Raw genomic sequence first — 115343 nt, 5'->3', positions numbered from 1 at the left:
CCTCCGCGTCGGCCACGATCGGCGCCAGCCAGTCGAACGGCGGTTCGGCCCCCTCGGCCGTGGTGACCTGGGCGGCGCGCAGCAGCGCGTTGTTGATGCGGCGCACGACCGCGGGCACCGAGTTGGCCGGGTAGAGGCTCTGGTCCGGGTAGGTGTGCCCGGCGAGGTTGGCGTCCGCCGCCACCTGCCAGCCGGACAGGTAGATCGCCTTGAGGCCGGCGCGAACCATCTGCACCGCCTGGTTGCCGGTGAGGGCGCCGAGCGCGTGCACGTACGGCTCGTCGTGTAGCAGCGCCCACAGCCGCTCGGCACCCCGGCGGGCCAGCGTGTGCTCCTCCTGGATCGCGCCGCGCAGGCGCACCACGTCTTCGGCCGTGTATGTCCGCTCGACGCCTCGCCAACGCGGGTCTGTCGTCCACTCGTCCTGCAAGCGTTGCGCGTTCGTGTTCATTCGCAGAACTTCGCATCCGGGCCGTCGACCCGTAAAGGGACGGAAACAGCCAATTATTGAGAAGCCTCTACGCGATTTTGCAAACTTGCGAATTCACTCCTTTTCAAGCCTGCTAATCTGTCGTGATGACCAAGACATTCGCGGGGGCACGGCTGCGACGCCTGCGCGAAGACCGCACGATCAGCCAGGTCGACCTGGCCCGGCAGCTTGGCATCTCGGCCAGCTACCTCAACCAGATCGAGCACGACGCGCGGCCGCTGACCGTGCCGGTGCTCATCCGCATCACCGAGCTGTTCGGCGTCGACACGACATTCTTCGCGCCACACGACACCCCCCGACTCGTACACGACCTGCGCGAGGCGTTGCCGCCGCGGGTCACCGTGCCCGACCTGACCGAGCTCGCCACCAAGCTGCCCGAGGTGGCCGAGGCCGTGATCGAGCTGCACCGCCGCTACCGCCAGGCCGGCGACCAGCTGGCCGAGATCCTCGGCGACCGCGAGCTGGTGGCCGGGCGCAGCCCGCACGACCAGGTGAGCGACTTCTTCTACCGCCGGCAGAACTACATCCCCGACCTCGACGAGGCGGCCGAGGCCCTCGCCGAGCGGATCGGCGTGCGGCGCGGCGAGACCCGCGCGGTGCTGGCCGACCGCCTCGCCGAGCGGCACGGCATCCGCATCACCCGCGACGACGCCGCGGCGCTCGCCGGCGAGCTGCACCGCTACCGCCCGGAGACGCGCACGCTCCACCTCTCCACGTCGCTGCGGCCGGGCCAGGAGGCGAGCCGCATCGGCGCGCAGATCGGCCTGCTGGAGTGCGCCGACATCATCGACGAGATCATCGAGGAGGAGCAGGTCGACGACACGCAGACCCAGATCCTCATGCGGGTCGGCCTGGCCAACTACTTCGCGGCCGCGCTCATCTTCCCCTACCAGCGCTTCCTCACCGCGGCCGAGACCATGCGCTACGACATCGAGCTGCTCACCAACCACTTCGCGATGGGCTGGGAGTCCGTCTGCCACCGGCTCAGCACCCTCCAGCGCCCCAAGGCCCGCGGCGTGCCGTTCTCCTTCGTGCGCGTCGACCGCGCCGGCAACATGTCCAAACGCCAGTCGGCCACCGGCTTCCCGTTCTCCCGCTCGGGCGGCACGTGTCCACTGTGGAACGTCTACGAGGCGTTCAGCGCGCCCGGCCGGGTGACGAGGCAGATCGCCGCGATGCCCGACGGCCAGCGCTACCTGTGGATCGCCCGCACCGTGACCCGCCACCGCGGCGGCTTCCGCCAGCCCGGAAAGAGCTTCGCGATCGGCCTCGGCTGCGAGACCCGCCACGCCGGCCGCCTCGTCTACTCCGACGGCATGGACCTCGACGCGACCGGCGCCGCCACCCCGATCGGGCCCGGCTGCAAGACCTGCGAGCGCCTCACCTGCGCCCAGCGCGCCGCCGCCCCGATCGGCCGCCGCCTGGACCTCGACGAAAACCGCAGCACCTTCATCCCGTACCCCCTCAAGACGGACGGCATGTAGCGCTCTACGACGTTTCGGAGTCGGGGTGGCTTCGATCCCTATTAGACAGAGATGTGAGCTACCGCGATGTGCGTCGTGGTCCAGGCCGCTGCTCCCGCGGCCTCACCCGTCCGCCGCTGGTCGCGCCGTTGGTCGACGTTTGTCCACAATGTCTATTCCCGGATCGGCGATCCGGGAAAGCAACGGGGTTGTCGTCGCCGCGTGTAACCGCCACGAGGGTGTGAGCCGCGCGAGATTCGAGATCTAGGAGAGTAGGGCGCTATTTCAACCCCAAGTCTCCTAGATCTCGAAGTCCCGACCTCTGGGCTGGTGACGGTGCGTCAGGATGGCGGAGGTAGGGTCCGCGACGGACGCCTTCGGGCTTGTCTCGCGGAGCTGGCAGTGGACGGCCGGGGGTTTCGGCGAGATGGGGGCCTTCGCGGGCCGGTTGTGGCTGGTCTGTTGGGAAGGCTGTCGAGCTGAGCGCACCGCTGCGTTCACGCCGTCGTGCGTGCGGCGGTGGGTCGATGGGGGTGGCCCACTGTAGGAAGCAGAGCAAAGGCATCCCGCGCGCACCTACCCCCGGCCGGGGCCCGTGAGGCCCGGCGCAGCCGCTGGGGTGAGCGTGACCAGCGGCGGACGGGTGAGGCCGCGGGAGCAACGGCCTGGACCACGACGGGCGTCGCGGTAGCTCACATCTTCTGTCCAAGTAGGGATCCAGAGGGGGCCGAAGCTACCCCGACTCCAAAAGGTCTCTATATAGGGTGGCCGGGTGTCGGTGGAGGCGTCGGGGCGGTTGCTGGCCGAGCGGGACTTCCGGCGCTGGTTCGTGTCGCGCTCGACGTCGTTCGCCGGCACCGTGGCGAGCGCGGTGGCGCTGCCGCTGCTGACCTACCAGACGAGCGACTCGCCCGCCCTGACCGCCGCGGTCGTCGGGCTGGAAGCGTTGCCGTACCTGCTTTTCGGGCTGTTCGCCGGTGCGGCGGCCGACCGCCTGCGGCGCAAGGCGATGATGGTGAGCGCCGACATCGCGTGCGCGGCGCTGCTCGCCACCGTGCCGCTGGCGCACGCGCTCGGCGTGCTGACGGTCGGGCACGTGCTGGCGGTCGCGTTCGGCGTGGGGTGCGGGTTCTGCTGGTTCGACTCGGCCGCCTGGGGTGCGCTCGCGCGGCTCGTCGGCAAGCCGAGGCTGCCCGCGGCCAACAGCCTGATCTGGTCGACCGAGATCGTGCTCGCCATCGCGGTCCCGGCCGCCGCCGGCCTGCTCGCCAGCCTGGCCGACCCCGCGGTGGTCCTCGCCGGCGACGCCGCCACCTACCTGGTCTCCGCCGCCCTCCTCGTGCGGATCGGGACCGACCTCGACCCGCCGGTCCGCGCGGAGTCGCACGTGCGGGCGGACATCGCCGAGGGGCTGCGCTTCCTGTGGCGGCAGCCGGTCATCCGCACGATGAGCCTGACCGGCTTCGGGCTCAACCTCGCCGGGGGCGGCGCCTCCGGGCTGCTCGTCGTGCACGCCGACAAGGTGCTCGGGCTGAGCTCGCCGGACCGCCGGGTCGGCCTGCTCTACAGCGCCGCCGCGGTCGGTGGCCTGGCCGCCGCCGTGCTGCTGCCGCGCGCGGCCCGCACGCTCGGCGCGGGCAAGGTCTCCATCGTCGCGTACGCGCTGTTCGTGCTGGCGCTGCTCGGGCTCGCGGTCACGCCGGTGTTCGCCGGCGCGCTGCTGCTGTGGGCGGCCTGGGAGCTGGGGCGCGGCGCCGGCAACATGAACGGCATCACCGTCCGCCAGCAGCTCACGCCCGACGAGCTACAGGGGCGGGTCAACACCACCGGCCGGATGATCTCCTGGGGCGGCACCCCCTTCGGCGCGCTGGTGGGCGGCGGGGTGGCCGAGCTCGCGGGTGTCCGCGCGGCCTACGTCGTGCTCGCCGTGCCGGTGGCCGTCGGCCTCGTCGCGCTGGTCGCCTCCCCGGTTCGGCGCCTGCGGGTTCCGGCCGGATAGGCGACTGTGCGCGGCGCGGCGCGGTCCTACGATGCGGGGATCGAGAGCCTGCGCTGGGGGAGGGTTCGATGGAGATCGACGGTCTGCGACCCGATGAGCTGCAAGAGCTGCTGGAGAGCCTCGACGTTCCCGCCGGCCGTGGCGGCGCGCGCCTGTGCCGGGTGACGGCGGCGGCCTGGCCGGGCGGCGTGAGCCCGTGCCGGGTGGTGGTGGCCGGCTGCGCCGACGTGGTCAGCCGGTGCCGGGTGACCGACGCCGGCGCCAACCTCTGCCGCACCATGCCCAACGCCTGCCGCGTGCGGCCCGCTTGACGGTGCGCCTGCGCGACCGGGTGCCCAAGGCGCGTGGCACACAGCGCGAGTGCACGGCCGAGGAGACCTACGAGCGGATCCGGCCGCACCTCGCCCGCGCCGGCATCACCGAGGTCGTCGACGTCACCGGCCACGACCGCCTCGGCATCCCGGTCTTCACCGCCCTGCTGCCGCGGTCCGTCGACGACGTCCCCGTCTACGGCGGAAAGGGCCTGACCCCGGCCGAGGCGCGGGCTTCGGCGGTGATGGAGGCGGTCGAGCGCTTCGCCGCCTGGCTGCCGCTGCGCCCCACCGCGATCGCCTCGTACGCCGAGCTCGCCGCCGCGGGCCGCGCCGCCGTCCGCCCGGCCGACCACAACCTCGCGCCGCACCCGGAGTACACCGACGACGCGCCCGTCTTCTGGGTCACCGGCCACGACCTGCTCCACGACGAGCCGGTGCTGGTGCCGCACGGCGCCGTGGCGTACGGGCCGCAGCCCGCGTCCCCGCACTGCTACACCGTCACCACCACCAACGGCCTGGCCTCGGGCAACAGCGTGGAGGAGGCGGTCTGCCACGCGCTCTGCGAGGTGGTCGAGCGGGACGCCATGACGCTGGCCGAGGTGACCGGCGACCGGATGCGCTCCATCGTGGACGGTGTGCCCGAGACGGAGTGGCTCGACCCCGGCACGCTGCCGGCGCGGGCGCGGGCGCTCGTGGCCGGCTTCGCCGGTGCCGACGTCGAGCCGCGGCTGCGGTCGATCGCGACGGACCTCGGCGTGCCCAGCATCCTGGCCGTGGCGGCCGAGGGTGGGCGCCAGCACTCCGGGTTCGGCACCCACCCCGACCTGGAGGTCGCACTCACCCGCGCGATCACCGAGTGCGCCCAGCTCCGTGCCGCCGGCGGCCCCGGCGTGGAGTCTACTGTGGACGAGGCGGCGATCTTGGATGCGTCCGCGCTGCCGACCTACCCGAGCGACGACATCGCCGCGGACGTCCGGTTTCTGCTCGACCGCCTCCGCGCCGCCGGCCTGGCGCGCGCCGTCGTCGTCGACCTGTCTCCGCCCGGCATCCCGGCACACGTGGTCCGCGTGGTCGTGCCCGGCCTCGAGTCGTGGGCGATCGACCGGTCGCGGCTCGGGACGCGGGCCACCGACGCCTGGAACAACGCGGTGGCGCTCATCACGCATACATGAGGGTGCGACGGGGTAGAGCGATCACGACATTCACGCGCCAATCGAAAGCGATCGCCATGTCGATCTCCCTTGAGGACCAGGTCGTTTCCCTGGCCTACCGCGAGTACGTCCACTACCTGCGCGGCCGGCTGGCCAAGGCCGAGGCCGGGCTCGCCGCGATGAACGACAGGTACGAGCGGGCGAGGACCCACTTCAACCAGACGCAGGCACGCCGGGGCATTACCCCCGAAACGGACGTGGTCAACTACATCGAGCTGAAGTCGATGAACCCCGAGCTCAAGTTCTGGTACTCCAAAGTGGAGCACTACCAGCGCGAGCTCGCCGCCTACGGCACGGCCCTGACCGGCCTGGAGGCCGCGCACCGGCTGCTCGGCCCGGACGACAACTGGATGTCCGCGGCCGACTGACCCGGGGGTCAGCGCAGGTAGGAGGCGCCGTTGAGGTCGAGGACGGCGCCGCTGGCCCACTCCGCCTCGGGCGAGGCCAGGTAGTGCACGGCGGCGGCGATCTCCGCGGGCTTGGCCACCCGGTTGAACGGGCTCTGCGCGCGGATCCCGTCGCCGCGCGGCGCCTTGAGGTGCTCGTTGGTCATGTCGGTCTCCACGAAGCCCGGCGCGACCGCGGTCACCGCGATCCCCTGCGGGCCGAGGGCGAGGGCGAGCGACTGGGTGAGGGCGTTGAGGCCGGCCTTGCTCGCACCGTACGCCGGCTGGTCGGGCTCGCCGCGGAAGGCGCCGCGCGAGGAGACGTTGACGATCCGGCCACCGGGCCGCATGTGCCGCACCGCGCACCAGCACACGTTGGCCGGACCGACGAGGTTGACCGCCAAGGTGTGCCGCCAGGCCTGCTGCCACTCCTCGTACGACGTGGCGATGACCGGGTGCGGCGGAAACACCGCGGCGTTGTTGACCACGACGTCCAGCCCGCCCATCGCCTTCGCCGCCTGGTCGACGAAGCGGCGGACCGCGCCCGCGTCGGCGACGTCGCCGTCGACCACGACATGGCCCTCGCCGGGCAGCTCGGCGCGGAGCGACTCGGCCAGGTCGGCGGACGTCCGGTGGTGGATGGCGACGCGGTCGCCGCCGGCGGCGAAGGCGCGCACGATGGCCGCGCCGATGCCCCGCGAGCCGCCGGTGACCAGAACAGACCTCATCCGATCATGGTAGAGGCGCGGCCGGCGGTGCTCTCCCGCACGATCAGGCGGTGCGGGGCGCGCAGCTCGAGGCCGGGTGGGGGAGTGGCGCTGCCGATGCGCAGCAGCAGCCGCTCGACCGCCGTCGTCGCGATCATCTCCTTGTCCGGGCAGATGGTCGTGACGGTCGGGTTGGAGTAGCGACCGTCCTCGATGTCGTCGTAGCCGATGACCGCCACGTCCTCGGGCACCCGCAGCCCGCGGCTCACCAGCGTGTGGATGGCGCCCAGCGCCACCAGGTCGCTGTAGCAGAAGACCGCGTCCGGCGGGTGGTCGCGGTCGAGCAGGTGGGCCATCGCGCCGGCGCCGTCCACCCGGTTGAACCGCGGCGTGCCGATGATCAGGTCTTCGTGCACGGGTAGGCCGCGCCGCTCGTGCGCCTCGCGGAAGCCGCGGGTGCGCAGCTGTGCCGCCTCGCCCGTCTCGTACGGCTGGTCGCCGATCGCCGCCAGCCGGGTGCGGCCGAGGTCGAGCAGGTGCTCGGTGGCCTGGCGGGAGGCGGTGACGTCGTCGATGCCGACGTGGTCGAACGTGCCGTCGCTGACCCGCTCGCCGAGGATAACCAGCGGCAGGCCGGGGTCGCGGTCGGCGAGCGCCTCCTGCGACAGGCCGAGCGGGCTGAAGATGACGCCGTCGAAGAGCAGCCGGCTGGAGCCGTGGTTGATGAGCATGCGCTCGTGCTCGCGGTCGCCGTCGGTCTGGTCGATCAGCACGTTGTAGCCCTGCACGCGGGCGGCGCGGATGATGCCCTGGAGCAGCTCGGAGAAGTACGGCGTGTCCAGGTACGGCACGACGACGGCGATCTGGCCGGAGCGGCCGCGGGCGAGGTTGCGGGCGAGCACGTTGGGGGTGTAGCCGAGCTGCTCGACGGCCTGCTGCACGCGCAGGCGGGTGCGCTCGGTGACGTTCGCGTAGCCGTTGACCACATTGGACACCGTGCGGCTGGAGACGCCCGCCAGCTCGGCCACGTCGCGGAGGGTTACCTCCCGTCCTCGTCGCATGGGCCTCCGTTCGTCGATGTGCCTCGACCTGAAGTTTCCGGCACGTTACCCCTTGTCCACCATCGTCGATGAGTGCATGCTGTTTGCAGCGCTGCAAAATCGTAGCAGGGCGGGGTGGATGAAAGCCCATTCCCGCAGCACAGCGGCCGTGAGCCACGGCGAGACTCGACGGCCGGCCCTTGGTGTGCCAGCACCGCGGGCCGGCCTACCTAACACGCGTGTGAAGCGTTTCGAATCCCCTCGGAGGGACCGATGAGTGTCAGGCACTTCAGTGTAGAACGGAGCCGGATTCGATTTCTGCTGACCGCTTTCCTGGCCGCGACCGCACTTGTCGTCGCCGGCTGTGGCGGTGGCGACGACAGCGAAGAGCCGAGCGGGCCCGTCAAGATCAAAGTCTGGGCCTGGTACCCGGCGTTCCAGGGTGTGGTCGACCTCTTCAACCGCACCCACACCGACGTGCAGATCGAGTGGGAGAACGCGGGCGCCGGGCAGGACCAGTACACGAAGCTCCAGACCGCGCTCAAGGCCGGCAAGGGCGCGCCCGACGTCGCGATGCTGGAGTTCCAGGAGCTGCCCACGTTCCAGCTCACCAAGCACCTCGTCGACATGGGCAAGTACGGCGCCAACGACATCAAGGGCAACTACGTCGACTGGGCCTGGAAGCAGGTCAGCAACGGCGATTCGGTCTACGCCGTCCCGGTCGACGCCGGCCCGATGGCGATGCTCTACCGCGAGGACATCTTCCAGAAGCACAAGCTCACCGTCCCGAAGACGTGGGCGGAGTACAAGGAGACGGCGCAGAAGCTCAAGGCCGCCGCGCCGGGCAGCTTCATCACCGACTTCGGCGCCAACGACGGCGGCTTCATGACCGGGCTCATGTGGCAGGCGGGCGCGCGGCCCTTCGAGTACACGGCCGCCCAGTCGCCGAACGTCGGCGTCCGGCTCAACAACGACCCGGCGAAGAAGGTGATGGCGTACTGGGAGGACATGGTCGACAGTGGACTCGCCGACACCGTCGCCTACGGCACCACCGACCAGTACGCCGGGCTCGGCAGCGGCAAGTACGCCACGTACATCGCGGCCGGCTGGGGCCCGGGCTACCTGGCGAGCGTGGCCAAGACGACCTCGGGCAAGTGGCGGGCCGCTCCCATTCCACAGTGGAACGCGGGGGAGAACGCGCAGGGCGACTGGGGCGGTTCGTCGTTCGCGGTGACCGACCAGACGAAGTATCCCGAGCAGGCCACGAAGGTGGCGATGGAGATCTTCGGCGCCAACAAGGACGCCTGGAAGATCGGCATCGACGAGGCGTTCCTCTTCCCGACCGCCACACCGATCCTGGAGTGGGACTACTTCGTCACCAAGGAGTACGAGTTCTTCGGCGGCCAGAAGGTCAACGAGGTCTTCGTGCCGGCGTACAACGGGATCGGCGAGTTTCAGTGGAGCCCGTTCAACAGCTACTACTTCAACCAGCTGACCACGAACCTCAACCAGGCCATCGAGAAGAAGACCTCCTGGACGGCCGCGCTCGACACCGCGCAGCAGAACATCACCACCTACGCCTCACAGCAAGGTTTCAAGGTCGCCTCATGAGTGTTGTCGCCCGTCGACCGAAGGTGGGCCGGCAGGCCGTGGCGGGGTGGCTCTTCGTCGCCCCGTTCACGGTCCTGCTCGTGTTCTTCCTGCTGCTGCCCATGCTGTACGCGGCCAAGCTGAGCCTCTACCGCTCCACATTGGTCGAAGGTGAGGTCTTCGCCTGGCTCGACAACTACCGGCAGGCGCTGAACGACCCCGAGTTTCGCCGCGGCGTGGTGCGGGTGCTGGTCTTCGGCGCGGTGCAGACGCCGGTGATGATCGGGATCGCGCTGGCCGCGGCGCTGCTGATCGACGAGGTGACGTCGCGGTTCTCCCGGATCTTCCGGCTCGCCGCGTTCGTGCCGTACGCGGTGCCGGTGGTCATCGGCACGCTCATGTGGGGCTTCCTCTACAGCCCCAACACCGGCCCGTTCCGCGCGGATTTCCTCTCGTCCGGCACGGTGCTGTACTCGCTCGGCAACATCGTCACCTGGCAGTGGGCCGGCTACAACATGATCGTGCTGTACGCGGCGCTCCAGGGTGTGCCGCGCGAGGTCTACGAGTCGGCCCGGATGGACGGCGCCGGCGCGGTGCAGACCGCGCTGCGCATCAAGACCCCGATGATCTCGACCGCGATCGTGCTCGTCACGATCTTCACCATCATCGGGACGCTCCAGTTCTTCACCGAGCCGCTGATCCTCCAGCCGCTCAACCCGGGCGCGATCACCAACAGCTACACCCCCAACGTGTACGCCTACCACCAGGCCTTCTCGTACCAGCAGTACAACTACTCGGCCGCCATCTCGTTCCTGCTCGGCGCGGTGGTGTTCGTCGGGTCGTACATATTCCTGTTCGTCACCCGCCGAAGGAGCGCGTTGCGGTGAGCAGGCCAGCGAGAACCACCGGCGGCCGGATCGCCTCGCACGCCGTCATGGCGGTCATGGCGGTGTACTTCCTGCTGCCCTTCTGGTGGCTGCTCGTCGCCTCCACAAAGGACAACGACGGGCTGTTTGGCTCGGCGCCGTTGTGGTTCAGCGACGACTTCAAGCTCTTCGACAACCTCTCGACGCTTTTCAGCAACGAGGGCGGCGTCTACCTGAAGTGGCTGCGCAACTCGGCGCTGTACTCGGTGGCAAGCGGCGTCGGCGCCACCGCGGTCGCCGCGCTCGCCGGGTACGCCTTCGCCAAACTGCGCTTTCCCGGCCGCAACATCCTCTTCGCCACGCTGCTCGGCCTCATCATGGTGCCAGCGACCGCGCTCGTGCTCCCCACCTACCTGCTGATGAGCGAGGCCGGCCTCACCGATACCGTGTGGGCGGTGATCCTGCCGTCGCTGCTCAACCCGTTCGGCGTGTACCTGCTGCGGGTCTACGCGCACGACTCGGTGCCGGACGAGATGCTGGAGGCGGCCCGCATCGACGGCGCGGGCGAGCTCCGGGTGTTTCGGAGCGTGGCGCTGCCGGCGATGCGGCCCGCGCTGGTCACCGTGCTGCTTTTCACGATGGTGGCCACCTGGAACAACTTCTTCCTGCCCCTGGTGATGCTCAGCGACAACGACCTCTTCCCGCTCACCGTGGGGCTGCGCACCTGGTATCAGCAGGCGACCCTCGGCAACGCCGGCCCGGCGCTCTTCAACGTCATCGTCGTGGGCGCGCTCGTCGCCATCGTTCCCCTCATCGTCGCGTTCCTGATGCTCCAGCGATACTGGCGCGGTGGGCTCACCATCGGCGCCCTCAAGTGACCCCTCGAAGGGATGACATGCGCGCTGCATCTTGCGTCCTCGACCCGGCCGCGGTCGTGGCCCCGGTCCGCCGCCGCACCTTCGGCTCCTTCGTGGAGCACCTCGGGCGGTGTGTCTACACCGGACTCTACGAGCCGGGTCACCCGCTCGCCGACGAGGACGGGTTTCGCACCGACGTGCTCGCGCTGACCCGGGAGCTGGGCGTGACGCTGGTGCGCTACCCGGGCGGCAACTTCGTCTCCGGGTACCGGTGGGAGGACGGCGTCGGCCCGCGCGAGCGGCGACCGCGCCGGCGCGACCTCGCCTGGCACTCCATCGAGACCAACGAGGTTGGCATCGACGAGTTCGTGCGGTGGGCCGGCAAGGCCGAGGTCGAGATCATGTACGCGGTGAACCTCGGCACCCGCGGCGTGCAGGAGGCCCTCGACGTGCACGAGTACGTCAACCACCCGGAGGGCACGGCGCTGTCCGAGCTGCGGCGGGCGAACGGCGCGGCGAAGCCGTACGGCATCACGATGTGGTGCCTCGGCAACGAGCTCGACGGCCCCTGGCAGACCGGGCACAAGACCGCCCACGAGTACGGGCTGCTCGCCGCCGCCACCGCGCGGGCGCTGCGCTCGGCCGAGCCGGGGCTGGAGCTTGTCGCGTGCGGCAGCTCCAGCTCGTCGATGCCGACGTTCGGCAGCTGGGAGACCACGGTGCTGGAGCACGCGTACGACGTGGTCGACTACGTCTCCTGCCACGCTTACTACGAGGAGGTCGACGGCGACCTGGGCTCGTTTCTGGCGAGCGCGGTCGACATGGACCACTTCGTCGACAGCATCGTCGCCACCGCCGACAGCGTGGGTGCCCGGCTGCGGAGCAAGAAGAAGATAAACATCTCCTTCGACGAGTGGAACGTCTGGTACCTGTCCCGCTTCCAGGGGCAGGAGGGCGACGACGGGTGGCCGGTCGCGCCACGGATCATCGAAGACGAGTACAACGTGGCCGACGCGGTCGTGGTCGGCAACCTGCTCATCTCGCTGCTGCGGCACAGCGACCGGGTCACCGCCGCCTGCCAGGCGCAGCTCGTCAACGTCATCGCGCCGATCCGCACCGAGCCGGGCGGGCCGGCGTGGCGGCAGACCATCTTCCACCCGTTCGCGAAGACCGCGGCGCTGGCCCGGGGGAGCGTGCTGCACACCCGGCTCGACGCGCCCACCTACGCGACCGCGAAGCACGGCGAGGTGTCCCTTGTGGACGCCGTCGCGACCTACGATGCCGAGAGCGGCGACGTGGTCGTCTTCGCCGTCAACCGTGACCAGAGCGACCCCGTGGAGCTGACCGTGGACCTGCACCTCTTCGACGGCGAGCGGCGCCTGGCCGAGGCGTGGACGCTGGCCGACGACGACATCCGCGCCACCAACACCGTCGACGAGCCCGACCGCGTCACGCTCCGGGCGGCGGAAGCCGTCTCCGTCGACGGCGCCGCGCTGCGGGTCGTGCTGCCGCCGGTCTCGTGGAGCGCCGTCCGCCTGGAGGTGTCGCGATGAGGCGCGCGCTGGCGGTGCTGGCCGCACTCGCCGTCATGCTGGTGCCCACCAGTGCCTCGGCGGCGACGTCGCCGGATCCCATCGCCCACGACCCCACGCTCCTCAAGCAGGGCCGCTACTACTACGAGATCATCACCGGCGACATCGGCACCCGCACGTACCTGCCGATCCGCCGCTCCAAGGACCTGGTGCACTGGGAGTTCCTCGGCACGGTCTTCGCGACCCCGCCGCAGTGGGTGGTCGACGAGCTCGGCATCACGCCCGGCGACTTCTGGGCGCCCGACCTCAACTACTTCGACGGCGAGTACCACCTGTACTACGCGGCCTCGTCGTTCGGCACCAACAACTCCGTCATCGGCCTTGCCACCAACGCCACCCTCGACCCGGCCAGCCCCGACTACCGGTGGGTCGACCGCGGCATGGTGCTCCGCTCGCGCGGCACCGACAACTTCAACGCCATCGACGCCGACGTCGCCTTCGACGAAGACGGGGTGCCGTGGCTGTCGTTCGGCTCGTTCTGGGACGGCATCAAGATGCGCCGCCTCGACCGGGTGACCGGCCTGCTGTCGAGTGTGGACCCGACGCTCTACTCGCTCGCCTCTCGCGGCGGCGCGGCCATCGAGGGCCCGTCGATCGTCCGCAAGGGACGATACTGGTACCTCTTCGCCAGCTTCGACTTCTGCTGCCGCGGCGTCAACTCCGACTACCAGGTGGTCGTCGGCCGCGCCACGAGCATCCACGGCCCCTACGTCGACCGTGACGGCGTGCCGATGCTCCAGGGCGGCGGCACCGTGCTGCTGCGCGGATACAACGGCTTCCAGGGCACCGGCGGCGGCGACGTGTACGCGGGCGCCCTCTACGTCCACCACTACTACGACGCGGCCGACGGAGCGCTGCCCAAGGGCTCGGTCCGGCCGGTCTCGTGGGAGGGCGGTTGGCCGAGGCTCGGCGACCCGCTCAGCGGCAACCGCGGCTTCGGGCACGGCCCCGCCTACATGACGCTCGTCGACCGGGCCGGCGGCGGCGTGCTGGCCAACCCGACCTGCGGCTACGAGGGCGCCGACATCCGGCTCGCCGCCCCCGCGTCCGCGGATCCGTGCCAGCAGTGGCGCTTCGAGTACCGCGGCGCCGGCTGGTCGAGCCTGCTCAACCGGCACAGCAACAAGGTCGCCGAGGTCGCCGCCTGCGTCGACGCCGACGGCGCCCGGGTCGCCCAGTGGGGCTGGCTCGACAACGACTGCCAGAAGCTGCGCGCCCTGCCCACCGACGCCGGCTGGTCCCGGATCGAAAACAAGATCGCCGGCCGCGTCCTGGACGCATGTGGCGGCGCCGTGGTGACGTCCACTTGGCGGGGTGACGCCTGCCAGCAGTTCCGCCTCCAGCCGGCCGGCGACGTAATCGTCACCGACCCGGCCAACACCACCCGCGTCGGCCGCACGTGGCGCTTCGTCCACGCGGGCGACGGCTTCTACCGGATCGTCGACCGGCACGGCCGCCGCCTCTTCGGGGTGCGCGCGGAGTGGCGGATCGAGGCCACGGACTCGGGCACCTACCGCCTCGTCACCCGCGACGCCGCCAAGACCCGGGAGGTGCTCCTGCTAGTCCCCTAGCCAGATCTCGCCGTACGGCACGGATAGCTCGCGCTGCGTCTCCTCGTGCAGGGCGGAGCCGGACCAGGCCCGCCGTGCCGTCGGCGTGATCTCGATGGCGACGTCGTCCAGGCGGCCCCAGGCCCGGTCGACGTCGGCCAGGGCGTCCGGCTTGATGTACTTGGCCCGCAACCGGTGGTTGAGCTCCTGCGCCCCGGGCCCGCGGATGACCCGCGCGGTGCCCTCGAACGACACCATCAGGCTGCGCCCGCTCGACGCGTGCCCCTGGACCAGCACCGAAGCCCGGCCGGTGCGCTCGGCGTTGCGGGCCTTGCGGGTCACTGACGAGGTCTCGAAGTACACGCGGCCCTCGTGGTGCAGGAAGATCACGTAGGTCAGGTGGATCGAGCCGTCGGCGTTGAGCGTGCCGAGGGCGGCGACGGCTCGCTGGGAGAGCACTTCGGCGATCTCCGCGTCGGTGGGGCGGGCGCGGTAGACCTCTGCTGCATCGGCCATACCCGCCGACGCTACGCCCCATCCGTCTACGCCGGCGTCACGGCGACATCGTCACGGCATGGCCCCTGCTGCGCCACGCGACCCAGCACCCCTGACCGGCGTCTGGGAGGGCCAGACCGAGCCGCTGCCGCTGGTCCGTGCCACTCCGCGCTGACGCCCTGGACAAGGCCCCGTCATCCCTTACCCTGGCATAGACCGCTGTACATTCGGTCTGCCCGCGGGGAGATGGTCGCATGGGTGCCGAGGATCCAGCCGCCGGTGCGGGGCGGGTCGACCGCCTCATCGACTTCGAGCGGGCCGACGTCATCACACCGATGATCCATCCACCGCGTCCCCGCCTCGTCGTCAGCGGGGTGACCACCTTCCCGATGGCGGTCTCGCTCGTTCCGCTGACCTACGTCAGCCGGCCGGTGTACTGGGGCATCCAGGTCGTCGGCTCCACCGGCGATGACGGCGGGCCGCGCCCCACGCAGCCGATCAGCTCCGTGCCGTACTCCGTGGAGCTGGATCTCGCCAGCGTCACCGGCACCGAGGGCATCGAGGTGGTCGGTGCGACCAAAACCGAGCGCATCCTGGTGCCGACCGCGTAGGGGGACCGTCCGATGTCGAACCCTGGCCAGCCGACCGTCAAGAAGGGCGACAGCGGCGACGCCGTTCGCCAGGCCCAGCGCGCGCTGCGGCGCACGCCCAACACCACGCTGGTGGTCGACGGCAGCTTCGGACCGGCGACGGAGACCGCGACCAGGGAGTTCCAGAAGCAGGCGGGCCTGCCCGTGACGGGTGTCGTCGACGCGGCCACGTGGGCGGCTCTGCCCACCGGCAACCCGATGCCCGTCCTGTCCGAGGGTTCCTCCGGGCCGGCGGTGAAGAGCCTGCAACAGGTTCTGACCAGCGGCGCCGCGGGGTTGTGGGAGACGACGCCGGGCGGCGTCGACGGCATGTTCGGCCCCGGCACGGGCAAATCGGTGCGCGCGTTCCAGCTGTGGGCCGGGTTGCCCGCGGACGGGGTCGTGGGGCAGAAGACCTGGGATGCCGCCAGCGCGCTGGAGTTCGTGGTGGGCCTCCAGTACGTGGTGCCGTAGACGGCGCATGGCCGCCGCGCCCGGCGACGGCCATGCTTTGTGGGGACCGCGGATCAGGTCAGTTCGATGTAGTCGAGCTCGGCGTAGCCGGTGCCGCCGCTGAAGAACGGCGCGCCCTTCGCCAGCCGGATCGCGTTGTACCCGGCCCGCAGGTTGACGCTGGTGCTGACCGTCGCGCCGAACTGGCCCCAGGCGCCGGTGGGCGGGTAGCTCACCGTGGACCAGCCGCCGCCGTTGTAGGCCAGGCCGTGCGTCGCGGTGGCGCCGGTCCCGTTGGCGTACCCGATGCGCATCGTGTAGGCGCGCGCGGTCGGCACGTTCACGATGAAGTCGACGTAGCTGGCGGTGCGCGGGTCGCCGGTGTTGTCGATCTGTCCGACGTAGGCGCCGGCGGAGGCGCTGGAGCTGCCGAAGCGGTTGGCCCGGAAGATGGCCGCGTTCTCCGCCTCGTACCGCTGCTGGTAGCTGGGCACGCCGCTGGTCGGCTGGATGACGATGTGGTAGGCGCTCGTGGTGCTCATGTTGGGCACGGTGACCGTCAGCTCGCCGTTGGTCACCGACGCGGTCGTGTTGCTGATCGTCGTGGGCGCGGAGACCTGGGTGAACCGGCCGGAGGCCGGCGTCGACTCGACCAGCACCCGTACCTGGCTGCCCAATGAGGACAGTCCGGTGACGCGCACGAAGTTGGTGCCGGACTCGCCGCCGAACGCGACGTTGACGATGCGCCGCGTGGGGTCGTACGAGGCGAAGCCGTCGAGCCCGGTCTGCGCGCGCGGCGCCGTGTTCACCATGTTGCCGGCCATGTCGCCGTACCACTTGTACAGCCACCAGCTGCCGGTCGGCTGGTTGTTGACGGTCAACCCGTTCACCGTGCCGTACTCGTACCAGAAGGCCCGCTCGGCGTCGTACACGCCGGCCCGTTCGAGCTTGGCGATGTAGCTGGCCACCGGTCCCGGCTGGTCGATCTCGGTGGGCGTGGCGTACTCGTTGATGGAGATCCGCCGCGGGCTGATGCCCAGCGACGACTCCAGCGCGCGGTAGTTGGCGACGTGCGCGGCGATGTTGGCGGAGGTTTGCAGCTCGTGCCAGCAGATGATGTCCGGCAGCGTGTTGGTGTTACGCGCGTGCGTCAGGAACGAGCGCATCCACGACTCGTTGTAGGTGGCCGTGCTCGGCCCGACGATCGGCGTGAGCGTGTCCCGGGCCCGCACCCGCTGGAACGTGCGCACCCAGCCGGCGTTGAAGTCGCCCGCGGCCGAGGTGTTCCACGTGTAGTCGGGCTCGTTCCACAGCTCCCAGCCGGCGATGTTGCTGACGCTGGTGGCGGCCAGCCGGTCGTTCACCTGGGTGTCCACCTTGGACAGCCAGTCGTTCCAGCTGACCCACTGGTACGGGAAGTTGGGGTAGATGTCGGGCATGCGGATGTACTCGGCGGCACCGACCCGGGTCGCCTGGGGCGCGACGAGCAGCGCGTCGCCGCCGGGCGGCTGGCCGTTGGGGCGCTGGCCGACGCGGGGCGCGGGCTGGGTGAGCGTGTTGAGCTTGAGCGGGAGGAGCATGTTGTCGGCGGGCCGGTTGTTTTCCGCCAGGGCGTAGAGGCCGCCGGCGGCGACGTGGCTCACCGGGCGGAACGGGCTGCCGGCGTTGACGGTCAGCGTCGAGTTGGCGGCGCTGGCTGTGCCTTCGGTCAGGGCGACGCAGGCGACGGTGGCCGTGACGGCCGCGGCCAGCGCCGCCGCGGATACGCGGGGCGATCGCACGGGGTGCCTCCTCGGGACGGGCTCGGCGCGGCGGGGGAGTGCCGCGCCGAGCGGGCTGTTTCAGCGCGGCACCCGCCCGGAGAGCGCCGTGCTGAACGGGGCGACCGTGATCCTGTCGATCACGGGGGCGTACTGGGAGCGCAGGAGGATGCCGGGGAACGTCTCCGACGCGTACGTCTCGCCGTCGAAGTTGGGCAGCTCGGCGGCGGAGAAGCGGACCGTGTTGGCGCCCTTGGCGAGCCGGACCGGCACGGTGAGCTCCCAGAAGTTGTTGTCGTGGAACGAGTGCGGGAAGAGCACCCGCTGCGCGGCCCCGCCGTTGACGGAGATGTCCGCGTGCCGGGCGAGCGGGTCCGGGTTGTAGTGGGTGGCGTCCGACTGCTCGGGGTTGGCGTAGCGCACGCGCATCGCGTACGTCCCGGCGCGCGGCGCGGTCACCGTGAACGTGAGCGTGTTGCCGTTGCCGGGCGCGCCGCCGACCCCGGTCACGGCCGACTGGCCGCTGGCGAGGGACTTGGCCGTGACGGTGGCCGTGCCGGCGCGCGCGGCGGTCTCGGCCTCGTGGGTGGTCGCCGGCAGGTGCGTGGCGGACGGCGTCACGGAAAGGCGGTCGACCACCGCCAGCCCCGTGACGACAACCTTGTTGATGCCACCGGAGAGGGACACCGCCGCGCGCGGGCTCGGCACCTCGATCCCGTTGACGGTCATCTTCGCCAGGCCGATCGCGGACAGGTCCAGTGTGGACTCGCCGTCCGTCGCCGAGTACACCCAGAACGTGGCGGACTGGCCGGGGCCGAGCGGGACCCCGCTGCCGAGCGCGCTGTAGACCGGACGGGCGCCGCGCAGGTCGGCCAGCTCCGCCTGGTACACGGAGGTGGCCGCGGCGGGGTTGGGCAGCCCGAGGGTGATCCGGTCGACGATCGCGTCGCCCTTGGTGGCCCGGCTCCCGTCGGCGCTGCGCGCCGCGAGCGAGATCGTGTGCCGGCCGGCGGTCAGCTCCACGGTGGTGTCGGTGTGGTCCCAGACCACCCACTTGTAGCCGAGCGGCAGGTAGATCTCCTGCTCGGCGCCGCCGTCCACGCGCAGGAACACGTTGGTCGGACCCTGCTCGCGTACCAGGTCGTACGTGTTCAACGAGTTGGCGAAGACGCGCAGGTCGTACCGCCAGGTGGTGGGCACGTCGACGGTGAAGTCGAGCCGGCCGTCGCTGCCGGTGCGCAGGCCGCCGACGTCGAACCCGCCGGAGGTGTAGAACTTCGACACGTCGGCGGGCGAGCCCTCCGGGCCGTTGCGGCTGTAGCCGCCGCCGGTGTAGGTGGCGTCCTCCGCCTCGAACGAGCCCTCCCAGAGCTGCGGCTTGGGGGACGTCGCACCCCGGGCGCCGGTGGGGGTGAGCACGATCTCGTACGCCGACGACTCGACCAGCCGGGGCAGGTCGCCGCTGCCGAAGTCGAAGACGGCCGCGCCGTCCTTGACCGGCACGTCGCGCTCGGCCACCACCCGCGGCTGCGCCGAGTCGCCGATCTGGCCGGTCCACGGGATCTCCCGGATGTACGCGTGCACGGTGCGGCCGAGCACGTTCTTCGGCACCCGCTCGAAGCGGATGTGTGCCGCGCCGCCGGCGCCGCCGATGATGGCGCGGGCCTGCCGCTTGCCGGGGTCGAGGGTGGCGACGCCCTGAAGCGTGTAGTTCTGCCCCGGGTAGGGCGGCGTCACCTGCACGGTGTGACCGGTCATCCCGCCGTACGCGTTGAACAGCCACCACTGCCCGTTGCCCCGGTTGGCCTGCACGGCCGAGTCGCTGAGGTTGCCGTCGATGTTCCAGTACGCGATGTCGGCGTCCACCTTGGACTCTTCGATCGCCGAGATCCACTGGATCATCTGGCCGGGCACGGAGGTGTGGTAGTTGAAGGCGTACTCGTTGACGTTGATCGGCAGCTGGCGGTCGCCGAGGACCTCCTTTTCCCACTGGCGGTAGCGCCGCACGCTCTGGCGCACCTGCTCGGGGTGGCTCAGCTCGTGCCAGGTCATCACGTCCGGCACCGTGCCCGCCGCCTTCGTGTGCTGGAGGAAGCCCTTCACCTGGGCGTACAGCACGCTGGTGTTCGGGCCGGCGATGCGCGCGCCGGGCATCTTGCCCTTGATGAGCGCGTACACGTCGTCCCAGGCGCGGAAGTAGTCGGTCGGGTCGCTGAGCCAGCTGACGCGGTTGTAGGACCACTCGCCGGTGCCGAACATGTTGCCCTCGGGCTCGTTGAACGGCACGAACACGATGTTGTCCCGGTACTCGGGCGCCATCGTCAACACCTGGTCGACCTGCTTGGCGATTTTTTCCTTGAACAAGTTCAACTTCTCGTCGGGCGTGCTACCGGGCCACTGGTACGGGAAGCCACGGTGGATGTCGGTCATGTAGATGTACACGTCGCCGTCGGTGCTGTCCGCGAGCGGCCGCACCACCTCGAGCGCGTCGGCGCCGGGGTGCTGCGCCCCGTCCTGCGCCTTGGTCGCCACGGTGCGCAGGCGCATGCCCTCGATGAGGTTGTTGGTGGGCACGCCCGGTCCGTACAGGCCGTAGAGGGTGCCCGAGGCGCCGCCGTGGAACGCGCCGGTGTCGGTGCCGAGGTCGATGCTCAGCTCACCCTCGCGGATCACCGTGACGGTCGCGGTGACCGCCCGGCCCGCCGCGGTGCCGTTCGCGGTGAACGTGCCGCGCGCCGCGTAGTCGGCCGGGTCCACGGGGGACCACGCGATCGGCACGTCGCGGTCGTACCCGTCGGAGAACGTCCCGCGCACGGCGGCCGGCAGCTGCGGCGCGACGCCGATGGTGGTGCGGACGTCGAACGCGGTGTTGGCCAGCCCGGTGGGCGTGGGCGGCTCGGTGCCGGCGATCTCGGCCACCTCCTGCGCGGACAGTGCGGCGGCGAAGACCTGGAAGTCGTCGACCGCGCCGTCGAAAAGCGGGTCCTGGTAGAACGAACGGCCGATGAAGCCGGCGCCGGTGGTGGCGGCGTCGATCAGGTCGGCGGCGCTGACGGTGGTGCGCGCGGACGCCACCGCCGCACCGTCGAGGTAGGTGGTCACCCGGTCGGCGGCGGTGTCGAGCGTGACGGTGAGCGTCTTCCAGGCGTTCGCGGGCAGCGGGGCGTAGCCGGTCACCTGCGCCTCACCGCCGGCGAACGAGGACGTCACCGCCGTGCGCAGGCGACCGTCCCCGTTGTACGGCGTGGAGAACATGTAGCGGCTGGTGTCCTTGCCGAGCGCGTAGATCCACTGCCACGGCGCGGTGGTGCCGTCCCATCGCACGCGCGTCTGGACGGTCAGGTCGGTGCGTCCTTCGAGGAGGGCGCGGGGCAGCCGCACGTACGCGCCGGTGGAGGTGGGCGCCCCGCCGGGCAGGTCGATCGCGTGGCCGCCGCCGGGAGTGTCCACAAGGGAGGCGGTGCCGCCGTTGACGAGCGTGCCGTCGAGCCCGTTGCCGGAGGAGTCGGTGACGGTGCCGGTGGCGAGGTCGCCGGCGTCGAACTCGTAGTGGAGCAGGGGAGCGGGCGCGGCCGCGCTGGCCGGGACGGCGAAGGCCGTGGCGCCGACGAGGACGGCGGTGGCCAGGACGGCGGCGGTCTTCGGCATAGCGGCCTCCGTGTGAACGCTAACAAGGGTGGTGCGGAAAAAGTTGCCGGCATATCGACGTGGTTTCGCGTAGGTTACGAGCGCTGAAGGCGCCCGTCAACGGCCCACTTGAGGCAAAGGTTTTCCGTCTGTACGGTTTGGCACATGGCAGGCAGGCGGCCCCGCGTGGGCATCGTCGACGTGGCCCGGCGGGCCGGCGTCTCGGTCGGCACCGTGTCGAAGGCGCTCAATGGCCGCGGGCAGCTGCGCGCCGAGACCCGCGACCGGGTGCGGGCCGCCGCGCAGGAGCTCGGCTTCGTGCCCAGCGCCGTCGCGGCCAGCCTGCACAGCGGCCGCACGTACACGGTGGGCCTCATCATGACCGACCACCATGGACGCTTCAGCCTGCCGATCCTCTCCGGCGCCGAGGACGCGCTGGGCTGGGACGAGACGCTCGCGTTCGTCTGCGACACCCGCGACGACCCGATCCGCGAGCAGCACTACGTGCGCAGCCTGGTCCGCCGGCGGGTCGACGGCATCATCGTGGCCGGCCGCCGCACCGAGCCGCGGCCGCCGCTGTCCGGCACGGTGCCGGTGCCCATCGTGTACGCGTTCGCCCGCTCGGCCGACCCCGCCGACTCCAGCGTGGTGGTCGACGAGGAGGGCGGCGCCGCGCTGGCCGTCCAGCACCTGCTGCGCACCGGCCGCCGCCGCATCGCCCACGTCACCGGCCCGCACGGCCATGCCTCGGTCCGCACGCGCGTCGACGGCACCGGCCGGGCGCTGCGCGAGGCGGGGCTGGAGCTGGTGGGCGAGCCGTGGTACGGCGGGTGGAGCGAGGTGTGGGGCCGCTTCGCCGCCGCCTCCCTCGTCCGCGAACACCCCGAGGTCGACGCCGTCTTCTGCGGCAGCGACGCGATCGGCCGCGGCGTGGCCGAGGGCCTGCGCGACAGCGGCCGGCGGGTGCCGGAGGACATCGCGCTGGTCGGCGTCGACAACTGGCTGCCCACGGCCGAGGGCTGCCGGCCCGCGCTGACCAGCGTCGACCTCAACCTCCAGCAGGTCGGCCGCACCGCGGGCGCGCTGCTGCTCGAGGCGATCCAGCGCGGCACCACCGAGCCCGGCATCCACACGGTGCCCTGCCGGCTGGTCGTCCGCGCCTCCTCCGCCCCAGCGGCCGGCTGAGCTCAGCCCCTACAGGTCGCGGACCTCGATGACGCGGGTCGTGGGCGCGGCCGCGCCGGCGCGCTCGCGGAGGGCGCGGCGCTCCGGGTCAACCATGAACGCGTCGTAGCCGTCGCGGGAGGCGAACCGGATCACGTGCACCTCGGTCGGGCCGTCGGTGGCGCGCATGCGCCTCTCCAGCGACCCGCCGTGCCGGGGCAGGAACGCCAGCACCTCGTCCTCGTATCGCTGTCCGGCCTCGGTGTGGCCGTCGGCCATCTCGACGATGGCGACCAGCAGCAGCTCAGCGGGTGTCGGCATGCGCCGAACGTATGCGAGTCAGCGGTGGCGGTCCAAATCGATGACGCGGGGGCCGGGCGGCGCCGGCGGTGTCTCACCGTGGACGCGGACATCGGTGGCGACCGCCAGGCGCTCGACGGCCTCGGCCATCATCTCCTGGAGCGGCTGTGCCAACGAGGCGTCCTCGGACAGGAGGTCGGCCAGCTTGGCCCGCCAGACGCCGGCCTCGACCTGGGGTGCGTCGAGCCTCGCGCTGGCCCACATGCGCAGCCGGGACTCGACCAGGGCCGCCGCCGGCGCGGGGCCGAGCCGGATGGCCATCTGCTCGTGCAGCCACCGGCCGACCTGGTCGGAGCAGAGCACGCGCACCACGATGCGGGCCGCGTCCCAGGCCAAGCGCTCACGATTTACCGTGCGTGTCGTCATCGGGCACCGCCTGTTCCACGATTGTGGACGGAGCGTACCGCCGGCGCCGCGCCACCCGCCAGGCCACGAAGCCGGCGAGCAGCACGAGGGCGCCGACCGTGACCCGCCACCAGATCGGCCACGGGCCGCGGTCGGCGCCGCCGGTGTCCCGCACCTCGGCGCCGGCGACCAGGTCGGCGGCGAGCTGGATCCGGGTGACCCGGGCGAGGTGCGCCGGGCCGTGCGAGATCCGGCTGACGACCCGCGGCTGTCCACCGTGGATGGACATCTCGGCGATCTCGTAGTGGCCGTCGTCGTCGATCCCGACGAGCATGGTGTCGGCGGTGCGCCAGCCGAGCAAGTCGGGTACCCCGTCGCCGCGCACCGTGATGGGCGGTGGCACCGGCCGGGCGCTGGCGGTGGCGTCGGCGAAGGCGAGCCGGACAGACGTGCCGTCGGCCTCGGACAGCACCAGCAGGCGGCCGTCCGGCGACCAGCTCGGCCCTTGGACCAGCGACTGGTTGGGGCCGAGCGGGAGCCGCCGGCGTACGGGGCCGACGATCGACAGTCCACTCTTGGACGGCATCGCGACCTGGGTGCCGTCCGGCGAGAACGATCCCGTCCACATCGGACCGGTGGTCTCGCCGGCTGGCGTGACGGCACCGGTGGCCAGGTCGAGCAGCTCCAGCTTGCCGATGCTTTCCTCGTCGGGCCGCGCGCCGCTCCGGGCCAGCAGCAGCCGCTCGCCGTCCGGCGACCAGCTCACCGGGACCACCGAGCCGGAGGGCGGGACGGCTCGCGAGGTGGTCCGGCCGGTCGACAGGTCGACCAGCTCGACCCGCGCGGCCGTCGTGCTGTCGTCGCCAAGCGCCACCCGCTCGCCGCCGGGGGAGAGCAACCTCGGCGCCGCGTGCCACTCGCCGTCCGCCCCGTCCGAGCCGGACTTCTCGGCCTCGTCGAGCCGCCGGTACGTGTGGCCGTCCACGCCGGTGACGAGGACCTGGCTCGTGCCGAGGTGCTGGGTGCCGAGCGAGCCCTGCCCGTAGAGCGCGATCACCGGACCGGGTGGCGCGTCGCTGACGGCCGCGGTCAGCGGCGACATCCCGGCGAACGTGGCGGGCAGCGTCGCCGCGGCGGGACCGTCCGCGAATCCCGGTGCGGGATCGCCGGTACCCCTGGATGGAAGAAGGGCGACCACGGCGGCGATGGCGATGACCGCGGCCGCGGCCAGCGCGGGGGCCGCCCGGCGGGACGCGGCGCGCGCGGGGCGGTCGCGGAGCGCGCCCGGCGGCGGTGGCGTGACGGGCGGTGCGTCGGCGATGGCGCGGACCGCCGCCGCGATCCGGGCGTGCGGGTCAGTGCTCATCGAGGTGCTCCCTCAGGACGGCCAGCGACCGGTGCAGCAGCGACTTGACGGTGCCCGGCCGGCAGCCGAGCGCCGCGGCGATCTCCTGCTCCGGCAGGTCGAGGTAGAAGCGGAGGAAGACGGCGGCCCGCTGGCGCGGGTTGAGCCGCAGCAGCGCGGCCCGGACCGCCGGTGTGTCGACGTCCGGCGGGGTGGCGGCGTCGAGGTGGGCGGTGGCGCCGTGGCGGCGTTCGAGGATGCGGCGGCGCACCCACGAGGTGCACCGTGACACGACGGCGCGGCGCAGGTAGGCGGCCGGGTCGCGCACCGTGTCGACCCGGCGGAACCACTCGGCGAACACGTCCTGGACCACGTCTTCGGCGGCGGGCAGGGTGCCGGTCGTCAGGTAGGCGAGGCGGACGAGTGGGACATAGTGGGCCGTGTACACCACGTCGAACGTCTCGCCATCGCGCACCTCCGGGGCCACCGTCACACGTGGGAGGCGCACGAAGGACCGGTTAGGTTCCCAGGGTGGCGGCGACCGCCTCGGCGACCGGGGTGTCGCCGCCCACCAGCTCCAGCGTGAGCCCGGCGGTGGCCGGCGTGTCGAGCAGGGTGACCAGCACCGCGGCGACGTCGTCGCGGCTGATCGCACCGCGGGCGACCTTCGGCGCCAGCGACACCCGGCCGGTGCCCGGCTCGTCGGTCAGCCGGCCCGGGCGCAGAACGGTCCACTCCAGGTCGCGGGCGCGCAGGTCTTCCTCGGCGGCCGCCTTCGCCCGCAGGTAGGCGGCGAAGACCTCGTCGGTGCCGGGCGGCGGCGGCCGGTCGGCGTTGATCGAGGAGATCAGCAGGTACCGCCGCACGCCGGCGAGCCGCGCGGCGTCCGCCAGCAGCGCCGCGGCGGCCCGGTCGACGGTGTCCTTGCGCGCCGCCCCGCTGCCCGGCCCGGCGCCGGCCGCGAAGACGACCGCGCCGGCGCCGCCCAGGTCGGCGGCCACCTGCTCGGGCGTGGCCGCCTCCAGGTCGCGCACGACCGGGGTCGCGCCGGCGGCGCGGACCTCGGCGGCGTGGTCCGGATTGCGGATCAGGCCCACCACCTCGTCGCCCCGCGCGGCCAGCCGCGCCGCCAGCCGCAGCGCGATCTTCCCGTGCCCTCCGGCGATCACCACCCGCATGGTTGCCAGCGTAGTGGTGGCCGCCAGGTGAACATGCGCCGCCGACCCTCTGCACGGCCGCGCCGCAGGCTTTAGCGTGATCGCATGGCCGACACGAACGAGTCGCTGCTGGAGCGCTTCGGTGGTTACCAGGTGGTCGACGACGATGACGACGACCCGGTGCTGGTCAACCACGAGGGCGAGCCGGTCGACACGTGGCGGGAGGGATACCCGTACGAGGAGCGGATGAGCCGCGCCGACTACGACCGCGAGAAGCGGCTGCTCCAGATCGAGCTGCTCAAGCTGCAAAACTGGACGAAGGCCACCGGCACGCGGCTGGTCGTCCTCTTCGAGGGGCGGGACGCGGCCGGCAAGGGCGGCACCATCAAGCGCTTCATGGAGCACCTCAACCCCCGCGGCGCCCGCGTCGTGGCGCTGGAGAAGCCCAGCGAGCGGGAGTCCACCCAGTGGTACTTCCAGCGGTACGTCGCCCACCTCCCGGCCGCGGGCGAGATCGTGCTGTTCGACCGTTCCTGGTACAACCGGGCGGGCGTGGAGCGCGTCATGGGGTACTGCACGCGCACCGAGTACCTGGAGTTCATGCGACAGGCGCCGGAGCTGGAGCAGATGCTCGTGCGGTCCGGCATCCACCTGGTCAAGTTCTGGTTCTCCGTGTCGCGCCGCGAGCAGCAGACCCGCTTCGTCATCCGCCAGGTCGACCCGGTGCGCCAGTGGAAGCTCTCCCCGACCGACCTCGCCTCGCTCGACCGCTGGGACGAGTACACGGAGGCCAAGGAGGCGATGTTCTTCTACACCGACACCGCCGACGCCCCGTGGACGGTGATCAAGAGCAACGACAAGAAGCGGGCCCGGGTCAACGCCATGCGCCACCTGCTCAGCCTGTTCCCGTACGACAACAAGGACGTCGAGCTGGTCAGCGCGCCGGACCCGCGGCTGGTCGGCAGCGCCATCGAGATCTTCGAGACCGACGAGCGCCCGACCCGCCAGTTTCCCCAGCTCTAGAGATCTTTCGGTGTTAGGGTCGCCGCGGTCTCGAATGCTCGATTCGGAGCAGGCTTGAGCTGCCGCGCGACGGCCTCCGCTCGCAGAGGGGCGGGATCCCTCACATGGTTGGTCCGGAATCTCCCCTGTCTAGTGGGCGGGAGGTCGTAGGTAGGGGCTTGCCCCGCGCAGATGGCAGTGGACGGCCGGGGATTTCGGCTCGCCCTGGCGAGCCGCCGGCCGGGAGCGGTGCCCGCGGGAGCATACGGTCTGCCGCTGACACGGACCTGGGAAAAATTCTGCCTCGGATTTGATCGCGCGTTGTGGCCGAGCCCGCGAACCCTGACTCCGAAAGGTCTCTACGGGCGCTCGTCGCTCGACCTGATCTTGCTCAGTGCCAACTCACCCTAAGTTGATCAAGGCGTTGACCTGGGCAATCCGAGACACGCGGGGGACAGGACCGGCAAGGGCCCACGGCACCACATTGATTTCCTGCCCGCGCGGGGTGGGCCGGACTCGCCGGCCACCGTCTGTGACGCAGCGTCAGCCGGATCAGGTGAGAACTTCCAGATCTAGGACAGTTAGGGTTGATATGACGCCGTAACTCTCCAAGATCTCGAAACTTGGGCCGCGCATACGACCGCGGCGGTTACTCAGGGCGACGGAAGTCCTATTTTGATCTCCCGCCGCCTGCTCGGCAACAGGCATTGTGGACAAACACCGCCGCACCGCGCGAGGCTCCTGCGGGCCGAGACCTCTAGGCGGGCCAGGCGATCTTGGTGAGGAAGTCGTCGACGGCGACCACCACGCGGGCCAGCAGCGTGACCGAGTCGGTGAGGGGGCCTGGTACGTACATGCCGTGGTCGGCGTCCGCCACCTCGAAGACGTGCGGGGTGAGCCGGCGGGCGACGGCGCTGTCCCAGAGTTTGTCGGCTGTGCCGCCCACCAGCATGAACGGCGCCGTGGCCCGGCCGAGCGCGTCGACCACCCAGGGCACGGTGAGCACCGGGGTCAGCCACACCGCCGGGAGGGACCGGTCGGCGGCGAGGGTGGCCGCGTGCGTGCCGAGTGACTTGCCGATCAGCAGTGGCCGGCCGCCGAGGCGGTCGAGCACCGGCGTTACCTCGTCGGCGACCCACTGCTCGATCGACGGCTGAAACGGGTCTGGCGACCGCCGCGACCACTCGAACCGGTGGAGGGTGGCGCCGCGCCGCTCGGCCACGTCGCCGGCGTACATCGGCAGGGGCGCGCCCGGCCCGTACAGGCGGCCGGGGATCACGACAGCGTCAGCCATGGGACGAATCTATGCCGTCCGCGTCCTCGGTGGCGGTCGGCGGGGCGCGGGGCATCATGGGCTCGTGGGCCATCTGCACTCCGTGCCGGCGCGGCCTCAGCTCGCGCCGTGCGAGACGTTCGCCGGGCGGGCGCATCCGCGGCTGCGGCCGTACGTGCTCGGCTACGCGGGCTTCCGCTCCGGCGACGGCGCCGCCCTGGCGCACCGGATCCTGCCGGTCAACTCGACCACGATGATCCTCGACTACGAGGCCGGCGGGCGGGTGGTGACCGGGCCGAGACGTGACCCCGCCGTGTTCGAGCGGACCCGGTGGGGGCACGGCGTCTCGGTCGGGCTCACGCCGCTCGGGGTGAGCGCGCTGCTCGGTGTACCCATGCGGGAGCTGGCCGGCGCGGCCGTGCCCCTGGCCGACGTGCTGGGCGGCGGCGGCGAGGCGTTGGCCGAGCGGCTCGACGCGGCTCCCGACTGGCCGTCGCGCTTCGCGGTGCTCGACGAGGTGCTGGCCGCGCGCGTCGGCGCGATGAGCACCGACCGGCTCGCGCTGCACGCGTGGGCGCGCCTCCAGCGGCCCGACGCGCCGAGGGTGGGCGCGCTCGCCGCGGAGCTCGGCGTGAGCCGCCGCAGCCTGGAGACGCGGTTTCGCCGGCAGATCGGGCTCTCGCCGGCGGCGGTCGCGCGGGTGGCCCGGTTTCAGCGGGCGGTGTGGATGCTGGCCCACGGCCGTGGCCTCTCCGCGACGGCGGCGGACAGCGGATACGCGGACCAGCCGCACTTCAGCCGCGAGGTGCGGGCGCTGGCCGGGTTGACCCCCGCGCGGCTCTGCGCATTCCTTCAATACCGGGAGCTCGCACCCCGCTAGCGTCCGGAGCCATGAGCCTCGACGGCAAGACCGCGCTGGTGACCGGTGGTACCCGGGGGATCGGCCGGGCGATCGTGCGGCGCCTGGCCCGGGACGGCGCCCGCGTGGTGTTCACCTATCGCGACAGCAAGGCCGCGGGCGAGGAGCTGGCCGGCGAGGTGCCGGGCGCGGTCGCGGTCCGGGCCGACCAGGCGGAGGTCGGCGCGGTGGAGGTGATGTTCGGGCCGGTGCGCGACGGCCTCGACATCCTCGTCAACAACGCCGCCATCAACCCCCGCCACCCGCTCGCCGAGCTCACCGCCGCCGATTTCGACCACGTGATGACCGTCAACGCCAAGTTTCCGGTCCTGGCGATGCGGGAGGCCGCCGCGGTGATGCGCGACGGCGGCGCCATCGTCAACATCTCCACGCTCAACACCGTGGTGCCGTCACCTGGGCACGCGCTCTACGGGGCGAGCAAGGCGGTGCTGGAGCAGTTCACGATGGTGGCGGCCCGCGAGCTCGGCGGGCGGGGCATCACGGTCAACGCGGTCTCGCCCGGCGCCACCGACACCGACCTGCTGCGCGCCACGAACCCGCCGGAAAACCTCGCGCAGGCGCCGCTGCTGACCGCGCTGGGCCGGCTGGGCACGCCGGACGACATCGCCGCGGTGGTCGCGTTCCTCGCCGGCCCCGACGGGCGGTGGATCACCGGCCAGAACATCCGCGCCACCGGCGGCCTCTTCCTCTGACCCGCCCGGCCCCTTCGCCGGCGGGCTGGCGGCTCAGGCGTCCCGACCGGGCCGGCGCGGCGTGCCGTAGAGCGTGCCGCGCCCGTCCGGGACGGGCTCCGGGGTGTCGCGCCCCCGGCGCCGCCGGGCCAGGCGGGAGATGACGAACCAGCCCACCGCCAGCGCGCAGGCGACGATCACGACCTTCTGGAACACGCCGGCGTACCCCTCGACCGACTGCCAGTTCTCGCCGAGCAGGTAGCCGGCCATCACGAACACCGTGTTCCAGATCAGGCTGCCGGTCGTGGTGTAGAGCAGGAACCGGCCGATCGGCATGCGCTCGACGCCGGCCGGCACCGAGATCAGGCTGCGGAAGATCGGGATCATCCGCCCGAAGAACACCGCCTTGCCGCCGTGCCGCGCGAACCACGCCTCCGTGCGGTCGATGTCGCCGACCTTCACCAGCGGCAGCCGCGCCGCGATCGCCCGGATCCGATCGCGCCCGAGGGCGGCGCCGATGTAGTACAGCGCGAGCGCGCCGACGACCGAGCCGAGCGTGGTCCAGGCGATCGCGCCGAACAGGCTCATCTCGCCCTGGCTCGCGGTGAACCCGGCCAGCGGCAGGATCACCTCGCTCGGGATCGGCGGAAAGAGGTTTCCAGCGCCACTGCGAGGCCGGCGCCGGGCCCGCCCAGCCGCTCCACCAGATCGGTGACGAGTCCGACGAGGCCGCCCTCCGGCGGATCGGACTGCTGGGCGAGGACATCAGCGTGCGTCGACAGGATCATGGAATCGACGCTATGGACGCGCACGCCGCCGAACCATGAGGCCGGCCACCCGCTTGGGTGTGGAAAACCTCAGGTCCCGTGCGAGGTTTTCGCATGCAACAAAACCGGGGGTCGGCACGTCTTGCCAGAAAGATCCGGGCTGCCCTTCCCTCCCAAGGAGTCTCGCGTGCTGTCACGCCTATTTGCCATGCCCGAAAACAGGCCCGCGCCGGAAAACGGGCCCACGAACCGCCGTGCGGTCGCGCTCGGCGCCGCGGCCGTCGCGGGGGCGGCCGTGGTCAGCCTGCTGCGTACGAGCGGCACCGGCCCGTTGCAGAGCGTCTTCGAGGAGGACGCGCGGGACGTGCTCACCGACGCGCTCGACACGTCCACCGCGAAGGCACTCGTCGAGCCGATCGCCGGCTACTACGTGCTCGGCCCGCGCCTGCTCGGCGAGCTCGCCACGCTCTTCCCGATCAGCTGGATGCCCGCCGTGCTCTCGCTGTCGTCGGCCGCGGTCTGCGGCCTTCTCGGCGTGCTCGTGTACGTGGCCAGCGGCGCGCACCTGCCGCACCGCCTCGCCCGCCTGCTGGTCGCCGCGCCGATGCTGCTCGCCCCGGTCGCCGAGAACCGCGCCGCCGAGGTCTACAACCGGCCCGTCTGCCTGCACTTCTTCGCCCTGTACGCGCTCGTCTGGGTGCTCCTCTGGCCGGCCGCCACCCGCGCGTCGCGGCTGGTGGCGCTCGTCACCGCCGGGCTGACCGCGGCCAGCACGATCCTCGCCGCCGGGCTCGTGCCGCTGGCCCTGCTCCGCCTCGCCGCCCGCCGCGACCGGCACGGGCTCGCGCTGGCCGCTCTGGTCACCGCCGGCGCGGCGGTGCAGGTGGCCGGCGCCTTCTCCACGCCGCGAGGCCGGCTGGGCGAGGCGCGCTTCGATCCACTGTGGGCGGTGAGCCAGTACGCCGGGTGGGCGCTGCCCGAGTCGATCCTCGGCTTCCGGGCGACCAGCGGGCTGTACGTACCCGACGCAGAGTTTCCGGAAGCCTTGTCCCGCAACGCGTTTGTCGTCGTAGCGGCCTGGTCGGTGGTGCTCCTCGCCGTCGCCGTGGCGGTGGTCGGCGGCCGTCGTGGCCTGCTGCGGCCGCGCTGGACACTGGCGGCCGCGCTCGCCGCGCACAGCGCCGGCCTGCTCGCGCTGGAGATCATGGCCAACGGCTGGATCTCCCAGCGCTACCTGCTCGCGCCGTCGATGCTGCTCTTCGCGGCGCTTGTCGCCCTCCTGGTGCCCGCGGCGAAGACGGCGACGGGCTTGCGGGCGCTGCCCCTCGCCGGGCTCGCCGCGCTCCTGCTCGTCACCGCCGCGTTCAACTTCCGGTGGACCGACACCAACCGGCACGACGCGCCACGCTGGACCGACCAGGTGCGCGCGGCGGCCGTCCGCTGCAACCAGGACCGCGCGCTCGCCGCCGTCGCGGTCCGCGGCGGCTCGGCCCGCCACCCCTCGTACGTCGTGATCCCGTGCCACGAGCTGCGCGGCGGCGCGGTCCGCTGCGACGGCCGGACCTGCGTCAAGGTGCACGGGGCGGCACATGCCGCGCCGCAGATCACGCCCTACAGGAAGCGCACGCCGGCGGAGGTCGAATTTCCTTGACCTCGATCCGGGGCTTGTACGAGCGTTGGGCGGTGACTGGCGAGGAGCGGCTGCCCGGCGGCAATACCGGGGGCGCGGTGCGGGTGGGTGACACGGTGCGCCGGGCGGCCGGGCCGTGGACGCCGTCGGTGCACGCGCTGCTGCGGCACCTGGAGGCGGTCGGGTTCGAACGGGCGCCGCGCGCGCTCGGCTTCGACGGACAGGGCCGGGAGGTGCTCTCGTACCTGCCGGGCGAGGTGGTCGGCACGGCGCGGCCGTGGCCGGCCTGGGTGTACGGCGAGGCGGCGCTCCGCGAGGTGGGTGGCTGGCTGCGCGAGTTTCACGAGGCGGTGGCGAGCTTCGTCCCGCCGGCGGACGCGGTGTGGCGCGAGGGCGGCACCTGGCGGCCGGGACTGATCGTGGGGCACAACGACTCCGCGCCGTACAACGCGGCGTGGGACGGCGGCCGCCTGGCCGGGTTCTTCGACTGGGACTTCGCCGCGCCGGTGACCCGCGAGTACGATCTCGCGTTCGCCGCGTTCTCGTGGGTGCCGCTGCACGCCCGGCGCGTGGTGTCGGCGGAGGGATTCACCGCCTTCGAGCGGCGGCCGGCGCGGCTGCGGCTGATGCTCGACGCGTACGGGTGGGCGGGGCCGCTCGGGCCGTTCGTCGAGACGGTCCGGCGGCGGGTCGGCGACTCGGCTCGGGGCATCCGGCGGATCGCGGCGGCCGGCGACCCGGCCTACGTGATGATGGTGGATCGGGGCGTGGACGCGGCGCTGGATACCGCGGTCGCGGAGCTGGCCGACTTCCCCGACGAGTAGGTTTCGTCAAAGCCTTTCGCCGCAGGAAACAAAAGTGTGAGCATTCCTAACGGAAGATGTAGACATCTCGATGGCAAGTCCGTTAGGGTCTGACAACGTTAGTCTCATCGAGGTGACCGGCGGCGCGGTGACCTCGACGTCCGAGGGTTGTGTCCTTGCCGGGGGAGTGGCACCTCCTTGTCGATGACATGGCCTGCATACACATAGGCGCGTCGGCGCGCGCCTTGGCCGCAACACGTCAGCCCTAGCCGCTGGCTCTCCATTCGCCGACGAGTTCCAACCCCCTGACCCAAGACACCCCAGCCCACGCACGGGCCGGCGGCGGACACCGCCCGGCTCGGCACCGTGGGTCGGCTGACGCTGCCTGCCGGCGTGCGCGCCAACGCCACCGTCCTTTGTGGCGCGTGCGCGGCAGAAGACTCGCGAAAGGTTGTGTCGGACATGCCACTCCTCCCTGTGCGGCGGAGACCACCCCGGGGGCCCAAACGGCCGCTCACGGTGGTCGCCGCGGTCGCCGTCCTGCTGGTGAGCTCCGTGCTGTCGTCCGGGCCGGTGAGCGCGCGCCCGGTGGACGCCGCGCCCGGCGGCGCCGCGCCATCAGCGCAGCTCCTGGCCCAGACGCTCACCTGGACGGCCGGCGACAGCACCCAGGCCTACGCCTCCGCGCCCACCACCGCCGTCGCGGGACCGACCACGCTCGTCTTCGAGAACAGCCGGGCCACCGGCAACACCACCGACATGCAGCACACGCTGACGTTCGAGACGGGCGACCCCCGGTACAACAACGACGTCAACGTCAACATCCTCGCCGAGCCGACCGACGCCAACCGGGGCCGGCACACCGTGGACGTCGTGCTCACGCCGGGCACGTACCGTTACTTCTGCGCGATCCCCGGGCACGGCAGCATGACCGGCCTGCTCGTCGTCACCGACGGCCCGGACGACACCACCCCGCCGACCGTGACCGCGCAGGTGACCGGCGACCGCGACGAGAACGGCAACTACGTCGGCGCGGCCACCGTGACGCTCGCCGCCACCGACACCGGCTCCGGCGTGTCCAAGGTGGAGTACGCGGTCGACGGCGGCGCCTACGGCACGTACACGAGCCCGGTGACCGTCAACACGCTGGGCAACCACACGGTCAGCTACCGGGCGACCGACGTCGCGGGCAACACGTCGACGCCACAGTCGGTGTCGTTCACGGTCGTGGACGAGCCGGACCCGGACACCACCGCGCCCACGGTGACCGCGTCGGTGACCGGAAACCGCGACGGCAACGGGGCCTACATCGGCACGGCGACGGTGACGCTCTCCGCCACCGACACCGAGTCCGGTGTGGACACCGTGGAGTACTCGCTCGACGGCCAGCCGTACGCGGAGTACACCGCGCCGCTCAGCATCACCGCGGTCGGGCAGCACACCGTCAACTACCGGGCCACGGACGTCGCGGGCAACACCTCCACGCCACAGGCGGTGTCGTTCGCGGTGGTCGAGGAGCCCGACCCGGACACCACACCGCCGACCGCGACCGCCCAGATCAGCGGCGAGCCGGACGGCGAGGGCAACTACATCGGCTCGGCGACCGTCACGGTGACCGCCACCGACGCCGACTCCGGGGTCGACTCTGTCGAGTACTCGCTCGACGGCGCGCCGTACGCGGCGTACACCGCGCCGGTCGTCGTCAGCCAGCCGGGCCAGCACACGCTGAGCTACCGGGCCACCGACAACGCCGGCAACACGTCGGCGCCGCAGACGGTGTCGTTCACGGTGGTCGACGAGAACGAGCCGGACACCACCGCGCCGACGGTGAGCGCCGGGGTCACCGGCCAGCAGGACGGCAACGGCGCGTACGTCGGCGCCGCCACCGTCACGATCACCGCGACCGACACCGAGTCGGGTGTGGACAGTGTGGAGTACTCGCTCGACGGCGGTGCCTACGCGGACTACACCGCACCCGTCACGGTCAACACGGTGGGACAGCACACGGTCAGCTACCGCGCGACCGACGCGGCCGGCAACACCTCCGCGGTGCAGTCGGTGTCGTTCACGGTCGTGGCACCGCAGCAGGACACCACCGCGCCGACGGTCAACGCCACCGTCGCCGGCAACCGCGACGGCAACGGCGCGTACGTCGGTGCCGCCACCGTCACGGTGACCGCCACCGACGCCGGCTCCGGCGTCGACCGGGTGGAGTACTCGCTGGACGGCCAGCCGTACGCCGCGTACACCGCGCCGGTGACGGTGAACCAGCCCGGCCAGCACACGGTCAGCTACCGCGCGACCGACAAGGCCGGCAACACCTCGACCGCGCAGACGGCCTCGTTTACCGTGGTCGCGCCGCCCGGTGACACCACGCCGCCGACGGTGACCGCCGTGGTCGCCGGCCAGCTGGACGGCAGCTGGTCCTATGTCGGTAGCGCCACCGTCACGCTCAGCGCGGCCGACACGGGTGGGTCCGGCCTGCTCCGCGTCGAGTACGCCCAGGACGGGCACGGCTACATCGTCTACACGGGACCGGTCACGGTGAACACTCCGGGCCAGCACACGTTCAGCTACCGGGCCACCGACCGGGCCGGCAACGTCTCCACCACCGGTTCGACCACGTTCAACGTCGTCGAGAGTGGGGCGCAGCCGCGCACCTGCCCGGTCGCGGACACCCGCTCGACCGTCTGGATCGGCACGAAGAACAGCGGCGTACCCAACAAGCTGGTCTCCGGCGGCTGCTGGATCAACAACCTGATCGAGGACGAGAAGCCGTGGGCCACCCCCGCCGACTTCATCGCGCACGTCCAGGAGGTCGCCGAGCACCTGCACCACCGCGGCCTGATCACCAACGCCCAGCGCAACACGCTGGTCCGCACCGCCCGCGAGTCGGGCGTCGGCAAGCCGGACGACAAGCAGGGCTACCTGCCGCTGCTCGACCGCACGCCGGCCTCGTTCAACCTCTGGGAGCACGTCGGCGCCGGCGGCTTCCGGCGCAACGCCGACGGGTCGATCACCAGCACGTCGGTCGACGGGCTCGGCATGCTCTGGTTCCCGGTCCGGGAGTACGGCGACTTCTCGCTCAAGCTCCAGTGGCGGGACGACGCGCCGGGTGACGGCCGGGTCAACAGCGGCGTCTTCGTCCGCTTCCCGCAGGTGCACCAGCACCCGCAGGAGCCCCGCCCCGAGTGGGTCGCCATCAAGTACGGGCACGAGCTCCAGATCTTCGACCGGACCGACGGCGACATGTACAAGAGCGGCTCGGTGTACGGCTTCGACCGGGTCGACATCGCGGGTGCCGGCGTGACGCCGAAGGGCACCTGGAACGACTACGAGATCCGGGTCGTGGGCCAGCACTACTCGCTGTTCCGCAACGGCGTGCTCATCAACGAGTACGTCAACGACCCCGCCGCGGTCTTCGACCCGCCCCGGGCGGACGACCCGGGTGGCGCCGGACGCGAGCACCCGACCGGCTACATCGGACTCCAGAACCACGGTGCCACCGACATCGTGAGCTTCCGCAACATCCGGATCGCTGCGCTGACGCCGTGAGATTGGACGGGATTGTGAAAGCCAGAAGGCTATTGGTGCTCGCGGTGCTGGCCGTGACGCTCGCCGCGGCGGGCGGACTGGCCCGTGGCTCGGGCCGTGGAGCCGGCGAACCGAGTGCCGCGGCCGGCGGCCAGGGGGTGACGGCCGCCAACGTGGCCGCCGCCCCGGGGGCCGAGCGGCCGGGCGGCTGCACCGTCATCGACCGCCGGATCAACCTGTACGCGGTGGAGCTGCCGAAGGACCCGATCACCAACCAGGTCCGGCTCGGATACGGCCTCACCCCGGAGTCGGCCTCCTACCCGGGGCCGCTGATCGAGATGATCGAGGGGCAGTGCTTCGCGATCACCCTCTACAACCAGGTGCCGGCGGCGACGCTGGAGGCGCTGCGCAGCACCGCCAACCCCAACCATCCGCTGGGCGTGTCGCTGCACACGCACGGGGTCAAGTACACCCAGAAGTCCGACGGCACCGTGCACAGCAACTCGTTCGTGCCGCCGGGCGGGTCGTACACCTACATCTGGTACGCCCAGCCGCGCAACACGAACACCGGCGCGCAGGGCACGGCCGGCTACTGGTGGTACCACGACCACGTGGTCGGCGGGCCGCACGGCACGGCGGGCATGCGCACCGGCCTCTTCGGCGGGGTCGTGGTGCGGCGGCAGGGCGACCCCCGGCCGGACCGCACCTACGTGCTCGCGTTCGGCGACCGGCAGACCATCAACCTGCGGCGCAGCAGCGAAGCCGACACCTGTGACGAGGCGAACCCCGTACCGGGCCCGACCTGTGTCGTGGCGAAGGTCGGTGAGAAGGTCGAGTTCCTCGTCATCGGCATGGGCGACGACATGCACACGTTCCACGTGCACGGACACTCCTGGGCGGACACCCGCACGGGCGTCGTCGACGGCACCGGCGCGCTCGCCAACTCGGTGCCGATCATCGACAACAAGACCGTCGGCCCCGGCGACACCTTCGGCGCCCGGGTGATCGCCGGCGAGTCGGTCGGCCCCGGCCACTGGATGCTCCACTGCCACATGCAGTTCCACTCCGACCTCGGCATGTCCACGACGTTCCACGTCCTGGACGAGAACGGCGCGATGACAGCGCACGCCGGCCACGCACCGGGAAACCCGGTACAGGCCGCACCGGCAGGCGGCGGCCAGGCACCGGCCGCCCACGGAAACCACGGTTGATCCCGGAGGAGACGAGATGAGACCCATCTGGAGGCGCGCGGCAGCGCTCGCCTCGGCCGCCACGCTCGCGATCGGCGTGCTGTCCGTACCGTCCGCACCCGCGTCCGCGGCTCCGGCCCCGGTCGACCTGCCGCCCACCTGGGGCAAGGCCGCGGTCAACGTGCTGGTGTTCCACGGAGCCGTGGACCAGCAGGACGACCCGGTCACCCGCGCCGTCGCCGCGATCCGCAAGCTGGGCCGGGACAACGGCTTCTACGTGCACGACTCCTCGGACCCGGCGGTCTTCAACCCCACCAACCTCGCCAGGTACCGCAGCGTCGTCTTCCTCTCCGCCAACGGTGTCACGCTCAACGACACCCAGGAGGCGGCGTTCCAGGCGTACATCAAGGGCGGCGGCGGCTTCCTGGGCGTGCACGACGCGGCCCGCGTGCAGCCGAGCTCGGAGTGGTTCACCGGCCTGATCGGCACCCGGCCGGCGGCCGGCCTGCCCAACGCCGAGAAGATCGTGGAAGCCACGGCCAGTGCCCAGAACACGCCGAACGAAGGCGTGGCACAGCTCATCGACGGCTCGCTGGGCACCAAGTGGCTGACCTTCGCCCGGACCGGGTGGGTCGTCGCCAAGCTCGGCGCGCCGGTCGTCGTGTCCCGCTACGCCCTCAGCTCGGCCAACGACTTCCCCGGCCGGGACCCGCGGGACTGGACGCTCGAAGGCTCCGCCGACGGGCAGAGCTGGACCACGTTGGACACTCGCAGCGGTGAGACCTTCGGGGGCCGGTTCGAGACCAAGCAGTACACGTTCACCAACACCACGGCGTACCAGCACTACCGGCTGAACATCACCGCGAACGGCGGCGAGCCGATCATCCAGCTCGCCGAGCTGTGGCTGATCGGTCCGGACGCCGGCCCGCCGCCGGAGTCCACGGTGCAGCAGGCGACGGTCAGCTACACCGACCGCCAGCACCCGGCGAACAAGGGCTTCCCGCTCACCGCCAAGCGCGCCGACCAGTGGATCAACTGGAACCCGAACCCGATCGGCCGCGTGCACACCGTCGCGCAGGTGCAGGAGCACACGTACAACGCGGGGCTCAGCCGCAACGGCGCGTTCCATCCGATCTCCTGGTGCCGTGACTACGACGGCGGCCGTTCCTTCTACACCGGCATGGGACGCACCGAGGCGAGCTACACCACCGACACGCAGTTCCAGAGTCACCTCCTCGGAGCTCTACAGTGGACGGCAGGTCTGGTGCGCGGCGACTGCCAGGCGACCATCGCGGCCAACTACCGCACCGAGCGGCTTACCACGAACAACGCGTCCGGGCAGCTCGACCAGATCGGTGAGCCGCACGGCCTGACTGTCGCCCCGAGCAACGGGCGGGTCTTCTACATCGGCAAGGCCTCCTGCGCGACCGCGCCGGTCGTCGACTGGGCCGACCCGAACGTCGGCCTCGGCTGTGGCACCATCCACCAGTGGGATCCGCAGACCAAGCAGGTCAAGCTGCTGGCCACCCTGCCCGTCATGGGTCACCGGGGCAGCGGCGGCGAGCTCGTCAAGAACGAGGAGGGCCTGGTCGGCATCACGCTGGATCCGAAGTTCGCGGAGAACGGCTGGGTCTACGTGTACTGGATGCCGCACGCCTCCATCGACCGGGAGAAGCGGGTCGGCAAGCGGACCGTCTCACGGCTCACCTACAACGCGACCACGCAGACTCTCGACCTGGGCACCCGCAAGGACCTGCTGTCGTGGGACACGCAGATCCACAGCTGCTGCCACGCCGGCGGCGGCATGACGTTCGACGACTCCGGCAACCTCTACATCGGAAGCGGTGACAGCAACTCCTCCGGCGGCTCGAGCGGATACTCCGGTAACAACTGGACCCAGGAGTTCGCGGGCATCTCGTTCCAGGACGCCCGCCGCACCGCCGGCAACACGAACGACCTCAACGGCAAGATCATCCGGATCCACCCGGAGGCCGACGGGACGTACACGATCCCCGAGGGCAACCTCTTCACCGGCCAGGAGGAGGGCGGCGGCAAGACCCGGCCGGAGATCTACGTGATGGGCGTGCGCAACATCGCCCGGCTCGCCTGGGACCCGGTCAACGACTGGCTGACCGCCGCGTGGGTCGGCCCGGACGCGGGCGCGCCGAGCCCGGAGCTGGGGCCGGCGAAGTACGAGACCGCCACGATCATCACCTCGGCGGGCAACCACGGCTGGCCGTACTGCATGGGCAACCGGCAGCCGTACCGCGACCGGTCCAACACCGACGCCGAGGTGCTGACCGGCTGGTACGACTGCGACAACCCGAAGAACGAGTCGCCGCGCAACACCGGTCTCGTCAACCTCCCGCCGGTCCGGGACAACATGATCTGGTACTCGCCGCAGGGCGGCGGCCCGGTCTTCCCCAAGCGCCCGGACGGCATCCCGACGTACGTGCAGTCGGAGTCGACGTACACCCGGCCGTACATGACAAGTGCCGGTTGCCAGGCCGTCATGGACGGTCCGACGTACCACCGCTCGCGGGTCGACACCGGCAGCGGCGTCGCGTGGCCGGCCTACTGGGACAACAAGTGGTTCATCGGTGACGAGTGCCAGAACAGCAACCGGGTGGCCATCACCGTCAACCCGGACACGGTGCGACAGGCCGGCGCGCCGGCGTTCGCCGAGGACCTGCGGCAGATCATCCCGCACGGCAGCGGCGGCACGCAGCTCCAGTCCTGGATGGACGCCAAGTTCGGCCCGGACGGCGCGCTCTACATGCTCGACTACGGCAGCGGCTTCTTCAGCCTGCACGCCAACCAGAAGCTGATCCGCGTGGCGTACCAGGGCGGGCCGGCGACCCCGCACCCGAGCCTGGCGACGGCCCGCTCCATCGCGCAGGCCCAGCCGCGGACGATTTCGTTCTCGGCCAACAAGGCCGGCGGCGTGGCGTGGGAGTGGGACTTCGGCGACGGCACCGCCAAGTCGACGGCGCCCCACCCGACCCACACCTACAAGCGGTACGGCAGCTTCGAGGCGACACTGAAGGTGACCTACGCCGACGGCCAGGTCGTCACCTCGAAGATCCCGGTGCTCGCCGGGTGCGCGGCGCCCGACGCCCGGCCGACCGTGCAGCTGCTCGAAATCGAGACCGGCGTCGCCAACCGGGTCGCCGGCGGCGGGTGCACGATCAACGACCTGATCGACGACGAGGGCAACTGGCCGAACCACAACGAGTTCGTCAACCACCTCGACGAGGTGCTGGCCGAGCTCACCGCGGCCCACGTCATCGACAACCGGGAGGCCGGCGTGCTCCGGCGGGCCGGAGCCGGGTCGGCGATCGGCTCGATACCCGGGTACAAGGCCATCTTCGACGGCACCGCGTACTCGCTGTCCGGCTGGCGCCAGGCACCGGGCGGTTCGTTCCAGGTGCGGCCGGACGGCACGATGCGCACCATCGGCGGGCTCGGCATGCTCTGGTACGCCGACCAGCAGTTCGCCGACTACTCGATCAAGCTACAGTTCCGGGACGTGTCACCCGAGGGCACCCGCGCCAACAGCGGCGTCTTCGTCCGCTTCCCGGACCCGCGCACGCCGCTCAGCCAGCGGCCGCCGGGCAGCTGCGGCACGGTCGGTTCGGCCGCGTCCTCGCAGGCGTGGGTGGCGATCTACTGTGGACACGAGATCCAGCTGTACGACGGTGACACGGGCGAGCCGCAGAAGACCGGGTCGGTGTACAACTTCGACCCGAACAACCTCGCCCAGTCCGGCGCCACCGCGAAGAACGTCTGGAACGACTACGAGATCAAGGTGGAGGGCCAGCACTACACGATCATCCGGAACGGCGTGGTGATCAAGGAGTTCGACAACACGCCCGGCAAGCAGTCGTCCCGCGCGGGCGATCCGCCGACGGACCTGCGCCAGTTCGTCAGCGGCTTCATCGGGCTGCAAAACCACGGCAACAACGACCTGATGGAGTTCCGCAACGTACGGGTGCGCGAGCTTTAGTTCTGGGTTCTGGGGTTGGTCGCCCCGTCCCGCCGTTACTGGCGGGGCGGGGCGACCGTCGTCTCCAGGGTGTGCGTGCACGGCACCAGGATCTGCCGCTCGTAGTCACCGTCCGGGTCGGTGAGCAGCGAGGTCAGCAGCCGCACCGCCCGGCGGCCCATCGCGTTGCGCGGGATGCGCAGCGACGCCCACGGACCCGGCCCGACCTCGCTGCCCGGGTCGTCGACGAGCAGCACCACGGAGAGGTCGTCCGGGATCGAGAGGCCACGCAGCTTGACCATCGCGGCCAGGACCCGCAGCAGGTTGACCGACTCCACGAGGATCGCGGTGGTGCCCTCGGCGAGGGTGCTGTCGAGCCACTGCGCGGTCAGGTCTTCCGGCCGGACGCACGCCGGCGCGGGCACCGCCAGGCCGAACCGGTCGAGCGCCGCCGCGAAGCCCTCCCAGCGGTCGACCTCCGGCTCGTGCCGCACCGCCTCGCCCAGATACGCGAAGCTGCGGTGACCGAGCGCGACGAGGTCGTCGACGATCCGTCCGGTCGTCGCCCGGTAGTCGCCGCCGACGTAGCAGATCTCGGTGCCGGGCACGTCGCGGTGGCCGATGTAGACGAACGGGTGCCCGTCTTCGACCAGCCGGGCCAGGTCGTCGAGGTTGGCGTGGTGGCCGAGCAGGAGGCTGCCGGCCGCCTGCCGCAGGCCGTTGACGCCGCCGTGGTAGATGCGGCGGACCCCGTCCTCGTGCTGCGCGGCGGTGAAGAGCACCAGGTTGCAGCCCTCGACGCCGGCCTGCTCCTCGATGCCCTGGAGGAACTCGAAGTAGTAGTCGCGGGCGCTGGTCGGGAAGATCGGCTCGAACGTGTGCACGCCGAGCAACAGCGGCGCCTGCCGGCTGGGCACGGCGGTGGCGGTGCGCTGCTGCCCGACCGGTGTGTAGCGCAGGCGGCGGGCCGCGCTGAACACCCGGCGCTGCGTCTCGGCGGAGATGCGGCCCAGGTCGCCGGCGCCGCTGAGCACCATGGACACAGTGGACTGGGAGACGCCGGCCTCGCGCGCGATGTCCGCCTGGCGCGAGCTGCGACCGCGTGGTTTCGTCACGCCCTCATCCCTCCTTCACTCGGTACCCGCCCAGGCCAGGATCGCACCCGTGTCCACCAGGGACTTGCGCAGCGTCTCGTACTCGACGTCACGGGTCGCCACCCCGGCCGTGACGGCCTGGGTCGCCGCGCAGCCGGCGGCCTCGCCGAGCATCATCAGCACCGGCTCCATCCGCACCGAGGCGAACGCCACGTGCGAGGCGGAGATCGCCGAGACGACCAGGAGGTTGTCGCATTCTCCGGTGCGCGGCACCAGCGACCGGTACGGCACGCCGAACGGCGCCGCGAGCGGCTGCTGCACGTTTCCCTCGTTGCGCGGGTGGCCGTCGACGAGCACCCGCTTGGCGTTGTGCGAGTCCATCACGTACGACGCGAGCGCGACCGGGTCGTCGGCCCGTGCGGCGCCGGTCGCGTCGTGCTGGGTGACCACGCGGTCGGCGACCATCCGCCGGGCCTCCCGCACGTAGATCTGGTGCGGCCAGTGCCCGCTGTCCGCGAACTCGCCGGGGGCCAGCCCGTACTCCCGCGTCGCGGTCCGGACCGCGTCGGGCAGCCGCGGGTCGTTCGCCAGGAAGTGGAGCAGGCCGGCCTGGTAGCGCACGTGGTCCTGGAAGATCTCCTCACGGCGCGCGTGGTCGGCCTCCGGCCAGTCGTAGTTGGCTCCGATGTGGTCGGAGGAGAACGCGCCGTGGTTGTTCATGTCGAAGACGTCGCCACGCACCCGGGTGGTCCGGCCGAAAAGCTCGTAGACACCCGCCTCGACGTACCGGCGGAGCAGCTCGTACCGCGCGGGGTCGTAACCCTCCGGGCGGGGGAACGGGATCCGGCGCGGCGACGTCGTGACGTGCAGCCGGAAGTTGTACGCCTGCACCCGGTGGTCGCCGTCGCCGACCGTGCCGTACGGGTCGGGCGAGATGCCGGGCAGGAGGCCGCTGGCCGGCTGCCCGGGCACCACGTACGGGTCCACCGGGCGCTCGAACTGGTGGTTGACGCTGTGTTGCACGCCGGCGAGCGACTCGCCGTACACAGTGGACGCCTCCCGCCCCACGGTGTAGGAGACGCCCGCGGCCGCCAGCAGGTCGCCCTCGTAGGACGCGTCCACGTAGACCCGCGCCCGGTAGCGGTGCCCGTCGTCGGTGGCGAGCTCGACGATCCGGCCCGCCTCGCGGCGCACGGAGGCGAGGTGGGCCCGGCGCACCACCCGCACGCCCGCCTCGGCCAGCCAGCGCTCGAAGATGTCTTCGGCGACGTGTGCCTCCACGTCCCAGTGCGGGTCGGCGGCTCCGTAGGCCGCCGCGACCTCCGCGTAGAACGCGCGGGCCAGGCCGCCGACGGTGTCCGGGTGTCCCACGTCGGTCGTGCCGAGGCCGGCGGTGGTCATCCCGCCCGCGCGGTCGCCGTACGCGAGCAGCACCACCGAGCGCCCCTCCCGGGCGGCGCGCACCGCGGCGGTCACCCCGCCGGAGGTGGCGCCGTAGACCGCGACGTCCGCGTCGACGGTCGCGGCGCCGGTCGGTGCCGGTGGGGCCGGGCGGTAGTGGCGCACCCCCGCAAGGGCGGGTCCTGAAGTCATGGCCTCGGTTCTAGCATCAGCGGATAGGAGCGGTCCATAGCTAATATTTGCTAATAGATCATTGACTCTTGACACGTCGCTAACCGCGATGTGTAACGTGACCGCAATCATTTGGTCGACCTTGGTTCGACCGACGAGCGCAAATATATCAGCGATCCTCGGGAGTGATTGCGCGTGCAGACCGAACTCCTCGTCATCGGCGGTGGCCTGGGCGGCGTGGCCGCCGCGCTGACCGCCGCCCGGCTCGGCCACCGCGTCGTGCTGACCGAGGAAACCAACTGGCTGGGTGGGCAGCTCACCGCCCAGGCGGTCCCGTCCGACGAGCACCCCTGGATCGAGAGCGCGCACATCTCGGCGGGATACCGCGAGCTGCGCGGCCGGATCCGCGACTACTACCGGCGCAACTACCCGCTGCGGCCGGAGGCCGCCGCCGACCCCGAGCTCAACCCCGGCCTGGGCAACGTGAGCAAGCTCTGCGTGGAGCCGCGCGTCGCGGTCGCCGCGATCGACGAGATGCTCGCCGGGTACGTGTCCGCCGGCCGGATCACGGTGCTGTACGAGCACGTGCCGGTGGCCGCCGAGACCGACGGCGACCGGGTCACCGCGGTCACCGTGGAGGACCGCCGCACGGGCGGCCGCGTCACCCTCACCGCCCCGCTCGTCGTGGACGCCACCGAGCTGGGCGACCTGCTGGAGCTGGCCGGCGTCGAGCACGTCATCGGCGCCGAGTCGCAGGACGAGACCGGCGAGCCGTACGCCGCGCCGGTCGCCGACCCGACCGACCAGCAGGCCATCACCTGGTGCTTCCCCCTGGAGTACCGGCCGGGCGAGGAGCACGTGGTCGACCGCCCCGCGTCGTACGACCACTGGAAGACGCACGTCGACCCGTTCTGGCCGGGGCCGCAGCTGTCCTGGGAGAAGATCGACATCCACACGATGGGCGGCAAGACCAACCGCATCTTCGAGGCCGACCTCGACGCGGTGCGGGTGCCCGACCTCTGGCACTTCCGGCGGATCCGGGCCCGCACCCAGTTCGCCCCCGACCTCGTCGATACGGACATCTCGCTGGTCAACTGGCCCAACATCGACTACTGGGAGGCGCCGCTGCTCGGGCCGGGCGTCGACGAGACGGCGCGCGAGCGGGCGCTGCGGCGGTGCAAGGAGCTGTCACTGTCCTATCTGCACTGGATGCAGACCGAGGCGCCACGCCCGGACGGTGGCCACGGCTACCCGGGACTGCGGCTGCGCCCCGACCTGACCGGCACCGCCGACGGGCTCGCCAAGACCGCGTACATCCGCGAGTCGCGCCGCGTCAAGGCCCGCTTCACCGTGCTGGAGCAGCACGTCGCGGTCGTCGACCGGCCGGAGGGCGCGGGCGCGGAGCAGTTCGCCGACGGCGTCGGCGTCGGGCACTACAACATCGACCTGCACCCCAGCGCGGCCGGCGTCAACTACGTCAACCTCGAGGCGTACCCGTTCCAGATCCCGCTCGGTGCGCTGATCCCGGTGCGGATGCGCAATCTGCTGCCGGCCAACAAGAACATCGGTACCACCCACATCACCAACGGCTGCTACCGGCTGCACCCGGTGGAGTGGAGCATCGGCGAGGCGGTCGGCGCGCTCGCCGCGCAGTGCCTGGCCACCGGCACCGAGCCGCACGCGGTCGCCGACTCGGCTACCCGCACCGAAGACCTCCAGCGGCTGCTGACCGGCACGCTCGGCGCGCCCGTGCGGTGGCCGGACGCGATCCGGGTGCTGCGGCCGTCGCAGGCATCGAGCAGCGCCACGCCGGTGCTCGCCCTGCCCGAGCGGCGCACCGCGCCGGCGGCATAGGGGTGGCGGCGATGGACGAGCCCGACGTCGTCATCTACGGGGCGACGCTGGCCGGCGTCATGGCCGCGCTCCGCCTGCGCCTGCGCGGCCTGCGCTGCCTCGTGCTCGAACCGACCGGCCACGTCGGCGGCATCGTCGCCGGCGGCCTGGTGAAGACCGACACGCCCACAGTGGACAGTGCGCTCGCCGGGCTCACCCGCGACCGCTTCTTCGCCGGCATCGGCGCCGAGTACGGCGTGGACGGTCCACAGTATCTGTTCGAGCCCAAGGTCGCGTCGCGGGTCGCCCAGCGCCTGCTCGACGAGGCGAAGGCGACCGTCTACACCGGACACCGGATCCACGGCCCGGCCGACGTCGAGGTCACCGGGCGGCGCGTCACCGGGGTACGCGTGGCCGGTCGGTGGGTCCGCGCGACGTTCGCCATCGACGCCTCGTACGAGGGCGACCTTCTCGCCGCCGCCGGCGTGCCGTACACGGTGGGACGGGAGCCGGCCTCCCGCTACGGCGAGCCGCTCGCCGGCTTCCAGCCCGCGCGGGCGTACCGGCGGGGGCCGTTCCGGCCGAATACCGGCTACCCGGTCGGCCCGGTGCCGGACACCGCGCCGGGCGAGGGCGACGCCAAGACACAGGCGTACAACTTCCGGGGCGTGCTCGCCACCGGTCCGGACCGCCTGCCGTTCCCGCGGCCCGACGGCTACGACCCGCGCCGGTACGGCCACCTGCGGCAGCTCATCACGGATCGGGGCATCGCCGGCCTGTCGTCGATCGTCACGCACACGGCCGCGCTGCCGGGCGGCAAGTACCAGACCAACCAGGCGCTCTTCTTCGGCTTCGACCTGCCCGGCGCCGCCTGGGACTACCCGGACGGCACCTGGCGCCGCCGCGACGAGGTGATCGCCGAGCAGGTGCGCTGGCACCAGGGCATGCTCTACTGGCTGGCCAACGACCCGGCACTCCCGGCGAGCTTCCGGGCGGACACGCGGCGCTTCGGGCTGCCGCCGGACGAGTTCGTGGACAGCCCGCACGGGCCGGGCTTCCCGCACGCGCTCTACGTGCGCGAGGCGCGGCGTATGGTCGGCGCCCACGTGCTCACCCAGCACGACCTGCTCCGGCCGGACAACACCAAGGCGACGCCGGTGTGCTGCTGGCAGTACCCGATGGACAGCCACGTCGTGCAGATGTACGCCGAGGGCGACGACACGGTCGTGGGGGAGGGCACGCTCAGCGGCACCGAGCAGAACCCGCCCGCCGACCCGTACCAGATCCCCGCCGAGTGCCTTTTCCCGGCGGCCGGCGGCGTGGAGAACATCGCGGTGCCGGTCTGCTTCTCGGCCAGCCACGTCGGGTTCAGCTCGCCCCGTATGGAGCCCACGTTCGGCATGCTGGGCGAGGCGTGCGGGGAGCTGGCCGCCCAGTCCGTCCACACCGGACGGCCCGTGCAGCGGTACGACTACGCCGCGCTGGCGGCGGCGCTCACCGAGCACGGTGCGGCGCTGTCCATCCCGGGTCTGGCGCGATGATCGAGCCGCTGACGTTCCAGCCCGGCCCCCTCGACGCGGCCGGCGGCTGGCGCTCCCACACCGTCGAGGCGGCGTTCACCGTGCCGTCCGCCGGCGCGTGGACGCTGCGGCTGGAGTTCGCCGCCGGCCACGGCCCCTGCCCCGACCTCGCCGTCGAGGTGGACGGCACGCACCGCGGCTTCTTCCACCCGGCGGTGCGGCGCGAGGACCGGGCCACCGTGTACCGGCACGGGCCGATCGCCGGCGACGTCACGCTCGACGTGCCCCTGCCCGCGCTGGCGCCCGGCGACCACGTGGTGACCCTGACGACCACACTCGACTCGGCGGCGGCGACCGGGCTGGCGGTCGAGGTCGAGAAGGGCCGGCACCGGGAGCAGTTCGGCCACCACTTCGGCAGCGGCATCACCTGGTACGCGATCACGCTGGTCGCCGGGTCGGTCGAGACGCCGCCCAACCTTGTCGCCACGCCGCTCTACGTCGAACGCGACGGCACCCTGCACGAGCTACTGGAGCTGACCGTCTCGGTGCCGCCGGACACGCCCTGGCCGTCGCGGGCCACGGTGCGGATCGGCGGCGCCGACCACCTGCTCTACCTGGCCCGGCCGGACCGCGACTTCGGCCACGTCCGGGTGCGCTTCCCGGTGCCGGCCTTCACCGGACCGACGGTCGCGCGGGTCACCGTCGACGATGGACAGCCGGTCGAGGCGGTCCTGGAGCCGGCGCGCAAGTGGACACTCCACCTCGTGCCGCACGTGCACCTCGACGTGGGCTACACCGACGTACAGGGCAAGGTGCTCGAGCTGCACAGCCGCAACCTCGACCGGGCCCTCGCCGCCCTCGACGGCGACTTCTGCTTCTCGGTGGACGGCTCGCTGGTCGTGGGGGAGTACCTGGCGACCAGGTCCGGCAAGCGCGCCGAGGCCCTGATGGAGGCGCTGCGCTCCGGGCGGATCTCGGTGAACGCCTTCCACAGCCTCTTCCTGTCCGGCGTCGCCAGCCTGGAGGAGGTCTACCGGGCCGCGTACCTCTCCGCCCGCCTGCGCGACGAGCACGGCGTCCCGGTCACCTACGCCAACCTCACCGACGTGCCCTCGTACAGCGCGGCGCTGCCGTCCATGCTGTGCGCGCTCGGCGTCGACGCGTTCGTCGGCATCGAGAACCACCACCGCGGCGGCAATGCCGACAGCGACGCCCAGCACCTGGCCAGCCCCGTGCAATGGGAGGGCGTGGACGGCAGCCGGGTGCTCACCCACTTCTCCGACACGTACTCGCAGCTCCGCTTCATGGTCGGCGACCCGCAGACGATCGCCGGCGGCGCGCACGCCTTCTGCCGCCTGCTGGCCCGCTACGAGCGCCCGGACTACCTCCCGCACGACCTCGCGGTCATCGGCACCCACGCGGACAACGAGGACCTCGCCGATGGCGACGCCGGCTTCGCCGCCCGGTGGAACGCGGTCTACGCCTACCCGCGGCTCGCGGTGTCCACGATGGCCGGTTACCTGGACGCGGTTCGTCCGCTCGCCGACCGGCTGCCGGTGTGGCGCGGCGACGGCGGCAGCTACTGGGAGGACGGCGTCGGCACCGGCGCCACCGTGACCGCCGAGCACCGCCGGACGCAGGCCGTGCTGCCCGCCGCCGAAGGGCTCGCCGCGCTCGTGGCGCACGCCGACCCGGGATACCGCCCGCACCGGGCCGCGCTCGACGCCGCGTGGGAAGGCGCGCTCTTCGGCTGCGAGCACACCTGGACCTGGGCGCACGCCAACGCGCACCCGCACGGCGAGCAGGTCGGCGACCAGCTCGACTGGAAGCGGTCCCGGGTGCACGCCGCCTACCGCACCGCCGTCGACGAGACCCGCCGGGCGCTCAGCCAGCTCGGCGAGCTCGTCACCACCGGCGGCCCCACCCTGCTCGTGCACAACCCGCTCGGCTGGGCGCGGGACATCGACGTGGAGGTGGAGGCGCCGGCCGGCACCGCCTACCCGGTGCCGGCCGAGCTGCTCGCCGACTCTGCCGGGCTGCACCGCTTCCGGCTCACCGTGCCGGACGTACCCCCGTTCGGCTACCGGGCGCTGCCGGTCAGCGATGGACGCACGCTCGCACCGGGCGAGGAGGACGGCAGCGGCGCTGTCGTCGCCGCCCCGGACGACGGCTGGCGACCCGTGCCGCCCCGGCTCACCACCGACCGCTGGTGGGTCACCTGTGACCCCGAGACAGGTGCGGTGGTCGGCCTCACCCACCGGGAGACGGGCCGGGAGCTGCTCGACGGCACCGTCGGCGAGGTGCTCTACGTCCTCAACGGACCGGACGCGCTGACCCGCACCAGCATGCTCGGCCGGCTGCCCGGGGCCGAGCCACCCGACCTCACCGTCACCCCGGCCACCATGCGGCCGGTCGGGCTGCGCCGCACCTACGACGGCTGGCGGCTGCGCGCCACCGGGAGCGCCCCCAGCCTGCCCCGGGTCGAGGTCGACGTCCTGCTGCGCGACCACACCGACCGGGTCGACGTGCTCGTCCGCCTGGACAAGGAGCGGGTGCTCGCCAAGGAGTCGGTGTACGTGGCGTTCCCGTTCGCGGCCGACGAACCGGTCTTCCGGTACGACCGGCAGCAGGGCTGGATCGACCCGGCCCGCGACCACGCGCCCGGCGCCTGCCAGGAGTGGTTCACCACCCAGCACGGCGTCGTGGTCGCCAGCGGCCCGGACGGCCCGGCGACCGCGTGGACCTCGGCCGACGCACCACTCTTCACCGCCGGGGACATCGTGCGCGGCACCTGGCCCACCGAGTTCCGCCCGGCGAGCGGCGCGGTCTTCTCCTGGGTCATGAACAACTACTGGCCCACCAACACCCCGCCGGAGCAGGACGGCTCGCTGCTGTTGCGGTACGCGTTCACCCCGCTGCCCGCCTTCGACCCGGTGGCGGCCGGGCGGTTCGGCCGCGAGGTCCGGGCCGCCGAGGCGGTCTCCGAGGTGACCCGGCTGGACAAGTTCGACACCGACCCGAGGCCGCTGCCCGGCACCGCGGCTTCCCTGCTGGACCTGGAGCTGCCGGCCTGGGTACACGCCACGGTGGCCGAGCCGCGCACCGGCGAAGGGCTGCTCGTGCGCATCCAGGACCTGGGCGGCCGGGGCGGCACCGTGCGGCTGCGCCACCCCGCGACCCTCTGCCGCGCCGACGAACACCCCCTGGCCGACCTGCCCGCGGAGGAGGACGGCCGGGTGCCGGTCGACCTCGGCCCCTGGCAGGTCGTGACCCTCATCCTCCACTGACTAGGAGACGCCATGCGTGACATGTCCTTGAGCCGGCGACGCTTCCTCACCCTCAGCGGCGGTGCCGCGCTCGCCACCGCCGGCGGCGGGCTGCTCGCGGCGTGCGGCGGCGACAGCGCCGACTCCGGCGGCCAGCCCGTCGCCAGCACCGTGAAGCTGCCCGCGTACCAGCCGTCCACATTGGTCAAGCCGGACCTGGCCAGCACGGCCGACGGCGTGATGTCGGCGTACTACGACTTTCCACGCGACGCGGTCACCGCCGTCACCGGCAAGCCCGCCGAGGGCCTCGGCGAGGTCAGCATCCTGACCAACATCCTCGCCGCGGTGCCGCCCGCCCTCGGCGGCAACGCCTACTGGCGGGAGCTGAACACCCGGGCCGGCGCCGAGCTGGACATCACCATGACGCCGCAGGGCGACTACCTCCAGAAGCTCTCGACCGTCGTGGCCGGCGGCGACCTGCCCGACGTCATGCTCATCTCCAGCACGCTCGCCAACCGGGCCGACGTGCTCACCCGGCTCTGCGCCGACCTCACCGAGCTGCTGTCCGGCGACGCCGTCAAGAAGTACCCGAACCTGGCGAACTTCCCGACCGACTCCTGGCTCAACACCGTCTACAACGGAGGGATCTTCGCGATCCCGATCCCGCGGGCGATCGTCGGCACCATCATGTTCGCCCGGCAGGACGTGATCCGGCAGCGCGGCCTGCCGGCGGCGCCGGCCAGCTACGCCGAGTTTCACGAGCTGGCCCGCGGACTGACCGACACCAAGGGCAACAAGTGGGCCTTCGGCAACATCAAGCAGGTCATCGTCTACATCGGCAACATGCTGAACGTGCCGAACGTGTGGCGCGAGCAGGGCGGCAAGTTCACCCACGAGATCGAGACCCCGGAGCGCAAGCGGGCCGTCGGGCTGGCCGCCGAGATGTTCAAGGAAGGGCTCTTCCACCCCGACGCGCCGGGTAACAAGCTCCAGTACCGCGACCTCTTCGGCGCCGGCACCCTCTCGCTCGTCCCGGACGGATACGCGGCCTGGGACATCCTCGCCAACACCTACCCGGAGGCGGAGGTGGGCGGCATCCCCGAGCCCGGCTTCGACGGCGGGCAGGGCACGCACCGGGCCGGCACCACGTCGTTCGGGCTGACCGCGTTCAAGAAGGCGGACAAGGGCCGGCTCGAAGGCCTGCTGCGGCTCTGCGACTGGCTCGCCACGCCCCTCGGCACCAGCGAGTACCTGTTCCGCAAGTACGGCGTCGAGGGCGTGGACTTCACCTGGGTGGGCGGCAAGCCGAAGCGCACACCCGTGGGCGAGACGCAGGTGAAGCTGCCGCTGGAGTACATCACCGACGCGCCGCACGTGCTCGGCCCCGGCCCGCGCGAGCGGGTCGACGCCCAGCGCGCGTACCAGGAGAAGGTAGTGCCCAAGGTGGTGCGCAACCCCGCCGAGGGCCTCTACTCGCCGACGGCGGTGAGCAAGGCGAGCGCCCTCGCGAAGATCGTCGACCAGGCGGAGCTGGACATCGTCGCCGGCCGCAAGCCGCTCGACTCCTGGGACGACGCGGTCAAGCAGTGGCGCCAGGCCGGCGGCGACAAGGCCCGCGCCGAGTTCGAGTCCGCGCTGAGCCAGAAACCGAGCTGAGGCGCGATGGTGACCCTGACCTCGCGGCGCCGCGCGGCCTCCACTGTGGACCCGCGGCCACCGGCCGCACGCCGCGGCCCGGCCACCGGGTGGCAGCGCTTCAAGCGGGACCGGTTTCTGCTGCTGCTCGGCCTGCCGGGGCTGCTGCTGGTGCTGCTGTTCCAGTACGTGCCGCTGCTGGGCAACGTGATCGCCTTCAAGGACTACCAGCCGTACCTCAGCATCTGGGAGGCGCCGTGGGTCGGGTTCCAGAACTTCGATGTGATCTTCAACGGCGACCCGGCGTTTCTCGACGCGCTGAAGAACACCCTGATCATCTCGTTTCTCCAGGTCGCGTTCGTCTTCCCGGTGCCGATCGCGCTGGCGCTGCTGCTCAACAGCCTCGTCAGCGAACGGATGAAGCGGCTCGTGCAGTCCGTGCTGTACCTGCCGCACTTCATGTCCTGGGTCATCGTGGTCGCGCTCTTCCAGCACATGCTCGGCAACGCGGGCATCTACAACAACTGGGCGCGCCAGCACGACTTTCCGGGCCTGTCGATCATCGGCAACCCGGACCTCTTCTACGCGCTGGTCACCTCGCAGGTCATCTGGAAGGACGCCGGCTGGGGGACGATCATCTTCCTGGCCGCGATCTCCCGGGTCGACCTCCAGCTGTACGAGGCGGTCGCGGTCGACGGCGGTGGGCGGATGCGCCAGCTGTGGCACGTCACGCTGCCGGCGATCCGGCCGGTCATCGTGCTGCTGCTCATCCTCAAGCTCGGTGACGTGCTCTCGGTCGGCTTCGAGCAGATCATCCTCCAGCAGGGCCAGGTCGGCCTGGACTCCGCCGAGGTGCTCGACACCTACGTCTACAACCACGGCGTCGTCGGCGGCGAGTGGGGCACGGCCGCGGCGGTCGGTCTCGTCAAGGGCGTGATCGGCGCCGGGCTCGTGCTGGCCGCCAACAAGATCGCCCATCTGTTCGGCGAGAGAGGGGTGTATTCGCGATGGTGAGCGGCACCCTCAACCCGGCCAAGCCGCCGGGCCTCGCCGTCCGCGGTCTCAAGGGCGTCGTGCTGGCGCTGTGCTGCGCGGTCGTGGTGGTGCCGTTCGTCGCGGTCATCGCCACCTCGCTCGCCGACCAGAAGCAGATCGCGGCCGCCGGCGGGTACGTGCTGTGGCCGGAGAACCCGTCCCTGGACGCGTACCGCGCCATCTTCCGCGGCGGGGTGGTCACCCGCGCGCTGCTGGTCTCCGTCGGCGTCACCACCGTCGGCACCGCGCTCTCCGTCGCGGTCGTCGCGATGCTGGCGTACGCGCTGTCCCGGCCGGAGAGCTGGGGGCACCGGCCGATGCTGCTGCTGGTGCTGTTCACCATGCTCTTCAGCGCTGGCGTCATCCCCAACTACCTGCTCATCAAGCAGCTCGGGCTCATCGACTCGTACTGGTCGCTGATCCTGCCCACGATGGTCTCCGGTTTCCAAGTGATCATCATGCGGGCGTTCTTCCTGGAGGTGCCCCGCGAGATAACGGACGCGGCGCGCATCGACGGGGCGAGCGAGCTCCAGATCCTCACCCGCGTCATGCTGCCGCTCTCCAAGGCCGTGGTCGCCGTCGTCGGCCTGTTCAACGCGGTCAGCTACTGGAACGCCTTCTTCAACGCCGTCCTGTACATCAACTCCACCGACAAGTGGCCGCTCCAGCTGGTGCTCCGCACGTACGTGATCGACAACGCGGTGCTCGGCGGCGGCGACGTCTCCGGCGAGGTGCTGCCCCCGCAGCAGTCGCTCCAGATGGCCATCCTGGTCGTCTCCCTCGTACCCATCTGTCTCGTGTACCCGTTCCTCCAGCGGCACTTCGCCAAGGGCGTCGTCATCGGCGCCGTGAAGGGCTGACCCCCCACTTAGGAGGCACAATGACCAACCTCAGCCGACGCGGGTTCTCCGTCCTGGGCCTCGCCGGCGCCGCTCTCGCCGTCTCGGCCACCCCCGCACACGCCGGCCCGCGCCGAGCGCTCGGCGTCGACGACATCGCCACCGTCGACGCGCTCCGCACCACCCGCGGCACCAGCCACGGGCAGCAGCTGCACCTGCTCGGCTACCACCTCGACACCCCCGGCCGGGGCGGCGGCCCGGTCTACTGGGACGCCGACGCCACCGAGCCCGACAACGGCGGCACCGTCTTCGCGGTCGCCGGGGTTGCCACCGGCCGGTGGAAGCGGCCGTACGAGAACCGCGTCGACCTGGCCTGGTGGGGCTGGCGCGGCACCGGCGCCGAGGACGACTCCGGCAAGGTGCGGGCCGCGGTCGCCGCACTGCCGGCCGGCGGCGTCGTCGAGGCCGGTCCGGGCAAGGTCCGGATCCAGAGCACGGTCACCGTCGAGCGCGTCCCCATCACGTTCGTCGGCGCCGGCGCCACGGACAGCCTCGACCCGGGTACCCAGTTCGTCGTCGCCACCGTCGACAAGGACGGCTTCCTCCTGCGCGGCGCGCATGGTGGCGGCTTCCGCGACCTCGCGATGCGCGGCGAGGGCTTGACGGGCGGCAACCTCGTCGCGACCGAGCGGATCGGAGCGGCCACAGAGGACGGCAACTATCTGCTGACGTTTCTCAACTGCCGCTTCCGCGACGGGTACAACGGCATCCGGCTGCGCTCGTGCAACACGGTGCGTTTCCACAACTGTGTCTGGAACGGCTTCAGCGGCCAGCAGGTGATCCTCCTCAATGGAGAGAAGACGACCTCCCGCGCCGACCCGGTGGAGTTCGTACAGTGCGCGATCGCCGCCGGCACCGCCAACCCGGGCACCGACAACGTCGTGGTCGACGGGCAGGGCGGCTCCATCAAGTTCATCTCCACCGCTGTCCTCTTCGGACGGCATGGGGTGTGGATGCGCAACACGACCGGCGAGGGGCTGCCCAAGTTCCTCTACTTCGAGGGCGGCGGCTTCGAAAACGGGCACGGCGTGCCGGTGCTGCTGGAGGCGGGCGGCCAGGCCGTCTTCGCCAACACGTACATCTCCGCCGACGGCGAGCACGACAACGTGCGGATCGGCAAGGACTTCACCGGCATGGCGTCGTTCACCGGCTGCCACATCCGGGGCAGCGGGCGCAACGGCATCGACATCGCCTCCACCCGGGTTACGGTCACCGGCTGCGTCATCGGCAACAACGGGCGCACCGCGCACACCGCGTTCACCCGGGCGATCGCCGCAGTGGCGGACAACGGCGCCGGCAAGGTGCGGGTGACCACGGCGGTGCCGCACGGCTGGGAGACCGACGACCGGATCACCCTCCAGGACGTCGGCGGCACCACCGAGGCGAACGGCAAGTGGCGGATCGCCGCCGTCTCGCCGACGCAGTTCGACCTTCCCGACGTGGCGTTCGCGCACGCCTATACGAGCGGCGGCACGGCCTGGCGCAACGGAGCGGGCATCAACATCCGCGCCGACGCGTCCCGGGTCGTGGTGGTGGGCAACGCGATCGGCTCGCTCCCCGACGGCGCCGCCCGGCAGGACTACGGCATCGTAAGCGCCGCGGCGGACGTGCTCGTCGCCGACAACGACCTCAACGGCAACACCGCCGGCCCGTACCTGCTGCTCGGCGACCAGACCGCGCAGACCCGCTGGACCGGCAACAAGGGCGTGGAGCAGGTCGACGGGTGGCTCAGCGCCCGCCTGACCGGCGCGGTCGCCGACGGCCTGCACGACCTGACCAACCTGCTCTATGTGGACGGTCAGCGCCTCAAGGTCACCCGCGTGGTGCGGAAGGTGGGCGCCGGCACCTGCGACGTGCGCCTGGAGACGGCCGGCTCCACCGCGCTGGGCGCGACCACGACCGTGGAGTCGACGCGCCTCTCCCGCCCGTACACAGTGGATGGTCTGAGCGCACCGCTGAGGCTGCGGCTACGCGTGTCGAACGCGGCGGCGGCGTCCGATCTGGAAGTGCAGTTCGGGTACCAGGTGGTCGCCTAACCCGCGCGGAGGGTGAGCAGCGTGATCTCGCTGCGGGCGAAGACCCGCAGCGGTGGGCCCCAGAAGCCGGTGCCGTTGCTGGTGTAGAGCTGGGTGCGCGCGCCGTGGCGGCTCAGCCCGCTCACGGTGGGCTGGTCGAGCCGCACCAGATAGTGGAACGGCCAGATCTGCCCGCCGTGGGTGTGGCCGGAGATCTGTAGGTCGACGCCGTGGGCGACCGCGGCGCCGACCTGCTTCGGCTGGTGCGCGAGCAGCAGCACCGGCAGGTCCGGGTCGGCGCCGGCGAGCGCCGCCGCGTGATCGGCCCGGTGGCCGGCCAGCCCCGACCCGGCCGCCGTGCGGTCGTCGACGCCGGCTACGACAAGGCGGTCACCGCCCCGCTCGACCACCAGGTGACGGTTGTGCAGCGCGTCCCAGCCCAGCTCAGCCATGCGGCCCATCCACGCCTCGGCCTCGCCGAAGTACTCGTGGTTGCCGGTCACGTACGCCCGCGCGAACCGGGCCCGCACGTCACCGAGCGGTGCCGACTGCGCCCGCCGCTGCTCGACGCCGCCGTCGGCGATGTCGCCGGTGTGGCACACGACGTCGGCGTCCAGCTCGTTGACGACCTCGACCACCCGGGCCGACCAGCGGGCCCGGTCGATCGGGCCGTAGTGGGTGTCGGTCAGCAGCACGACCCGCAGGCCGTCGAGGCCGGCGCCGAGCCGGGGGAGCGTGACGTCGATCCGCTTGACCCGGGGCACCCGCATCGCCTCGACGTAGCCCCACACCACCAGGACGGCCGAGACGCCGAGGACCGCCGCGGCGACGACCCGCGACCGGGTGGGGTCGGCCACGCCGGCGGCCGCGAGGACCAGGCGGAGCAGGTTGCCCGCGATGGCCCAGACGAAGAGCACCCAGATCACCCCGAGCGTGGTGTCGCCCGCCACAGCCGCCGCGTCGAGCCGGCGCGGCCCGTGGCCGAGGACCATGAGCGCCGGGAACGCGACGACCGCCACCGCGAACAGCACTGTGCCCGTGGCGACGACGCCGGTGGGCCAGGCCGCGCCCGAGGCGACGAGCGTCCACCAGGGCACGCCGAAGAGCAGGAGCAGGATCGCGGTCAGGACCGCGCCGAACCGCAGGGCCCGCACCCACCGCCTGGTGGGCGCCGCCTCCACTGCCTCACTGACCGCCACGCCCGCACTCCTCGCTCGTCGTCAGTGCAGCATGACACCGGATGCCCGGGAACGACCACCGGCAGGTCAGGGGACCGCTTCGTCTATCTCGGTGCGTAGCTCCGGGTGGTGGTTTTTCACATGGTCGAGGATGGCGGACATCTGGGTGCCGAAGTTGACCACCGCCGTGCTCTTTCCCTGGAACGTCACCCCCTGTGCGGTACGCGATCCGCGGTGCAGCGCGACGACTCGCCAGTCGTCGTCGCAGACCGGAGAACCGGACGAGCCGCGCATCGTGTCGGTGAAGTACCGGATGCTGGTCTGGTCGGCCGCGGTGACGAGGTTGTTGCGAAACGCGACCCGTTTCTCGTTGCCGCCCGGGTGCTGGATGATGTTGACGGGGCGGTAGTCGTTGGCGGCGTGGGTCAGCGGCGCGCGGGCCAGCGCCAGCGGGGCGCGGTCGTCGACCGGCGCGGCAAGTCGCAGGATCGCGAAGTCGAGGTCCTCGCGGGGGTTCCACGCCTCGATCTGGCTCACCGGACGGTCGAGACCCTGCGCGTTCGCGCTGTCGAAGTCGAACCTGGCGATGGTCCCGGCCGCCTGCGCGCGCAGGTCCGCCTCGCCGGCGTTGGGCTCGAGGTCGCCCCTGGCGTTGACGACGTGGTGGTTGGTGACCAGCAGCTGCGGCGTGATGAGCCATCCGGTGCCGAGGTAGACGGCCGGGGCGCCGGCGGCGGTGGTATGCGGGGTCCCGTTGTCGAAGCGGGGCACCAGCAGCTTGGCCACCGACGCTCCCACGCGGGCGCCCCGGGCGAGGAACCCGAAGCTGACCATGTCGTCCTGGTGCACGATCGCCTCGTTGTTGACCACCTCGGGCAGCGACGCCGGGTCGGGCAGCTCGGCCCGGCCGGACGCCTGGCCCACCACCGTCTCCAGGTATCGGTGGAAGACCGCCGCCTCCGTCAGCGGCGCCGCGAGGGTGCCGGCCTCGCGCAGCCAGATCTGGAGCGGCACCGTGCCGTCCGCGAGGCGCTCCACCTGGTTCATCCTCGTGAGGTCGGACCGCAGCTGAAACAGCGGGTTGCCCATCTGGTTGAGGGTCAGCGCGTAGCTCCGGTTGACGTCCGACAGCAGGATCTTGCGCGCCTCCGCGTCGGCGAGGCCGGCGCCGAGCGCGGCCCGCACCACCTCCTCCAGCTGTTCGTGGGTGAGGTATCGAAAGGTCACGGCGACTCCTCGGGGGTCAGGAACAGCCGGGCGAGGACCGCGGAGCCCAGCTCACGCGAACGGCTGTCGGCCGCGAGCAGCGGGATCAGCTGCTCGTAGAACTCGCTGAGCCGGCCGGCGTCCTGGAGCCGTTCGAGAAGCTCCCGCATCGACTCGTGGGACGGCTTGACGCTGAGGCGGATGGTGCGCGCGAAAGCCGTGGTGCGCTCCCACGCCCGCAGGTCTTGCGGGACGACCTCGGCGAGCAGCTCCGCGAGCAGGTCTCGCTGGCCGGCGGTGAGGCGGGCCGCGCCGATTGTCCGCATCAGCCGCAGGAGCAGGTCAGGGTGGTCGAAACCGACTGCGGCCACGCCGCTGCGGACGAGGCCGGTGTGCGCCCGCCACTCCTCGTCCGACAGACCCGCGAGCGCGCGGGCCAGGCTTTCCCGCAGGGCGGGCGTGGGCGTCAGCTCCAGCCGCTCCAGGTGTACCCGCAGATGGCGCACCGGGTCGGCGAGGAGCGTGGCGAGCTGGTGGGCCTGGGCCAGCTGCTCCTCGGCGGCCTCGCGATGGCGCAGCTCCCGGGAGATCTGGGCGGCGAGCAGCAGGGTGTCGACCATGCGGGCCCGGTCGCCGGACCGGCTGGCCGCGCGGATCGCGAGCCGGACGCACGCTTCGGCCTCGGGCCAGTCGCCGAGGAGCGCGAGCGCCCGCGCGCGCAGCAGGTGCAGGGGGCTGGCCGCGGACCACCGGCGGGTGCTGCGCTCGCGGAGCTCGCGCAGCGCGGTGTCGTAGTGACCCTGGTTGATCGACTCTTCGGCCAGCCGCGCGGCGTACTCTTCCCACTCCTGCGTGTCGGCCTGCCGCAGCACCTCCTCGGGCAGGCGGATGCCGAGGCGCGTGGCGAGCACGGCCTGGCCCACCACCGGCAGCTCGTCCAGCGCGCCGCGCAGGTCCTCCTCGACACCGTCGAGCCAGCGCTCCTCGATCACCTCGGCCGGCTGGGTGAGCTGAAGCCGGTGGTAGATCTCCTCAGCGCGGGCCTGGGTGGCCGGCGAGAGCTCGGGGTGCCCGGCGTAGTACCGGACCGCCAGGCGGTCGATCTCCGCGACCTGCTCGGGCTTGTCGCGGCGGATGAGCTTGAGCATGACGCGGCGCACGTCGGGGCGGTGCCGCAACGCGCCGTCCGGCTCGACCGTCACCAGCGCCGCCTCGCGCCGCAACGCCTCGAACAGCTCGCGCGCCCGCTCGTCGGTGGGGACCGCCACGCCGCACGGCTCCTGGAGCACCTCCCGGATGATCTGCGGGGTGATCCGTCGCAGCACCAGGCCGGGATGCGCCAGCCGCCGGACGTCGGGATCCTTGATGTGCCTGAGGATCCGCTGGTACAGCTGGCCCTGTACGACGTTTTCACCGGCGGAGAAGAAGAGCAGCCGGGTGGTGTCGAGCCGTTCGATGCCGGTGCGGTCGCTGCCGGCCTCACGCTCCTTGCGGTAGACCAGCGCGGCGAGCTTGAGGCTGAGCGGGTTGCCGCCGACGTCGTGGTGTATCTCCGCCGCGGCGTCCGGTGCGACGCCCATGCGGCGCAGCAGCTCGGTAGCCGACTCTTCGTCGAACTCGTGCAGTGGCTTGGGCCGCAGCGCCTCGCCCGTGGTGGGCACCGCATCCAGTGGCACGCGACCGAAGACCACCAGCCGCAGCCGGGGAAACTCCTCGCGGAGCGTGTCGAGCAGGGACCACAGGCGCAGCTCGTGCTCCACGCCGCGGTTTTGCACCTCCTCGTACGTGTCCACCACGATCAGCAGCGGCAGGTGGTAGGTGCCCTCGTCGTCGGTGCGCCGGGCCAGGCGGCGCACGATCCGCGCGAACTCGCTGTACAGCTTGGACTGCCGGCCCTCCGCCGCCGCGGACCGGCGGGAAGCGTGCAGGCTGGCGGGTGCCTCGCTCTCCGCCTCCGGCTCGCGCTCGACCATCCGCTCGACATCGGCGACGAACTCCTCCAGCGTGGTGCGGCCGGACGGGTACTGCACCGCCAGCTGGCGGGCCGCCTCGCGCAGCAGGGTCACCGGCCGGGCCGCCACCAGGGCCGGGTTGTCGAAGTCGAGGTACGCGTACGGGAACCGCAGCTCCGGCGCGACGGTCGCGTGGTCGAGCAGAAACTTGGCGATGAGCGTGGACTTGCCGACGCCGCCCGGCGCGTAGTACATCAGCGCCGGCCGTTGCGGGCGGTCGAGCAGGTCGCGCACCGAGGCACGGAAGCTCGCGGCGGCGGTCGACGGCGGCCGGACACCCACGTAGTCGCTCAGCCGGCGCAGCTCGTCCGACCGGCTCACGAAATGCTCGGCCAGCTGCTCGAACGTCGATACCAGCCGCTTTTCCTCGATGAGTCGCCGGATCTCCTCGGGCTCGGGAAGCGGAAGCTGGGTGCCTTCCAGCCACCGCACCGCCTGGAGCGTCCGGGACAGGTCGTCGACCGACTGCTCGGCCAGGGGCGGCGCCGCTCCCGTGATCTGGCCTTCGAACGCGCGCTGCATCGGGTCGTCGGCGGGCCGCTCGGGGACCGCCTCCAGCTCCGCGACCAGGGCTTCGCGGGTGCCCAGCTCACCCAACGTCTCCCGGCGCAGCTCCGGCCTGAGCATCCAGCGGTTGTGGCCGGCCGCGGCGGGCGCGGGCACGAGGTCGCTGGCGAGCTCGCCGAGCGTCGCCTGCGGCTCGTCGCGGTGCGCCGCGGGCAGGAGCGCCGCCGGATCGCAGTCGGACAGCACGGCCGCCCGCCGCCGGAACGCCACGCGGGCCGGGCTCGGCGGCGGCTCCGCGGGCGTGACGGCCATGCCCGGCTGGACGAGCGACGTGGCCAGGCGGGTGAGCGCTTCGGCGACGTCGGCGGATATCTGCTCGCCGGCCGGTACGATCTCGGCGAACCGTTCGGCCGCGCGGTCGACGTCGGCCGCCTGCCCCTCGTCCGGGTCGGACGTCTGCGCGAGCAGCCGGCGCAGGACCTCGTCGGCGCTAGGCATGGGACATCAACGCCACACTGTCGCGCAGGCGGGCGTTGAGCTTGGCGAGGCGCTGCCCGTTCGCCGGCAGGTCCTTGAGGGCCAGGAAAACCGCCATCTTGACGGCCGCCGGCGGCATCTCGGTGCCGGTGGCGCCGGACAGCAGGTGGTCGAAGAACGGCTCGAGGTCGACCTCGCCGATCGGGCCGACGTCTTCGTGCACCGAGGACGTATTCGCCAGCAGGGCCGGCGGGAAGCCGATCAGCACGAGCCGGATCGCCGGCTCTTCGTTGCGGCGGGCGACCTGCTCGGCCAGCTTGGCGACGAAGCGCACGGTGTCCTCGTTGAGGTCGGGCTCGTGCAGCCGGTCGATCACCAACCACCACTGCTTGCGGGTCTTGCCGGCCTCTTCGAGCAGCCACTGGCACAGGTACTCGTTCATGCGGTCGGGCGTCGCGATGCCGGCCGGTTTGCTGGCGGTGTCTACGAGCATCGCCTCGGCGAGAATCGTGGTCAGGTCGGTCGGCATGGTGGTGGAGCCGCCGTGCCGCGGCACCCGCGCGAGCGCGACCCACGGAGGCGCCGGCCGGCTCTCCAGCGGGGTGTCGAACGCGGCGACGCGCTGGTGGCGTACGTAGTGCTCCAGCAGGTCGACGGTGTAGGTGCGGCCGCTCTTCTCCGGACCGTTGACGACGAGCACCGCGGGCGGCCGGCTCGTCCCGGCGCCCGCCCCGGCCTCCGGCGCGGTGCACATGGCGCGCAGATGCGCGCGGAGCATCTTGCGGTTGACGAACGGCATGCCCGCCGCGGGCAGCCAGATGCTGTCGAGGGGGTCGGGCATGGCCGGCCCGCACCATTCCGGCGGCTTGGCCTTGATTCGCTGGATCAATCCGTCGAGCTCCGGCAGCGTTATCTGGATATGCGACAACAACCGGTAGAGCCAGGGCGGAAGGTGCCGCCAGGCATCCTCCTCGCATCGCGTCACGGTGATGCGGGCCCATTCCAATGGGCTCTGCCCGGAGGGCAGCCGCGCCGCGAAATCGTGGTCGTCGACCAGCGTGGTGAGGGTCGCGCGGGGTTGGTCGTTTGCGTCCAGGTAGAGGGCGATCGCGTGGATCACCACTTCACGTTCCTCGGCGGTCAACATCGCGACCCCTGTTTCCATGTCCTTTCGCCGACGACAGCCAGCATCCGCCGGTCGGGAGGACCATTCAACCCCTGCCGGAGTGATAGTGAGTCAAGTATCGGACGTATCGTTTCGGCGATCACATCGCTATCCAGTCCACGTCCAGTCACTATTCCCAACTTCTGTGCGTCCCCGCTGCTCAATGGCCCGGGTGCCGCTGGTCCCGCTCAGCCGGTGAATGGCAGACTCTGGGCTCGTGGACGATCAAGGGCCCCACGCCTGACGCTCCTCACGCTGATCGCGCTGGCGGTGGCGGTGGTGGCGGTGCTGGTGCAGTACACGGTGCCCGACGCCGTACCGCTGCTGGAGCGCGACCCGGACGGGCTGCGGGAGGGCGAGCTGTGGCGCGTTGTCACGCCGCTGCTGGTGCAGACGCTGGGTTGGTACCAGGTGGTGGCCAACCTGGCGTCGCTGGCGGTGGTCGGCGTGGTCGCGGAGTGGGTGCTGGGACGCGCGCGCTGGCTCGTGTCGCTGGCCGCCGGCACCGCTGGCGGCCAGATCGCCGCATACGTCTGGCACGAGCCCGGCGGCGGAAGCTCGATCGCGATCTGCGGCCTAGCCGGCGGGCTGGTCGTCACACTGCTGGCCCGCCGCACCCCACCGCACCGGCTCGCGGCGGAGGCGGTGGTGTACTACGTCGCCGCGCTGGCCGGCTGGGGTCTGCTCGGCCCGGCCGGTGCCGTAGCCGCCTGCGTGGCGGCCGGTCTGGGCATCCGCGGCCTGGAGTGGGCGGCGGGCGCGGCGACGGCACACCGCGTAGCGCTGGCCGGTGCGGTCGCGTGCGCGCTGGGCTTGGCCACGCTCGGCGACCTGCACGGCGCATCCCTGACCGCGAGCATGGCGGTGACGGCCGCACTGACCACATGGGACAGACGGAGAGGCGGGCTACTCCGGAGCGGTGGGCAGGGATCCGCAGGTGGCGGCGCTGACCACGAACGTTTATCGGGTTGATCGCCAGGTTGGAGGGTGGCCCACCGCTCGTCACGTCCTGAGGTGGTAGGGGTTGCGGCGGGGCCGTCGGTGCGGGTCCACGTAGGCGGGTGGGATGAACTCGGGCAGTCCTTCGCCGCTGAGCCGGACGGTCCAGTGTCCACGGTGGATGATGCGGTGGTGGTAGCCGCACAGCAGCACGCCGTTGTCCAGGCTGGTGGGCCAGCCGTCGGCCCAGGGGCGGATGTGGTGTCCGTCGCACCAGCGTGGCGGCCGGTCGCAGCCGGGGAAGGCGCAGCCGCGGTCGCGTAGCTCCAACGCGCTTCGTATCCTCCCGGTGAACAGTCGCCGTCTGCGGCCCACGTCGAGCACTTGGCCGTCGCCGCCGGGGACGGCAGGGATCAGCTGGGCGTCGCAGGCCAGCTGGCGGACCTGGGTGGCGCTGAGCCTGCCGCCGGTGTCCAGCGTCCCGACCCCGACCTTCTGGTGCAGGACGTCGTAGGGGACGGTGACCACCACGTGCGGCGGCTGCCCACCGCTATCCGGCAGCTGCCCGGTGCGGGTGGCCAGCCCGCAGACCTCGACCAGGGCGTCCGCGCGGCGCTGGGCCGGGGTGCGGGGCGCGTCGTGGTCATCGCGGGGCGCGCACAGCGGGTCTAGGGCGGCGTTGACGGTGGCGGCGCTGGCTTCGTCGAGCCAGCCGGTCACCCGGACCCGACCGTCTCCCTGGCGGGTGAGGTGGAACGCCCGACCCCGGTGCGCGCGTTCTTCCATCCGCCGCAACGCGGCGGCGTCAGCGGCGTCGGCGATCTGCGGTGCGACGTGGGCGAGGATCCGCTGGCCGGCTTTGCGCAGGATCGTCGGCTCGAACTGCCCGGCCTGACCGATCAGCACCGCTTCGGCCCTGTCGACCAGCTCCGGGCCGAGGTCGGCGGGCAGTTCGTGGATCGCGGCCGCGACGACGGCGGCTTGCTCGGCGTTGACCACACCGGCTGCCAGGGCCGCATCGAGGGCGGGGCGGTGGTCGAGGGCCGCGTCCCGGACAAGGTGTAACTCCGTGGCTGTAATAGTCTGCGCGATCTCGTGAATTGCATCGAGACAATCGACGAGCTGGGCGTCGGAAAGCGACCACGCCGATGCGTTAGCACACTCGGCCCCGAGGGCCTTGAGCTGTGCCAACGCATCCACTATCACCGACTAATCGTCCCGCGCCGTCACCAAGAACACAGGCGCTATACGCCGACAATAGCGATCGATACCACAGTATCGTGGCACAAAGAATAGAAAGTCAGATGCCTTTCAAAGGCGGTGCCGGCGTCACACCTACCTCGGCGTTCAGCGGAGGTGGATGACGTTGCCGGTGATGAGGCGGGCGGCGTCGGAGACCAGGTAGGCGATCACCTCGGCGACCTCGGCCGCGGCGGCTACGTGAACCAGGTGGGAGCTGTCCGCGACCCCCTGGCGGATCGAGTCGGTGACCCAGCCCGTGTCGGTGACCGGGGGGTGGACCATGTTGGCGGTGATGCCCAGCGGGGCTAGCTCGATCGCCGCGGACATCGTGTAGTTGTTCTGGGCCGCCTTCGCCGCGCCGTAGGAGACCTCGGTCGGAAAGCCGAGGTCGCCGCCCGAGGTCAGGCCGACGATGCGGCCCCAGGTGGCGCCGCGGGCGGCGTGGCGGCGGGCCAGTTCGCCGATGAGCAGGGCGGGTGCCATCGCGTCCACGGTGAACTGCTGGGACCAGGTCGCCGCGCTGACCTGGTGGAGCGCGCGGCCGTGGTGGTCGGTGTCGGCGGGGCTGAACGTGTCCTGGATCCAGCCGGTCGCGTTGTTGACCAGGATGTCGACCGGGCCCAGGCGTTCCTCGGCGATGTCGAAGAGGCGGGCGGGCGTGGCCGGGTCGGTGAGGTCGGCCTCGACGGCGACGGCGCGGCCGCCGGCGGCCGCGATCTCGGTGACCACGTGGTGGGCGTCGCGCAGGCGGCTGTCGCGGTAGGCCTGCGGGACCGCGGGGTCTTCGGCGTCGCGGACGCGCCAGTACGCGCACAGCACCGCCGTGCCGGTGGCGGCGAGGGCGGCGGCCGTAGCGGCGCCGATGCCGTGGTTGGCGCCCGTGACAATGGCGACGTGTCCGCTCATGTCGGGCAGTCTCCCGGCGGGTCGCCACCCGCGCAACGCGGTTTCACCTGGCCAGCGCCGGCCGACCCGCGCCGCGCACCGCCCGTGCGTTCCCGCCCGGTGGAGGTTGGTACTGTCGGATGCCAGCCGACCTTCGTTGGCCCGGTCGCTGCACGGGCGGCACGTGATTTTGGGGAGTTTCGGATGCCGCTCACGCCGGCCGATGTGCACAACGTGGCCTTCAAGAAGCCGCCGATCGGCAAGCGCGGTTTCGACGAGGAAGAGGTCGACGCGTTCCTCGACGAGGTCGAGCAGGAGCTGGCCCGCCTGATCGAGGAAAACAACGAGCTGCGTGCCCAGCTGGAGCGGGGTGGTGGCGGCCGGGTCGAGGCCGCGCCCGACCGGTGGCTCGACGCCGAGATCAACGACGTGCGGGCGCAGCTCGACCGGGCCCAGCGGGACCGCGCGGCCGCCGAGCAAAACGCCCGTACCGTGCAAATCGAGCTGGAGCGGGCCCACTCGCAGGGTGCGCCGGCCGGCGGTGGCGACGGCGAAGAGCAGGCCACACGGGTGTTGATGATGGCCCAGCGCACGGCCGACGACCACGTCGGCGACGCCCGGCGCGAGGCCGACAGCCTGCTGTCCGACGCCCGTTCGCGGGCGGCCGAGGTCACCACCGAGGCGCGCGAGTCGGCCGACGCGCTGGAGCGTGACGCGCGCCAGCGGCACCAGGAGGCGATGGGCGGGCTCGACGCCAAGCGGACCGCCGCGCTGCGGCACATCGAGGAGCTGGAGCAGTTCGAGCGGCAGTACCGCCAGCGCCTCACCGCCTACATCGAGAGCCAGCTCCGCGACCACGGCGGCCGGGAGCAGGTCGAGGCGTAAATCTTCCGGCGTGTGTCGGAAACGCGGGTCCGCCGGTCGTCTTTGGGATAAGGACGACTTACGAGGAGGACCAGCGGATGTCAGAGCAGACGAAGCCCAACCCCATCCCGGACAGGTACCGGCGGATCACCCCGTGCCTGATCGTCGAGGGTGCCGGTAAGGCGATCGACTTCTACCGCGAGGTGTTCGGGGCGACCGAGCGGATGCGGTTCGACGGCCCGGGCGGCAGCGTCGCGCACGCCGAGATCGAGATCGGCGACTCGGTCGTCATCGTCGAGGACGCCTCGCCGTACCTGGGCACCAGCGCACCACCCGCCGGCGGGCTGGCCGGGACGCCGGTGTTCCAGTTCGTCTACGTGGCGGACGTCGACGCGACCGTCGCCCTCGCCGTCGAGCGCGGCGCGCGGCTGAAGCGGGCGCCGGCGGACCAGTTCTACGGCGACCGGGACGCGTTCGTGATCGACCCGTTCGGGCACGGCTGGACAATCGCCTCCCACGTCGAAGACGTGAGCATGGAGGAGATGGGCCGCCGGATGTCCGAGATGCAGGGGTGAGCATGAAGTACGTGCTGATGTTCGTCGAGACGGAGCAGTTCGCCGCCGACCTCGCCGCGATGGACGACGCCGAGCGGGAGCGCACCTACGGCCGCGTCTGGGAGTGGTTCGCCGAGCACGCCGACCAGATCACGCGCCACGTCCACCTGATGCCGGCCGAGACGGCCACGACCATGCGCCTCGACGGCGGCGCACCGGTGGTCACCGACGGGCCGTTCGTGGAGGGGAAGGAGGTCGTCAGCGGCTTCGCCGAGATCGAGGTCGACGACCTCGACGCCGCGCTCCGGGTGGCTCGGGCCTGGCCGGGCTGCCCGCTCGTGGAGATCCGGCCGGTCGCCTCCACGTGACGGGGGCGCCGGAGGCCGAGCTGGCCCGGGTGGTGCGCGACCACGCGGGCCGGCTGGCCGCCGCGCTCGTCGGGCTCACCGGTGACTTCGCCGCCGCCGAAGACCTCGTCCAGGACGCCGTCGAAGCCGCACTGACCCACTGGTCAGCCGAGGGCATCCCGGACCGGCCGGACGCCTGGCTGTTCACCGTCGCCCGCCGGCGCGGCCTCGACCAGCTCAAGCGGCGGGCCCGCTACCGCGACAAGCTCGCGCTCGTGCAGTGGCCGGTCCAGCCGGCGCCGGACGACCGGCTGCGGCTGCTGTTCACCTGCTGCCACCCGGCGCTGCCGCGTACCGGCCAGATCGCGCTGACCCTCCGGGCCGTCTGCGGCCTCACCACCGCCCAGATCGCCCGCGCCTTCCTCGTCTCCGAGGCCACCGTCGGGCAGCGGATCACGCGCGCCAAACGCAAGATCAGCGAGGCCGGCATCCCGTACCGGATCCCGGACCCGGACGAGCTGGCCGGCCGGCTCTCCGAGGTGCTCGCCGTGATCTACCTGCTCTTCAACGAGGGGTACCTCACGACCGCCGGCGCCGCCTCGCACGACCGCGACCTGGCCGGCGAGGCCGAGTTCCTCGCCGCGCTGCTGCACGACCTGATGCCCACCGAACCCGAGGTCATGGGGCTGCTCGCGCTGATCCGGCTGCACCAGGCGCGCACCGCGGCCCGCTTCGACCCGGCCGGCCGCATCATCCAGATCCAGGACCAGGACCGCCGCTTGTGGGACCAGGTCGCGATCGAGAACGCCGGCCACCTGATCGCCCGCGCCGCCACGCACCGCCGGCCCGGGGCGTACCAGCTACAGGCCGCGATCGTCGCCTGTCACGCCGAGGCCAAGCGGTGGGAGGACACCGACTGGCCGCAGATCCTCGTCCTGTACACCATGTTGCTGTGCGTGCAGCCCACGCCGGTCACCCGGCTGCACCGCGCCATCGCCCTGCGCTACGCCGAGAGCCCGCACGCCGCGCTGGCCGAGCTCGACGAGCTGGCCGGAGCGCTGGACGGCTACCACCTCTTCCACGCCACCAGCGCGGAGCTGCTGCGCGCCACCGGCCAGCCGGACGCCGCCCGCACCGCCGACGAACGGGCCCTCGCCCTGGCGGCCAACCCCGCCGAGATCGACCTGCTCCGCCACCGCCTGCGGTGGCGATAAAGGGCTGGGCGCCCCGTACGCCCACCGCCATGACGTCTTTTTTCTCTTGTCGGCGGCGACAGCGTCGAGCGGCCTTTGTCGCCGCCAGTAGCCACCGAGACGGCATCCGCGGCGCGAGCTTCGAGATCTAGAACGGTTAGGGCGCTATATCAGCCCTAACCGTTCTAGATCTGAAAGCACCTGTCCAGGCCGGCGACGCTGTGTCACCAAGCGGCGCGGCGACCACCACACCGACCCTGCGGGCTTGCGGCGCGGGCCTGGCAGCGCGGGTCGGGGATCTCGGCGAGCCCTGGCGAGCCGCCGACCCACGCGTACTCCGGCGGGAGCAGCGGCCCGCAGCTGACACGAACCCGGGCAAACTCAAGATCGAGGCACACCACGACCGGCGCCACCCTGACCCCGAAAGGCCTCTAGACGATGCCGCCGTTCGCGCGCAGCACCTGGCCGTTGACCCAGCGGGCGGCCGGGCCGGCGAGAAACGTGACGATGTCGGCGATGTCCTCGGGCGCGCCGAGCCGTTGCAGCGGCGGCCGGGCGGCGAGCAGCGCGATCGTCTCGTCGTCCTTGCCGTCGAAGAACAGGTCGGTGGCGGTCGGGCCGGGCGCGACGGCGTTCACGGTGACGTCCCGGCCGCGCAGCTCGCGGGCGAGGATCAGGGTGATCGCCTCGACCGCCGCCTTGCTGGCCGCGTACGCGCCGTGCCCCTCCGGAGCGAGCCCCACGTCCGAGGAGGAGAAGTTGATGATCGCGCCACCCGCGCGCACCCGGCGGGCGGCCTGCTGGTTGACGACGAACGTGCCCCGGATGTTCACCCGGTGCAGATCGTCCAGTTCGGACAGGTCGAGGTCCGCGATCGGCGACACGGCGGTGCGGGCGGCCGCGTGCACCACCACGTCCACACCGCCGAACGCCCGCTCGGCGCGCTCGAACAGAGCGGCCACGGCGGCCTCGTCGGCGACGTCGGCCCGTACCGCGATGGCCCTGCGGCCGGCCTCGACGATCTCCTTGACGGCCACAGCGGCCTGGTCCGCGTCGTTGGCGTAGCCGACCACGACCGCGAAACCCTCGGCGGCGAGCCAGCGCACGACCTGCCGCCCGATGCCGCGGGAGCCGCCGGTGACGACGGCTACCCGCGGATTGGACATTCTCATGCGGCGCCTCCGATCAGGCGGAGCAGCCGCGCCACCTGCTCGCCGCGCGACTCCTTGATCCGCTTGGCGAGATCCCGGGTCTGCGGGTTGACCCCGTCGCCGGCCAGGTTGGTCAGCTCGACCGCGCTGTTCTGGTGACCGGTGAGCAGGTTGAGGAACATCGCCTCGAAGTCGGCGTTGGACGTGTTCCGCAGGGCTTGGACCTGTTCGGGGCCGGTGGCCGGGAGGCCGCCGTGGCTGGCGTGCGCCGACATGTCCTGGCTCGCCGCCGTGGCCTCCTTCCAGCCGGCCAGCCACGACTCCATGATCTTGACTTCCTCGCGCTGCGTGGTGTCGATCGCGGCGGCCAGGAGCTTGACCTCCTCGCTCACCGTCCGTTCGGCCGCCAGGCCGGTCAGCTCCAGTCCCTGCCCGTCGTGGGCGATCATCATCTGGAGGAACATCACGTCCGCGGAGTTGTGCTCCGCGTTGGCGGTCGGGACGGTGTCGGCCGCCGCTTGGGCGGCGTTCGCCGGCGGGGCGGCTGGCGGCGGCTCCGTCGAGCAGCCCGCGGCGAGGAGGATGGCGGCGGCAGCGGCCGCGAAGAGAGCGCGCCGCATGTCAGACCGGCAGCCAGAGCGCGAGCGTGAAGGTCGAGGGCTCCCAGCCGGCCAGCGACGTGTGCGACTGGCGGCACCGGTACCGCTTGCCCTGGAACGTGACCTCGTCCCCGATCTTGTACGCGGTGCCGGTAGCCCAGGTGCCGTTGGTGTTGTCGCCGGGCGGGGCCGCGGTCGTCGGCGGGGGAGTGGCCGGCTTCGTCGCGGGCGGAGGAGTGGTGGCCGGCGGGTTCCCCGGGGAGCCGCCGCCGCCCACGTTGAGGTCGACGCAGCTGTAGAACGCCATCGGGGTGTCGCCGATGTTCCACACCGCGAGCACCGTGCGCCGCCCCGGGAACTTGGAGAGGTCGATCTGGTGCGACACGACCGCCTCCGGCTGCTGGTTGCCGCCGTCGACGGTGTCCACCCGCGTGTCGCCGACGAAGTACTCCCAGTTGGAGGTGCGGTGGCGGGCGGTGAAGACCCACGTGAACGTCACCGTCGAGCCCACGGCGCGGGCCGGCCAGGCGCGGCTGTTGTCGTTGAGCACGGCGAACTGGGCCAGGCCGCCGTCGCAGCTGCGCAGCCCCTTCGGGCCCTCCACGCTCTGCGGCTCGAACTGGATCGGTCCACAGTCGGCCACGGCGCGTGACGCGCAGAGCGCCTGGCGGCTGGGTGGGGCGGAGACGTAACCGTGTGCGGACGCGGCGGTGCCGGTCGCGACGAGGCCGGCGGCGGCGGTGCCGGCGATCACCAGGGGATAGACGAGTACCTTACGCATGCCGAGGGACGCTACGGAGAGCGACCATAAACAGACCTTAAACGTCTTATAAATCGCGCGTTGGTAGCAGGAGCGCCACCCGGGCCCCGCCCAGGCGGCCGCGGCCGATGGCGAGGCGGCCACCCGCGGACTGGGCGATGCGGTGGGCGATGTCCAGGCCCAGGCCGGTCGAGCCGCTGCCGCTCACCCCGCGCCGCACCGCCGCGGCCGGGTCCGCGATGCCCGGCCCGGCGTCGTCCACCACCAGGCCGTCGGGCGAGACGTCGACGAGGAACGCCGTCCCTTCTGGAGTGTGCGCGAACACGTTGCCCAGCAAGGCGTCGATGGCCAGGATCAGCTCGCCGCGGGGGAGGGGCACCGGCACCGGGCGGTCGCCACCGACCACTGTGGTCGGTCGGCCCTGGTCCTCGGCGAGCACCGACCAGAAGGCGAGCCGGTCGGCCAGTACCTCGACGAGGTCGGTGGAGTGGTTGGCCCGCGTGCCCGAGCTGAGCCGCGCGCCCGTGATGATGGCCTCGAGCTCGTCGTCGAGCAGGTCGAACGCCTGCGCCATCCGGTCCGCCACCGGCCCGCGGGGCAGCGCCTCCGCGTCCAGGCGCAGCGCGGTCAGCGGGGTACGCAGCCGGTGCGACAGGTCCGCGGCGAGCTCCCGCTCGTTGTCGATGAGCTGGCGCATGTTGTCGGCCATCGTGTTGAACGAGCGTGCCGCGTCGCTCAGCTCCGGCGGGCCGGCCGGCTCCACCCGCACGCTCAGGTCACCGCCGCCGAGGCGGCGCGCGCCCGCGGCGAGCTCGCGGGTGGCGCGCACCAGGCGGGCGCCGAGCCGGTCGGCGACCAATGTGGACCCCGCCACCAGCACCACGGCGAGGCCGGCCAGCGCCAGCCACGCCGGCCAGACACCCCGGTAGATCTGGTCGTCCGGCACGAACACCTCGATGACCGCCGTCCGCCCTCCATCCAGGACACTCGGCTGGAGGTAGGCGAGGCCGCCGTCGTACTCCACGATGGAAGGCCGCCGGGAACGCGACGCCGCGGCGACGTCGGAGGCCGCGGCGCGCGGCGATCCGATGGCGTCGAGGTCCGGCAGGTGCACCGCGAGGCGGCCGTCGCTGCCGGCGGCGGTGCTCGCGACGGCCTGGTCGAGCAGCGCCGGGTCGGTGTCGACGGCGAGCGCGACCACGATGGCGGTGGCCTGCTGCCGCGCGTCGCCGACCGCCCGGTCGTGCGCGATCTGGCGGGTCAGGATGGCCAGCGGCACGAGAAACGCGAGCGCCACCATCGACGTGATGGCCAGCGCGAGGCGGGTGAGGGTCAGCCTCATTCCGGCTCCACCAGCTTGACGCCGACGCCCCGCACCGTGTGCAGGAAGCGGGGCCGCGCGGCCGTCTCGCCGAGCTTGCGGCGCAGCCACGAGATGTGCACGTCGATGGTCTGCTCCTCGCCGATCCGGTCCTGCTGCCACACCTGGGTCAGCAGCTCCCGCCGGCTCACCACCCGGCCGACCCGCCCGGCCAGGTACGCGAGCACGTCGAACTCCCGCCGGGTCAGCCGGATCGGCGCGCCGTCGAGCCGCACCTCCCGCCGCTGCGGGTCGATGACGAGTGAACCCACCGTGATGCTCGCCGCCTCCTCCGCCACCGGCCGGCCGCGCCGCTGCACCGCCGCGATCCGGGCCAGCAGGTGGCCGCCGGAGAAGGGCTTGGTCACGTAGTCGTCCGCGCCCGCGTTCAGCAGGTTGATGATGTCGACCTCGGAACGGCGGGCGGTCGCCACGATCACCGGTACGTCCGAGACGCTCCGCATCATCCGCAGCGCGTCCGCGCCGTCGATGTCCGGCAGGCCGAGGTCGAGGATCACCAGGTCGGGCCGCTCGTCGGCGACGATGCGCAGGGCGTCGACCGCCTGCGCCGCGCCGCGCACCACGTGACCGGCGTCGACGAGCGCGCGGGTGAGCGCCGCCGCGACGATGCGGTCGTCCTCGACCAGCAGGATCATGGCCATGCGGCTCACCATAGGCGCTGGACCGCGCCGCGGTCGCTCCGTGCCCCGCCGCCGGTGGTTCAATGGCCCGCATGCGGTTGCGCGGTTGGGTCCCGGTGCTGGGGTGGTGCGCGGCCACGCTCGCCAGCATCGGCCTGGCGACGGTGGCGCTCCAGCCGGTGCTCCGCACGGCAACGCCCGACCTGGCGTCGGCGCCGCTGAGCGAGCCGCCCGTTTCGGTCACGACCCCACAGCCCTCGCCTTCCTCGTCGCCCTCGCCTTCCTCGTCGCCGTCCCCGTCCCCGACTCGGGCCTCACCACGCCCGACGACCGCCCGCCCCAGCCCGCCGACGGTCGTCGACGGGTGGACGGTGACCACTGACGCGGACGGGCAGACGACGTACACGCGCACGTTTCGCGTCGGCGGCGGCACCGCGGTCGTCCGGATGACGCCCGGCCGGGTACAGCTGGTGACCGCGACCCCCAACCCCGGCTACACGGTCGACACCGTGCAGAACGAGCCGGGCAACCTGGCGATCCAGTTCACCGAGCCCAACCACTACTTCGTGATCCACGCGGTGTGGCAGGGCAAGCCGGTCGCCCGGGTCAGCGAGGTCGGCGGCTGACCGGCGCCAGGCATGACACCCGCGCGCCCGCGCGCTAGCGTGCCGGCATGGAGCACGTGGCGGACGGTGAGAGGGTGGCCGCCTCACTCGGCGAATGGCTGGCCGAGGTGACGTTCGCCGACAAGGACGCGGACGAGGTCACCGCCCTGCTCGTCGACGCCGTGGTCGCGTGGGCGGAGCGCCAGGGCTGGCGTGCCTACCGGCGGGCACCCAGCGTGATGCCGCTGCCGCCCCCGTTCGCACACCGGCACTCCTGGATCGACGTCGGATGCGCCCGGCCCGAAGGCGCCCCGGTCGCGATCGAGGTCGACCGCACCGACCGCCGGCGCACCGTCGACAAGCTCCTGGCCGAGGCGGAGGCCGGCCGGGTCGCGATCTGGGTGCGCTGGGGGAGCGGACCGTTCACGCCGCCGCCGCCACCGGTCGCGATGGTGACCTGCGAGGTGAGCGCCCGCAAGGGGCACTACTCCCGGCTGCCCGTCCGCGAGCTGCCCCCGCCCGCGCACACCACGGGCAGCGTGACAGCCGCCGAGCAGGTCGACCTCTTCTAGCGCGCTTTCGGAGCCGGGGTGGCTTCGACCCCCTATTTAGATTGAGCTACCGCGATGCCCGTCGTGGTCCAGACCGTTGCTCCCGCGGCCTCACCCGTCCGCCGCTGGTCACGCTCACCCCGGCGGCTGCGCCGGGCCCTTACGGCCCGGCCGGGGGCGGGATGCGTTTGCTCTGCTTCCCTGGAGTGGCCACCCCGGTCGGCCCGCCGCCACCCGTGGGAGGCCGTCGGGCTTGGACGCGCATTGCTGCCTTCAGCTCGACAGGCTTCCCGACAGATCAGCCGCAGCAGGTCCGCGAAGGCCGTCATTTGAAGATCGTGGACCGCGGGCCTGGCGGTGGAGGCCGGGGGTTTCGGTGAGCGCTGCGAGCCGCCGGCCGTAGCGGTCTCCGGCGGGAGCGGCGGTCCGCGGCTGGCGCGGATCCGGGAAACCTGTTTCTTGCGGGCCTGATTCCTCAAGTCTCTAGAGGCCTTTCGGAGTCGGGGTGGCTTCGCCCACTGAATCCCTTATTTGGAAAGAGATTTGAGCTACCGCGACGTCCGTCGTGGTCCAGAGCGCTGCTCCCGCGGCCTCACCCGTCCGCCGCTGGTCGCGCTCACCCGTGCGCGCGGCCGGCCGGCAGGAAAGGGGGCGGGGTGACGGAGCTCGCGCCAGGCGGTGGTCGACGTTTGTCCACAATGTCTGTTCCCGGCTCGGCGATCCGGGAAAGCAACGGGGTTGTCGTCGCCGTGTGTAACCGCCACGAGGGTGTGAGCGGCGCGAGGCTCGAGATCTAGGAGAGTTTGGGCGCTATTTCAACCCTAAGTCTCCTAGATCTTGAAGTCTCGTCCCCTTTGGCTGGTTACGTTGCGTCAGGGTGGCGCGGGTGGGGCCGCGCAGACCCGCTCGGGCTTGTCTCGCGGACCTGGCAGTGGACGGCCGGGGATCTCGGTGAGCGCTGCGAGCCGCCGGCCGGGAGCGGTGCCCGCGGGAGCATACGGTCCGCCGCTGACGCGGACGTGGGCAAATATGCCTCGAAGCAACACACGACGAGCGGCGACCCTGACCCCTAAAGGTCTCTAGAGATACCCGAGCAGGCGCAGCGCGGCGGCGTTGTCCTCGCGGGACAGGAAGAGGGTGTGCAGGTGCTCCGGCATCTCGTCGCGGTGGCTGCCGGTGCGCCCGCGCCGGAAGAAGAGGTCGTCCGTGCGCCGCAGCTCGTCGAACGACGGGATCCGCGCGTCGGCGAGCGGCCGCAGGTCGGGCACGAGGGCGGCCAGCGCGCCTTCGACCACCGCTCGCGGCCGGGCGGCCAGCTCCTCGTAGCGCAGCGTCACCCGGTGGGGGGCTTGCGGGCGTACCCAGCTCAGCACGTTGCGTCCCCAGCTGCCGGTGCCGACGGTGTCGCGCCGGTCGATCAGCGCGCGCATCTCGGTCTCGAACCGGTCGGGATCCGCCTCGCTGAGCAGGCGCGCCCAGGAGACCACGGCGTCGCGGCCGTCGCGGACCAGGCAGATCGCGGGGTCGGCCTCGTCGACGTCGGCGTCGCGCTGCCGGTGCGTCTTGACGAAGTAGACCTCGGCCGACGCGCGCATGGCCTCGATCGAAGCCACGGTATCGGTGTATCCGACCAACTCGCGGCCGACCCGCTCGGCTACGCCGTCGACGTCGTAGACCACCGACGTACGCACGCCGAACAGGTGCTTCAGCACTATGCGCAGGAACGTGTTTCCGGAACGGGGGTAGGAGCAGACCCAAACGATCATCGAGGCACCGTAGCGGCCCGGCCTGGAAGGGCACCAGTATTCTCTTTGGCGGCACTCGTACGGCATGAAACACGGCAATGAAAGGGGTCTCGGTGAGCAGGGAAACGCTGGAGTTTCAGGCGGAGACGCGGCAGCTCCTGCATTTGATGGTCCATTCGATCTACTCGAACAAGGACATCTTCCTCCGCGAGCTGATATCCAACGCGTCCGACGCGCTCGACAAGGTGCGGCTCGAGTCGCTGATCGACAAAGATCTGCGCGTCGACACCTCCGACCTGCACATCGCGATCGAGGTCGACAAGGACAAGCGCACGCTGACCGTCCGCGACAACGGTGTCGGCATGACCCATGACGAGGTCGTCTCGCTCATCGGCACGATCGCCAAGTCGGGCACCGCCGAGCTGCTGCGCAAGCTGCGCGAGGCCCCCGACGCGGGCGCGTCGCAGGAGCTGATCGGGCAGTTCGGCGTCGGTTTCTACTCGACCTTCATGGTGGCCGACCGGGTGACCCTGGTGACCCGCAAGGCCGGCGAGAGCCAGGGCACGTTCTGGGAGTCGACCGGCGAGGGCACCTACGAGATCGAGACGCTCGACGAGGCGCCGCAGGGCACGTCCGTCACCCTCCACCTCAAGCCGGAAGACCGCGACGACCAGCTGTTCGACTACACCGCGGAGTGGAAGATCCGCGAGGTCGTCAAGCGATACTCCGACTTCATCGCCTGGCCGATCCGGATGGATGGCGAGGAGCAGCCGCTCAACTCGATGAAGGCGCTCTGGGCGCGGCCCCGCAGCGAGGTCAGCGACGAGGAGTACCACGAGTTCTACAAGCACGTCAGCCACGACTGGACCGATCCGCTCGAGACGATCCACATGAAGGGCGAGGGCACGTTCGAGTACGAGGCGCTGCTCTTCGTGCCGTCCCGCGCGCCCTTCGACCTCTTCGCCCGCGACGGCAAGCGCGGCGTCCAGCTGTACGTCAAGCGCGTGTTCATCATGGACGACTGCGAGGCGCTGATCCCGCGATACCTGCGCTTCGTCAAGGGCGTCGTCGACGCGCACGACCTGTCGCTCAACATCTCCCGCGAGATCCTCCAGCAGGATCGCCACATCCAGGTGGTGCGCCGCCGGCTGGTCAAGAAGGTGCTGTCCACGCTGAAGGACCTCAAGGCCGCCGACGCGGAAAAGTACGGCACGTTCTGGGGCGAGTTCGGCCGGGTGCTCAAAGAGGGCCTGCTCGAAGACCCCGACAACCGCGAGCAGCTGCTCGACCTGACGCTGGTGCCGTCGACCGCCGCCGAGTCGACCTCGCTGCGCGAGTACGTCGAGCGGATGAAGGACGGCCAGAAGGACATCTACTACATGACCGGCGAGTCGCGCGCGATGGTCGAGCACTCGCCACACCTGGAGGCCTTCCTCGCCAAGGGCTACGAGGTGCTCGTCCTGACCGATCCGGTCGACGAGGTGTGGGTCGAGCAGGTGACCGAGTTCGACGGCAAGCCGCTCCAGTCGGTGGCCAAGGGCAAGGTCGACCTCGACGGCGCGGAGCCGCCGGCCGAGCAGGCGGCCGGCTTCGCGGCGCTGCTTTCGTGGCTGGGCGAAAAGCTCCAGGACGACGTGAAGGAGGTGCGCCTCTCGACCCGGCTCACCACCTCGGCCACCTGCATCGTCGGCGACGAGCACGACATCACGCCGACGCTGGAGAAGATGTACCGCGCGATGGGCCAGGAGCTGCCGCGCACCAAGCGGATCCTGGAGCTCAACCCCGACCACCCGCTCGTCACCGGCCTGCGCACCGCGCACGAGTCCAATGCGGACGATCCGGCGCTGGCCGAGGCCGCCGAGCTGCTCTACGGCATGGCGCTGCTCGCCGAGGGGGGCGAGCTGGCCGACCCGCCGAGGTTTACCCGGATCCTGGCCGACCGGCTCGCCAAGTCCCTCTAGCGAGGCGGCTTTACCGGGTGAGCGGCGGCCGAAGGCCGCCGCTCACCCGGGCCGGCGAGGCCGGCCAACATTTGTGGCCACCCTGCCCTGGTTACCCCCGATCAAGGAAACCTTGTCGCAAGGACGCCAGGAGGCTTGTCCCGCAGAGCCGGCAGCGGACGGCCGCCGACCCCTACCTGCGCCGTCCTGACGTAGCGTCACCAGCCCTGGGTCTCGGCGCCGTGCACACCGCCGCAGCGGTTACTCGCGGCAACGAAATCCCCTTTCCCTCCGGTTGCGCGGGGGTGGGCGTGACCAGCGGCGGACGGGTGAGGCCGCGGGTCGCACGGTGCCGGCGCCCGAAAAGCCGCCGAGCACCGTAACCCACTAGCGACCGGGCATCCGCGCCACGTGCACGTCGAAGGCGCTGGGCGCGGTGGTCAGCGCGTAGGTGAACAGGGTCCCGTCCGGGCTGATGTCGCCGGCGAACACGTCCGACGCGAAGTCGTACGTCGCCGCCGGGGTGCCGGTGGACGTGTCGCTGAACGTCAGCGTGCGCCGGGGCGCGACAACGCGGCCGGTGAGCATCCGCGCGCCGTCGTCGGTCACGTCGGACACGGTGTCGTACGGGGCCAGGGTCACGGTGCGCAGTGCCGTGCCGCCGGGCACCGCGACGAGGTGGGCGGTGGTGGGGGCGGCGACCACGAGGGTGGCCGTCCAGATCGCGGTGCTGTCGGGAGACCAGCGGACGAGCAGGCTGCCGTCGCCGGCCGTCGTCACCGCGGCCCAGTCGGCGGTGCGAAACACGCGCACCACGGAGACAAACCGTCCACCCACGACGCGGCGACCGTTCGCGGCGAGGAAGCGGCCGTCCGGCGAGAAGCGTACAGCGGCGGTCGTGGCGTCGGTGGTGAGCAGCGCCACCCGCCCGCCGTCCGCCACGCGGTGCACGTGCACCCGGCCGCCCTGCTCGTAGGAGCGAGCGTCCATCGCGGCAACGAGCCGCCCGTCGGCGGAGAGGTCGAGGCTGGAGAGGTCGCGGGTCGCGGCGGTGGGGACGGCCCGCAGCAGGGCGCCGTCGCTCACCCGGTAGAGGCGGATCGTGCGCACGGGCAGCCCGGACGAGGTGTCGTTGAGCGTGACCGCGACGGTCTGCTTGTCCGCCGACAGCGCGGCGGCGTTGAACTTGTACGGGCTGCTCAGCGCCCGCACCAGCGCGCCACTGCCGGCGCCGCGGATCTCCAGCCGCCCACCGGCCGAGGTGTTGCCGGTGAGGACGACGAGCGCACCGTCCACTGAGAACGATGCCGATGACAGCCCCGGCGCGGACCACACGGCGGTGGGCGCGGCGGCGGCCGCCGGTGTGGAAACGAGCAGCAGGGCGGCGGCCACCACGGCCGCCGTGAACGACCGACGTCCGAACATGCCGCCCATCGTCGTCCCCACCGTCCCACCCCACCACCAGGCGCGGATGACGGGTAAGCCAACAATTAGGCCAGCGCCGCGCGCCACCCGCCGGCCCACGTCACGTCCGTCGCGTCGCGGACGGCGTCTTCCGTGGTCAGGAAGCCGGCCACCGCCGTGCCGTCGTCCAGGCCGACGCGGCCGAGCCCCAGCGCGGCCGGCACCGTGTCGAGCAGCGCGCCGACGGCCTGGTGCGGCACCCGCCACACCTCGACCGCGATGCCCGCCGCCGGCCCGTCGCCGGTGCGCAGCAGGCCGGGGCGGGGCACGCCCGGCCCGTTCAGGCGGTAGAGGCGGTAGCCCGGCGCGGTGCGGGCTCGAAACGCGAGCCGGCCGCCGGCGTCGAGAAGCTGGTGGTTGAGCGGCAGCCCGGAGAGGTGGGCGCCGGCCACGGCGAGCAGCGTCGAGCCGGGTGGGGCCGCCGCCGCCGGCACGGGCTCGCCGCACCACGCGGCCGCGAGGTCGAGCAGCGGCGCGTCGGCGAAGGCCGGCGCCACGAACTGCACGCCGAACGGCAGCCCGTCCGCCCGCTCGCCCGCCGGCACCGCCACCGCGCAGAGGTCGAGCAGGTTGGCGAAGGTCGTGTACGTGCCGAGCCGCGCGTTCACCCCGACCGGGTCGGCGGCAACGTCGGCGAGGCGGGGGTGGCCGGGCGTGGTGGGCAGCATCAGCGCGTCGACGTCGGCCCACACGGCCTCGGTGCGGCGGCGGAGCGCGGCCAGCCGCTCGAAGCCGGCGAAGACGTCCGCGCCCGCGATGTCGCGGCCGCGCAGCACGATCCGCCGCACGGTGGGGTCGAGGTGCGGGCCGTCCGGCTCAAGGTAGCGGCCGACCGCCGCGTACCGCGCGGCCAGCCACGGACCTTCGTACAACAACCGGCCCGCGTCCAGGAACGCGCCGATGTCCACCCGTACCACGTGCGCGGCCACGCCGCGCAGCCGGTCCAGCGCCGCCCGCCAGGCCTCCTGGTGCGGTGGGTCCAGCTCCGTCTCAGCATCTGGTACCGCCACCACGCGCATCCGTCCGGCGATTCCAGCCGGGGCCCGGGGCGGGGTCGGCCGTGACCGGGGGTCGTCCGGGTCCGCCCAGGTGAGCGCGGCGATCGCGGGGCGGGCCGCCGAGACGGTGCGGGTGAACGTGGTGACGCAGTCGAGGTCGGCCACCGCGGGCATCACGCCGGTGTTGGAGACCAGCCCGCGAGTGGGTTTGACGCCCACGATCCCGTTGAACGCGGCCGGCACCCGCCCGGAGCCGGCCGTGTCCGTGGCCAGCGCGAGCGGCACCACGCCGGTGGCCACCGCGACCGCGCTGCCCGAGCTGCTGCCGCCGGAGACGTGCGCGGGGCTGGCGACGCTGTGGCAGGCGCCGTACGGGCTGCGCGTGCCCACCAGCCCGGTCGCGAACTGGTCCATGTTCGTCTTGCCGACCGGCACCGCGCCGGCTTCGAGGAGCAGCCGCACCGCCGCGGCCGAGGAGCCGGCCGGCCGGGCGGCGAGCGCCGGGCACGCGGCGGTGGTGGGGTGGCCGGCCAGGTCGATGTTGTCCTTGATGGCGAAACGCACGCCGGCCAGCGGCGCCTCCGGGTCGGCCCGCGCGCCCGACGCGTCCACTTCGGACGGGTCGAGCTGAAGCGTCCACAGTGGCTGGTCGCTCATGAGACTGTCCCCTGACATGCGCTCCATACGATGCCGAGATCGTTACAGCCTCGTGTCACGCCTGTAAAGCTCTACTCCGGTCGGGAACAGCACGCCACAGCGCGGCGGCCAGCCAGACGCAGCCCGCCGCGAGCAGGGCGCCGTGTGCTATGCGGATCGGGGCGGGCGTGAAGAACTGGGGGAGGAAGAGCAGCAGGCCGAGCCCGAAGAGCAGCCCGCTCGACCGGGGCAGCACCCCCGAGCGGTGCGCCGCGACGGCCGTGAGTACACCGCCGAGAGCGAGCACGAGCAGGCCAACGCCGAACATCGTGATCGCGACGGGCTGGTTGCGGACCGCGTCGACGGCGGCGAGGAAGTCGAAGCGCTCGCCGTCCGCGTAGCGGCGGGCCAGCGCGTGCAGGCCGAAGTCCTCGGCGCCGTAGTAGGGAAGGACGAGGCCGGCGCCGACCCAGGTGGTGACGGCGGCGGCCGTCGCCGGGCGGCCACCGGCCACGTCGCGGAGGGCGAGCAGGCCGAGGGCGGCGAGCACGAAACCGACCATCGCGAACGCGTGCGAGGCGACCCATGCGCCGGAGCCCATCGAGGCGACCGCGCCGTCCACGGTGGACTCGTCGTGCCACGGGCGGACGGCGGGGTAGAGGAGGAACAGCACGCCGGCGGTGGCGAGCGAGACGGCGCCGAGCTTGTTGCTACGTTTCATAGCCAAAAAGCTAATAGCAATAGCTGGAGGCGTCAAGCGCCTGTGGCCGGTGCCACGTGAGCGCCGTACTAATCGGTCTGAGTAGGCCTTTCGGCGGCCAGGGCCCGCAGCACGTCGGCGACCGGGCCGAACGTCAGCACGCCGCTGCCCGCGCCCGCCAGCTCGCCCGCCGCCGGCAGCAGGTCGTCGTACACCTGGCGCATCGCCGTGCGGTCGCCGAGGGCGGTGGCGGCGCGTGCGGTGAGGCACAGGCGGGCCTCGCGGAGCAGGTCGTGCGGTGACTCCGGCCGGGATCGCAGCGCCTCGGCCGCCGCGTCCGGGCGGCCCTCCGCGAGCAGTTTCAGCGGGCGGGTCCAGGGCTCGTACGGGCCCCAGTCCCATGTGGACCACTCCACTGTGGTCGGCTCGCGCAGCGAGAGGAGGGCGAGGGGGAGCAGGCCGCGCTCCATGCCGGGCATCCCGCCGGCGGCGAGCTTCGCCTGCGCCGCGTGGTAGGCCGCCTCCGCCTCGCCGCGCCGCCCTTCCACGGCCAGGCGCAGCCCGGCGTACCAGGCGGTGAAGACGCCGACCAGCGGCAGCTCGTAGCGGGCGGCGAGGTCGTCGGCGGCGCGCGCGTGCGCGTCCGCGGCGGCGAGGTCGGCCAGCGCGGCGTGCGCCTGCATCGCGACGAGGTGGCCGAGCACCTCGAACGTGACGAGGTCGCGCCCGGCGGCCACCTCGACGAGCTCGGCCCCGATCTCGGCCCGCTCGGCGGCCAGCCCGGTGCGCCCGAACGCGTGCATGAAGCGGGCGTTGAGCGCGAAGGCCAGCAGCGTGGGATCGCCCTCCGCGCGGGCGAGGGCCTCCGCCTCGCGCGCCGCCCGCGAGCCGCGGTCCGTCGTGGTGCCGCGCAGTTCGAGCGCGAGGGTACCGAGCAGGCGTGCCCGCCGCGCACCGTCCTGTGTGGGCAGTGCGCGTTCGGCCGCGGCCACGATCCGGTGGGAGAGCGCCTCGTCGTCGTTGGCGGTCCAGATCGCCGGCACGACGAACCCGGCGAGCACGTCGGCGACGAGCCGCGGGTCGTCCACCGTGGCCAGCGCGTCGACCGCCTCGGCGCGGAGGCGGCGGGCGTCGTCGAGGTGTCCGGTGACCGCGCGCGCCCGGCCCAGTCCCATCAAGGCTTCCAGCCGCCCGGGTAGGTCGGCGCCGCCGGTCCGGTCGTGCGCGTCCACGGCCTGGCGCCACAGCCGGGCGGCGGTGTGCGGGTCGGCACGGCGCTCCGCGTCCTCGGCGGCGGCCCGCGCGTACCCGGCGGCGCGCGGCGCGGTGGCCCGGCTGGCGGCGAGTCCGAAGTGGTGGGCGAGCGCGGCGTTGTCGTACGGACGCACGTGTTCGATCGCCTCGCCGGCGGCGGCGTGCCAGCGGGCGCGGCGGGGCGTGGAGAGGTCGCCGTACAGCGTGTCGCGCACGAGGATGTGGGTGAACCGCGGCTCGGGCCCGTCGCCGCTCAGGAAGCCCGCCTCCACCGCGCGGTCCAGTGCGTCCAGTGTGGAGGCTTCGTCGCCGGTGAGCGCGGCAAGCACCTCCGGGTCGACCGCGCGGCCCAGCACCGCCGCCTGCCGCAGCACCGCCCGCGCCGGCTCGGGCAGCTGGGCGAGCCGGTGGCGGATCACGTCGCGCACGCCGGCGGGCACCGCGTCCGGCTCGGTGTCGCCGGTGCCTTCGCCGGCGAGGAGGCGGGCCAGCTCGCGGACGAAGAACGGGTTTCCGCCGCTGCGGTGGTGGATCAGCCGCACCTGGCGGGGGTCGAGGTCGCGTCCGGCGGCGGCGCGGGCCAGCTCGGCGGTCGCCGGCTCGGGGAGGCCGCCGAGGTACACCCGGATCGGCTCGACCCGCGCCACGCGGGCGAGGGCCGCGGTGAGGGTGGCGGGGATCGCGGTCGCCCGGAACGTGCCGGCGACCAGCAGCTGGCCGGTGGCCGGCTCCGGCCCGGCGAACACGGCGGTCAGCGCGTCGAGCGTGCCCTCGTCGGCCTGGTGCAGGTCGTCGAGGACGACGAGCAGCGGCCCGCGCAGGCTGGCGGTGGAGAGGCGACCGACGATCTCCCGGTGCAGCCGGAACCGCGCGGCGGCGGGATCGGCGACGAGCTCGCCGGGGCCGAGCGAGCCGGTGATCTGGGCCCACGGCCAGGCGGCGGGCGCGCCGTCGTACTCCGGACTGCGACCCCACGCCACCGACCAGCCGGACGCGGCCAGGCGGCGGGCGAGCTCCTCGGCGAGCGCGGTCTTTCCGGCGCCGGCCTCGCCGGAGATGAGCACGAGGCGAGGTTTGACACCCTCGGCCGCCCGCGCCAGGGTCGCCAGCTCCTCGGCACGCCCAAAGAACGGCGCCGGCGCCGGCGGCTCGCCAATCCGCCCGGCGATGCCCACCGAGGCGAGCGCGGCGGCGGTCTCGGCCCGACCAACCGCACCGGCGGGCTCGAGCGCCGCCCGGCCGGCGGCGGACGCGGGCGCGGCGGAGGTGGGCGCAGCCCCGCCGACACCGGGAGCCTCGGTGGGGGCGGGCGAAGGGTTCAGGCGCGGGGACTGGGCCAGGATGTCGGCCTCCAGCTGGCGCAGCGCCGGCCCCGGGTCGAGGCCGAGCTCGCGAGCGAGTGTCTCCCGGGCGCGGCGCAGGGCGGCGAGCGCGTCGCCCTGGCGGCCGGCGCGGTACAGCGCGGTGGCCAGCAGCCGCCAAGCCTCCTCGCGCAGCGGATGGGCGGCGGCATGAGCACCGAGGTCGGACGCGGCTTCCGCCGCCCTTCCCAGCGCGAGCAGCGCCTCGGCCCGCCGCTCCACGGCCAGCATCCGCAGCTCGTCCAGCCGGTCGATCTCGGCGCGGGCCCAGGGCTCGGCGGCGAACTCGGCGTACGCCGGCCCGTGCCACAGGGCGAGGGCCCGCTCCGTCCCGGCCAGCGCGTCGCCGGCGGGAAGCCGCCCCGCCTCGCCCACCGCCGCCTCGAAGCGGGCGGCGTCGACGGCGTCGGGCGTGACCCGCAGCACGTACCCGGGTGGGGCGGTGACCAGCAGGCGGGCCGGCTGCCGGGGCGGGCGATCGGGCTCCAGCGCCCGGCGCAGGTCGGCCACGAACGTGCGGATCGCCGCGACCCCGCCGTCCGGCGGCTCCGTCCACAGGTCGCCGGCGAGCCGGTCGACCGGCACGACCCGGCCGCGGGCGATCAGCAGGCGGGCGAGGATGGCCCGCTGCCGGCCGCCCCGGAGCGGCACCGGCTCGTCACCGCGCGCCGCCGCGAGTGGCCCGAGCACGGTGAACGTCACGTCGGGCCTGGTCACGGCCCCACCGTAGCCGGTACTCATCCGTTGCTCAGCCATTGCTGATCGCCGCCGCGCAGGCTGGACCGCATGACACTCCAGATCACCGGATTCGAGTACCACCGGGTGCCGGTCGCCGACGGCGTCGCGCTGAACGCGGCGGTCGGTGGGTCGGGCAGCCCGGTCGTCCTGTTGCACGGCTTTCCGCAGACCCACCTGATGTGGCGGCACGTCGCCGCCGACCTGGCCGCCGACCACACCGTCATCGCACCCGACCTGCGCGGCTACGGCGCCAGCGACAAGCCCGCCGACCCGGACGGCACCGCGTACGGCAAGCGGGCGATGGCCGCCGACGTGGTGGCGCTGGCCCGCGCGCTCGGGCACGAACGCTTCGCCCTGGCCGGGCACGACCGGGGCGCGCTGGTCGCCGTCCGGGCCGGCCTCGACCACCCCGCGAACGTCACCCACCTGGCCTCGCTCGACGTGCTGCCCACCCTCGACATGTGGGACGTGCTGCGCGGCACCACGGCGGCGATCGGCTTCCACCTGTACCTCATGGCGCAGCCGCCCGGCCTGCCGGAGGAGCTGATCGGCGCCAGCCCGGACGCGTTCTTCGGCCACTTCCTGGACATCTGGACCCGTGACCCGGAGGCGATCCCGGCCGGGGTGCGGGCCGAGTACCTGGCGGCGTCACGCGCGGCGGTGCCGTCGATCGTCGCCGACTACCGCGCCTCGGCCGGCGTCGACGTCGAGCACGACCGCGCCGACCGCGCCGCCGGCAACACCCTGCGCATGCCGGTGACGGTGCTCCAGCAGGACTGGGGCGCGCTCCTCGGCTTCGACGCGGCGGCCCTCTGGCGCGCCTGGGCTCCCGACCTGCACCACGAGACCGTCTCCTGTGGACACTTCATGGCCGAGGAGGCCCCGGCCGAGGTGGTGAAGGCCATCCGCGCGCTGCTGTCCCGCTAGGCCCGCTGTACCACCGTGGGGTGGCGCAGCGGTGCCAGGTCGTCGATGGCGCCCTCGTCGAGCAGGGCGAGGAAGGCGTCGGCGACCGCGGGGTCGAACTGCGTGCCGCGGCCGCGTTCGATCTGGTGGCGGGCTTCGTCCTCGCTCAGCGCGGAGGCGTACGCGCGGTCGGCGCGCATGGCGGCCCACGAGTCGCAGACCGCGATGATGCGGGCCTCGATCGGGATGTCGTCGCCGCGGAGGCGGGCCGGATAGCCGGTGCCGTCGTAGCGCTCGTGGTGCGCGCCGACCAGCGGGGCGAGGTCGGCCCGGTCGCTCAGCTCGGTCAGCAGGCGGGCGCCCTCCTGCGGGTGGCGGCGCAGCACCTCCCACTCGTCGTGGCTGAGGCGGGCGGGCTTGGTGAGGATCGCGTCGTCGACGTTGATTTTGCCGATGTCGTGCAGCCGGGCGGCCGCGGCCGTGCGGCGCAGGGCGGTCTGGTGCAGGCCGAGGCGTTCGCCGGTGAGCAGTGCCCAGCGCGACACCGCCGTGCTGTGCTCGTGGCTGCCCAGCTTGGCGTCGATCTGGTCGGCCAGCCACACCAGCGCCTGCGGCAGGTCGGGGTCGGTGTCCAGCGCCAGGTCGGCGAGGCGGCTGGCGGCGGCGACCTGGTCGCGACCGCGGGCCTTGGCGCGGTAGAGCGCGCCGTCCGCGTCGTGGATCAGGCCCTCCAGGTCGCCGTGCGGCCGGCCGCCGCGGGTGCCGGCGCTGGCGACGCCGAGCGACGCGGTGAGCCGCACCTCGCGGCCGGGCACGGCCAGCGGCGTGCGGGACAGCGCCCGGCGTACCTGCTCGGCGACCTCCAGCGCGGTGTCTTCGCCGGCGCCGGGCAGCAGGCACACGAACTCCTCGCCGCCGTAACGCGCGACGAGGTCGCTGGGGCGTACCGCGCGGCGGATCCGCTCGGCGGCCTCCACCAGCACGCGGTCGCCGGTGGGGTGGCCGCAGGTGTCGTTGACCTTCTTGAACCGGTCGAGGTCGATCATGATGATGCTCATCGGGGTGCCGTTGCGCTCCGCGCGCTCGGCGTCCAGCCGCAGCATCTCCTGGAAGAAGCGCCGGTTGTACAGGCCGGTCAGCCCGTCGGTGATGGCCAGCCGCTCCTGCTCACGCAGGGCGGTGGCGAGGGCCCTGGCGAGGCGGGTGCGGTCGCGGGTGACCAGCACCTGCCGCAGCAGCAGCCCGCTGACCAGCAGCACCGCGATGACCAGCGTGGAGTGGGTCAACCGGCTGTCGGTGACCCGGTCGGTGACGGCGATGCCGATGATCGAGAGGACGGCGACCGCGGCCGGCAGCACGGCGAGGTCGCGGTCGAGCCGCCGCACCTCCGGCTCGGGCTCGGTGTGCCGCGCGGCGACGGCCGCGGCCATGCAGAGCAGAACGGCCTCGGCCTGCCAGCCGAGGTTGATCCAGCTCGTGTCGCCGTACGAGTGGATCATGAAGAGGTAGGTGTAGCCGGCGTCGGTCAGGCCGGCCACCGCGAACCCGGCGCCGGCCAGCAGGAACGACGGCGGCACCGTGCGGTGGCCGCAGAGCCCGACCGCGACGAGTGCCGTGACGATCGAGACCGCGAGCAGCGGCTGCGCGAACGTGACGATCGCGCCCGCCTTCGTCGTGCCGGGCATCAGGGGGCCGATCACCAGCGCCCAGCCGACCGCGCCGAGGCCGAGCGTGACGAGGGCAGCGTCGACCATGCACCGCACCTGCCGCTCGGCCCACGTGCCGCCGAAGCCGATCACGATGGCGGGCAGGGCCACGGCGTACGAGGAGAGGTAGGCCACGTCGGCGACGGAGGGCGACGGGGCGCCGCCCGGCCGGGTGTAGGCGTAGACGGTCCAGATCAGCTCGCCGACCAGCCACAGCAGGTTGGAGAGCGCGAGCAGCCACCAGGCCGACCGGAGCCGGCCGCGGGCGCGCCGCGCGGCGAAGTAACAGAGCGGGACCAGTAGTACCAGGGGTACGAGGTACACCACGTTGGCGACGAAGCGGGCCAGCGTCTCCGAGTCCTGGCTCAGGCCCGTGAGCACGGCGAAGATTGCGAGCCACGCCATGCCCGCGATGGCCATCAGGCGCACGAAACGCGGTTGCTCCACGTCGCCTCCATGTGGGTCCGCCTCCTGCGTCCCGGCCAGGCCGCAGGAAATGTATTCTGGATCACACCCTCACGTTCTGTGTACCCCCAAACACGCACAAATATGGGAGCACAGGTATAAACCCGCGCCACGGTAGGGGACTTTTCTCCCGCGGGCAACATGCGACCCCTGGGCGTGGAGGTGGGGTTGTCCCTACCCCAAGACGGTGGCAGGCACCATCGATTCGCCGGCGCGTCGATTCCAGACTCAGGTCATGGTGGCGAGAAGGGCGGGATTCCGATGCCGGCGATCGCTCGGATGATCCTCGCCGTCCTGGCCGGTGGCGCGCTGCTCTCACTGGCGGTGCTCGGCGGGATGGCGCTGTGGGTGTGGCGGCGCGGTGGGTTCGGGGTCGTGGCGAGCGTGCTGCTGCGCACGCTGGCGGCGGTCGGGGTGGGGCTCGGCGGATGGTTCCTGGCGATCCTGGTGGTGGCGGGCATGCGGCCGGAGCTGATCGCGAGCACCGGTCTCGCCGCGGTGGCGTCGGGGATCGCGGCCGGGCTCTGCGTGTACCTGGCCTGGGTGCGGCGCGACGCCAGCCCGCGCCTCCGGTACGGCGGCCTCGTGGGGGCACTGGCCTGGAGCCCGGCCGGCGCCTGGCTGGGCGGCCACGCGATCGAGGGCGTGGCGGGGGCGCTCACCGCGATCGTCGGCGCCGTGCTCGCCGCCAACCTGGCATTGCTGATCGTGGACCGGGGCCGGGCCCGCTCAGACGAACGGCTCGGCGGTCGTGGCGAGCGCCTGGCGTACCAGGTCGACGAGTGGGACCTCCGGGTGCTCCAGCCATTCCTGGTTGGCCACCCGAACGGCCGCGAGGAAGGTGGCGGCCAGCAGCCTGGCGCGCAGCGGGCCGTCCGGCGCGGCCGGTAGCCGTCCCGCGATCACGCCGGAGAGCTCGCGCTCGGCCACCGCGTCACCCACGACCTGGCCGCCGCCGGCCTGCCCACGTCGGGCGGCGGGGGAGCGAGCACGCTCAACCTCGACGCGCTGCCGGAGACCGTGCGGCACATCGTGCGGGCCGCGTACGGCGATGCGACCGGTCACATCTTCCTCATCTCGGCCGCGATCGGCGTCCTCGGCGTGATCGCCGCCGCGCTGCTCAAGCCGGCACCGCTGCGCACCAGCCTCGACTCCGTCTCCAGCGCCCCGGCGGAGGATCCCGTTGGCGTAGCGGGGCACTAGCGAGGGGAGCGGACGGTGTCGCACCAGCTGTCGAGCAGTACGGGCCACGCTGGGCGCCGCCACCGTTCGAGCGCGGCACCGACGGACCGCGCGTGATCCTCGTCGGCGTCGACGGCTCGGACACCTCGATGCGCGCCGCCGCGTACGCCTGCGGCCTCGCCCGGCGGCAGCGCTGCCGGCTGGTCGTGGCGTACGCGGCGCCCGTGCAGCCCTGGGCCTGGGCGATCCCCGGCGCCACGCCCATGCTGGACGCCACCCACCAGGAGGTGGAGGCCGGCCTCCGCGGGGAGATCCGGCAGATGGCCGAGGAGATGCGGATCCCGGTCAGCTTCGTGTCCCGCCGCGGCGACGCGTACGGTTGCCTGCGCCAGGTCGCCGCCGAGGTCAAGGCCGACATCGTCGTGGTCGGCGCGTCCACCCAGGCGCACCACGCGTTCGCCGGCTCGGTCGCCAGCCGCCTGGTCCGGCTGGGCCGCTGGCCGATCACCGTCGTGCCGTGACAGCCGCGGTACCCGGAGCCCCTGTTTTTCAGCCCAGCCAGGCCGCGACGAGGACGAGTGTGGCGGCCGCGGCGATGGTGCTCAGGACGATGGCGTCGCGGGCGAGGGATACGGCGCGGTCGTAGCGGCTGGCGAAGACGAAGACGTTCTGCGCGGTCGGCAGGGCGGCGGTGACGACGGCGGCGAGCAGCGCCGGCCCGGTCAGGCCCAGGGCGTAGCGGCCGATCAGGTAGGCGATGAGCGGCTGTCCGAGCACCTTGAGCGCCACCGCGGTGTAGCGGTCGCGGCCGTCCTCGCCCGCGGTGAACGGGCGGCTGCCGCGCAGCGACATGCCGAGCGCGAGCAGTGCCAGCGGCACCGCCGACGAGGCCACCAGGTCGAACGGGCGCAGCACCTCCTCCGGCGGCCGCCAACCGGTCGTGGCGATGAGGATGCCGGTGGCGGAGGCGAGCGTGAGCGGGCTGCGCAGCGGCAGCATCGCGAGCGCGCGCGGGGAGGGCCGTCGGCCGCCGGTGGTGACGTCGAGCACGGCCAGCCCGATCGGCGCGGCGAGCAGCGTCTGGAAGAGCAGCACCGGCGCGATGAACGACACGTCGCCGAGTACGTATGCGGCGACCGGTATGCCCAGGTTGCCGGCGTTGACGTAGGAAGCGGCGAGCGTGCCGACGGTGAGCGTGCCGGCGTCCGGTCTGTCCTTTTTGCGGTGCGCCAGCAGCATGATCGCCAAGTAGGCGCCGGCGACCAGCACGGTGCTGAGCACGAACGCCGCGAGTGCCCCGGTGAACACGTCCCCCGGCGACGAGCGGACCAGGGTGGTGAGCAGCAGCGCGGGCGCGGCGACGAAGAACACGAGCCGGGCGAGCACGGTCGGCGCGGACGGGCCGAGCAGTTCGTACCGGCCGACGAGATAGCCGACCAGCGTCACCACCCAGATGGCCGCGAAGCCGGCCAGCACGCCACGCACCGGGTAAGCATGGCGGGCGGTTGCGAAGCGCCCGACGGGGTACGGGTGGCATGAGGGGGTGACCACACATGGCGGTTGTCAATCCGGAGCTGGAACGCGTGTGGCAGGAGTTTCACCGTGCGGTCAACATGACGTCGCCCCAGCTGCGGGACTGGCTGCTGGCCGAGACGGCGCTAAACGACACGTACGACTCGGAACCCGGCGTCGACGTCACCGATCTCGGCAACCGGGTCCTCCAGGTGCTGGGCAAGCGGCGGGTCGACCTGACCACCGCGGACGTCGGCCTGATGCGCGAGGTGACCGAGCTGATCAACCGGCGGCTCTCCCAGCGGCCGGCCGACCAGGTGGACCAGGAGCCGTGGCGGCACAGCCTCATGGCGGTGGGCCACGACCCGTGGCGCGACGCCGGGTAGGGAGCGCTCGGCCGGGGTACTGGAAGGCATGAGATCTGTGACCGACCCACCGGCGCCGCCGCAGCCCGGTCCGCCGCCGCGGCCGCCGTCCCCGGTCGAGCCGCCACCGCCGGGGCCGCCACCCGACCCCGCACCCGTGCCCCCGCCGGCACCCGGCCCGTCACCCACCGACCCGACCGGCCCCGTGCCGCGATAGGGAAGCTTCGGAGTCAGGGTCGCGGTCCGTGGTGGCGTTTTCTTCGAGGCATATTGCCCACGTCGGCGTCAGCTGCGGACCGTATGCTCCCGCGGGCACCGTTCCCGGCCGGCGGCTCGCAGCGCTCGCCGAGATCCCCGGCCGTCCACTGCCAGGTCCGCGAGACAAGCCCTGCCATCCTGACGCACCGTCACCAGCCCAGAGGTCGGGACTTCGAGATCTAGGAGACTTGGGGTTGAAATAGCGCCCCAACTCTCCTAGATCTGGAATTTCGCGCCGCTTACACCGTTGTGGCGGTTACTCGCGGCGACGAAAACCCGCCGCTTTCCCAGATTGCCGATCCGGGAACAGACATTGTGGACAAATGCTGACCGCCGTGTGGCGCGACCTCAATCCGGCCGCCCCCTTCTCCCCCGCCGCTTGCGCGCAGGGTTAGCGCGACCAACGGCGGACGGGTGAGGCCGCGGGAAACGCACCCCAAGAAAACGCTCCGCCGCGCTCCACGTTCCCCCGGGGACCCCGCGCGACGGTCTGGACCACGACGGACGTCGCGGTAGCTCACATCTCTGTCTGAACAGGGATTCAGGGGTCGAAGCCACCTCGACTCCGAAGGGTCTCTAGTGCGGTGACCACACACCTTCGCCGGGGGAGCCGCCCACCACGGCGGCGCGGGTGTCGCGCACCGTGGCGCCGACGGGGTGGAAGCCGCTCGTCCGCAGGGCGTCCGCCACCTGGGCGGCGATGGCCTCGACGGCCGCGTGGGCGGGGCGTTCGGCGAAGACGTGGAGGGTGCCGCCGGGTGCGAGGAGCCGGCCGATCCGGTCGAGGAGGCCGGGCGGCGTGGCCAGCCAGAAGAGGCTCACGTTTACCGCGAAGACCGTGTCGAACGACCCCTCCGGCAGCTCGGTCGCCGCGATGTCGGCCTGCCGGACCTCGACGGTGCCGGCGGCGACGTGTGCGGCGTTTCGCTCGCGGGTCTGGCGCACCGCGCTCGCCGCCCGGTCGACGGCCAGGATGGTCCCGGTGGTGAGCCGCTCGGCGACGAGTGCCGTCGCCGTGCCGCCGCCGCAGCCGATCTCGAGCAGCCGGCCGGCCGGTCGGACGGCCAAGGTGTCCACCACCCAGCGTTGCCGGTCCACCCCGCGACCCGCCATGGTCGCGAGCCTACGTGGCGGCGGCGCTCAGCCCGTGTTGAAGTTGTCGTCCACGTCGCTGCACAGCTGGCGCATGCTCTCGTCGAGCACGTCCCGCACGTCTGCCGGGTCGAGGTCGGCCCCGTCGGCGCTGACGACCACGTGCACCCGGCTGCCGCCCGCCGCGTCGTCCTCGACGCGGGCGGTGCCCCGCACGTGCGGCGGCTCGAGCGACCGCAACGTCAGCAGCATGTCCTCGGCCACCGCGTCGACCTCGCACTCCGTCGAACCGAGCGGCGCCACGAGGCGCACCCGGTCGGGACCGCGCCGCTCCAGGTACACGCCGAGGGGCAGCCACCGGTGTACCCGGTCGGGGTCCGTGAGGTTGTTGAAGACCACCTCGGACGGCGCGTGAAACCCGTATCTGCCACTGATCTCCATAGCTGGGTCATACCCAGTGCGGCCGCGGTTACCGGGGACGGCGGCGGGTATGCCGGACGCATGTCTGAGCGAACCCCTGGTGAGAGCGGCGAAACCCTGGACGAGGAGATCCTGCGCGACGGTGGCCCGACGCGCGGCCACGGCGCGGTGACCACCACCGGCGGCACCGCCGGCCCGGCCAGCGTGCGCCGCCGGACAAACCGGGACACCGGTGACGGAAAGGTGGCGCCGACCACCACCGGCGACGCGACCAGCGGCGGAATGAGCACGCCCGCGGGCGGCACGACGAGCGACGGCACGAGCGGCGGCGCGACGGCGGGAAACTTCACCGACCGATGAGTCGGCGGCTCCCGGAGAGTCTGACCGGTCACGATAAGACGATCATCGACTCCGAGGAGCGGCACCATGAGTGACACCACGACCGGCCGGTACGCCGACGTCAACGGGATCAGCCTCTACTACGAGACGCACGGCACCGGGCGGCCGCTGATCCTGTTGCACGGCGGCCTCGGCACCGGCGAGATGTTCGGCCCGATCCTGCCCACGCTCACCGAGCGCCACCAAGTGATCCTGGTCGACCTACAGGGCCACGGCCGCACCGCCGACATCGACCGGCCGATCGACATCGCGCTGATGGCGGGCGACGTCGCCGCCCTCATCGACCACCTGGGCCTTGACCGCCCCGACGTCGTCGGCTACTCGCTCGGCGGCGGGGTGGCGCTCCAGACCGCCGTGCGGTACCCGGAGAAGGTGGGCCGGCTCGTCTCCGCCTCCGCGCACGTGCGCACCGACGCGATCCCCGCGGAGATGCGCGAGCAGCAGGGCCAGGTCAGCGCGGCGGCGGCGGAGTTCATGAAGGACACGCCGATGTACCAGTCGTACGTGAAGGTCGCGCCGCGCCCGGAGGACTTCCCGCGGCTGCTCGACAAGATCGGCGAGGCGATGGCGCAGGACTTCGACCTCACCGAGGAGGTGCGCGGGCTGCGGGTGCCCACGCTGATCGTGGCGGCGGACGCCGACATGGCCCCGCCGAGCCATTTCGTCGAGGTCTTCAAGCTGCTCGACGGCGGCCTGCGGGACGGCGGCTGGATGGGCGAGGGGCGGCCGAAGGGCGGCCACGCGCTCGCGATCCTTCCCGGCCTCACGCATTACAACCTCTTCATGTCGCCGCTGTTCGCCGCGGTGACGCTCGCCTTCCTCGACCAGGAAGAGGCCGTCTGGGCCGGTTAGCCGCGGAGATCACTGGGTACGGTCAGGGCGTGGAAGAACTCGGCGAACCGGTGGCATACACCGTCCTGCCCGACGGTGTGCCCGTGCACGACAGCAACGGCATCCTCGCCGGCGAGGTCGCACACGTCCTCGCCGACGAGGGGCCGGACATCTTCCACGGCCTGATCGTGCGCACGCCGGACGGGCACCGCTTCGCCGGCCGGGACCAGATCGCCGAGCTGCGCCGTGGCGGTGTCGTGCTGGCCGTGCCCGGCACCGAGCTGCGCGAGCCGAGCGCCGACCCGGTCGCCGCCGAGGCCGACCGCCCGGTCGGCGAGCAGCTCCAGGAGGGCCTGCGCCGGGCGTGGGACTGGGTGAGCCAGCCCCGTTAGCTTGACAGACACTACATTCGCATATTTCGATAGCTGTTCCCGGTGGCTTTTTTTGTGGGGGACGGCATGCGAGTCCTGGCGGCGGCGATCCTGGCTCTCGGCGGCGTGGTGGGTCCAGGGGCGGGCACGCTGCCCGCGCCCACCGACCTCAGCGTGGTGGGCGGTGGCGAGACGGCGGTACTCACCTGGCGGCAGCCGCCGGGCGAGCGCGCCCGCGCCTTCCGCGTCTACGAGGGCGACGTCGAGATCACCCGCAACACGACCACCTCGGCGCAGCTCACCAACCTCGGCTTCGCGCGCACCCGCACGTACACGGTCACGGCCGTGGACGGCGCGGGCCGCGAGTCGCCGCACTCGGCCCCGATCAGCCGGTGGATCGGCATTTCGGGCGTGCCCCCGACGTGTCCGGCGGCGCACCCGAGCGGCCTCGTGGCATCCGGCGTCACCGCGTCGGCGGTCACGCTGACCTGGACCGGCAACGGCGATCCGGGCACGAACATCGTGCGTGGCGCGCCCGCCGGCCCGATCTCCACCGACGGGTCCGGGGTGCGTGTCGGCGGGCTCAGCCCGGCCACCACGTACACGTTCGAGGTCACCCACCTCCCGGGCTGCTTCGGCCCCATGCCGCCGCCGCTGCGGGTCACCGTCACGACCGCGCCGGGGGTGGGCGGCGCGCCCGCCCCGCCGACCGGCGCCGCGGTGACGGCCGCCACCGACACGACGCTCGCGCTCGCGTGGCAGCCGCCGGCGGGTGGCGCCGCGCGCTACGCCGTCTACGACGCGGGCCGCCGTGTCGCCACCACCGCGGGGACGTCCACTGTGGTGCGTGGGCTCTACCACGCCGACCACTACACCTTCCAGGTCGCCGCGCTCGACGCGCGTGGCAACGAGTCACCCGCCGTCGCGGTGGGCGGATCCACCGCCGCGTGCCAGGCCCGCCCGCCGCGCCCGGCCGCGGTCACCGCCACCGCGCTCTCCGCGTCGTCGGTGCGGCTTTCCTGGGTGTACGACGCGGCGGCCTCCGGCTACACGATCTACGACGGTACGGGGGCGGCGGTGGGCGTGAGCGCCGGCACCAGCACCGTCCTGAGTGGACTTGCGTCGGCGACGGCGTACTCCCTCCGGGTGGCCGCGACCCTCGCCGGCGAGTGCGGCCGGAGCGGCGCGAGCGCGGCGGTGGGCGTCACCACGCCGCCCGGCCCCGCCGGACGCGCGACCCGCCCCGCCGACTTGCGCATGGTGTCCGGCGATCCGCTGACCGGTGTGGTGACGCTGGAGTGGACGCAGCCGCCCGGTGGCGAACCCGCGGTCTCGTACCGCGTCTACCGCGGCGCGGAGGTGCTCGCCACCGCGGACACGACGCGGATCGCGCTGGCCCTGCCACAGGCCACGACACAGGTGCTCACGGTGGCGGCGGTCGACGGGCGGGGTCTGGAGTCGGCGCAGAGCGCGCCGCTCACGATCCGCGTGCCGTACCTCCCTCCGCCGTAGTCGTAGCCGCACGCCGCCGGGTGGGTGGGGCCCGCGGGTGAGCACCGCCACGCTTGAACATGTTCAAATCCGGGGCTACGGTGAGCGTGATTTGAACATGTTCAAATCCGGAGGTGTCTTGGGTGTCCGAGCCGTCCGGGGCGTCACCCGCCCACGGTGAGCGCACGCGCGAGCTGATCGTCCAGACCGCGCTGCGCCTCTTCGCCGAGCGTGGCTACGAGCGCACCACCATGCGGGCGATCGCCGACGCGGCGGGCCTCTCGGTGAGCAACGCGTACTACTACTTCCGCTCCAAGGACCATCTCGTCCAGGAGTTCTACGCGGAGATCCAGCGCCGCCACCGGGAGGAGTCCGCCGAGGCGTTGCGCCACCGGGGTTTCACCGACCGCCTGCGCGGCGTGCTGCACGCCGGCATCACCGTGATGGGGCCGTACCACGACTTCGCCGGCTCCTTCGTCGGCGTGGCGATCAACCCGAGGTCGCCGTCGAGCCCGTTCAGCGACGAGTCCGCCGGAGCCCGCGACGCGGCGATCGACCTCTTCCGCGAGGTGGTCGAGGGCGCCAAGCCCGCGGTCGACCGCCAGGTGCGGGCCGAGCTGCCCGAGCTGCTGTGGTTGGGCTACCTGGCGCTGACGCTGCACTGGGTGCACGACATGTCGTACGAGCAGGATCGCACCCGCCGGCTCGTCGACCTGGCGACCCCGTTCGTCGGGCGGCTGATCCGCCTCAGCCGGCTGCCCGGCATGCGCCCGATCACCAACGACCTGCTGTGGCTGGTGCGAAAGGTGCGTTCGTGAGCGCGTGGAGCCGCGCGCTGCTCGACCTGCTGATATGTGCCGGCCTGCTGCTGGTGATGCCGCTGGGCCTGCGGCTGCTGGCGGCGCCGGGCCTGGCCGGTGTGCGCCGGCTGTGGCTCCTCGCGGCGGCGCCGGCCGCGGCGTCGGTGTGGCTGCCGCGCGGCTGGCTGGCGGCGTCGCTGGCCGCCGCCTACGTTCCGGCCACCGCCGCGCTGGCGACCAGCGCCGCCCGCCTGGTTTCCGCGCGCTGGATCCCGGCCGCCCGCCTGGTCTCCGCCGTGCGCCGGGCCCCCGCCGCCGTCGCGGTCCCCGCCGGTCCCGCGGGCCCTGGCGGCGGCGTGGGCCTCGCCCGGGTGATGGCGGGGCCGCGGCTGGTCGCCGCCGCTACCGCGCTCGTCGCGCCGGCGGTCGCGGGGAGTGCGCTGGTGGCGGAGCGGGCCGGCTACCGGCTGTTCGGGTTCGACCTCGACGTGCTGGCGCTGACCGTCGCGCACTTCCACTACGCCGGCTTCGCGGCCGCGCTCGTCGCCGGCCTGGTCTGCGGCCTCGACGGCGACGGACCGGCCGGGCGCCTCGCCGCGATCTCCGTGCCGGCCGGCGTGGCGGTCGTCTTCGTCGGCTTCTTCACGAGCGAGTGGGTCGAGCTGGCCGGCGCCGCGGTGCTCACCGCCGGCATGTGGCTGGTCGCCGCACTCACCTGGCGGCTGGCCCGCGATGGGGCCGTGTCGGTTACGCGCGGCGGGGCCGTGCCGGCCCCGAGCGGCCGGGCCGCGTCGGTCACGGGCGGCGGGGCGGCGCCGGCCCCGAGCGACCGGACCCCCTCGGTCACGTGCGGCGGGGCGGCGGCGCCGGCCCCGAGCGGCGGGGCCGTGCCGGCCCGGAGCGACCAGACGCCCTCGGTTACGCGCGGCCGGGCCGCATCGGTCACGGGTGGGCTGCTCGTCACGTCGGCGTGCACGCTCGGAGTGACGATGCTCCTGGCCCTCGACTGGGCGCTCGGCCGGGCCACCGGCCTGCCACACCTGCCGATCTCCTGGATGGTCGCGACACACGGTCTCGCCAACGCGCTCGGCTTCGCGCTCTGCGCCCTGGTCGCCTGGCAGCGGATGGGAAGGGGCAGCGAGTGGGGCTGACGACCACGTACCCGGAGAAGGGCGCCACCCGGCGCGGACCACTGCCGGCGGGATATCGCCACCTGCGCTACCGGACGCGGGTGGGCGCGGGCGAGACGGCGTTCGCGCGGGCGGTGGAGGCTGTGTTCACCTGGCGGATGCACGCGGCGATGGGCGTGCCCATCCGGGCGTCCGCACCCCGTGCCGCGACCGGCGGCGCCGTGACCGCGCGGCCCGGTATCGGCCCGATCCGGATGACCGCGCCGTGCGTCGTGGTCTGGGCCGAGGAAGGGGAGCGGCGGGCCGGCTGGGGATACGGCACGACCACCGGACACCCGCTGCGCGGCGAGGAGGCGTTCGTCGTCACCCTGGACGGGGACGGCGCGGTGTGGCTGGAGGTGGTCGCGTTCAGCCGCCCGGTGCGCTGGTGGGTGTGGCTCGCCGGCCCGCTGGTGCCGCCCTTCCAGCGCCTCTACGCCCACCGGTGCGGCGCCGCCCTTCGGCGGTTGCTGGCCCAGAAACCGTAGAACGGGGTGCGGGCCCAGAAAACCGTAGAAGGCATGTCCAGAACGCGGGTGGCGGCTCCGACCACGGGGCACGCGCCCGTCCGGGGCGCCGGAGCCAGGGAGACACGATGAAGTACATGATCATGATGTTCGGCGGGTTGGGTGCGTCGCTGGAGGGGCGCTCGCCGGAGTGGGTCAAAGGCCTGCACGAGCTGATGGTCACGATGGACGCCGAGCTGAAGGAGGCCGGCGAGGTCGTCGCCTCGCACAAGCTGATGGACCCCAGCCGGGCCACGACCGTGCGCTTCCACAACGGGGCGCCGGCGCCGACCGACGGGCCGTTCGCCGAGATCAAGGAGTCGCTCGCCGGCTACTGGATCGTCGAGGCGACCGAGGAGCGGGCCCTGGAGATCGCGTCGCGGGTGGTGGCCTACACCGAGTACCCGATGGAGGTCCGTCGGATCATGGAAGGGTGACCGGCCCGGCCGCCTTCGAGGACCTGCTGCGCGACCTCGCGCCGCGGGTCCTCGGCGCGCTCGCGCGGCGGTACGGCCAGTTCGACGCGTGCGAGGACGCGGTGCAGGAGGCGCTGCTCGCGGCCGCCCGGCGGTGGCCCGTCGAGGGCGTGCCCGAGCGGCCGCGCGCGTGGCTGTCGACCGTCGCGACCCGTGCGCTGGTGGACCACTGGCGGGCGGACAGCGCCCGCCGCCAGCGGGAGGTCGCGGTGGCCCTGGATCCCGCGGAACACCGGCCCGACGACCCGGACGACACCCTCGTCCTGCTCTTCCTCTGCTGCCATCCCGCGATCTCGCCGCCGTCGCAGCTCGCGCTGACGTTGCGCGCGGTCGGTGGGCTCACGACCGCGGAGACAGCGGCCGCGTTCCTGGTGCCGGAGGGGACGATGGCCAAGCGGATCACGAGGGCCAAGCGGCAGATCCGCGAGGCCGGCGCCCGCTTCACGCTGCCGCCCGCCCCGGAGCGCGGCGCGCGGCTCGGCGTGGTGCTGCACGTGCTCTACCTGATCTTCAACGAGGGTTACACGGCGCGGCGCGCCGACCTGACCGCCGAGGCGATCCGCCTCGCCCGGCTGCTGCGCCGGCTGCTGCCCGGCGAGGGCGAGGTGGCCGGCCTGCTCGCGCTGATGCTGCTCACCGACGCCCGGCGGGCCGCCCGCACCGACGCCGAGGGCGCGCTCGTGCCGCTCGACGAGCAGGATCGGTCTCGCTGGGACGCGGCCGCGATCCGGGAGGGGGTCGGTCTGCTCACCGCGACCCTGGGCACCGGGCCGGTCGGGCCGTACCAGCTCCAGGCCGCGATCGCCGCCGTGCACGACGAGGCGCCCACCGCCGAACGCACCGACTGGCCGCAGATCCTCGCGCTCTACGAGGTGCTGGCCGAGGTGGCGCCCGGACCGCTGGTCACGCTGAGCCGCGCGGTCGCGGTGGCGATGGTGCACGGCCCGCGTGCGGGTCTGGCCGTCGCCGGCACCCTCGACGTGGACGAGCGGATGGCACACACCCACCGGCTCGAGGCCGTCCGCGGCCATCTGCTGGAACGGGCCGGGGAGCCGGCGGCCGCACGGGCCGCCTATCTGAAGGCCGCGCGGATGACCGCGAACGAGCCGGAGCAGCGCTATCTGGCGCGGCGCGCCGCGCGCCTACACTCCACAGTGGAGTGAAACCGATGGCGGCCGGCGGGCGAGAGAGGAGTCCGCCGGCCGCGGCGGGGCCAGCGCCCGCGAGGGGCGCCGGCCGCAGCTAGCCACAAGCTGTTGCTATGTAACGTAAGCCGTGCGATCCGTTGTGGCAACGGAGTTTCAGCGGCTCTGGAGCGCGTCCAGCCCCACCGCCATCGCGATGACCATCCGCCGGTCGAGGCGCGGGTCGTGGATCGTCACGACGTACTTGTCGCGCAGGCCCCACTTCTTCACCACGGAGAACGCCGGCTGCTCGCCCTCGAAGACGAAGTCGAAGTGGTACGGCAGCCACGACAGCGAGTCCATGAAGCGGCGCAGGATCGCGACGAGCTGGCTGCGCTCCTGGCCGGTCGCGGCCGGCAGGCCCGGCTGCTCGAAGATCCAGGTCGAGCGGAGCAGCGACCGCTTGAAGTCCTTGCGGAACACGCCGATCGCCGCGCCGGACGGGTCGGTCACGTCGTACGCCGAGCCGAGGTCCATCACCTTGCGGGCCTTGAACCCGAGCACCGGCTGCTGCTTGGTGTCGTCGGAGTAGAGGGTGACCTGCTCCTTGAAGGCCATCCGCTTCTGCTGGGCGAAAGCGATAAGCCCGGCCTCGGACCCGTCGGGACCGGCCGCGTGCACCTCGTACTGGTTGACCATCATGCGGATCCGCTGCCGCACGATGAGAGTTTGCAGGCTCTGAAGTTGTTGGGTGCTCATAAGTGCGCGAGTCTGCCACACGGTCACCACGCGCCGCCGCCCCGAGGTGTCAGAACGGGAGGCGGAGCACCGCCCCGCTGACGTCGGTGCGGTTGGTCTGCCAGATGTCCCGGACTTCGGTGACGGTGAGCGCTCGCCGGTACACGCGCAGTTCGTCGAGCGTCCCGTCGAGCCGCTGGGTGCCGTCGAGGCGCTGGCCGGCGTACATCCGGAATGGACGGTCGGGGCTGACCGTGCCGGCCGGCGAAGTGACCGAGCCCACCTGCGTGCCGTCGACGAAGAGGCGGAGCGTGGTGCCCGCGCGCTGGAGGGCGACGTGGTGCCAGGCGCTGTCGTCGTACGCCTGCGCGGACACCACCTGGGCGCTGCCGTTCGCCGTCTGGAGCCAGCCGCGGATCCGGTTGGCGCCCGGCTCGGCGCGCAGCCATACCTGCGACACGCTGGTGCCCTGGTTGTACGCCCACAGCAGCGCCTGGTCGGTCTGCTTCGCGCCGTACCGCACCCACATCGTGGCGGTGAAGTCGCCGCCGCCGATCGCGAGCGACTCGGCGAACGGCGGCTGCACGAAGTCGTCGGTGCCGTCGAGGTCGAGCGCGTTGTCGAAGCGGCCGGCCACCCGGGTGGGGGAGCCGCGCAGGTACGCGTCGTTGCCGCGGCCGGAGACGTCGGGCGTGGTCGGACCGGTGGCGCCGTCGGGCAGGCCGAGCGCCGCCTCGGTGAAGCGGGCGAAGCGCACCTCGTCGCGGGCGTCGACGGTGCCGCCCTCGTACAGCAGGCCGATCTCGCCGCCGCCCAGCAGCGCCAGGTCCGAGTATCCAGAGTAGGCATCCGCGGTGACGTCGGTGCCCTGCGGGGGCGTCTGCCAGCGCGCGCCTTCGTCCCACGAGGTGCGGACGCGGATGTCCTGCCGCAGCGTGGGATGGGTCGGCGCGGTGAAGAGCACGCGGTTGTACCGGTCGCCGTCGGCGGTGGACCGGATGACGAGCGTGGCGCCCTGTACGGCGTCCGCGGTCAGGCCCGGCACGTTCGCGAACGGCGCGGCGAACGTCTCGCCACCGTCGCGGCTGAGCGCGAACGCCCGGTTGACGCCGTCGGCGGACTGGCTGTTGTCGCGCGCGGCCGCGTAGATGGTGCCATCGGCGCGTTCGAAGAGGCTCAGCTCCTGCGGCACGATCGTGTCGTTCGGGCGGATGTCCTGCGCGCCGATGTGCCAGGTGGCGCCGGCGTCGTCGGTGTAGACGAGCTGGGCGCCGTTGCGGCCGGCGCCGTCGGAGAAGTTGGTGCCGACCACGATCCGCCCGGCGTGGGCACCGCGGCGCAGCTGGATGCCGTGGCCGGGACCGGTCGCGTACCAGCCCCAGTCGGGCTTGTCGATGGCGGCGGCGAGGCTGCGCGCCCGGCTCCAGGTGACGCCGTCGTCGGTGCTGACCTGCATGTACGGCGTGCGCACCGCGTCGCTCGTGCTTGTGTTGAACGTGCTCAACAGCAGGATCGCGCCGGTGGCCTGGTCGACGACTGGCGCCGGATTGCCCCGGGTCGCGGGCGCGGCCGGGTCGGCGTCGGTGCCCTCCAGCACGACCGTGGGTGGCTGGGAGAGCGGCGGCTGCCAGGTGCGCCCGTTGTCGGTGGACCGGCGCATGACCAGGTCGATGTGGCCGACGTCGTGGCACCACGCGGCGCCGGAGATCCGCTTTTCCGCGAACGCCAGCAGTGTGCCGGCCTTGGTACGGATCAGCGCCGGGATCCGGTAGCACCCGGCACCGAACGTGTCCCGGTCGAATAGCACCGTGTGCGGCAAGGCCGCGCGAGCCGGCGGCGCCATGGTCACTGCCACCAGAACACCACAAAGCAGACCAATCCCGATTCGCTTCACATAGGACATCCTATGTATCCCATTGCCTGAGTTCAATGGCCGGTGTCGGGTTGGCGACAGGCGAAAGGTGTTGGTGGCCACCGGGCGCGGGTCTCGTTCCGGTGTCAACCCCAACGACACCTGGAGGGATCATGATCTATCTTTCGCAGGCCTGGCGGCGGGCGCGCCGGTTACGCCGCCGCGGCCGCCTCGCCGTCGCCGGCCTCGCGCTGGCCGGTCTCGCCGCCACGCTCGTCGCCGGTGGGCCGGTGGCGAGCGCCCACCCGGGCCAGCCGTCCGCCGTCTTCGACCCGAACGAGGTCGACTGGGTCGAGCGGCGGGAGCGGACGGAAGAGGAGTTCGCGCGGGACATCGACGAGTGGAAGCAGATCGGCGCCCTGCCGGTCGACATCGAGGCCGACGGCTTCGGTGGGGAGCCGTGGTTCGCCAGCGTCGTCCAGGACAACCTCGACGGCCGGGACTGGCGGGTCGAGCCGCGGATGACCAAGGCCGAGTACGAGGCGGCGGCCGCCAAGGCGAAGGCGGACGGCCTACGCCTGGTCGACCGGGAGATCTACAGCGTGGACGGCGCCGGGTACTTCGCCGCGGCGTGGGTGCAGAACGTCGAGGGCCTCACCTCGTTCTCCTGGTTCGGGCTGACGCTCGCCCAGCTCGCGGCGCGCGAGCAGGAGCAGCGGCGGGCCGAGCGGATGCCGATCGACTTCGACATGTACCGCGACCTGGGCGGCATCCGTTACAGCGTCGTGTTCCTGGACAACCCCGAAGGGCTGGACTGGCACCTGCACGGCGACTTCGACAACGCCCAGTACGCCGCCGCGTTCGGCGAATACGACGCCGACGGCTTCCGGATGCTCTCGTTCGACTCCGCCCTGAGCGGGGCCAAGCAGCTCTTCGGCGGCATCTGGGTGGAGAACGCGAACGACCGTCGCTGGCGCGGATGGCGGGAGATGACCGCCCACCAGTTCGGGAACAACTGGCACCTGAACGTGGACCAGGGCTACCGGCAGATCTTCGTCGGCCGCTACCAGACCTCGACCGGCGTGAAGTACGCCTCGATCTGGCGGCAGAACAGCGACAAGCCCGACTGGCGGCTGCGGCCGGACGTGGACGCCCTCATCGCCGGGGAGATGGGCGAGGACGACGTGCCGGGGATCGCCGTGGCGGTCATCGAGAACGGGGTGTTCCGGTACACGCGCGGCTTCGGCAAGGCGGACATCGCAGGCGACATCCTGATGGACGCCGACCACGTGCTGCGGTGGGCCTCCGTGAGCAAGGCGGTCGGCGGCGCGCTCACGCTTCGCCTGGACGAGAAGCCGGACGGCGACGTTGACCGCCACAAGACGGCGAACTCCTACTACGAACCGCTGGATGACAAGCACCAGGCGACTCTGGAGCAGCTGGCCGGCAACAGGGGATGCGTGCGCCATTACGCCGGCCACCCGAAGTCGTCCCTGGAGGCGACCGACCCGGAGCAGTTCGAGGTGGAGAAGGCGGCGGACGACAACATGGCGCAGTCCTGGTACAGCGACGCGCAGGCGGTGGTCGGGGAGTTCGACGCCGACCCGCTGCGGTCGTGGACCGAGGGCGGCGGGGTGTCGACGGCGTGCACGCCCGGCGACTCGTACCTGTACAGCACGCACGGCTACACGATCCTCGGCGCGGCGCTGGAGGAGGCCACCGGCGCCGGCGTGAAGGACCTCGTGCGGCAGGAGATCAGCGAGCCGCTCGGCCTGACCACGCTCCGCCAGGAGGAGCCCTACGGGATCGGCGAGCCGGTGCGCCGCGCCAAGCTCTACGAGGGCGCGGACAACGACGAGGTGGCGCCGGACGACACCACGTGGAAGACGCTTGGCGGGGGCCTGGAGTCCAGCGTGCGGGACATGGCCCGGTTCGGCGCCGCGATGATCGCCGGGCAGGTCGTCGCGGACGACGACTACATCTGGGACGGCGGCGACGAGGGGTGGTCCTACGCGTACGGCTGGGCGCTCGACACCGAGGGCGGCCACAAGGTCGCGGACAAGGACGGCAAGCAGCTCGGGTCCGACGCGCACCTGCGGGTGTACCCCGACGACGGCATCGCGATCGCCGTGATCGTCAACCGCGAGGAGTTCGACGGCGGCGCGGGCGACCACGCCACCTACATCGCCGAGGAAATCGGCGACCTGATGGTCTGAGCGCCGGACAGCCGGGGTGCGCGAGCGAGCTACCGTGCCGGAGATGGACGACCGCGGGCTGGTGGCGGCGATGGTCGCCGGCGACCCGCGGGGTCTCGACGGCGCCTACCGCCGCTACGCACCCCGGCTGTACGCGTACTGCCGGGCGACGCTGCGCGACGCGGACGCGGCCGCCGACGCGGTGCAGGACACGTTCGTCATCGCCGGCCGGCGGGCCGGGCAGCTGCGCGAGCCGGAGCGGCTGCTGCCGTGGCTGTACGCGATCGCCCGGCACGAGTGCCTGCGCCACATCCGGGACCGGCGGCGGGAGGTGCCGGCCGAGCTCGACGATGCGAGCGCGGACACCGCCGACCTCGGCGCGGGCGTGCGGGCGGCGGAGGTGCGCGAGCTGGTACACGCCGCGGCCGCCGGGCTCGGCGACGGCGACCGCGAGGTGATCGAGCTGGCGCTCCGGCATGGACTGTCCGTAGTGGACATCGGCGCGGTCCTCGGCGTCTCCGGCAACCACGCGCACGCCCGCCTGTCCCGGGCCCGGTTCCAGCTGGAGCGCGCGCTCGGCGTGCTGCTCGTGGCGCGGGCGGCGGCCTGCCCGGCGCTGCGCGAGCTGGTGCCCGGGTGGGACGGGCGGCTCACGCCGTTGCTGCGCAAGCGGCTCGGGCGCCACGTCGACGGGTGCGCCCGCTGCTTGGCCAGCCGCGCCACGCTGCTCAGCCCGGCCGCCCTGCTGACCGGGTACGTGGCGGTGCCGTTCGCGGTGCTCCCGGCGGTCTCCTGGCGGCCGGCCGGGCCACCCGACGTCCGGCTCGACCGCGACGGGTTCCCGGCGCGGCGGCGGCGCGGCGCGCTGGCGGCGGCGGGGGCCGCGGCCGCCGTGGCGGTGCTGGTGGTGATCGTGCTGACCCGTCCCGGGGAACCGGCCCCGCCACCCGACCTGGCGAGCGGGTCCGCGCCGCCGGCGACGTCCCCGACCCCGATCCCGACCGCGGGACCGCCTACGCCGCCGGTCGCGCCCATGACGTCACCCAAGCCCACGACCTCACCCACACCCAGGCCGACCCGCGAGGATCCCACGCCGCCGTCCACAGAGGAGCCCGAGAGCCCGGTACCGTCCACGAGAGAACCGCGGCCGGCGTTCGCGGTGACCGCGAGCGGGCAGGCGCGGTGCGGGTCGGATGGGGCGACGTACACGCTCTCGGCCGACGCCACCGCCAACCGCACCATGACCGCGAGCCGGCTCTTCTGGCGGCGCGCCAGCGGTGCCGCCACGGAGAGCGCCGCCATGACCGCGACCACGCGCAGCGCGGCCAGTGGCAGCCGCACCGGCCTGCGCTACGCGCGGGTCGTGTGGTGGGTGCGGGGCACGGCCACCGACGGCAGCACCGACGACAGCCCACACAGGACACTGGCCAACCCGTGCGACCACGACGGGTCCGGTGGCTTCACGGCGCCGTCGGCACCGGCCTCGCCAGGCCCGCGAGGGCGGCGTCCAGGTCGGCGGGGCGCTCCCACAGCGCCCGGGGCAGCCGGGCGTTGCTGCCGGTCCAGACCATCCGCAGCTCCGGCGCGCCGCCGCGCAGGTCGAGGGCGAGCATCGGGCGCCGCTGCTGGTTGAGGCCGGTCAGGCCGAAGAGCGGCACCGGCCCGCCGGCCGGGCGGCCCAGCGCGACCCGCTCGCGCCGCCACGTGTCGTACGCGGCCGCGAAGCGCCACGGCGCCGACCGGGCCAGCCCGGCGTAGAGGGCGGCCACCCACACGTCCGTGTGCCCGGCGCGGAAGTATCGGGTCGGGAAGCCGTCGAGCAGCCCGGCCACCTCCGCGTCGGTGCGGACGCCAGCGGCCTCCAGCGCGGCGGCGACGTCGTGCGCGTCGAGGAGCGCGGCGAGCGGGCGCGCCTCTTCCGGGCTCGCCACCTGCCACCGCTCGTGCGCGGTGGCGTGCCGGCCGGCCTTGCTCCACAGCCACGGCGTCGCGTCCCACCGGTGGTCCTGGTTGACGCCGATTAGCGGCTCGACGCCGAGCACGAGGGCGCCGTCGCGGGCGCGGGCGGTGAGCCAGGGGCCGCGTTTGGTCGGGTCGGCGCCGTGCGGCGCGAGCGCCACCACCGCGCGGCGGGAGTAGCGGCCGCTACGGTCGCGGGGAAAGTGCCAGCACAGCAGCCCGGCGTCCAGCCGGTGCGGGTCGCCGGCGGCACCGTCGGTGCGCAGGTCGGGAGCTGCCGCCGCCGCGTCGCGCCGCTCGACCTCGCGCCGCAGCCGGGCGTGCTCGCGGCGGGGGTCGGCCTTGGGCGGGGTGCCGCGCAGCGTGTGCCGGTATCCGTACCAGAGCCGGGCCGTGTCGACGACGGCCTGCTCGTCGGCGGTCGCCGTGCGCTGCGCGGACGTGTCGCGGCTGTGTCCCAGGCCGTCGTCCGGGTCTTCGAGCATCGTGACCTCGAACGCCGGCTCGCCGTCGCCGTCGAGGTCGTAGACCACGTCGGCGTCGCGCACCCACGAGCGCCGGTCGGGGGAGAGGCCGCCGTGCCCGGGTGGCAGCGTGTGGCGTAGCAGGATGGCGGTGACCTGGAGCCGCGCGGTGGTCGGCGGCTGCTCGCAGACCAGCCCGGTGGTGCCGGCGGGCAGCGTGCCGTAGAAGTCCCGATAGGACTCCAGCGCGCCGAACGCGGGCTCGATGCCCACCTCGCGCAGCCGTCCGGCGATCCCGGCCAGCAGCGCCCGCCGGCGCTCGCGGTGCGGGTCCGGCGGCGGTGGGGAGGCGGTCGGCGGAGGCATGTGCCACGATCTTGCCATGCCGGCGGTGCCGGTACGGGGCACGACGCAAGCCGAAGTTTCGCCGGGACCGGCGCCAGGACGATCCGCCCGACCGTCCTGACGCCGGCGTCACCGGCGCGGTGGCAGGCGGTCGAGCAGGCGGACGGCCTCGTCGGCCCGGCCGGAGTCGACCTCGACCGCGTACTCGCTGGCCCGCAGCCCGCTCACGGACGAGAAGTCGCGCTGCCCGCCGGTCATGGCGTGCGCCACCGCGCCGAAGACGGTGCCCCAGATCAGGCCGAGGACCACGGCGGTGGCGATCACCCACCACCAGTCGCCGCCGGCGAATATGCCCAGCAGCAGGCCGATCAGCAGGCCGACCCACGCGCCGGTGGCGGCGCCGGACAGCGCCGCGCGGGCGACGGTCATGCGGCCGGTGACCTGTTCGACCGTGCGCAGGCCGGTGCCGACGATGGCCACCCGCTCGACCGGGAAGCCGTTGTCGGACAGGTGGTCGACCGCGTGCTGAGCGGGCTGGTACTCGGGGTACGAGGCGACGGTCACGGTCGGGCGACCGTCGACGAGCGTCGTCGTCATCGGGTGGACTCCTCCTTCGGCGTCAGCCGCCGGGTGATGTCGGCAAGGCGCTGCCCCTGGTACCGGGCGGCCCGCAGGGTCTGCTCGTCGGGCGGCTCGGGTGGCTGGCCGGTCGGCCACGACACGCCGTACGGGTTGCCGCCGGCCTCGTAGAGCACCGGGTCGGTGTACCCGGGCGGCACGATGATCGAGCCCCAGTGGGCGAACAGGTTGAACAGCGAGACGAGCGTGGTCTCCTGCCCGCCGTGCCGGTTGATGCTGGACGTGAACGCCGTGGCCGGCTTGTCGGTGAGCACGCCGTTGAGCCACAGCCCGCCGGCCTGGTCGAGAAACTGCTTGAGCTGCGCCGACACCATGCCGAAGCGGGTCGGCGTGCCGAAGGCGTACGCGTCCGCCCAGGCCAGGTCGTCGAGCCTGGCCTCCGGCACCATGTCGTGGGTCTCGTCGACGTGCGCCCGCCACTCGGGGTTCGCGTCGATCGCGGTGTCCGGCGCCAGCTCGGGCACCCGGCGCACCCGCACGTGCGCGCCGGCCTTGACCGCTCCCTCGGCCAGCGCCTCGGCGAGGCCGTGCACGTTGCCGGTCGCCGAGTAGTAGATCACGGCGATCTTGACGTCGTTGTCCATGCCTCCACGCTTTGCCGGCACCGGGTGACGCGACCCCACCCGGGCCGGGTGACCAGGGCGGATAGGGGTATCCGCGGCGAGCTACGTTCGGTGGGTCGGTCCCCAAGCGGCGGAGGCTTTGTGCAGTGGGCATCGGCGGGGGAATCTTCCTGATCGCGCTCGGCGCCGTCCTTGCGTTCGCCATCCAGGTCGATCCCTGGTGGATCGACCTCCAGGCGACCGGCGTGATCGTGATGCTCGCCGGCGGCGCGGTCGTCCTTGTCACGCTCTGGTACTGGCACGACCGCCGGCGCCGGGCGTCGGCCGCCTCCCAGTCGCGCTTCCCCTCCGACGCGCCGCCTCCGGACGTGTGAGCAGCGGGCCCGCGTCGTCCGCGCGCCCGGCGCTGGTCGATCCTGACCGGTGGATCAGGGAGTCGGCGCCCGCTTGGCGTCCCGGTGGATTTCCGCCGTCACGTCCTGCTGGATTTTCTCGTCGCCAGGTGGGGCAACGGCGGTGGTCATTCTTCCGTCCCTTCCCGAGATACGGCCGGTGCGTTTCCGAGCCTGGCCACGGGGGGTTAGGCGTGATCGCCCGGAACGGGTGAGTTGACCGGCTTGATCTCGGCTCCGGCCGGGACGGTCGGCTGAGTCGCCGCTCAGCGGTGGGCATGTCCTGGTAGGACGGCCGCGCGCACGGTGGTGAGTGTCGCGCCGATGAGGATCAACCGCTCGGGGCCGACGCCGCGGGTCAGGGCGGCCGAAAGCACATAGTGCGCCAGCCGGTCGTACTCGTCGCCGCTGAGGCGGTGCGGGCCGATGAAGGCGACGAACCCGGCCACGGCACGCTCCGCGCGCCGGGCGAAAGTCTCGCCGACGAGCAGCGTCAACGCGGCTTTCAGCGGGTCGCGCGCGGTGGCCCGGGCGACACCAATCGCCGGGCCGAGCCGCGGGTCGGCCCGGATGGAACGGCAGGCTTGTTCGACCAGTTCGCGGTAGTCCACCAACCTGGAGAGCACCCGATCAATTCGACACGTTCAGAAGCGCTATGCCAATCCGCAAGATTACCGATCCGATCCGGGTTTGAGACGCGGGCTTTGCGGAAGCCGCGAGCGCTATAGGCTGTCTGCGGGAGGCGATGCTGCATGCGCTCGGGGGCGCTCGAAATCGCCACCACGGTGGCCTCTATCGCGGCCGCTCCGGCGGGCATCGAGGAGCGGGCGGAGGCTTTGCTGGCCCCGATGCGCGGGCTGGTGCACTTCGAGGCGGCCCGTGTTTACCTGCTCGACATGGAGCGTCGTGCCGAGCATTCGCTCTTCTCCGCGGGTCTGGACGAGAAGGTGCGGTCCTACCTGGACAGTCCGGAGCACGTCGACGACATCGAGCAGGTCGGTCTCGATCGGTTCGGCCCGCCGATGCGCCTGCGCGACCTGGCTGTCCCACGCGACGAGATCCGGGCCTGGGCGGAGTACCTGACGCCCGCGGGTTTCCGCGAGGGCATCGGGGTGCGGCTGGCCACATCGGACGGCCGCTACCTCGGCCTCCTGACCCTCTACACCGACAGCACGGCGCATCCGACCGACGCGGCGCGTGACCTCCTGAGCGTCCTCTCCACGACGATCGCCAACGCGCTCGACCCGCTGCGCTCGATCGCGGCGGCGGGCCGGCTCGTCGACGACGCGGTGGCCGGCGTCCTGCTGACCCGCGACGGCCGCACCCTGCCGCTGCCCGGCCTGGCCGGCCACGCCCTGCTCGCGCCCGGGTCGGCCCTGCTCGGCGCGGCCGCCGACCAACTCGAGGAGGCGGTGCACGCGACGTTCCTGTGCCCGTACGATCCGGCCGGCGAAGACACGCACCTGCGGGTCACCGTGCTGGCCTGCCCCGACCTGCCACCGGCGCACGTCGTGGCCGCGGTGGTCGTCGCGCCCGCCGGTGACCTGGGCCGGCTGACCCGTCGCGAGCTCGAAGTGCTGGGCCTGATCGTGGAGGGCTGCTCCAACCGGCGGATCGCGAGCGCGTTCTGGCTCACCGAGCGCACCGTGACCACGCACCTGGAGCACATCCTCGCCAAGCTGCACGCCTCCACGCGCACGCTCGCGGCGGTCTACGCGCTGCGCCGCGGGCTGTACATCCCCCGCCCCCTGCACCGGGCGGCCCAGCGCTAGCGCCGTGGCCGGCTCCGCCGGCCCGGCTGACCGCTCGCCACCGCACCAGCTACGGCGCGATGCGGATGTCGTTTTCTACGTCGCGCACTCCCGGCGCCGACCAGGCGGCCCGCTCCGCGTCCCGCCGCTCCGGCCAGGAGCGCACCGCGCCGCGCAGGATGACCCGGTCGCCGTCCTGTTCGACGACGATCCGTCCGGCGTCGGTTTCGGCGCTGCGCAGCAGGGCCTGCGCGATCCGGCGTTCCAGGTCTTCGGGTTCGGTCCGCTGCCGCGGCCGCAGCGCGATCGCGTTGGTCACCCCGCGCACCCCGGCCAGGCCGCGCACCGCGCGCTCGGCCTCGCGGCGCTCGTACTCCCACTCGACCTCGCCGCGCAGCACCACCCGGCCGGCCGAGACCGTGATCTCGATCTGGTCCGCCGGCACCTGCGCGTTCCACTCCACCACCTGGGCCGCGGCGGCCGCGATGTCCGGGTCGGTGGGTTCGGCCCCGGCGGCGGGCGGGTGGATCTCGACCTCGTTGGCGACCGCGACCACACCGCGTACCCGCTGGGCCGCGCGCTCCGCCGCCCACCGCTTGACGTAGCTGTCCACCCAGCCGGCGAGCGTCACGACGCCGCCCCGCGCCACGACGGCCACCTCGTTGGGCTGCACGCGGGCGTCCCACCGCAGCTCCGCCAGGACGTCCCGCTGGATCTGTTCGTCGGTGCGTAGCTCGGGTGTCGTCGTCATCCCGGGATCGTCCGGCGGCGCCGGGTGGGTGGCCATCACCCGCCCGGGGCGACGCGGTCGAGCCACGCCGTCAGCAGCGCCTCGAGCTGGGCGGCCTCCTCGGCGGTGAGGGCGGCGAGCAGCCGCCGCTCGTTGCGCATGTGCTCGGTGAACGCCCGGTCGATCAGCTCCCGCCCGGCGGCGGTCAGCGCCACCACCCGGCCCCGGCCGTCGGTGCCGCTGCGCCGCCGGGTCACCAGGCCGGCCCGCTGAAGGCGGTCGATCCGCTTGGTCATGCCGCCGGTCGTCACCATCGTGAACGCGGCGAGCTCGCCGGGCGCCCGCTCGAACGGCTTACCCGCCCGGCGCAGGGCGGCGAGTACGTCGAACTCGCCCTCGCTGAGGCCGTGCCGGCGGTAGACCACGCACAGCTCCTCGGTGAGGTGGGCGGCGAGGCGGTGCAGTCGCCCGATCACGCCCTGCGGCGCGGTGTCTACGTCGGGCCGCTCGCGGGCCCACTCCGCCTGGATGCGTGCGACGTGGTCGGTCACACAGCCAAGATACCTTCCGAGGAAGGTATCTTGGGGAAATGACCTGGCGGTGGTCGTTGATCTGCGCGATCGCGCCGGTCGCGTGGGGCAGCAACTACTTCGTGACACACGAGTACCTGCCGCCGGACGCGCCGCTCTGGGGCGCGGCGATCCGGGCGCTCCCCGCCGGCCTGCTCCTGCTCGCGCTCGCCCGGCGGCTGCCCGGCGGGGCCTGGTGGTGGCGGTCGGCGCTGCTCGGCGCGCTCAACGTCGGCGCGTTCTTCGTGCTGATCTACATGTCCGCGCAGCTGCTGGCGACAAGCGTGGCCTCGACGATCATGGCGGCGTCGCCGGTGGTCATGATGCTGATCGCATGGGCGTTGCTGGCCGAGCGGCCGCGGGTGCTGACCGCGGTGGGCGCGGCCGCCGGGATCGCCGGCGTGTGGCTGATGCTCTTCCGCGGCGCCGTGCCGGTCGACTGGCGCGGCGTGGCGGCGTCGGTGTCAGCGATGCTGATGTCGTCGCTCGGCTACGTGCTGACGAAGAAATGGGCCAAGGACGTCGACGTGCTCGCGTCCACCTCGTGGCAGCTCGTCGCCGGGGGAGTGCTGCTGCTGCCGTTCGCCGTCGCGGTGGAGGGTGCGCCGCCGGCGCTCGACGCGCCCGCGCTGTGGGGCTTCGCGTACGTGACCGTGGTCGCGACGGCGGTGGCGTTCGCCGCCTGGTTCGCCGGGCTGCGCCACCTCGGCGCGGCCACGGTGGGCCTCGTGGGGCTGCTCAACCCGGTGACCGGCGTGCTGCTCGGCACGGCCGTGGCGGGCGAGGCGCTGACGGCCGCTCAGCTCGCCGGGATCCTGCTGGTGCTCGCGGGCGTCCTGGCCGGGCAGGTCAGGCGCTCGTCCGGTACCGCACCGGCAACAGGTCGGCCAGCGTCGTCCGGTCCACCACGTCCGCGATCGCCTCGTGCAGCGTCAGCCACAGCTCCGGCAGGCTGCTCGCCACCCCGTGGTAGCTGACCTGGTCCGGAGGCAGGCCCCGGACCGTGCTCAACGAGCCGTTGATGGCGCGCAGTACATCACCCACCGTGATCTCCGTCGGTGGGCGGGCCAGCGTGTACCCGCCGTCGGTGCCGCGCTGGCTGGTCAGCAGCCCGGCGCGGCGCAGGTCGGACATGATGTCGTGCAGGAAGCCCAGGGGGATCGCCTGCGCCTCGGCCAGCTTCGTCGCCGAGACCGGACCGCCGTCGGAGAAGCCGGCGGTGGCGATCAGCGCCCTGAGGGCGTAGTCACTCCGGGCCGAGATCTGCACTACGCCTCCACCAGCGCCTCGGGTGCCACTGCCACATGGACGGTCGAGCCCTCCTGGATGTCGAGCGCGCGGAACCGGGTCCGGGTGAGCGTGACGATCACCGGCTGGTCGCCGACGGTCACCTCCACGCGGATCTCGAAGCCGATCCGGGTGATCCGGGTGACCCTCCCGGCTAGCGCGCCCGGCTCCGGATCATCGGCGTGGATGACCAGGTCGTGCGGGCGCACGAGCCGGTCGCCGAGCTGGGTGACCGGGCCGAGGAAGCGCATCACGAAGTCGTTGGCGGGCGCGTCGTACAGCTCGTCGGGCGTGCCGATCTGCTCGATGCGACCATCGTTGATCACCACGATCTCGTCGGCGACCTCCAGAGCCTCCTCCTGGTCGTGGGTGACGAAGACGGTGGTCACGTGCACCTCGTCGTGCAGGCGGCGCAGCCAGTCGCGCAGCTCCTTGCGCACCTTGGCGTCCAGCGCGCCGAACGGCTCGTCGAGCAGCAGCACGGTCGGCTCGACCGCGAGCGCCCGGGCCAGCGCCATCCGCTGCCGCTGGCCGCCGGAGAGCTGCGCGGGCAACCGGTCGCCGAACTGTTCCAGGTGGACGAGGCGGAGCAGCTCGTCGACCCGTTCCCGGATCTCCGCCTTGGGGCGCCGGCGGATCTCCAGGCCGAAGGCCACGTTGCGGCGTACCGACATGTGCTTGAACGCGGCGTAGTGCTGGAACACGAAGCCCACGTTGCGCTTCTGCGGCGGCAGGCCGGTGGCGTCGACGCCCTCGATCCGCACCCGGCCGCTGTCGGCCTGCTCCAGGCCCGCGATGATCCGCAGCAGCGTGGACTTGCCGCCGCCGGACGGGCCGAGCAGCGCGGTGAGCTGCCCGGACGGGATGCTCACGGAAACGTCGTCGAGTGCGACGAAGCTCCCGAATCTCTTGCTCACGCTGGTGATTTCGATGCTCAACGCTTTTCCTCTGACGAAGGGCGGAGAACGGAGACGACGATGATCGCGGCGACCGCGACGAGGGCGAGCAGGAACGCGGCGGCGTAGGCGCCGCCCTTGTCGAAGTTGAGGTACTTCTCCTCGACGACGAGCGTGGTGGTGCGGGTCTCGCCGAGCACGTTGCCGGAGACCACCTTGACCGCGCCGAACTCGCCGAGCGACCGGGCCAGGCTCAGCACCACGCCGTAGGTGACGCCCCACTTGATCGCCGGGAGGGTGATCCGCCAGAACGTCTGCAAAGCGTTCGCGCCAAGGCTCCGCGCCGCCTGCTCCTGCTCGTCGCCGACCTCCTCGAGGACCGGCACGACCTCGCGGATCACCAGCGGCAGGGCCACGAACGTCGTGGCCATCACGATGCCCGGGGTGGCGAAGATGACCTGGAAGCCGGCACCTTCCAGGGCGGGGCCGAACCAGCCTTCCCGGCCGCCGTACACGAGCACGAGCGAGAGGCCGACGACGATCGGCGACACCGACAGGGGTACGTCGAGCAGCGCGCTGAGCAGCCGCTTGCCGGGAAACTCGTAGCGCACCAGCAGCAGCGAGATGCCGACGCCGAAGACCGTGTTGATCACCACGGCGACGACCGCGACCATGAGGCTCAGCCGCAGCGCGTGCACGACGTCGGGGTCCTCGACGATGCCCCGGAGGTTGTCCAGCCCGCCCTCGAACGTGTTCTGCCCGACCAGGAAGAGCG

General features: G+C 72.5%; 98 protein-coding genes and 3 pseudogenes (2 of these 101 running past the window's edge). 54 read left to right on the top strand and 47 right to left on the bottom strand.

Translation table 11 applies throughout. The features are described from left to right. A protein-coding gene (gene aceA / locus AC5L36_RS18355; RefSeq protein ID WP_441217556.1) for an isocitrate lyase crosses the window boundary here: on the bottom strand, positions 1–451 show its 5' end (the start). 821 nt of this gene lie to the left of the window's left edge; 451 of the gene's 1272 nt are visible here — the first part of the coding sequence; its start codon is at positions 449–451; its stop codon lies off the left edge, out of view. Between the two features lie 125 nt (positions 452–576). Here aceA and AC5L36_RS18350 point away from each other — a divergent pair, with 125 nt between their 5' ends. From AC5L36_RS18350 to AC5L36_RS18330, 5 genes are all read left to right on the top strand, one after another. After that, positions 577–1974 (top strand): short-chain fatty acyl-CoA regulator family protein, encoded by a 1398-nt coding sequence (locus AC5L36_RS18350; protein ID WP_441217554.1) that lies wholly within the window; start codon positions 577–579, stop codon positions 1972–1974. A 751-nt stretch (positions 1975–2725) separates the two neighbouring features. Next, entirely contained in the window at positions 2726–3952 is a 1227-nt protein-coding gene (locus AC5L36_RS18345) for an MFS transporter (protein WP_441217552.1), read from the top strand. Positions 3953–4020: 68 nt separating this feature from the next. Beyond that, positions 4021–4263 carry a hypothetical protein gene (locus tag AC5L36_RS18340; RefSeq protein WP_441217550.1) on the top strand — a complete coding sequence of 81 codons (243 nt, stop codon included), beginning with the start codon at positions 4021–4023 and terminating at the stop codon, positions 4261–4263. A 2-nt stretch (positions 4264–4265) separates the two neighbouring features. After that, positions 4266–5438 (top strand): YcaO-like family protein, encoded by a 1173-nt coding sequence (locus AC5L36_RS18335; RefSeq protein ID WP_441217728.1) that lies wholly within the window; start codon positions 4266–4268, stop codon positions 5436–5438. Between the two features lie 56 nt (positions 5439–5494). Continuing rightward, a complete protein-coding gene (locus AC5L36_RS18330) occupies positions 5495–5845 on the top strand; it encodes a hypothetical protein (protein WP_441217548.1) in 351 nt (116 codons plus the stop codon). Positions 5846–5853: 8 nt separating this feature from the next. On the opposite strand, the gene AC5L36_RS18325 is transcribed toward AC5L36_RS18330, so the two are convergent. Further along, positions 5854–6591, bottom strand: coding sequence for an SDR family NAD(P)-dependent oxidoreductase (locus AC5L36_RS18325; protein ID WP_441217546.1), 738 nt, complete (start codon positions 6589–6591; stop codon positions 5854–5856). After that, positions 6588–7631: a LacI family DNA-binding transcriptional regulator gene (locus AC5L36_RS18320; RefSeq protein WP_441217544.1), complete on the bottom strand. Its 1044-nt coding sequence runs from the start codon at positions 7629–7631 to the stop codon at positions 6588–6590. Before AC5L36_RS18320 ends, AC5L36_RS18325 begins: the two co-directional genes overlap by 4 nt. Positions 7632–7883: 252 nt before the next feature. On the opposite strand from AC5L36_RS18320, the gene AC5L36_RS18315 reads away from it, so the two are divergent. The 5 genes from AC5L36_RS18315 to AC5L36_RS18295 are packed head-to-tail and all read left to right on the top strand — an operon-like array spanning position 7884 to position 14086. Next, positions 7884–9221 carry an ABC transporter substrate-binding protein gene (locus AC5L36_RS18315; protein ID WP_441217542.1) on the top strand — a complete coding sequence of 446 codons (1338 nt, stop codon included), beginning with the start codon at positions 7884–7886 and terminating at the stop codon, positions 9219–9221. Continuing rightward, positions 9218–10087 (top strand): carbohydrate ABC transporter permease, encoded by an 870-nt coding sequence (locus tag AC5L36_RS18310; protein ID WP_441217540.1) that lies wholly within the window; start codon positions 9218–9220, stop codon positions 10085–10087. The genes AC5L36_RS18315 and AC5L36_RS18310 overlap by 4 nt, the downstream gene beginning before the upstream one ends. Beyond that, a complete protein-coding gene (locus AC5L36_RS18305; RefSeq protein WP_441217538.1) occupies positions 10084–10944 on the top strand; it encodes a carbohydrate ABC transporter permease in 861 nt (286 codons plus the stop codon). Before AC5L36_RS18310 ends, AC5L36_RS18305 begins: the two co-directional genes overlap by 4 nt. A gap of 17 nt (positions 10945–10961) precedes the next feature. After that, positions 10962–12476: an arabinosylfuranosidase ArfA gene (gene arfA, locus AC5L36_RS18300; protein WP_441217536.1), complete on the top strand. Its 1515-nt coding sequence runs from the start codon at positions 10962–10964 to the stop codon at positions 12474–12476. Then, a complete protein-coding gene (locus AC5L36_RS18295; protein WP_441217534.1) occupies positions 12473–14086 on the top strand; it encodes a family 43 glycosylhydrolase in 1614 nt (537 codons plus the stop codon). Before arfA ends, AC5L36_RS18295 begins: the two co-directional genes overlap by 4 nt. Here the strand turns inward: AC5L36_RS18295 and AC5L36_RS18290 are convergent. Beyond that, complete coding sequence (locus AC5L36_RS18290) at positions 14075–14581, bottom strand: pyridoxamine 5'-phosphate oxidase family protein (protein WP_441217532.1); 507 nt, start codon at positions 14579–14581, stop codon at positions 14075–14077. The two genes, AC5L36_RS18295 and AC5L36_RS18290, sit on opposite strands and share 12 nt — an antisense overlap. Before the next feature lie 233 nt (positions 14582–14814). On the opposite strand from AC5L36_RS18290, the gene AC5L36_RS18285 reads away from it, so the two are divergent. Both AC5L36_RS18285 and AC5L36_RS18280 read left to right on the top strand, forming a co-directional pair. Beyond that, positions 14815–15171, top strand: coding sequence for a hypothetical protein (locus tag AC5L36_RS18285; RefSeq protein ID WP_441217530.1), 357 nt, complete (start codon positions 14815–14817; stop codon positions 15169–15171). A 12-nt stretch (positions 15172–15183) separates the two neighbouring features. Beyond that, entirely contained in the window at positions 15184–15663 is a 480-nt protein-coding gene (locus tag AC5L36_RS18280; RefSeq protein WP_441217528.1) for a peptidoglycan-binding domain-containing protein, read from the top strand. Between the two features lie 53 nt (positions 15664–15716). Here the strand turns inward: AC5L36_RS18280 and AC5L36_RS18275 are convergent, their stop codons facing one another. Both AC5L36_RS18275 and AC5L36_RS18270 read right to left on the bottom strand, forming a co-directional pair. Next, positions 15717–17423 carry a CBM35 domain-containing protein gene (locus AC5L36_RS18275; protein ID WP_441217526.1) on the bottom strand — a complete coding sequence of 569 codons (1707 nt, stop codon included), beginning with the start codon at positions 17421–17423 and terminating at the stop codon, positions 15717–15719. A 60-nt stretch (positions 17424–17483) separates the two neighbouring features. Then, positions 17484–21050 (bottom strand): LamG-like jellyroll fold domain-containing protein, encoded by a 3567-nt coding sequence (locus tag AC5L36_RS18270; protein WP_441217524.1) that lies wholly within the window; start codon positions 21048–21050, stop codon positions 17484–17486. A gap of 144 nt (positions 21051–21194) precedes the next feature. Between AC5L36_RS18270 and AC5L36_RS18265 the strand changes: the two genes are divergently transcribed. After that, positions 21195–22214 (top strand): LacI family DNA-binding transcriptional regulator, encoded by a 1020-nt coding sequence (locus tag AC5L36_RS18265; protein ID WP_441217522.1) that lies wholly within the window; start codon positions 21195–21197, stop codon positions 22212–22214. A 9-nt stretch (positions 22215–22223) separates the two neighbouring features. On the opposite strand, the gene AC5L36_RS18260 is transcribed toward AC5L36_RS18265, so the two are convergent. The 5 genes from AC5L36_RS18260 to AC5L36_RS18240 are packed head-to-tail and all read right to left on the bottom strand — an operon-like array spanning position 22224 to position 25421. After that, on the bottom strand, positions 22224–22514 hold the full coding sequence (locus tag AC5L36_RS18260; RefSeq protein WP_441217520.1) for a hypothetical protein: 291 nt from the start codon (positions 22512–22514) through the stop codon (positions 22224–22226). A gap of 18 nt (positions 22515–22532) precedes the next feature. Continuing rightward, positions 22533–22889 (bottom strand): hypothetical protein, encoded by a 357-nt coding sequence (locus tag AC5L36_RS18255; RefSeq protein ID WP_441217518.1) that lies wholly within the window; start codon positions 22887–22889, stop codon positions 22533–22535. A gap of 4 nt (positions 22890–22893) precedes the next feature. Then, entirely contained in the window at positions 22894–24264 is a 1371-nt protein-coding gene (locus AC5L36_RS18250; protein ID WP_441217516.1) for a WD40 repeat domain-containing protein, read from the bottom strand. Further along, positions 24254–24751: a sigma-70 family RNA polymerase sigma factor gene (locus tag AC5L36_RS18245; RefSeq protein WP_441217514.1), complete on the bottom strand. Its 498-nt coding sequence runs from the start codon at positions 24749–24751 to the stop codon at positions 24254–24256. The genes AC5L36_RS18250 and AC5L36_RS18245 overlap by 11 nt, the downstream gene beginning before the upstream one ends. A 10-nt stretch (positions 24752–24761) precedes the next feature. Next, the gene (locus AC5L36_RS18240) at positions 24762–25421 is read right to left on the bottom strand and encodes an NAD(P)H-binding protein (protein WP_441217512.1); all 660 of its coding nucleotides are present in this window, start codon (positions 25419–25421) and stop codon (positions 24762–24764) included. An 84-nt stretch (positions 25422–25505) separates the two neighbouring features. Between AC5L36_RS18240 and ppk2 the strand changes: the two genes are divergently transcribed. Next, a complete protein-coding gene (ppk2, locus tag AC5L36_RS18235; protein ID WP_441217511.1) occupies positions 25506–26423 on the top strand; it encodes a polyphosphate kinase 2 in 918 nt (305 codons plus the stop codon). 736 nt (positions 26424–27159) lie between these two features. On the opposite strand, the gene AC5L36_RS18230 is transcribed toward ppk2, so the two are convergent. Beyond that, entirely contained in the window at positions 27160–27696 is a 537-nt protein-coding gene (locus tag AC5L36_RS18230; RefSeq protein WP_441217509.1) for an alpha/beta hydrolase, read from the bottom strand. 64 nt (positions 27697–27760) lie between these two features. Between AC5L36_RS18230 and AC5L36_RS18225 the strand changes: the two genes are divergently transcribed. Both AC5L36_RS18225 and AC5L36_RS18220 read left to right on the top strand, forming a co-directional pair. Continuing rightward, positions 27761–28555 (top strand): AraC family transcriptional regulator, encoded by a 795-nt coding sequence (locus AC5L36_RS18225; protein WP_441217507.1) that lies wholly within the window; start codon positions 27761–27763, stop codon positions 28553–28555. Between the two features lie 11 nt (positions 28556–28566). Then, complete coding sequence (locus tag AC5L36_RS18220; protein WP_441217505.1) at positions 28567–29286, top strand: SDR family oxidoreductase; 720 nt, start codon at positions 28567–28569, stop codon at positions 29284–29286. Positions 29287–29319: 33 nt separating this feature from the next. Here the strand turns inward: AC5L36_RS18220 and AC5L36_RS18215 are convergent. Beyond that, a pseudogene (locus tag AC5L36_RS18215) lies at positions 29320–30053 on the bottom strand (DedA family protein). 166 nt (positions 30054–30219) lie between these two features. Between AC5L36_RS18215 and AC5L36_RS18210 the strand changes: the two are divergent. The 5 genes from AC5L36_RS18210 to AC5L36_RS18190 all read left to right on the top strand — a co-directional run bounded on the left by AC5L36_RS18210 (position 30220) and on the right by AC5L36_RS18190 (position 41195). Further along, complete coding sequence (locus AC5L36_RS18210; protein WP_441217503.1) at positions 30220–31683, top strand: hypothetical protein; 1464 nt, start codon at positions 30220–30222, stop codon at positions 31681–31683. 32 nt (positions 31684–31715) lie between these two features. Continuing rightward, positions 31716–32486, top strand: a complete 771-nt coding sequence (locus AC5L36_RS18205) for a phosphotransferase (RefSeq protein ID WP_441217501.1) — start codon at positions 31716–31718, stop codon at positions 32484–32486. A 441-nt stretch (positions 32487–32927) separates the two neighbouring features. Further along, entirely contained in the window at positions 32928–36020 is a 3093-nt protein-coding gene (locus tag AC5L36_RS18200; RefSeq protein WP_441217499.1) for an OmpL47-type beta-barrel domain-containing protein, read from the top strand. Between the two features lie 14 nt (positions 36021–36034). Then, positions 36035–37210 (top strand): multicopper oxidase domain-containing protein, encoded by a 1176-nt coding sequence (locus tag AC5L36_RS18195; RefSeq protein ID WP_441217497.1) that lies wholly within the window; start codon positions 36035–36037, stop codon positions 37208–37210. 16 nt (positions 37211–37226) lie between these two features. Continuing rightward, on the top strand, positions 37227–41195 hold the full coding sequence (locus AC5L36_RS18190; protein ID WP_441217495.1) for a ThuA domain-containing protein: 3969 nt from the start codon (positions 37227–37229) through the stop codon (positions 41193–41195). A gap of 35 nt (positions 41196–41230) precedes the next feature. On the opposite strand, the gene AC5L36_RS18185 is transcribed toward AC5L36_RS18190, so the two are convergent. Together AC5L36_RS18185 and AC5L36_RS18180 are read right to left on the bottom strand one after the other, a co-directional pair. Continuing rightward, a complete protein-coding gene (locus tag AC5L36_RS18185) occupies positions 41231–42289 on the bottom strand; it encodes a LacI family DNA-binding transcriptional regulator (protein ID WP_441217493.1) in 1059 nt (352 codons plus the stop codon). A gap of 15 nt (positions 42290–42304) precedes the next feature. Further along, positions 42305–43861: an FAD-dependent oxidoreductase gene (locus AC5L36_RS18180; RefSeq protein ID WP_441217491.1), complete on the bottom strand. Its 1557-nt coding sequence runs from the start codon at positions 43859–43861 to the stop codon at positions 42305–42307. A gap of 174 nt (positions 43862–44035) precedes the next feature. Between AC5L36_RS18180 and AC5L36_RS18175 the strand changes: the two genes are divergently transcribed. Genes AC5L36_RS18175 through AC5L36_RS18145 form a run of 7 tightly spaced genes read left to right on the top strand, consistent with a single transcriptional unit; the run spans position 44036 to position 56064 of the window. Continuing rightward, positions 44036–45694 carry an FAD-dependent oxidoreductase gene (locus AC5L36_RS18175; RefSeq protein ID WP_441217489.1) on the top strand — a complete coding sequence of 553 codons (1659 nt, stop codon included), beginning with the start codon at positions 44036–44038 and terminating at the stop codon, positions 45692–45694. A gap of 11 nt (positions 45695–45705) precedes the next feature. Further along, positions 45706–47214, top strand: a complete 1509-nt coding sequence (locus tag AC5L36_RS18170) for an FAD-dependent oxidoreductase (protein ID WP_441217487.1) — start codon at positions 45706–45708, stop codon at positions 47212–47214. After that, positions 47211–50480, top strand: a complete 3270-nt coding sequence (locus tag AC5L36_RS18165; protein ID WP_441217485.1) for a glycoside hydrolase family 38 N-terminal domain-containing protein — start codon at positions 47211–47213, stop codon at positions 50478–50480. Before AC5L36_RS18170 ends, AC5L36_RS18165 begins: the two co-directional genes overlap by 4 nt. 12 nt (positions 50481–50492) lie before the next feature. Beyond that, on the top strand, positions 50493–52115 hold the full coding sequence (locus AC5L36_RS18160; protein ID WP_441217483.1) for an extracellular solute-binding protein: 1623 nt from the start codon (positions 50493–50495) through the stop codon (positions 52113–52115). Positions 52116–52121: 6 nt separating this feature from the next. Continuing rightward, positions 52122–53108, top strand: a complete 987-nt coding sequence (locus AC5L36_RS18155; RefSeq protein ID WP_441217482.1) for an ABC transporter permease — start codon at positions 52122–52124, stop codon at positions 53106–53108. Beyond that, positions 53102–53989, top strand: coding sequence for a carbohydrate ABC transporter permease (locus tag AC5L36_RS18150; RefSeq protein ID WP_441217480.1), 888 nt, complete (start codon positions 53102–53104; stop codon positions 53987–53989). Before AC5L36_RS18155 ends, AC5L36_RS18150 begins: the two co-directional genes overlap by 7 nt. A 20-nt stretch (positions 53990–54009) precedes the next feature. After that, a complete protein-coding gene (locus AC5L36_RS18145) occupies positions 54010–56064 on the top strand; it encodes a putative phage tail protein (protein ID WP_441217478.1) in 2055 nt (684 codons plus the stop codon). On the opposite strand, the gene AC5L36_RS18140 is transcribed toward AC5L36_RS18145, so the two are convergent. The 4 genes from AC5L36_RS18140 to AC5L36_RS18125 all read right to left on the bottom strand — a co-directional run bounded on the left by AC5L36_RS18140 (position 56061) and on the right by AC5L36_RS18125 (position 62588). Beyond that, positions 56061–57242, bottom strand: coding sequence for a metallophosphoesterase (locus AC5L36_RS18140; protein WP_441217476.1), 1182 nt, complete (start codon positions 57240–57242; stop codon positions 56061–56063). The two genes, AC5L36_RS18145 and AC5L36_RS18140, sit on opposite strands and share 4 nt — an antisense overlap. A 66-nt stretch (positions 57243–57308) precedes the next feature. Next, positions 57309–58448, bottom strand: a complete 1140-nt coding sequence (locus AC5L36_RS18135) for a trypsin-like peptidase domain-containing protein (RefSeq protein ID WP_441217474.1) — start codon at positions 58446–58448, stop codon at positions 57309–57311. Beyond that, positions 58445–61444, bottom strand: coding sequence for a hypothetical protein (locus AC5L36_RS18130; RefSeq protein WP_441217472.1), 3000 nt, complete (start codon positions 61442–61444; stop codon positions 58445–58447). Before AC5L36_RS18130 ends, AC5L36_RS18135 begins: the two co-directional genes overlap by 4 nt. After that, positions 61437–62588: a hypothetical protein gene (locus tag AC5L36_RS18125; RefSeq protein ID WP_441217470.1), complete on the bottom strand. Its 1152-nt coding sequence runs from the start codon at positions 62586–62588 to the stop codon at positions 61437–61439. Before AC5L36_RS18125 ends, AC5L36_RS18130 begins: the two co-directional genes overlap by 8 nt. A gap of 195 nt (positions 62589–62783) precedes the next feature. On the opposite strand from AC5L36_RS18125, the gene AC5L36_RS18120 reads away from it, so the two are divergent. Next, positions 62784–63560: a rhomboid family intramembrane serine protease gene (locus AC5L36_RS18120; RefSeq protein WP_441217468.1), complete on the top strand. Its 777-nt coding sequence runs from the start codon at positions 62784–62786 to the stop codon at positions 63558–63560. A 30-nt stretch (positions 63561–63590) separates the two neighbouring features. On the opposite strand, the gene AC5L36_RS18115 is transcribed toward AC5L36_RS18120, so the two are convergent. Together AC5L36_RS18115 and AC5L36_RS18110 are read right to left on the bottom strand one after the other, a co-directional pair. Further along, positions 63591–64727 (bottom strand): HNH endonuclease signature motif containing protein, encoded by a 1137-nt coding sequence (locus tag AC5L36_RS18115; RefSeq protein ID WP_441217726.1) that lies wholly within the window; start codon positions 64725–64727, stop codon positions 63591–63593. A gap of 147 nt (positions 64728–64874) precedes the next feature. Continuing rightward, positions 64875–65675: an SDR family oxidoreductase gene (locus AC5L36_RS18110; protein WP_441217466.1), complete on the bottom strand. Its 801-nt coding sequence runs from the start codon at positions 65673–65675 to the stop codon at positions 64875–64877. 183 nt (positions 65676–65858) lie between these two features. Between AC5L36_RS18110 and AC5L36_RS18105 the strand changes: the two are divergent. From AC5L36_RS18105 to AC5L36_RS18090, 4 genes and pseudogenes are all read left to right on the top strand, one after another. Then, positions 65859–66527 (top strand): annotated as a pseudogene (locus AC5L36_RS18105) (DivIVA domain-containing protein); the annotation flags it as partial. 89 nt (positions 66528–66616) lie between these two features. Continuing rightward, positions 66617–67093, top strand: a complete 477-nt coding sequence (locus AC5L36_RS18100; protein ID WP_441217464.1) for a VOC family protein — start codon at positions 66617–66619, stop codon at positions 67091–67093. Positions 67094–67095: 2 nt separating this feature from the next. Further along, on the top strand, positions 67096–67440 hold the full coding sequence (locus tag AC5L36_RS18095) for a YciI family protein (protein ID WP_441217462.1): 345 nt from the start codon (positions 67096–67098) through the stop codon (positions 67438–67440). Next, entirely contained in the window at positions 67437–68633 is a 1197-nt protein-coding gene (locus AC5L36_RS18090) for an RNA polymerase sigma factor (RefSeq protein ID WP_441217460.1), read from the top strand. Before AC5L36_RS18095 ends, AC5L36_RS18090 begins: the two co-directional genes overlap by 4 nt. Positions 68634–69043: 410 nt before the next feature. Here AC5L36_RS18090 and AC5L36_RS18085 read toward each other — a convergent pair whose 3' ends face one another. The 5 genes from AC5L36_RS18085 to AC5L36_RS18065 are packed head-to-tail and all read right to left on the bottom strand — an operon-like array spanning position 69044 to position 73144. Then, complete coding sequence (locus AC5L36_RS18085) at positions 69044–69784, bottom strand: SDR family oxidoreductase (RefSeq protein ID WP_441217458.1); 741 nt, start codon at positions 69782–69784, stop codon at positions 69044–69046. After that, on the bottom strand, positions 69781–70383 hold the full coding sequence (locus AC5L36_RS18080; RefSeq protein ID WP_441217456.1) for a DUF305 domain-containing protein: 603 nt from the start codon (positions 70381–70383) through the stop codon (positions 69781–69783). Before AC5L36_RS18080 ends, AC5L36_RS18085 begins: the two co-directional genes overlap by 4 nt. 1 nt (position 70384) lies before the next feature. Next, positions 70385–71143, bottom strand: a complete 759-nt coding sequence (locus tag AC5L36_RS18075) for a lytic polysaccharide monooxygenase (RefSeq protein WP_441217454.1) — start codon at positions 71141–71143, stop codon at positions 70385–70387. 46 nt (positions 71144–71189) lie between these two features. Continuing rightward, positions 71190–72464, bottom strand: coding sequence for a sensor histidine kinase (locus AC5L36_RS18070; RefSeq protein ID WP_441217452.1), 1275 nt, complete (start codon positions 72462–72464; stop codon positions 71190–71192). Beyond that, positions 72461–73144, bottom strand: coding sequence for a response regulator transcription factor (locus AC5L36_RS18065; protein WP_441217450.1), 684 nt, complete (start codon positions 73142–73144; stop codon positions 72461–72463). The genes AC5L36_RS18070 and AC5L36_RS18065 overlap by 4 nt, the downstream gene beginning before the upstream one ends. Before the next feature lie 71 nt (positions 73145–73215). Here AC5L36_RS18065 and AC5L36_RS18060 point away from each other — a divergent pair, with 71 nt between their 5' ends. Together AC5L36_RS18060 and AC5L36_RS18055 are read left to right on the top strand one after the other, a co-directional pair. Continuing rightward, positions 73216–73749: a DNA mismatch repair protein MutL gene (locus tag AC5L36_RS18060; RefSeq protein ID WP_441217449.1), complete on the top strand. Its 534-nt coding sequence runs from the start codon at positions 73216–73218 to the stop codon at positions 73747–73749. Between the two features lie 47 nt (positions 73750–73796). Further along, positions 73797–74300, top strand: coding sequence for a hypothetical protein (locus AC5L36_RS18055; RefSeq protein ID WP_441217447.1), 504 nt, complete (start codon positions 73797–73799; stop codon positions 74298–74300). 1058 nt (positions 74301–75358) lie between these two features. Here the strand turns inward: AC5L36_RS18055 and AC5L36_RS18050 are convergent. After that, positions 75359–76045, bottom strand: coding sequence for a sulfotransferase domain-containing protein (locus AC5L36_RS18050; protein WP_441217445.1), 687 nt, complete (start codon positions 76043–76045; stop codon positions 75359–75361). Between the two features lie 92 nt (positions 76046–76137). On the opposite strand from AC5L36_RS18050, the gene htpG reads away from it, so the two are divergent. Then, positions 76138–77985 (top strand): molecular chaperone HtpG, encoded by a 1848-nt coding sequence (gene htpG / locus AC5L36_RS18045; protein WP_441217443.1) that lies wholly within the window; start codon positions 76138–76140, stop codon positions 77983–77985. 366 nt (positions 77986–78351) lie between these two features. Here htpG and AC5L36_RS18040 read toward each other — a convergent pair whose 3' ends face one another. The 4 genes from AC5L36_RS18040 to AC5L36_RS18025 form a co-directional block, all read right to left on the bottom strand. Continuing rightward, a complete protein-coding gene (locus tag AC5L36_RS18040; RefSeq protein WP_441217441.1) occupies positions 78352–79389 on the bottom strand; it encodes a WD40 repeat domain-containing protein in 1038 nt (345 codons plus the stop codon). A gap of 65 nt (positions 79390–79454) precedes the next feature. Beyond that, complete coding sequence (atzF, locus tag AC5L36_RS18035; protein WP_441217439.1) at positions 79455–81083, bottom strand: allophanate hydrolase; 1629 nt, start codon at positions 81081–81083, stop codon at positions 79455–79457. Positions 81084–81138: 55 nt separating this feature from the next. After that, positions 81139–81783 carry a hypothetical protein gene (locus AC5L36_RS18030; protein ID WP_441217437.1) on the bottom strand — a complete coding sequence of 215 codons (645 nt, stop codon included), beginning with the start codon at positions 81781–81783 and terminating at the stop codon, positions 81139–81141. Positions 81784–81851: 68 nt separating this feature from the next. Continuing rightward, entirely contained in the window at positions 81852–85094 is a 3243-nt protein-coding gene (locus tag AC5L36_RS18025) for an ATP-binding protein (RefSeq protein ID WP_441217435.1), read from the bottom strand. A 69-nt stretch (positions 85095–85163) separates the two neighbouring features. Between AC5L36_RS18025 and AC5L36_RS18020 the strand changes: the two genes are divergently transcribed. Then, positions 85164–86042, top strand: coding sequence for an alpha/beta fold hydrolase (locus tag AC5L36_RS18020; protein WP_441217433.1), 879 nt, complete (start codon positions 85164–85166; stop codon positions 86040–86042). Here AC5L36_RS18020 and AC5L36_RS18015 read toward each other — a convergent pair. The 3 genes from AC5L36_RS18015 to AC5L36_RS18005 all read right to left on the bottom strand — a co-directional run bounded on the left by AC5L36_RS18015 (position 86039) and on the right by AC5L36_RS18005 (position 89098). After that, on the bottom strand, positions 86039–88174 hold the full coding sequence (locus AC5L36_RS18015) for a bifunctional diguanylate cyclase/phosphohydrolase (protein ID WP_441217431.1): 2136 nt from the start codon (positions 88172–88174) through the stop codon (positions 86039–86041). The two genes, AC5L36_RS18020 and AC5L36_RS18015, sit on opposite strands and share 4 nt — an antisense overlap. Before the next feature lie 251 nt (positions 88175–88425). Beyond that, positions 88426–88884, bottom strand: coding sequence for a hypothetical protein (locus AC5L36_RS18010; protein ID WP_441217429.1), 459 nt, complete (start codon positions 88882–88884; stop codon positions 88426–88428). A gap of 37 nt (positions 88885–88921) precedes the next feature. Further along, positions 88922–89098: an acyl-CoA-like ligand-binding transcription factor gene (locus AC5L36_RS18005; RefSeq protein WP_441217724.1), complete on the bottom strand. Its 177-nt coding sequence runs from the start codon at positions 89096–89098 to the stop codon at positions 88922–88924. A 114-nt stretch (positions 89099–89212) separates the two neighbouring features. Here AC5L36_RS18005 and AC5L36_RS18000 point away from each other — a divergent pair, with 114 nt between their 5' ends. After that, a complete protein-coding gene (locus tag AC5L36_RS18000) occupies positions 89213–89395 on the top strand; it encodes a hypothetical protein (protein ID WP_441217427.1) in 183 nt (60 codons plus the stop codon). A gap of 92 nt (positions 89396–89487) precedes the next feature. Then, complete coding sequence (locus AC5L36_RS17995; RefSeq protein ID WP_441217425.1) at positions 89488–89895, top strand: universal stress protein; 408 nt, start codon at positions 89488–89490, stop codon at positions 89893–89895. Between the two features lie 28 nt (positions 89896–89923). Here the strand turns inward: AC5L36_RS17995 and AC5L36_RS17990 are convergent, their stop codons facing one another. Further along, the gene (locus tag AC5L36_RS17990) at positions 89924–90859 is read right to left on the bottom strand and encodes an AEC family transporter (protein WP_441217423.1); all 936 of its coding nucleotides are present in this window, start codon (positions 90857–90859) and stop codon (positions 89924–89926) included. Positions 90860–90927: 68 nt separating this feature from the next. Between AC5L36_RS17990 and AC5L36_RS17985 the strand changes: the two genes are divergently transcribed. After that, positions 90928–91272, top strand: a complete 345-nt coding sequence (locus AC5L36_RS17985) for a DUF3140 domain-containing protein (protein WP_441217422.1) — start codon at positions 90928–90930, stop codon at positions 91270–91272. Positions 91273–92085: 813 nt separating this feature from the next. Here AC5L36_RS17985 and AC5L36_RS17980 read toward each other — a convergent pair. Both AC5L36_RS17980 and AC5L36_RS17975 read right to left on the bottom strand, forming a co-directional pair. Then, the gene (locus AC5L36_RS17980) at positions 92086–92622 is read right to left on the bottom strand and encodes a class I SAM-dependent methyltransferase (protein WP_441217420.1); all 537 of its coding nucleotides are present in this window, start codon (positions 92620–92622) and stop codon (positions 92086–92088) included. Between the two features lie 27 nt (positions 92623–92649). Then, the gene (locus AC5L36_RS17975) at positions 92650–93042 is read right to left on the bottom strand and encodes an SRPBCC family protein (RefSeq protein ID WP_441217418.1); all 393 of its coding nucleotides are present in this window, start codon (positions 93040–93042) and stop codon (positions 92650–92652) included. A gap of 60 nt (positions 93043–93102) precedes the next feature. On the opposite strand from AC5L36_RS17975, the gene AC5L36_RS17970 reads away from it, so the two are divergent. From AC5L36_RS17970 to AC5L36_RS17930, 9 genes are all read left to right on the top strand, one after another. Then, positions 93103–93381, top strand: a complete 279-nt coding sequence (locus AC5L36_RS17970; protein ID WP_441217416.1) for a hypothetical protein — start codon at positions 93103–93105, stop codon at positions 93379–93381. A 66-nt stretch (positions 93382–93447) separates the two neighbouring features. Beyond that, positions 93448–94272 carry an alpha/beta fold hydrolase gene (locus AC5L36_RS17965; RefSeq protein WP_441217414.1) on the top strand — a complete coding sequence of 275 codons (825 nt, stop codon included), beginning with the start codon at positions 93448–93450 and terminating at the stop codon, positions 94270–94272. 29 nt (positions 94273–94301) lie between these two features. After that, entirely contained in the window at positions 94302–94643 is a 342-nt protein-coding gene (locus AC5L36_RS17960; RefSeq protein WP_441217412.1) for a PRC-barrel domain-containing protein, read from the top strand. 66 nt (positions 94644–94709) lie between these two features. Beyond that, entirely contained in the window at positions 94710–96134 is a 1425-nt protein-coding gene (locus AC5L36_RS17955; protein ID WP_441217410.1) for a fibronectin type III domain-containing protein, read from the top strand. A gap of 122 nt (positions 96135–96256) precedes the next feature. Beyond that, entirely contained in the window at positions 96257–96931 is a 675-nt protein-coding gene (locus AC5L36_RS17950; RefSeq protein WP_441217408.1) for a TetR/AcrR family transcriptional regulator, read from the top strand. Then, positions 96928–98064 carry a YndJ family transporter gene (locus AC5L36_RS17945; RefSeq protein ID WP_441217406.1) on the top strand — a complete coding sequence of 379 codons (1137 nt, stop codon included), beginning with the start codon at positions 96928–96930 and terminating at the stop codon, positions 98062–98064. The genes AC5L36_RS17950 and AC5L36_RS17945 overlap by 4 nt, the downstream gene beginning before the upstream one ends. Continuing rightward, positions 98055–98570, top strand: a complete 516-nt coding sequence (locus AC5L36_RS17940) for a DUF1990 domain-containing protein (RefSeq protein WP_441217404.1) — start codon at positions 98055–98057, stop codon at positions 98568–98570. Before AC5L36_RS17945 ends, AC5L36_RS17940 begins: the two co-directional genes overlap by 10 nt. Positions 98571–98677: 107 nt before the next feature. Then, positions 98678–99025 (top strand): YciI family protein, encoded by a 348-nt coding sequence (locus AC5L36_RS17935; protein WP_441217402.1) that lies wholly within the window; start codon positions 98678–98680, stop codon positions 99023–99025. Next, a complete protein-coding gene (locus AC5L36_RS17930; RefSeq protein WP_441217401.1) occupies positions 99022–100227 on the top strand; it encodes an RNA polymerase sigma factor in 1206 nt (401 codons plus the stop codon). The genes AC5L36_RS17935 and AC5L36_RS17930 overlap by 4 nt, the downstream gene beginning before the upstream one ends. 138 nt (positions 100228–100365) lie before the next feature. Here AC5L36_RS17930 and AC5L36_RS17925 read toward each other — a convergent pair whose 3' ends face one another. Both AC5L36_RS17925 and AC5L36_RS17920 read right to left on the bottom strand, forming a co-directional pair. Then, positions 100366–100947, bottom strand: coding sequence for an LURP-one-related family protein (locus AC5L36_RS17925; protein WP_441217400.1), 582 nt, complete (start codon positions 100945–100947; stop codon positions 100366–100368). A 49-nt stretch (positions 100948–100996) separates the two neighbouring features. Further along, a complete protein-coding gene (locus tag AC5L36_RS17920; protein WP_441217398.1) occupies positions 100997–102781 on the bottom strand; it encodes an exo-alpha-sialidase in 1785 nt (594 codons plus the stop codon). 170 nt (positions 102782–102951) lie between these two features. Between AC5L36_RS17920 and AC5L36_RS17915 the strand changes: the two genes are divergently transcribed. Next, positions 102952–104994, top strand: a complete 2043-nt coding sequence (locus tag AC5L36_RS17915) for a serine hydrolase (RefSeq protein ID WP_441217396.1) — start codon at positions 102952–102954, stop codon at positions 104992–104994. A 43-nt stretch (positions 104995–105037) separates the two neighbouring features. After that, positions 105038–106606, top strand: coding sequence for a sigma-70 family RNA polymerase sigma factor (locus AC5L36_RS17910; RefSeq protein ID WP_441217394.1), 1569 nt, complete (start codon positions 105038–105040; stop codon positions 106604–106606). A 1264-nt stretch (positions 106607–107870) separates the two neighbouring features. Here the strand turns inward: AC5L36_RS17910 and AC5L36_RS17905 are convergent. After that, a complete protein-coding gene (locus AC5L36_RS17905) occupies positions 107871–108338 on the bottom strand; it encodes a YflT domain-containing protein (protein WP_441217392.1) in 468 nt (155 codons plus the stop codon). Then, entirely contained in the window at positions 108335–108964 is a 630-nt protein-coding gene (gene wrbA, locus AC5L36_RS17900) for an NAD(P)H:quinone oxidoreductase (RefSeq protein ID WP_441217390.1), read from the bottom strand. The genes AC5L36_RS17905 and wrbA overlap by 4 nt, the downstream gene beginning before the upstream one ends. Positions 108965–109089: 125 nt before the next feature. Here wrbA and AC5L36_RS17895 point away from each other — a divergent pair, with 125 nt between their 5' ends. Next, positions 109090–109317, top strand: coding sequence for a DUF6458 family protein (locus AC5L36_RS17895; RefSeq protein ID WP_441217388.1), 228 nt, complete (start codon positions 109090–109092; stop codon positions 109315–109317). 284 nt (positions 109318–109601) lie between these two features. Here the strand turns inward: AC5L36_RS17895 and AC5L36_RS17890 are convergent, their stop codons facing one another. Further along, positions 109602–109961 (bottom strand): hypothetical protein, encoded by a 360-nt coding sequence (locus AC5L36_RS17890; RefSeq protein WP_441217386.1) that lies wholly within the window; start codon positions 109959–109961, stop codon positions 109602–109604. A gap of 126 nt (positions 109962–110087) precedes the next feature. On the opposite strand from AC5L36_RS17890, the gene AC5L36_RS17885 reads away from it, so the two are divergent. After that, positions 110088–111107: a helix-turn-helix transcriptional regulator gene (locus tag AC5L36_RS17885; protein WP_441217384.1), complete on the top strand. Its 1020-nt coding sequence runs from the start codon at positions 110088–110090 to the stop codon at positions 111105–111107. Between the two features lie 49 nt (positions 111108–111156). Here the strand turns inward: AC5L36_RS17885 and AC5L36_RS17880 are convergent, their stop codons facing one another. Both AC5L36_RS17880 and AC5L36_RS17875 read right to left on the bottom strand, forming a co-directional pair. Next, positions 111157–111837, bottom strand: coding sequence for a BON domain-containing protein (locus AC5L36_RS17880; protein ID WP_441217382.1), 681 nt, complete (start codon positions 111835–111837; stop codon positions 111157–111159). A 35-nt stretch (positions 111838–111872) separates the two neighbouring features. After that, positions 111873–112367: a MarR family winged helix-turn-helix transcriptional regulator gene (locus AC5L36_RS17875; RefSeq protein ID WP_441217380.1), complete on the bottom strand. Its 495-nt coding sequence runs from the start codon at positions 112365–112367 to the stop codon at positions 111873–111875. 38 nt (positions 112368–112405) lie between these two features. On the opposite strand from AC5L36_RS17875, the pseudogene AC5L36_RS17870 reads away from it, so the two are divergent. Continuing rightward, positions 112406–113212 (top strand): annotated as a pseudogene (locus tag AC5L36_RS17870) (EamA family transporter); the annotation flags it as partial. Positions 113213–113234: 22 nt separating this feature from the next. Here AC5L36_RS17870 and AC5L36_RS17865 read toward each other — a convergent pair. The 3 genes in view from AC5L36_RS17865 to AC5L36_RS17855 are tightly spaced (each overlapping or abutting the next) and all read right to left on the bottom strand, a layout consistent with a single transcriptional unit that may run on beyond the window. Further along, complete coding sequence (locus AC5L36_RS17865) at positions 113235–113654, bottom strand: RrF2 family transcriptional regulator (RefSeq protein ID WP_441217378.1); 420 nt, start codon at positions 113652–113654, stop codon at positions 113235–113237. Continuing rightward, on the bottom strand, positions 113654–114610 hold the full coding sequence (locus AC5L36_RS17860) for a sulfate/molybdate ABC transporter ATP-binding protein (protein WP_441217376.1): 957 nt from the start codon (positions 114608–114610) through the stop codon (positions 113654–113656). Before AC5L36_RS17860 ends, AC5L36_RS17865 begins: the two co-directional genes overlap by 1 nt. Beyond that, positions 114607–115343 carry the 3' portion of a sulfate ABC transporter permease gene (locus AC5L36_RS17855; protein ID WP_441217374.1) on the bottom strand. The gene runs 106 nt beyond the window's last position, so 737 of the gene's 843 nt are visible here — the last part of the coding sequence; its start codon lies off the right edge, out of view; the stop codon is at positions 114607–114609. The genes AC5L36_RS17860 and AC5L36_RS17855 overlap by 4 nt, the downstream gene beginning before the upstream one ends.

This window comes from Phytohabitans sp. LZ39 (assembly GCF_059359075.1).
This window is presented reverse-complemented; position numbering and strand designations above follow the sequence as displayed.

Excerpts from the sequence above, each read along its gene's own strand:
- AC5L36_RS18350 (WP_441217554.1), top strand. The coding sequence starts at position 577 with ATGACCAAGACATTCGCGGGGGCACGGCTGCGACGCCTGCGCGAAGAC.
- AC5L36_RS18340 (WP_441217550.1), top strand. The coding sequence starts at position 4,021 with ATGGAGATCGACGGTCTGCGACCCGATGAGCTGCAAGAGCTGCTGGAG.
- AC5L36_RS18330 (WP_441217548.1), top strand. The coding sequence starts at position 5,495 with ATGTCGATCTCCCTTGAGGACCAGGTCGTTTCCCTGGCCTACCGCGAG.
- AC5L36_RS18325 (WP_441217546.1), bottom strand. The coding sequence starts at position 6,591 with ATGAGGTCTGTTCTGGTCACCGGCGGCTCGCGGGGCATCGGCGCGGCC.
- AC5L36_RS18320 (WP_441217544.1), bottom strand. The coding sequence starts at position 7,631 with ATGCGACGAGGACGGGAGGTAACCCTCCGCGACGTGGCCGAGCTGGCG.
- AC5L36_RS18315 (WP_441217542.1), top strand. The coding sequence starts at position 7,884 with ATGAGTGTCAGGCACTTCAGTGTAGAACGGAGCCGGATTCGATTTCTG.
- AC5L36_RS18310 (WP_441217540.1), top strand. The coding sequence starts at position 9,218 with ATGAGTGTTGTCGCCCGTCGACCGAAGGTGGGCCGGCAGGCCGTGGCG.
- arfA (WP_441217536.1), top strand. The coding sequence starts at position 10,962 with ATGCGCGCTGCATCTTGCGTCCTCGACCCGGCCGCGGTCGTGGCCCCG.
- AC5L36_RS18295 (WP_441217534.1), top strand. The coding sequence starts at position 12,473 with ATGAGGCGCGCGCTGGCGGTGCTGGCCGCACTCGCCGTCATGCTGGTG.
- AC5L36_RS18290 (WP_441217532.1), bottom strand. The coding sequence starts at position 14,581 with ATGGCCGATGCAGCAGAGGTCTACCGCGCCCGCCCCACCGACGCGGAG.
- AC5L36_RS18285 (WP_441217530.1), top strand. The coding sequence starts at position 14,815 with ATGGGTGCCGAGGATCCAGCCGCCGGTGCGGGGCGGGTCGACCGCCTC.
- AC5L36_RS18280 (WP_441217528.1), top strand. The coding sequence starts at position 15,184 with ATGTCGAACCCTGGCCAGCCGACCGTCAAGAAGGGCGACAGCGGCGAC.
- AC5L36_RS18270 (WP_441217524.1), bottom strand. The coding sequence starts at position 21,050 with ATGCCGAAGACCGCCGCCGTCCTGGCCACCGCCGTCCTCGTCGGCGCC.
- AC5L36_RS18265 (WP_441217522.1), top strand. The coding sequence starts at position 21,195 with ATGGCAGGCAGGCGGCCCCGCGTGGGCATCGTCGACGTGGCCCGGCGG.
- AC5L36_RS18260 (WP_441217520.1), bottom strand. The coding sequence starts at position 22,514 with ATGCCGACACCCGCTGAGCTGCTGCTGGTCGCCATCGTCGAGATGGCC.
- AC5L36_RS18250 (WP_441217516.1), bottom strand. The coding sequence starts at position 24,264 with ATGAGCACTGACCCGCACGCCCGGATCGCGGCGGCGGTCCGCGCCATC.
- AC5L36_RS18240 (WP_441217512.1), bottom strand. The coding sequence starts at position 25,421 with ATGCGGGTGGTGATCGCCGGAGGGCACGGGAAGATCGCGCTGCGGCTG.
- ppk2 (WP_441217511.1), top strand. The coding sequence starts at position 25,506 with ATGGCCGACACGAACGAGTCGCTGCTGGAGCGCTTCGGTGGTTACCAG.
- AC5L36_RS18230 (WP_441217509.1), bottom strand. The coding sequence starts at position 27,696 with ATGGCTGACGCTGTCGTGATCCCCGGCCGCCTGTACGGGCCGGGCGCG.
- AC5L36_RS18220 (WP_441217505.1), top strand. The coding sequence starts at position 28,567 with ATGAGCCTCGACGGCAAGACCGCGCTGGTGACCGGTGGTACCCGGGGG.
- AC5L36_RS18200 (WP_441217499.1), top strand. The coding sequence starts at position 32,928 with ATGCCACTCCTCCCTGTGCGGCGGAGACCACCCCGGGGGCCCAAACGG.
- AC5L36_RS18190 (WP_441217495.1), top strand. The coding sequence starts at position 37,227 with ATGAGACCCATCTGGAGGCGCGCGGCAGCGCTCGCCTCGGCCGCCACG.
- AC5L36_RS18180 (WP_441217491.1), bottom strand. The coding sequence starts at position 43,861 with ATGACTTCAGGACCCGCCCTTGCGGGGGTGCGCCACTACCGCCCGGCC.
- AC5L36_RS18170 (WP_441217487.1), top strand. The coding sequence starts at position 45,706 with ATGGACGAGCCCGACGTCGTCATCTACGGGGCGACGCTGGCCGGCGTC.
- AC5L36_RS18165 (WP_441217485.1), top strand. The coding sequence starts at position 47,211 with ATGATCGAGCCGCTGACGTTCCAGCCCGGCCCCCTCGACGCGGCCGGC.
- AC5L36_RS18160 (WP_441217483.1), top strand. The coding sequence starts at position 50,493 with ATGCGTGACATGTCCTTGAGCCGGCGACGCTTCCTCACCCTCAGCGGC.
- AC5L36_RS18155 (WP_441217482.1), top strand. The coding sequence starts at position 52,122 with ATGGTGACCCTGACCTCGCGGCGCCGCGCGGCCTCCACTGTGGACCCG.
- AC5L36_RS18150 (WP_441217480.1), top strand. The coding sequence starts at position 53,102 with ATGGTGAGCGGCACCCTCAACCCGGCCAAGCCGCCGGGCCTCGCCGTC.
- AC5L36_RS18145 (WP_441217478.1), top strand. The coding sequence starts at position 54,010 with ATGACCAACCTCAGCCGACGCGGGTTCTCCGTCCTGGGCCTCGCCGGC.
- AC5L36_RS18130 (WP_441217472.1), bottom strand. The coding sequence starts at position 61,444 with ATGCCTAGCGCCGACGAGGTCCTGCGCCGGCTGCTCGCGCAGACGTCC.
- AC5L36_RS18125 (WP_441217470.1), bottom strand. The coding sequence starts at position 62,588 with ATGGAAACAGGGGTCGCGATGTTGACCGCCGAGGAACGTGAAGTGGTG.
- AC5L36_RS18110 (WP_441217466.1), bottom strand. The coding sequence starts at position 65,675 with ATGAGCGGACACGTCGCCATTGTCACGGGCGCCAACCACGGCATCGGC.
- AC5L36_RS18100 (WP_441217464.1), top strand. The coding sequence starts at position 66,617 with ATGTCAGAGCAGACGAAGCCCAACCCCATCCCGGACAGGTACCGGCGG.
- AC5L36_RS18095 (WP_441217462.1), top strand. The coding sequence starts at position 67,096 with ATGAAGTACGTGCTGATGTTCGTCGAGACGGAGCAGTTCGCCGCCGAC.
- AC5L36_RS18085 (WP_441217458.1), bottom strand. The coding sequence starts at position 69,784 with ATGAGAATGTCCAATCCGCGGGTAGCCGTCGTCACCGGCGGCTCCCGC.
- AC5L36_RS18080 (WP_441217456.1), bottom strand. The coding sequence starts at position 70,383 with ATGCGGCGCGCTCTCTTCGCGGCCGCTGCCGCCGCCATCCTCCTCGCC.
- AC5L36_RS18075 (WP_441217454.1), bottom strand. The coding sequence starts at position 71,143 with ATGCGTAAGGTACTCGTCTATCCCCTGGTGATCGCCGGCACCGCCGCC.
- AC5L36_RS18070 (WP_441217452.1), bottom strand. The coding sequence starts at position 72,464 with ATGAGGCTGACCCTCACCCGCCTCGCGCTGGCCATCACGTCGATGGTG.
- AC5L36_RS18065 (WP_441217450.1), bottom strand. The coding sequence starts at position 73,144 with ATGGCCATGATCCTGCTGGTCGAGGACGACCGCATCGTCGCGGCGGCG.
- AC5L36_RS18060 (WP_441217449.1), top strand. The coding sequence starts at position 73,216 with ATGCGGTTGCGCGGTTGGGTCCCGGTGCTGGGGTGGTGCGCGGCCACG.
- AC5L36_RS18055 (WP_441217447.1), top strand. The coding sequence starts at position 73,797 with ATGGAGCACGTGGCGGACGGTGAGAGGGTGGCCGCCTCACTCGGCGAA.
- AC5L36_RS18050 (WP_441217445.1), bottom strand. The coding sequence starts at position 76,045 with ATGATCGTTTGGGTCTGCTCCTACCCCCGTTCCGGAAACACGTTCCTG.
- AC5L36_RS18040 (WP_441217441.1), bottom strand. The coding sequence starts at position 79,389 with ATGTTCGGACGTCGGTCGTTCACGGCGGCCGTGGTGGCCGCCGCCCTG.
- atzF (WP_441217439.1), bottom strand. The coding sequence starts at position 81,083 with ATGAGCGACCAGCCACTGTGGACGCTTCAGCTCGACCCGTCCGAAGTG.
- AC5L36_RS18030 (WP_441217437.1), bottom strand. The coding sequence starts at position 81,783 with ATGAAACGTAGCAACAAGCTCGGCGCCGTCTCGCTCGCCACCGCCGGC.
- AC5L36_RS18020 (WP_441217433.1), top strand. The coding sequence starts at position 85,164 with ATGACACTCCAGATCACCGGATTCGAGTACCACCGGGTGCCGGTCGCC.
- AC5L36_RS17985 (WP_441217422.1), top strand. The coding sequence starts at position 90,928 with ATGGCGGTTGTCAATCCGGAGCTGGAACGCGTGTGGCAGGAGTTTCAC.
- AC5L36_RS17980 (WP_441217420.1), bottom strand. The coding sequence starts at position 92,622 with ATGGCGGGTCGCGGGGTGGACCGGCAACGCTGGGTGGTGGACACCTTG.
- AC5L36_RS17975 (WP_441217418.1), bottom strand. The coding sequence starts at position 93,042 with ATGGAGATCAGTGGCAGATACGGGTTTCACGCGCCGTCCGAGGTGGTC.
- AC5L36_RS17970 (WP_441217416.1), top strand. The coding sequence starts at position 93,103 with ATGTCTGAGCGAACCCCTGGTGAGAGCGGCGAAACCCTGGACGAGGAG.
- AC5L36_RS17965 (WP_441217414.1), top strand. The coding sequence starts at position 93,448 with ATGAGTGACACCACGACCGGCCGGTACGCCGACGTCAACGGGATCAGC.
- AC5L36_RS17955 (WP_441217410.1), top strand. The coding sequence starts at position 94,710 with ATGCGAGTCCTGGCGGCGGCGATCCTGGCTCTCGGCGGCGTGGTGGGT.
- AC5L36_RS17935 (WP_441217402.1), top strand. The coding sequence starts at position 98,678 with ATGAAGTACATGATCATGATGTTCGGCGGGTTGGGTGCGTCGCTGGAG.
- AC5L36_RS17925 (WP_441217400.1), bottom strand. The coding sequence starts at position 100,947 with ATGAGCACCCAACAACTTCAGAGCCTGCAAACTCTCATCGTGCGGCAG.
- AC5L36_RS17915 (WP_441217396.1), top strand. The coding sequence starts at position 102,952 with ATGATCTATCTTTCGCAGGCCTGGCGGCGGGCGCGCCGGTTACGCCGC.
- AC5L36_RS17910 (WP_441217394.1), top strand. The coding sequence starts at position 105,038 with ATGGACGACCGCGGGCTGGTGGCGGCGATGGTCGCCGGCGACCCGCGG.
- AC5L36_RS17905 (WP_441217392.1), bottom strand. The coding sequence starts at position 108,338 with ATGACGACGACGCTCGTCGACGGTCGCCCGACCGTGACCGTCGCCTCG.
- wrbA (WP_441217390.1), bottom strand. The coding sequence starts at position 108,964 with ATGGACAACGACGTCAAGATCGCCGTGATCTACTACTCGGCGACCGGC.
- AC5L36_RS17885 (WP_441217384.1), top strand. The coding sequence starts at position 110,088 with ATGCGCTCGGGGGCGCTCGAAATCGCCACCACGGTGGCCTCTATCGCG.
- AC5L36_RS17880 (WP_441217382.1), bottom strand. The coding sequence starts at position 111,837 with ATGACGACGACACCCGAGCTACGCACCGACGAACAGATCCAGCGGGAC.